Genomic DNA, 112,628 nt, shown 5'->3' with positions numbered 1-112,628 from the left:
GCGCCACCGGTGTGCGCTCCCCCGGGGCGGGGCCTGCCCGCCGGGGAGCGCACACCGGTGGTCACTCGGGCCGGTGTTCCGGGCCGCCGAAGTCCGGGCTGGAGTAGTCCGGGCTCGAATAGCTCGGGCGCGGACCGGCGCTCGATCCCTCGTCGGGGCTGCTGAAACCGGGACGCCCGTAGCCGAGTTGCGGCATACGGCTGGACGGTGCGGACGGTCCCGTACCGCCGGACGCCGCTGCCGGTGCCGCGGCCGGGTCGGCCAGGGCGTCCCGCAGGAACGGCACGATGCCCTGCTCCAGCAGGGCCGTACGCCAGGCTTCCCTGGCCCGCCTCACCTCCCCGTCGCGTTCGCCGTACGCCGAGGCCTCGGCCGAGGGGCGGTTGCGCAGCGCGGTGGTCAGCAGGCCGACGGCGGCCACGAGGATGGTGATCGCCGTCAGGGCGCCGAACACCCAGCCGGCGGTGAGCATGGTCCGGGCGAACGCCTGCTCCGGCGCGATCACCTTCAGGACGTACCCGACGAGCAGGAAGATCGCGGCGGCGGTGCCGGTCAGGACGGGTGCCAGGACCGTGATGACGGCGCCCGCGCCCGCGCCGGCGGTCTCGGCGACCTCGCCCATGGTGGCGGCGAGGCCCATCGACTGCGTACCGGACTCGGCGGAACCCGGTTCGCGGGCGGACGACGGCGAGGCGGACGACGCCGGGTGACGCAGTTCCTCGCGGACCTTCACATAGTGCTGGTACTCGGTCGCCGCCGCCGCGGTGATCAGGGCGGTGGCGCTGAGCGCCATGGTGCGCAGTTGGTCCGAGCTGAGCCGCTGTCCCACAGCGGCCAGTTCCGGGCGGTGTGGTGCGGAGCGCAGCGCCTCGTTGAGAACCCGCTCGTATTCTTGGCGGTCCTCGTTCAACAGGTGCTGCGGAACGCTGTTCATGTGCATCCCCCGATGCTCCGTAGGGCTTGGGGCTCGCATGCCAACGAGCCGTCGGGCAGAAACGGAGGGGAGCCTGCTACGGATAAGCCGATGGTAGAGCGGTGACGCCGCGGGGTGACAGGGGGTTTCCAGAAATTGGGTGCCGGCCCGGAGGCCCGCCGCCGGGGACCGGGCCGTCCCGGGAACGCTCAGTCGGGCAACGGCAGTTGCTGGACCAGCAGTTTTCCGGCCATGGTCACGCCGCCGTCCATCGCGATGGCGAGTCCGTCGGCGTAGACATGCGGTCCTTCGACCGTCGGACCGGAGTCGTCCTCGCCGTCCTCGGACCCGACCTCGCCGAGGAGATACGGGATGGGGCTGTGCCCGTGCACGATGCGGGTGCCGCCGTAGGTGTCCAGCAGTGAGCGCACGGCGTCGGCGCCGCCCTCGTCGCGGAAGGAGAAGCGTTTGGTGAACTTGCGGAACAGGTCCCACACCTCGTCCGCGTCGTTGCGCGTGAGCGTGTCGTGGATGGTGTCGTTGACCTCTTCGATGGAACCGCCGTAGTCGAGGTAGGCGGTGGTGTCGGAGTGGACGAGGAGGTGGCCGTCGACCTCCTCCACGGCGTCGAGCCGGGCCATCCACTGCAGATGGTGGTCCTGGAGACGGTCCATGTCGGTCTTCTGGCCGCCGTTCAGCAGCCAGGCCGCCTGGAAGGTGGCGGTGCCCGCGCCCGAGTTGACGGGCGTGTCGCCGAACCGCTTGGCGCCGAGCAGCAGCAGCTCGTGGTTGCCCATCAGCGCCTTGCAGTAACCGCCGGCCGCGGCGGCCTCGGCGGACAGCCGCATCACCAGGTCGATGACGCCGATGCCGTCCGGGCCGCGGTCGGTGAAGTCACCGAGGAACCACAGGCGGGCGGTGCCCGCGCACCACTGGCCCTCGGCGTCGATCAGGTGCTGCTCCTGGAGCGCGGCCACCAGCTCGTCGAGATAACCGTGCACGTCACCCACGACGTACAGCGGCCCGGGGCCCGGGGCGGGCGGCACCGCCGGGGCCGGTACGGGCTCGACGGCCACCTGGACCGGGTCCTGCCGGTCGATGACGGGCAGGTCGCGCTCGGTGGGGGTGTACCCGTCCGGCGCGGCCGTCTCGGGCGCCGGGACGGTGTCGCCGGGGTGCGCGCCCTGACCGTACGGACCGGTCTCGTGGACGTACGCGGGTACGCGGAAGTCGCGCAACGTCGCCGTCCGCTCCACCTCGGGTCCCTGACCGGCCCCCTGAGTCATCGACCCCTCCACCATCGCGCCGCATCTGCACCGCTTCGGACTGCCTGGTCGCAGCGGCCCGCGGTGTCGTGGGCCCATCATAGGAATGCGGATCGCGCTGTGTGATGACCCAGGGGTGGTGAATCGGAACAGGTCCCCGTCGTGACGCGGCTTTCGCCCCGATTGGCCCGCTCTTCTCCTGCCCCTCAGTCACCTCACGGTCACCTCTTGCCCCGTCTGCCCCGTCGTCCCAGGCCCCGAAGGGGGAGCGCTCCCGCGGTTCCTACTGACCCTCTGGTGAGCGCGGCGGGCTGACGGTCGTGCGGGGCGGCCGGCGCTGTGAGGAAGTCCGCACGATCAGCTCGGTCGGTATCACCTGCTCGACCGGTTGGTTGGCCTCGACGCTCTCGATGGCGTCGATCAGCAGCTGCACCACGGCCGTGCCGATCCGGCGCGGCTTGAGCGACAGCGTGGTGATGGGCGGCTCGGTGTTGGCGTACACGGTGGACTCGCTGCAGCAGACCAGCAGCAGGTCGTCGGGGACGCGCAGCCCGTAGCGGCGGGCCGCGGCGAGCAGGTCGGTGCCGTTGGGGTCGAAGAGGCCGTAGACGGCGTCGGGCCGGTCCGGGCGGGCGAGCAGCCGGTCGGCGGCGACGGCGCCCGCGCACGGGTCGTGCGCCGGGTAGGCCTCGTAGACCGGGTCCTGGCCGACGCGCTCGCACCAGCGCAGGTAGGCGGTGGTCGACAGGTGGGTGTAGGTGTCGGTGGTGGTGCCGGTGAGCAGGCCGATGCGGCGGGCGCCGGCGTCGGCGAGGTGGTCGAGGATGCCGAGGACGGCCGCCTCGTGGTCGTTGTCCACCCAGGCCGTGACCGGGAGCGCCCCGGCCGGGCGGCCGTCGGAGACCACCGGGAGTCCCTGGCGGACCAGTTCGCTGACGACCGGGTCCTGGTCGGAGGGGTCGATGACGACCGTGCCGTCCAGGGCGACGTTGGACCACACGTCGTGCCGGGAGGTCGCGGGGAGGATGACCAGCGCGTAGCCGCGGGCCAGCGCGGCCGACGTGGCGGCCCGCGCCATCTCGGCGAAGTACGCGAACTCCGTGAAGGTGAAAGGTTCATTCCCGTACGTCGTCACCGTCAGGCCGATGAGTCCCGACTTGCCGGTGCGCAGTGTCCGGGCGGCTGCCGACGGCCGGTAGCCCAGCCGGTCGGCGACCTCGCGGACATGGCGGCGGGTGGCGTCCGGGAGCCTGCCCTTGCCGTTGAGGGCATCGGAGACGGTCGTGATGGAGACTCCGGCGGCGGCGGCGACGTCTCTGATGCCCGCCCGGCCCGGCCGACTGCCTCGACGTGAGGTTTCCGCGCGGCTCACCTGGTGCTTCCCTGCTGCTGTCATGGCGAGCCGATAGTAGGGCTCATGGAGTGGGGTAGGGCGGACGCATATGCACGCGTTGACAGGCACGTTTCTGCATGGCCGGAGTGGCGCAACTGCCTTGGAAAGTAAGTCAGTTACGTCTTGTTACCCACGGACGTAGCGTGTCGGTGCACGTGGGCCTGCCAAGAGTGCGATGTTGCGAAGAGGTCTCAACTCACCACTACGGGGGACGCGCGCCACGGCGCAAGCCACCGGCGCATAGATATATGTAGGGGCGCCCCTGTGGAACGTACGCCTTCGGGCGCTGATGCCCCTGATGTCGGTGGGGCCCGGGTGGCTCGTCCTCGCCTGTACGCACCGGAGCCGAATCCTCATAAGGTGAGAAGTATTCGAAGCCGGTGGTGGTCACGAGGAGGACTGCGGTGAGCGAGACGAGCCCCAAGCTGCGCGCCGAGCTGGAGGGGATCCCCACCTACAAGCCGGGCAAGCCCGCGGCGGCCGACGGGCCGGCGGCCTACAAGCTGTCCTCCAACGAGAACCCGTATCCGCCGCTGCCGGGCGTGATGGAGACCGTCCTCGCGGCGGCCGGCTCCTTCAACCGCTACCCGGACATGGCCTGTACGGGGCTGATGGCCGAGTTGTCCGAGCGGTTCGGTGTCCCGGCCTCCCACCTGGCCACCGGTACCGGTTCGGTGGGTGTCGCCCAGCAGCTGCTCCAGGCGACGGCGGGCCCCGGAGACGAGGTGATCTACGCCTGGCGGTCCTTCGAGGCGTACCCGATCATCACGCGGATCAGCGGTGCGACGGCGGTCCAGGTGCCGCTGACCGACGGCGACGTGCACGACCTGGACGCCATGGCCGACGCGATCACCGACCGGACCCGGCTGATCTTCGTCTGCAACCCCAACAACCCGACCGGCACGGTGGTGGGGCGCGAGGAGCTGGAGCGGTTCCTGGACCGGGTGCCCGGCGATGTGCTGGTGGTGCTGGACGAGGCGTACCGCGAGTTCATCCGCGATCCCCGGGTGCCGGACGGCATCGAGCTCTACCGGGAGCGGCCCAATGTCTGCGTGCTGCGGACCTTCTCCAAGGCGTACGGGCTGGCCGGGCTGCGGGTCGGGTTCGCCGTGGCCCATGAGCCGGTGGCGGCGGCGCTGCGCAAGACGGCGGTGCCGTTCGGTGTGAGCCAGATCGCGCAGGAGGCGGCGATCGCCTCGCTGCGGGCCGAGGACGAGCTGCTGGGCCGGGTCGGCTCGCTGGTGTGCGAGCGCACGCGCGTGGTCGACGGCCTGCGGGCCCAGGGCTGGACGGTGCCGGAGACGCAGGCCAACTTCGTGTGGCTGCGGCTGGGGGAGCGCACGGTCGCCTTCGCCGAGGCGTGCGAGCGGGCCGGCGTGGTGGTCCGGCCGTTCCCGGGCGACGGGGTGCGGGTGACGGTGGGGGAGAGCGAGGCGAACGACATCTTCCTGAAGGTGGGGGAGGGGTTCCGCAAGGGGCTGTAGGGAGCGGTTGGCGCGACGGTTCAGGAGGCCGGGGGCGCCTCGCGGAGTGGTGTTGGTCACTCTGCGGGGCGCCCTTTTCGTGCCCTGTTCGCGTTCGTTTCACGTGAAACGGGCCTTCCGTGCCAGGTACGGCGCTCAACGGCCTCCGGAAAGGCCCGCCCGAGGGGTTGACGTCACAGGGGACCCCCCTTCCGGCGTCGAAAAGCTGTAGGTCATAATTGCTTGTGAATGTGAACGCGTTCACAAGCGTGTCGGATCACTCCCGATATGGGTGTGTCGTACACGCGCAATCTGCCGCTGACCACGGCGATGTGAGGAGAGTGACGACGTGGACTTGGCCCTGGCGCCGGAGACCCTGGCGCGCTGGCAGTTCGGCATCACGACCGTCTACCACTTCCTGTTCGTACCCCTGACCATCTCCCTGGCCGCCCTCACGGCCGGTCTGGAGACCGCGTGGGTGCGCACCGGCAAGGAGAAGTACCTCCAGGCGACCAAGTTCTGGGGCAAGCTCTTCCTGATCAACATCGCGATGGGCGTGGTCACGGGCATCGTCCAGGAGTTCCAGTTCGGCATGAACTGGTCCGACTACTCCCGCTTCGTCGGGGACATCTTCGGCGCCCCGCTGGCCTTCGAGGCGCTGATCGCCTTCTTCTTCGAGTCGACCTTCATCGGCCTGTGGATCTTCGGCTGGGACAAGCTGCCCAAGAAGATCCACCTGGCCTGCATCTGGATGGTCTCGATCGGCACGCTGCTGTCGGCGTACTTCATCCTCGCGGCCAACTCCTGGATGCAGCACCCCGTCGGGTACCGGATCAACGAGGAGAAGGGCCGGGCGGAGCTGACCGACTTCTGGCAGGTCCTCACCCAGAACACCGCGCTCAACCAGGTCTTCCACAGCTTCTCCGCGGCCTTCCTGACCGGCGGCGCCTTCATGGTCGGCATCGCCGCCTTCCACCTGCGGCGCAAGAAGCACATCCCGGTGATGCGGACCTCGCTCCGCCTCGGCCTGGTCACCCTCGCCGTGGGCGGCCTGCTCACCGCGATCAGCGGGGACACCCTCGGCAAGGTCATGTACGAGCAGCAGCCGATGAAGATGGCCGCGGCCGAGGCGCTGTGGGACGGCGAGGAACCGGCGCCCTTCTCCGTCTTCGCCTACGGGGACGTCGACGAGGGCCACAACAAGGTCGCCCTGGAGATCCCGGGCCTGCTGTCCTTCCTCGCCCACAGCGACTTCGACTCGTACGTGCCCGGCATCAACGACACCAACAAGGCCGAGCAGGAGAAGTTCGGGCCCGGCGACTACAAGCCCATCGTCCCCGTCGCCTACTGGGGCTTCCGCTGGATGATCGGCTTCGGGATGGCGTCCTTCACGCTCGGCCTGGCCGGGCTGTGGCTGACGCGGAAGAAGTTCCTGCTGCCCGCCGCCTGGCGGACCGGCGACGACGAGGTGCCGCACCTGGTCCTGCTGAGGAAGCCGCTCGGCAACCGCCTCACCCGCCTGTACTGGCTGCTGTCCCTGTGGACGATGGGCTTCCCGCTGATCGCCAACTCCTGGGGCTGGATCTTCACCGAGATGGGCCGTCAGCCCTGGGTCGTCTACGGCCTCTTCCAGACCCGCGACGCGGTCTCCCCCGGTGTCTCGCAGACCGAGGTCATCATCTCGATGACCGCCTTCACCCTGCTCTACGCCGTCCTGGCCGTCATCGAGGTCAGGCTGATGGCGAAGTACGTCAAGGCCGGCCCGCCCGAACTCACCGAGGCCGACCTCAACCCGCCCACGAAGATCGGCGGCGAGGCCCGTGACGCCGACAAGCCGATGGCCTTCTCGTACTAGGCGTAAGGGAGCTGCACAGTCATGGAACTGCACGACGTCTGGTTCGTCCTGATCGCCTTCCTCTGGACCGGCTACTTCTTCCTGGAGGGCTTCGACTTCGGGGTCGGCGTCCTGACCAAGCTGCTGGCCCGCGACCGGCCCGAGAAGCGGGTGCTGATCAACACGATCGGCCCGGTCTGGGACGGCAACGAGGTCTGGCTGCTCACGGCCGGCGGCGCCACCTTCGCCGCCTTCCCCGAGTGGTACGCCACCCTGTTCTCCGGCTTCTACCTGCCCCTGCTGGTCATCCTCCTGTGCCTGATCATCCGGGGCGTGGCCTTCGAGTACCGGGTGAAGCGGCCCGAGGAGCGCTGGCAGCGCAACTGGGAACACGCGATCTTCTGGACCTCGCTGATCCCCGCGTTCCTGTGGGGCGTGGCCTTCGGCAACATCGTCGGGGGCGTGAAGATCGACCGGGACCTGGAGTACGTCGGCACCCTCGGGGACCTGCTCAACCCCTACGCCCTGCTCGGCGGCCTGGTGACGCTGACCCTGTTCACCTTCCACGGAACGGTGTTCACAGCGCTCAAGACGGTCGGCGAGATCCGGGAGCGGGCACGGAAGCTCGCCCTGCGGGTCGGCCTGGTCACGGCCGTGCTCGCCCTGGTCTTCCTGCTGTGGACCCAGGCGGACAGCGGTGACGGCGCGAGCCTGGTCGCGCTGGTGGTGGCCGTCGCCGCGCTGGTCGCCGCGCTCGTGGCCAACCAGGCCGGGCGCGAGGGATGGTCGTTCACCTTCTCCGGCGTCACCATCGTGGCCGCCGTGGCCATGCTGTTCCTGACGCTGTTCCCGAACGTCATGCCGTCCACGCTGAACGCGGACTGGAGCCTCACCGTCACCAACGCCTCGTCCAGCCCGTACACCCTGAAGATCATGACCTGGCTGGCGGCGATCGGCACGCCCGTCGTCCTGCTCTACCAGGGATGGACGTACTGGGTCTTCCGTAAGCGCATCGGTACCCAGCACCTCGCCGAAGCCACGCACTGAGTCCGGGCATCGAGCCCGGCCGGGGAGTGTTTCACGTGAAACCGATCGATCCACGTCTGCTGCGGTACGCCCGCACCACCCGGCTCTTCCTGATCGCCGTCGTCGCCCTGGGCGCCGTCGGCGCGGGGCTGGTCATCGCCCAGGCGATGCTCGTCGCCGAGATCGTGGTGGGCGCCTTCCAGAAGGGGCTGGCAGCCGGCGAACTGCGCACTCCCCTGCTGCTGTTGGTGGCCGTCGCCGGGGGCCGGGGCCTGGTGGGATGGCTCACCGAACTGGCCGCGCACCGGGCGAGCGCGGCGGTCAAGTCCGAGCTGCGCGGGAGGCTGCTGGAGCGGGCGACCGCCCTCGGTCCCGGTTGGCTCACCGGACAGCGCACCGGCTCGCTGGTCACCCTGGCCACCCGGGGCGTCGACGCCCTCGACGACTACTTCTCCCGTTACCTGCCGCAGTTGGGGCTCGCGGTGGTCGTCCCGGTCGCGGTGCTGGCCCGGATCGTCACCGAGGACTGGGTGTCGGCGGCCATCATCGTCGTCACCCTGCCGCTCATCCCGGTCTTCATGGCGCTGATCGGCTGGGTCACCCAGTCCCGGATGGACCGGCAGTGGCGGCTGCTGTCCCGGCTGTCCGGGCACTTCCTGGACGTGGTCGCGGGCCTGCCCACGCTGAAGGTCTTCGGCCGGGCCAAGGCACAGGCCGAGTCGATCAAGAAGATCACCGACGACTACCGGCAGGCGACCCTGCGGACCCTGCGGATCGCCTTCCTGTCCTCCTTCGCCCTGGAACTGCTCGCCACGCTCTCGGTGGCCCTGGTCGCCGTGACGATCGGCATGCGCCTGGTCCACGGAGACATGGACCTCTACGACGGTCTGGTCGTGCTGGTGCTGGCACCGGAGGCGTATCTGCCGCTGCGGCAGGTCGGGGCGCAGTACCACGCGGCGGCCGAGGGGCTCGCGGCGGCCGAGGAGATCTTCGAGGTCCTGGAGACACCGGCTCCGGCGCCGGGAACCGGGCCGGTGCCCGCGAGCGGGGCGCTGTCCTTCGAGGGCGTGACGGTCCGCTACCCCGGCCGCGCGGCGGACGCCGTAGCGGACGTGAGCTTCACCGTGGAGCCCGGCGAGACGGTCGCCCTCGTCGGCCCGAGCGGGGCGGGCAAGTCCACCCTCCTCGACGTACTGCTGGGCTTCGTGCGGCCCGCCGAGGGACGGGTACGCGTCGGCGGCGCCGATCTCGCCGGGCTCGACCCGGCCGAGTGGCACGCCCGGGTCGCCTGGGTGCCGCAGCGTCCGCACCTGTACGCCACGACGATCGCCGAGAACGTACGGCTGGCCCGGCCCGGAGCGGACGACGCCGCCGTGCGCGGTGCGCTGCGGGACGCCGGGGCGCTGGCGTTCGTGGACGCGCTGCCCGAGGGGGCGGGGACGGTGCTCGGCGAGGACGGGGCCGGACTCTCCGCCGGGCAGCGGCAACGGCTGGCGCTGGCCCGGGCGTTCCTCGCCGACCGGCCCGTCCTGCTGCTGGACGAGCCGACGGCCGCGCTCGACGGGGCGACCGAGGCTGAGGTCGTGGCGGCGGTACGGCGGCTGTCGGCGGGGCGGACGGTGCTGCTGGTGGTGCACCGCCCGGCGCTGCTGGAGGTGGCCGACCGGGTGGTGCGGCTGGCGGAGCCGGGGGCTGCCGGTTCGGGGCGGGGCGTGTCGGGTTCGGAACGGCTCGGTACTGCGGTGGCCGCGGCAGGTGGTCCGGGTGAGGCGGTGGCCCCGGCAGGTGGTCCGGGTGAGGCGGTGGCTGGGGCGGGCGCTGCGGACGATGCGGTGGCTGGGGCGGGCGCTGCGGACGATGTGGTGGCCGCAGTCGGTGGTCCGGATGTCCCGGAGGCCGCTGGTGTCCGCCGTGGCGGTCCGGACGTTCCGGACGCCGCTGGTGTCCGCCGTGGCGGTCCGGACGTCCCCGACGCCGCCGGTGTCCGCCGCGGTGTGCTCGCCCGGGTGCGCGCGATGTCCGCCGCCCGGCGCGGACGCCTCGCGCTCGCCCTGCTGCTCGGCAGCCTCGCGCTCGGCAGCGCCGTCGGCCTGATGGCCACCTCCGGGTGGCTCATCTCGCGGGCCTCGCAGCAGCCGCCGGTGCTGTATCTCATGGTGGCCGTCACGGCGACCCGGACCTTCGGCATCGGGCGGTCCGTCTTCCGCTACGCCGAGCGGCTGGTGTCGCACGACGCGGTGCTGCGGATGCTGGCCGACACCCGGGTCGCCGTCTACCGGCGGCTGGAGCGGATCGCGCCCGCCGGGCTGCGCCGCAGCCGACGCGGCGACCTGCTCTCCCGGCTCGTCGCCGACGTGGACGCGTTCCAGGACTACTGGCTGCGCTGGCTGCTCCCGGCCGGCTCCGCGGTGGTCGTCTCGGCGGCCTCCGTCGGCTTCATGGCCTGGCTGCTGCCCGAGGCCGGGACCGTGCTCGCCGCCGGTCTGCTCGCCGCCGGTGTCGGTGTCCCGCTGGTCACCGGTGCCGTGGCCCGCCGGGCCGAACGCAGGCTGGCCCCCGCCCGGGGAGCGCTCGCCACCCGGGTGACCGACCTGCTCACCGGCACCGCCGAGCTGACCGTGGCCGGGGCCCTGCCCGCACGCGCCGACGACGCCCGCCGGGCCGACTCCGCGCTGACCCGGATCGCCTCCCGCGCGGCGACCGCCACCGCGCTGGGCGACGGGCTCACCGCGCTGATCTCCGGCCTGACCGTCGTGACGGCCGCCCTCGTGGGTGTCCAGGCGGTCGCCGACGGACGGCTCGGCGGCGTCGCCATGGCCGTCGTCGCCCTCACCCCGCTCGCCGCCTTCGAGGCCGTCCTCGGGCTGCCGCTCGCCGTGCAGTACCGGCAGCGGGTACGCCGCGGCGCCGAGCGCGTGTACGAGGTGCTCGACGCCCCCGAGCCGGTACGGGAGCCGGAGCGGCCCCGGCAGGCCCCCGCCACGCCGTTCCCGCTCGTCGTCAAGGGGCTGGCCGCGAGCCACCCCGGGCAGGACCGGGAGGCCGTGGCCGGGCTGGACCTGACGCTGGCCGAAGGCCGCCGGGTCGCCGTGGTCGGGGCGTCCGGGTCGGGCAAGACGACGCTGGCGCAGGTGCTGCTGAGGTTCCTGGACCCCGGCGCGGGGTCGTACACGCTGGCCGGGGTGGACGCCCGCGCGCTGGACACCGACGACGTACGCCGGCTCGTCGGGCTGTGCGCGCAGGACGCCCACCTCTTCGACAGCTCGGTGCGGGAGAACCTGCTGCTGGCCAGGAAGGACGCCACCGAGGCGCAGCTGCGTGACGCGCTGGGCCGGGCCCGGCTGCTGGAGTGGGCCGACAGCCTGCCCGACGGCCTGGACACTCTGGTCGGCGAACACGGGGCCCGGCTCTCCGGCGGCCAGCGGCAGCGCCTCGCGCTGGCCCGCGCGCTGCTCGCCGACTTCCCCGTGCTGGTGCTCGACGAGCCCGCCGAACACCTCGACCTGCCGACCGCGGACGCGCTCACCGCCGACCTCCTGGCCGCCACCGAGGGACGGACCACCCTGCTCATCACGCACCGGCTGGCCGGGCTGGAGAACGTCGACGAGGTCGTCGTGCTCGACGCGGGACGGGTGGTGCAGCGCGGCACGTTCGCGGAGCTGGCGGCCGAGCCGGGGCCGCTGCGGTCGATGGCCGAGCGGGAGGCTGCCGCCGACCTGCTGGTGGCGGCGGGGTAGGCGGCGGCGGGCGGTGCCGGTACGACCGTCGTACGGAAACGCCGTACTGATCCGCCGAAAGGGTCGGCGGAGCGCCGCCCGTGCCCCGTGTGCAGCAACCGGTCCCCCGGCCGTACGAGTTGAAGATGACCTGGCGAGGCCTCAGGGGCCACGATCACTGGCATGCGCTCACCTCGCCGACACCCGCTGCTCGTTCCGGCGCTGCTGTGCGCGCTCGCCGTCCTCGCGGCCCGCCCCGCCTCGGACCGCGACGCCGGTCCCGGCGCCGACGCCGGGGCGGAGGTCGCCCGGCTCTACCAGGACGCCGCCACGGCGACCCGGCGGTACGAGGAGGGCCGGCGTGAGGCGGAGGTCCGGCGGGCCGAGGCCGAGCGGTACGAGGAGTTGCTCGACCGGGAGCGCCGGGAGATCGCCGCCCTGGACGAGGACCTGGGCCGGCTCGCCCGCGTCCAGTACCGCGGCGGGAGCGGACTGCCGATCACCGCGCGGATGCTGCTCGCGGACGATCCCGAGGAGCTGATGCGCGGTCAGCGCGCCGCGTCCCGTGCCGACCTCGCCGTCAGCAACGCCCTGGACAAGAGCCGGCGGGCCGAGGCCCGGCTGGCCGCCAGTGAGGCGAAGGCCGAGGAAGCCTGGCGGGAGCTGGACCGGCGGAACGCCGAACTGGCCACCCTCAAGAAGGAGATCGAGCGCAAGCTGGAGGCCGCCCGGTCGAAGCTCCGGGGCCGGTCCGAGGCGTCGGCCGCCGCGGGGTCCTGTCCCGGTGCCGTCCGTCTCGACCAGCCGGACGCCCGTGCCGGCCGTGACTGGGTGGCACCGGTGGAGACGTACCAGCTGTCCGCGTCCTTCGGCAGCGGAGGATCGCGGTGGGCCGACCGGCACACCGGGCAGGACTTCGCCGTGCCGGTCGGCACGCCGGTGCGGGCGGTCGGCGCCGGTCGGGTGGTGAAGGTGTCGTGCGGCGGTGCCTTCGGCGTCCAGATCGTGCTCCAGCACGCCGGCGGCTACTACACGCAGTACGCGCATCTGGCCGGCGTCGCCGTCGACCAGGGCGACCGCGTCGAGGCCGGCCAGTGGATCGGGCAGTCGGGCAGCACCGGCAACTCCACCGGACCGCACCTGCACTTCGAGGTACGGCTCACCCCGGACATGGGCTCGGCGCTGAACCCGGTGCCCTGGCTGGCCCAGCGGGGCGTGCCGATCTGACCGCGACCGCGACCACGACTGTGACCACTACCGCGACCGCGACCGCGACCACGACCGCGACTGTGACCACGACCACGACCGCCACCACCACTGTGACGGTGACTCGTGTCAGGCGGTTCGCGCGAGCAGCTGTTCGATGACGAGGGCGACCCCGTCGTCGTTGTTGGCGACCGTCCGCCCCGAGGCGGCGGCGACCGCGTCCGGATGGGCGTTGCCCATGGCGTACGACTGTCCCGCCCAGGTCAGCATCTCCACGTCGTTCGGCATGTCCCCGAAGGCGACGACCTCCTCGTGCGAGATGCCGCGCTCGGCGCAGCACAGGGCGAGCGTGCTGGCCTTGGAGACGTCCGGGCCGCTGATCTCCAGCAGGGCGCTGGGGCTGGACCGGGTGACGTTGGCGCGGTCGCCCACGGCGAGGCGGGCCAGGGTGAGGAAGGCGTCGGGCTCGATGGTGGGGTGGAAGGCGAGGATCTTCAGCACCGGCTCGTCCGGAGCCGGACCGTCCGGACCCAGCAGCTCCTCGGCCGGCCGGAGGACGTCGGGGACCTCCAGGTGCATCTTCGGGTACTCCGGCTCCTGGTTGAAGCCGTACGTCTGCTCGACCGCGTACACCGTGCCGGGGGCCGCCTCGCGCAGCAGCCGTACGGTGTCCAGGGCGTTCTCCCGGGCCAGTTCCCGCACCTTCACGAACCGGTGGCTGCCGGGGCCGCCGTGCAGGTCGACCACGGCGGCGCCGTTGCCGCAGATGGCGAGGCCGTGGCCGTGCACATGGTCGCTGACGACGTCCATCCAGCGCGCGGGGCGGCCGGTGACGAAGAAGACCTCGATGCCGGCCTCCTCGGCGGCGGCCAGCGCGGCGACCGTACGGGGCGAGACCGACTTGTCGTCGCGCAGCAGGGTTCCGTCGAGATCGGTGGCGATGAGCCGGGGGCGAGCGGCGGCGGCCGGGGGCTGGGACTGTCGAGTCGCTGAGGTCACCGGGCCATTGTCACGTAAAGGCCCGTACGGACGTGCGGAGGCCGCCCATCTGTGAGGTACGGCTCTCATCGGTGCCGCTGCCCGTACGTGCGGCGAGGACGGCCGGACCCGGCCTCCGCTCTCCCGGTACGCACGCCGGAGCCTCAGCCCAGCTGAGCCGGTGCCTCCATGGCGATCCGCTCGAAGACCTTCTCGTCCGTGGCGAAGTCGGAGTCCGGGATCGGCCAGTGGACGACGATCTCGGTGAAGCCCAGCTCGCGGTGGCGTCCGGCGAAGTCCACGAAGGCGTCCAGGGACCGGAGCGGCTCGTTGCGGTCCGGGGTGAAGCCGGTGAGCAGCACCTTGTCGAGTTCGCCGGCGTCGCGGCCGATCCCGGCACAGGCGTCCGCCAGCCGATCCGCCTGCCCCCGCAGCGCCCGTACCGACTGCTCCGGCGTGCCGTCCTCGAACAGCTTCGGGTCGCCCGTGGTCACCCACGCCTGTCCGTACCGGGCGGCGAGCCGCAGTCCGCGCGGACCGGTCGCGGCCACCGCGAACGGCAGCCGGGGCCGCTGGACACAGCCGGGGATGGTGCGCGCCTCGTGCGCCGCGTAGAAGTCGCCCTCGTAGGAGACCGCGTCCTCGGTCAGCAGCCGGTCGAGGAGCTGGAGGAATTCGGCGAACCGGTCGGCCCGCTCGCGCGGCGTCCAGGGCTCCTGGCCGAGCGCGGTGGCGTCGAAGCCCGTGCCGCCCGCTCCTATGCCCAGGGTGATCCGCCCGCCGGAGATGTCGTCGAGGGAGATCAGCTCCTTGGCGAGCGTCACCGGGTGCCGGAAGTTCGGCGAGGTCACCAGGGTGCCCAGCCGCATCCGCTCGGTGGCCGTCGCGGCTGCGGTCAGCGTCGGTACGGCACCGAACCAGGGCCCGTCGCGGAAGCTGCGCCAGGACAGGTGGTCGTAGGTGTACGCGGCGTGGAAACCGAGCTGCTCGGCCCGTGTCCAGGCCGAACGGCCGCCCTCGTGCCAGCGGCGGTGGGGGAGGATCACGGTGCTCAGGCGCAGGGTCATGCGTCCGAGCCTAAGCGGCGTCTCCTGTTTCACGTGAAACACCGCGCGCCGAGGGATGCGTCAGGAGAAGCGCAGATACTCCGGCGGCACGGCCTCCGTCAGCCACACCCCGTTGGCACTGACCTGGAAGACGTGGCCGTCACGGTGCATCGCGGCGGCGTCCACCGGCAGGACCACCGGTCGGCCGCGGCGGGCACCGACCCGGGTGGCGGTCTCCCGGTCGGGCGAGAGATGTACGGCATGCCGGTTCATCGGCCGGAGCCCCTCGGCCCGGATGGCGTCCAGGTGACGGGCGACCGTGCCGTGGTAGAGGTACGGCGGCGGGACGGCCGGGGGCAGGCCGAGGTCCACCTCGACGCTGTGGCCCTGGCTGGCGCGGATGCGGGTGCCCTCGACCGCGAAGCGCCGCTTGTCGTTGGTGGCGATCACGTGGTCCAGCTCCTCGCGGGAGAAGCGGAAGCCGTGCGCGGCGGCCGCCGCGATGAGCGCGTCGATCTCGGTCCAGCCGCCCTCGTCGAGGGTGAGCCCGATGCGTTCGGGCTGGTGACGCAGATGCTTGGACAGGTACTTCGACACCTTCACGGTGCGTCTGTCGGCCGTGCTCCTCTTGTCGTCTTCGTTCACGTGTCCAGGGTGCCGAAAGAGACGCGCGTCACGCGAATGATTTCCTCACGCAGGTTTGGTCCACAGCGAAGTGGTGTTATCCACAGGGGAATTGGGTCCGCCTGTGGAGAACCGGTGCCCATCGAGGGAGTACCGGCCGTGGCCCAGCCGAGAGCCCCCGGCGTCCCGGCCCCGAGTCCGGCACCCCTCGCCGTAGCCCTCAGGCAGGGCTCCCCCTAAGGCTCCGTACGCCTGGAGTCGGATGCCAAGACGGCCCCTCGGTCTGACGACCGGTGAGGCGCGCGTCACTACCGTCATGGACGTGACTGTGATCGCGACCGAAAGCCTGAGCAAGCGGTTCCCCCGGGTGACCGCGCTCGACCGTCTCTCCGTGGACATCGGAGCCGGTGTGACCGGACTCGTCGGGGCCAACGGCGCCGGCAAGTCCACCCTGATCAAGATCCTGCTGGGTCTGTTCCCCGCCAGCGAGGGCCGCGCCGAAGTGCTCGGACTCGACGTGGCCACCAAGGGAGCCGCCATCCGGGAACGGGTCGGCTACATGCCGGAGCACGACTGCCTGCCGCCCGACGTCTCGGCCACCGAGTTCGTCGTGCACATGGCCCGCATGTCCGGCCTGCCGCCCGCCGCCGCCCGTGAGCGCACCGCCGACACCCTGCGCCACGTCGGCCTCTACGAGGAGCGCTACCGCCCCATCGGCGGTTACTCCACCGGCATGAAGCAGCGCGTCAAGCTCGCCCAGGCCCTCGTCCACGACCCCCAGCTGGTCTTCCTCGACGAGCCGACCAACGGCCTCGACCCGGTCGGCCGCGACGAGATGCTCGGCCTCATCCGCCGCATCCACACCGACTTCGGCATCTCGGTCCTGGTCACCTCGCACCTGCTGGGCGAACTGGAACGGACCTGCGACCACGTCGTCGTCGTGGACGGCGGCAAGCTGCTGCGCTCCAGCTCCACCACCGACTTCACCCAGTCCACCACCACCCTCGCCGTCGAGGTCACCGACACCGACGAGCACCCGGACGGCACCCGCGCGGTGCGCGACGCGCTCCACGCGCGCGGGATCACCGTCGAGGACGGCAGCGGCCTGCCCGGCGCGGGCCACGTGCTGCTGCTGACCGCCACCGGCGACGAGACGTACGACGTGATCCGCGACGTGATCGCCGGCCTCGGCCTCGGCCTGGTCCGCATGGAGCAGCGCCGGCACCACATCTCGGAGGTCTTCACGGACAGCGACGACGCTGCCGCACAGCGGAAGGAGGCGGTCGGCCATGGCAACTGAGCAGCCCACAGCCGCCGTGACGGGCGACCAGACCCGCATCCACAACATCGGCTACCGCGCCTACGACGGCCCCCGTCTCGGCCGCGCCTACGCCCGCCGCTCGCTCTACTCGCAGTCCCTGCGCGGCGCCTACGGCCTCGGCCGCTCGGTCAAGTCCAAGGTGCTGCCGATGCTGCTGTTCGTCGTCATGTGCCTGCCCGCCGGCATCATGGTCGCCGTCGCCGTCTTCGCCAAGTCCAAGGAACTGCCCCTGGAATACACGCGCTACGCGATCGTCCTCCAGGCCGTCATCAGCCTCTACATCGCCTCCCAGGCCCCCCAGGCGGTCTCCCGCGACCTGCGGTTCAAGACCGTGCCGCTCTACTTCTCCCGGCCGATCGAGACCTCCGACTACGTCCGCGCCAAGTACGCGGCCCTGGCCTCGGCCTTGTTCATCCTGACGGCCGCTCCGCTGATCGTCCTCTACGTGGGCGCTCTGCTCGCCAAACTCGACTTCGCCGACCAGACGAAGGGATTCGCGCAGGGACTGGTCTCCGTGGCACTGCTCTCACTGCTCTTCGCCGGCATCGGCCTGGTCATCGCCTCGGTCACCCCGCGTCGCGGCTTCGGCATCGCCGCCGTCATCGCCGTCCTGACCATCACCTACGGCGCGGTCTCCACCCTCCAGGCCATCGCCGACGTCCAGGACAGCACCGGCGCCATCGCCTGGATCGGCCTGTTCTCGCCGATCACCCTCATCGACGGCGTGCAGTCCGCCTTCCTCGGCGCCACCTCCGCCTTCCCCGGCGGCCACGGGCCCGGCACCGCGGAGGGCCTGGTCTACGTCCTCGTCACCCTCGGCCTGATCGCCGGCGCCTACGGCCTGCTGATCCGCCGCTACCAGAAGGTGGGCCTGTGACCACGCTCAGCATCGACCACGTCTCCCGCTGGTTCGGCAACGTGGTCGCCGTCAACGACATCACCATGACGATCGGCCCCGGCGTCACCGGCCTCCTCGGCCCCAACGGAGCGGGCAAGTCCACCCTCATCAACATGATGGGCGGCTTCCTCGCCCCCTCCACCGGCACCGTCACCCTCGACGGACAGCCGACCTGGCGCAACGAGGCCATCTACCAGCACATCGGCATCGTCCCCGAGCGCGAGGCGATGTACGACTTCCTCACCGGCAAGGAGTTCGTCCTCGCCAACGCCGAACTCCACGGCCTCGGCGCCAAGGCCGCGCAGCGCGCCCTGGCCACCGTACAGATGGAGTACGCGCAGGACCGCAAGATCGCCACGTACTCCAAGGGCATGCGCCAGCGCGTGAAAATGGCGAGCGCCCTCGTGCACGACCCCTCGCTCCTCCTGCTCGACGAGCCGTTCAACGGCATGGACCCGCGCCAGCGCATGCAGCTGATGGACCTGCTGCGCCGCATGGGTGACGAGGGCCGCACGGTGCTGTTCTCCTCGCACATCCTCGAAGAGGTCGAACAGCTCGCCTGGCACATCGAGGTCATCGTCGCCGGACGCCACGCGGCCAGCGGCGACTTCCGCCGCATCCGCCGCCTGATGACCGACCGCCCGCACCGCTACCTGGTCCGCTCCAGCGACGACCGGGCGCTGGCCGCCGCGCTGATCGCCGACCCGTCGACCTCCGGCATCGAGGTCGACCACGCCGAGGGCGCGCTGCGTATCCAGGCCGTCGACTTCGCCCGGTTCACCACCCTGCTGCCCAAGGTCGCCCGGGACCACGGCATCCGGCTGCTCACGGTCTCGCCCTCCGACGAGTCCCTCGAGTCCGTCTTCTCGTATCTCGTCGCGGCGTAGGAGGCCGAACAATGTACGACCCCACAGTCGCCCGGCTCACCTACCGGGCCCTGCTCGGCCGCCGCCGGGCCCTCATCCTGGGCGCCCTGCCCCTGCTGCTGCTCGTCATCGCGGTCGCGGTACGCGCCCTGACCGGTGCCGACGACCAGACCGCCGCCGACGTCCTCGGCGGCTTCGCGCTCGCCACCATGGTGCCGATCATCGGCGTCATCGCCGGCACCGGCGCCATCGGCCCGGAGATCGACGACGGCTCGGTGGTGTACCTGCTGTCCAAACCGGTCAAGCGGCCGACGATCATCTTCACCAAGCTGATCGTCGCCATCGCCGTCACGATGGTCTTCTCCGCGCTGCCCACCCTGCTCGCCGGCCTGATCCTCAACGGCAACGGCCAGCAGATCGCCGTCGCCTACACGGTCGCCGCGCTGGTCGCCTCCATCGCCTACGCCGCGCTCTTCCTGCTGCTCGGCACGGTCTCCCGGCACGCGGTGGTGTTCGGCCTGGTCTACGCGCTGGTCTGGGAGGCCCTCTTCGGCTCCCTGGTGCCCGGCGCCCGCACCCTCAGCGTCCAGCAGTGGTCGCTCGCCGTCGCCCAGAACATCGCCGGCGGCGAACTGGTGACCTCCGACGTCGGCCTGACCACCGCGACGGTCCTGCTGGTCCTGGTGACCGTGCTCGCCACCTGGTACGCCGGACAGAAGCTGCGCGCGCTGACCCTCGCCGGGGAGGAGTGAGCCGGAGACGGGGAGCAGCGGCCGGGCGTCCGATTTAATCGGTGGCGCCCGGCCTGCCCGTTCCCGCACACTCATGTCATGTTCGAGCCCCGCTGGTCGCGGGGCGCCGTGGACCGGGAGAGGAGCGGGGCGATGTCCAGGTACGACAGTCCGTCCGGCTCCCGACAGGGCGGCCCGCGGCGGGCTCCGGAGCGGTAACCACCCTCCGTCGAGCCCGCCGTGCACGGGAAGCCGCCCGGGGCGGTCGCTTCGAGCACGCGGCGCGCACCGCGGCCGCGTGGACCGCCCACCCGGAGGATTGGCCGAGTGGTAAGGCACCGGCCCGCCCCCGTGTCCCGCACACGGACCGGGGAGCGGGCCGCGGTCGGGCCTGGAAAGCCCGCGCACGTTCGATCCGTGCATCCTCCGCCGACGACGGCAGGTCAGCCGAGGCCGTCGAGCAACCGCTCCAGCACCACCGCGATACCGTCCTCGTCGTTCGAGGACGTCACCTCGTCCGCCACCGCCTTCAGCTCGGCGTGGGCGTTGGCCATCGCCACGCCCCGTGCCGCCCAGCCGAACATCGGTATGTCGTTGGGCATGTCGCCGAAGGCGATCGTGTCCGTGGCCTTCAGCTTCAGGCGGCGGGCCGCCAGCGACAGGCCGGTCGCCTTGGACAGGCCCAGCGGGAGCAGTTCGACGATCCCGGCACCCGCCATGACGACCGTGACGAAACCGCCCGCCGTGCGCCGGGCCACCTCCGCCAGCTCGTCGTCCGACAGCGTCGGATGCTGGATGTAGATCTTGTTCAGCGGGGCCGACCACAGGTCGGAGGCGTCCGTGAACGGGATCGCCGGCAGACCGCCGCCGACCGCGTACCCGGGCCCGACCAGGACCTCCCCGTCCAGGCCGTCGCGGCTGGCCGCGAGGTGCAGCGGTCCCGTCTCCGTCTCGATCTTGGCTAGCGCCACCCCGGCCAGCTGGCGGTCCAGCGTGACCGAGGTGAGCAGCCGGTGCTCCCCGGCGTGGTACACCTGCGCGCCCTGTCCGCAGACGGCCAGCCCGTCGTACCCGAGGTCGTCCAGGACGTGCCGGGTCCAGGGGACCGCGCGGCCGGTGACCACGATGTGGGCGGCGCCCGCCGCGGTGGCCGCGGCGAGCGCGTCCCGGGTGCGCGCGGAGACGGAGTCGTCGGAGCGCAGCAGCGTGCCGTCGAGGTCGGTCGCGACCAGGCGGTACGGGAAGCCGGCGGAACCCGTGGCGGAGGCGGCGTCGCTCACTTGGCCACCGGCTCCAGGACCTCCCGGCCGCCCAGGTACGGGCGCAGCACCTCGGGGACGCGGACCGAGCCGTCGGCCTGCTGGTGGTTCTCCAGGATCGCCACGATGGTCCGCGGTACGGCGCACAGCGTGCCGTTGAGCGTGGCCAGCGGGCGCACCTTCTTGTCCTCGCGCACCCGGATCGACAGGCGCCGCGACTGGAACTCGGTGCAGTCCGAGGTCGAGGTCAGCTCGCGGTACTTGCCCTGGGTCGGGATCCACGCCTCGCAGTCGAACTTGCGGGCGGCCGAGGCGCCGAGGTCCGCCGAGGCCACGTCGATGACGCGGAACGGCAGCTCCAGCGAGGTCAGCCACTGCTTCTCCCACTCCAGCAGGCGCTGGTGCTCGGCCTGCGCGTCCTCGGGGAGGACGTAGGAGAACATCTCGACCTTGTCGAACTGGTGGACGCGGAAGATGCCCCGGGTGTCCTTGCCGTGCGAACCGGCCTCGCGGCGGAAGCAGGGCGAGAAGCCGGCGTAGCGCAGCGGCAGCCGCTCGGCCTCGATGATCTCGTCCATGTGGTACGCGGCGAGCGGCACCTCGGAGGTGCCGACCAGGTACAGGTCGTCCTTGTCGAGGTGGTAGACGTCCTGCGCGGCCTGGCCGAGGAAGCCGGTGCCGGCCATCGACTGCGGGCGGACCAGCGCCGGGGTCAGCATCGGCGTGAAGCCGGCCGCGGTGGCCTGCGCGATCGCCGCGTTGACCAGGGCCAGCTCCAGCAGCGCGCCGACGCCGGTGAGGAAGTAGAAGCGGGAGCCGGAGACCTTGGCGCCGCGCTCGACGTCGATGGCGCCGAGGAGCTGGCCCAGCTCCAGGTGGTCCTTGGGCTCGAAGCCCTCGGCGGCGAAGTCGCGGTGGGTGCCGTGCGTCTCCAGCGTGACGAAGTCCTCCTCGCCGCCCACGGGGACCTCGGGGTGGACCAGGTTGCCGAGCTTCTGGAGCAGTTCCTGGGTCTCGGCGTCGGCGGCGTCGCGCTCGGCGTCGGCGGCCTTGACGTCGGCGGCGAGCTGGCTCGCGCGCTTCAGCAGCTCGGCCTTCTCGTCGCCGGTGGCCTTGCCGATGAGCTTGCCGAGCCCCTTCTGCTCGTTGCGCAGCTCGTCGAAGCGGACGCCGGACGACCTGCGCCGCTCGTCGGCGGAAAGGAGGGAGTCGACGAGCGCGACGTCCTCTCCACGGGCACGCTGGGAAGCGCGCACACGGTCGGGGTCCTCACGGAGCAGGCGAAGGTCAATCACACGGTCAAGGCTACCGGTGCCCGGTGACGGCGTTCGACTCACTATTGACCGGGGCGCTCCGCGATGGTTCGCGATGGTCCACGGCTGTCCACGGCGGTCAATGAAAAGCGTCTCATTACCTGGAACGAGGCAGGTGCGGAGCGGTGGGTTGACCTGACCGCCTTGCGCGGAGCGGGACTTGGGGCTTCGGCTGTCCACAGGAATCCACATCCCCGGAGAGTTATCCACAGGCTGTGCGGAAGTTCTGTGGACTGCGGAAGTGATCATTCCTAAACGGACATCCGGGACGGAGAATTCCTCTTTCAAACCCTCGGAACGGCCACGTACGAGTGGAAACGCGTCACTCCGGAGGATGAGGGGTGAGAAACAGGTAGACGAAGGGTGACCTGCGGCTCTGTGGGCGGAGATATGCCCTGAAGGGGGATTTGTCGACCGAATGGGACGTCGTTGTCGACTTGTCCCCAGGTCGAGATGAGAACCTGTGGATAACACCTGTGGATAACTAAGATCAGCAGATACGACGGTCAGAGCCTTCCGCCACTGACCGCCGGAGCCTCCCGGCCACCGGCCGTCAGAACCGGCCGTCCTGGCACCGCGCGACCCACTCCGCCGCCGCCACGAACTCCTCGTCCGAGGTCCCCGGGAAACGGTCGCCCGCCTCGCCGGGGCCGACGCCCGCGCGCGGGTACGAGCCGAGGTACCGCACCTGGAGGCAGACCCGCTTCAGCCCCATGAGCGCCTCGGACATCCGCCGGTCGGAGATGTGCCCCTCGGCGTCGACGCAGAAGCAGTAGTTGCCGATGCCGGCGCCGGTGGGCCGGGACTGGAGCAGCATGAGGTTGATGCCCCGGCCGGCGAACTCGCCCAGCAGGTCGCGCAGGGTGCCGGGATGGTCGTCGCGCTGCCACAGCACGACGGACGTCTTGTCGGCGCCGGTCGGCGCGGCCGGCCGGGCGGGACGGCCCACCAGTACGAACCGGGTCTGGGCGTTGTGCGGCGAGTCGTGGATGCCGGTCTCCAGCGGCTCCAGACCGTAGCGGGGCGCGGCGAACTCACCGGCGAAGGCGGCGTCGTAGCGGCCCTCCTGGACCAGGCGGGCGCCGTCCGCGTTGGAGGCGGCCGACTCCCAGACGGCCTCCGGGAGATGGGCCTTCAGCCAGTTGCGCACCTGCGGCTGGGCGGCCGGGTGGGCGGTGACCGTCTTGATGTCCGACAGCCGGGTGCCGGGGCGCACCAGCAGCGCGAAGGTGATCGACAGCAGCACCTCGCGGTAGATCATCAGCGGCTGGCCGGAGACCAGCTCGTCGAGGGTGGTGGTGATGCCGCCCTCGACGGAGTTCTCGATCGGCACGAACGCCGCCTCGGCCTCGCCGCAGCGCACCGCGTCGAGCGCGGACTGGACGGAGACGTACGGCACCAGCTCGCGGGTCGCCGCCTCCGGGAGCGTGCGCAGGGCGACTTCGGTGAAGGTGCCCTCGGGGCCGAGATACGCGTAACTGGCTGGCATGACCTCACCCTAATGTGCCCTGCCGCCGCCCCGTGCGCCGAGCGGACGGCCCTCATCCCTCCAGCAGCCGCTGCCCCACGTACTCCCCTTCCGCCGCGCCGCCCGGCACCGCGAACAGGCCGCTCGCCTCGTGCCGGATGAACACCGACAGGGCGTCCCCCCGGTCCAGCTTCCGCTGTACGGGCACGAAGCCGCGCAGGGGATCGGCCTGCCAGCAGATGAACAGCAGCCCGGCGTCCGGGACACCGTCCGTGTCGAAGCCGTCGTGGTAGGAGAAGGGCCGGCGGAGCATCGCCGCGCCGCCGTTCTGGTCGGGACGGGTGATGCGGGCGTGGGCGTTGATCGGGACGACCAGGTTCCCGGCCTTGTCGGTCTTCTCCAGGTCCATCTCGGTCGTCTCGCCGCCACCGGACAGCGGAGCCCCGTCGGACTTGCGGCGCCCTATGACGTCCTCCTGCTCCTCGACCGACAGCTCCTCCCAGTCGTCGAGGAGCATGCGGATGCGGCGTACGACGACGTAGGAGCCGTTCGCCATCCAGGCCGGGTCGTCCGAGCCGGACTCCGGCACCCAGATCCGCTGGTCGAAGTCGGCCTCGGACGGCTTGGGGTTGCGGGTGCCGTCGACCTGGCCCATGAGGTTGCGCACGGTCATGGGGTGGGCGGTGGCGCCCGGCGACCGGTTGAAGCCGTTCATCTGCCAGCGGACGCGGGCGGCCGATCCGGCGTCCTTCTGGAGGGCGCGCAGGGCGTGGAAGGCGACCAGGGCGTCGTTCGCGCCGATCTGCACCCACAGGTCGCCGTTGCTGCGGTTCTTGTCGAGGTGGTCGGAGGAGAAGTCGGGGAGCGGGTCGAGGGAGACCGGGCGCTGCTTCTCCAGCCCGGTCCGGCCGAAGAAGCTGAGGCCGAACCCGAAGGTGACGGTGAGGGAGGACGGTCCGGCGTCGCGGGCCACGCCGGTGTCGCCGGAGCCGGCCGGTTCGCCCGCCATCAGCCGCCGGGCGGTGTCGGACCAGCGGCGCAGCAGCGCGGTCGCCTCCTTGCGCCCGGCGCCCGCCGCCAGGTCGAAGGCGATGAGGTGGCCGCGGGCCTGGGCGGGGGTGGTGATGCCGGGCTGGTGTTTCACGTGAAACGGCACCTGCCCCTCGCCCAGCGAGGTCAGCGGCGTCGCCCCGGAGGGCGCGGCGGCGTAGCCGGCGGCACCGCCGGCGGCGCCGAGCACGAGCCCGGTGGCGCCGGCGGTGGTGAGCAGCCGGCGCCGCGAGACGCCCTCCGCGGCGGCGGGGGTCTCTTCGACGGCCGGGGCTTCGGGGGTACGGGCCTCCGGGATGGACTGGTCAGCCATGGTGCGGTTCAGCCGATCTGCGCGTTCTTGGAGACGGTCACCTGGTCGATGTCGGAGGTCCGCACGGTCGCGGCGACCTCCCAGTCGCCGGCCATGGGGATCTGTACCTCACTCGCCGACCAGTGTCCGGTGGTGATGTGGTCGGGGGCGACGGGCAGCGGACCGATGTCCTTGGTCTCCAGGGTGAAGGCGAGCTTCACCTCGGGGATGTCGACGGCACGGCCCTTGGGGTCCTCGACGTAGACGTGCACGTCGTTGGCGCCCACCCGGGCGGGGTCCACCTCGACCCGGACCACGCCCTTGCCGTCCTCGCCGCCGGTGTCGAAGGGCATGTCCAGGGTCACGGCGCCGGTCGCCGGGGCGTCGGCGGAGCCGGCGGACGAGGTGGCGGCCGCCGCCTCCTGCTCGGTCCGTCCCGGCTCGGTCTGGGTCAGGACGGTGGTGACGGCGAGCAGGACGACGGCGACACCGGCCTCGGCGAGGACGGAGCGGCGCAGTCCGAAGCGGTGGGGGTCGCCGTCGCGCAGCCGCTTCTGCCGCGCGGCGTCCACGGCGGCCCGCTGCCGGGCGAGCTGGGCGGCGCGCTTGGCGTTGCCCACGGGCTTGACCCCGCCCGTGCGCTGCCCGGCGGACGCCGGGGTGGACGCTCCGCCGGAGGCCGCGGCGGATGCCCCGTCGGATGCCTTGGCGGACGCCCCGCTGGACGCCTCGCTGGACGTCGGGCCGGAGGCCGTGCCGGACGTCTTCTCGGCGACTGTGCCCGTGGACGCCTTGGCCGAGGCCGAGGCGGAGGTCGTCGTGGCTGCCGGGGCGGCCGTCCTGCCGGCCGGCGCGGTACCGGTGGCCCCGGGCCGCTCCTTCGCCCGGGGACGGGGTACGCCGCCCGCCGCCCCGGCCAGCCGTGCCGTCCAGCGCCGGGACAGGTACGCGATGCCGACCAGCACCGCCACCAGCGCGATCTTGGCGAGCAGCAGTTGTCCGTACCGGGTGTCGGTCAGCGCCGACCAGGACCCCAGCTGACGCCAGGACTGGTACGTACCGGTGATCACCAGCGCGACCACACTGCCGAAGGCGACCTGGGAGAAACGGCGCACGGCGGCGGTGTCGACCGGGTTGTCGGCGGGTGCCTGGTAGAGGGCGACCAGCAGGGTGGTGAGCCCGCCGAACCAGGCGGCGACGGCCAGCAGGTGGACGACGTCGGCCGGCATGGCGATGCCGGGCTGGAGGCCGACCGAGGCGTGCTCGGCCATGGCCCAGGTGGCGGCGAGGCCGGCCGCGACGACGGTCCCGCCGACGGCGAGCCCGAAGGTCAGGTCCCGCTTCTCCTGGTCCTCGCGCCTGTCGTGGGCGCCGAAGAGCACGGCGACGAAGAGGGCCGCCGCGGCCAGCAGCAGCAGCCGGGAGACCAGGGCGGCGCCCGTCTTGGTCTGGAGGACCTGGCCGAGCAGCTCCAGGTCGAAGACGTCGGCGGCCTTCCCGGAGCCGGTGTAGGAGCCGCGCAGCAGGAGCATGCCGAGGGTGGCGGCGGTCAGCGCCAGCCACCCGGAGACGACCAGGCGCTGCACGCTCCGCACGCCCGAGCCGCGCGGCCAGCAGGCGAGGACGAAGGCGGCGCCGCCGGCCAGCACGGCGAAGCCGGCGTAGGCCACGTAGCGGCCGAGGCCGTACAGCCGGCCGACGATCCCGCCGCCGGCCTCCTGGGCGGTGGCCGGCACCGAGGTCTCGGAGGGGGCGCCGATGGAGAAGGTGAAGGCGCCGGAGACGGGGTGGCTGTCGGCGGAGACGACCTGGTAGGTCACCGTGTAGGTGCCGTCCGGCAGCCCGGAGTGCAGGGCGACGCCGTAGGTGGTGCCGCTGACGTTGGTGGGCGCGCCGTCCTCGACGCGCTCGCCCTTGGGGTCGAGGACGCGCAGTGCGTCGTCGTCCATGGAGACGTTCTCGGAGAACGTCAGTGACACCCGGGCCGGGGCCCGGTCGACCACCGCCCCCTGCTGGGGATCGCTGCCGGTCAGCGCGGCGTGCGCGGAGGCCGGGGCGGCGGTGGCGAGCAGTGCGCCGGCCACGGCCACGAACAGCAGCACCAGTGTCCGCACGCGTGGGGCGATGGTCCGCGTCAAGGTGGTCCCTCCCTCAGTGGCTGGAGTGCTCGGACGGTGTGCCGTGCTCCGCCTGTCCGGCGTCGGAGGTGCCGGGCCGGTACGTGGCCGACTTCACCGGCATCTCGACCGTGACGGGGTCGGAGTCGGCGAAGTGCAGCTCGACGGAGAGCGTCTGGCCCTCCTCGGGCCGTTGCTTCAGCTTCTCGAACATCAGGTGGTCGCCGCCGCTCTGCAGGGCGAGGCTGCCGTGCGCCGGGATCGGGAGGCTGTCGACCTGCCGCATGGCGCCGTCGACGGTCTCGTGCACGGTGACCTCGCCGGCGTCGCTGGTGACCGAGGTCAGCTCGTCCTCGGCGTCGCCGTCGTTGACGATGGTCAGGAAGCCGGCCGCCATGGTGTCGGAGACGGGCCGCGGCACGTAGGCGGCGCTGACGGAGAGCTCGGCACCGCCCGAGCCACCGGCACCGCACCCCGTGAGGGCGAGGGCGCCGGCCAGCATCGCAGCACCCAGGGCGGGGCGGTGCCTCACGGCTTCTCCCCCTTGATCAGCTCGGGGAGGTCCTCGGTGTAGTCGTCCACCGTGGCGTCCTCGCCGTACAGCACGTACCCCTTGTCGGTCTTCGGGGAGAAGGCGACGACCTGGGTGCCGTGGGTGGAGACGACCTTGCCGTTCTTGTCCTTGGTGGCCGGTTCGATGGAGATGCCGAGGGTGCGGGCGCCGGCCTGGATGGTGTCGAAGTCGCCGGTCAGCCCGACGACCTGCGGGTCGATGCCCTTGAGCCACTTGCCGAGCGCGGCCGGGGTGTCCCGTTCGGGGTCGGAGGTGACGAACACGACACGCAGCTCGTCCTGCTCCGCCTGGGGCAGCTGCTTCTTGGCCACGGCGATGTTGTTCATCGTCAGGGGGCAGACGTCGGGGCAGTTGGTGTAGCCGAAGTAGATCAGGGTCGGCTTGCCGGCCGTCTCCTCGCGGAGGTCGTACTTCTCGCCCTGGGTGTCGGTGAGGACCAGGTCCGGCTTGTCGAAGGGCTTGTCGAGAACGGTGGCGGCCTGCTGGGAGGAGGCGTCTTCGGAGACCACGGTGACGGGCGAGCCGGCGTCGTCGCCGCTGCCGCAGGCGGTGAGGGTCAGGGAGGCGGCGGCGAGCAGGGCCGCCGCGGTGAACGTCTTGGTGCGCATGGAGAAATGTCCCAGTGGTGAGTGTTGCGGCGCGCACCGGGGACCGGACCGTCGGGTCCCCGGCACGCACCGGACGTACGGGCCGCCTCAGACGGTGGTGGAGCGCCGGCGTCCGGCGAGCACGCCGTAGGCCACGCCGGCCGCGCCGACGACGATGCCGACGACGCCCAGCACACGGGCGGTGGTGTCGGTGGAGCCGGAGTCGTCGGAGGCGGTCTCGGCCGCCGCCTCGGTGTCGTCGTCGGCCGCCGCGGCGGAGGAACCGTGGGCGTCGGCGGAGTCGCCCTCGGCTGCCGTCAGTTCGAGCACGGGGGCCGGGGTGTCGGGCTCCTCCTGGCCCTCCTGCTGCACCTCGATCCAGCGCACGACCTCCTTGTTGGAGTACGTCTGGATCGCCTTGAACACCAGTTCGTCGGAGTCCTCGGGCAGCGCGCCGATGGAGACCGGGAACTTCTGGAAGTAGCCCGGCTCGATACCGTCGCCCGTCGCCGTCCAGGTCACCTTGGTGACGGCCTCGGTGAGCTTCTCGCCGTGCGACTCGACCGGCTCGTCCAGCTTGCTCTTGGTGGTCTTGATGTCCCAGCCCTCGACCGGCTGCGGCATCACCGACGCCAGCGGGTGGTCGGTGGGCATGGTGACCTCCAGCTTGGTGGTGGAGGCGTTGTCCCGCTCGTTGGGGACCTTGAAGTCGACGACCGCGTAACCGCCCTGGGCGGCCTCGCCCTCCGGCTGCACGGTGACGTGCGCGAAGGCGGGCGAGGACAGGACGAGCACGGCGGTGCCGGCGACGGCGCCGGCGGCGGCGATACGGGAAGCCTTCATGAAAAGCACTCCGCTTCTCTCGATGTGCAGGTGATGGGGGAGCGCGCGCACGCGCGCGTGCCGCACGACGGCGTCCCCCTCCCCCGGTGGGCGGAGCGGCGGTCGCGTCGTGTCAGGCGGCGAGAACGAACGCGGCGCGCGGCGGTCCGCGCCGGATCACCGTGTGCTGGAGTGCGGTGGTACGGGGCCGGGGTACGGCGAGCAGGGCCGTACGCGGCAGGCGCGCGGCCTCGTCCGGCGCGCCCGGCAGCCCGGCGCGCAGGGCGCGTACCAGGGCGAGCGCGGCGCGCAGGGAGCGTACGAGCGCACCCTCGGTGACGAGGTGCGCGGAGTGCGCCGACAGCTCCACGAGCCGCGCCAGGGCCAGGTCCCCGCGGCGCAGCAGCCAGCCGGCGGCTATCGCCGCCAGGACGTGGCCCAGGAGCATCGGCAGGGACGGCAGCAGGGCGGCGGGGGAGCCGGCGGCGGCCGACAGGGCGTCCGCCGGGTGGTGGGCGGTGTGGACAGTGGCGGCGGTGGCGTCCGGCTGGACCCGCGCGTCGCTGAGGATGCGCTGCGCCTGCGCCGGGCTGAGCGCCGCCGCGGTGGTCCCGCACACCAGCCGCGCCGCCTGCTGCACCAGCGTCGCGTCCGCCGTCGCGGCCGTGGCCGTCGTGTCAGCGGCCGCGGCCCCGTGCTGGCCGAGCCCGAACAGCGCATGCAGCGCCGTCTGTCCCGCCGCGAGCAGTGCCGCGATACCGGGCAGCGACCGCTCCCGCCCGGCGAGCGGTGCCGCGACCACGACCACCCCGAGGAACCCGGCGCCCAGCGACCACAACGGGACACCGGCGCAGGAGGCGAGCGTGTGCCCCGCCCCGGCCAGCACGACGCAGACCGCGGCGAACACCGCGGCCCGCAGGACCCGGAGGTCGTTCCCGGAGCGCGCCGTAGGCGGGTGGGAGGCAGTCATGGCGGGCTCATCATCGCACTGGACCCACCCGCACCGTGCGGCAGGTCCGCAAGATGCCGTACGACCGGAAGGTCACCTTCTGGGGGAGTGCGCCCTCGCGCACGAGCCGTTTCCGGGAGCCCCGGGAGCCCCTCGCACCCCGGTGCGGGAGCCCCGCATACACCGGTGGCCGTCCGGGCGCATCCGCCGTATGGGCGGTCTCACGTCAACCCCGCGCTTACGGCCGGGCACGCCGGGCAATACGTAACGGTATGTCGAGCCGCGCCCAGGAGGCTGGTGGAGCATGAGCATCTGGTGGTCACTCCATCTGCGGCGCGAGGCTGCGAGCGTGCCACTGGCCCGCCGCCTGCTCCTCGGCACCATGGAGACGGCGGGCGTCGACCCCGACATCTCCTACGACCTCTCCGTCGCCCTCACCGAGGCGTGCGCCAACGCCGTCGAGCACGGCGGGGACGGCGCGCACGGCGACCCTTCCGCGGCCTACCGCGTCACGGCCTACCTGGACGGCGAGCGGTGCCGCATCGAGGTCACCGACTCGGGGCCCGGCTTCACCGCGGGCCGCCCGCCCCGTCCGGCGCCGGCCCCCGCCGACGCCGAGCACGGCCGGGGGCTGTGCCTCATCAGGGAACTCGCCGACCACGTCCACATCGGCAGCGCGACGGCGCGCGGCGGCGCGGTGGTGAGCTTCGACAAGATCATCAAGTGGCGGAACGACGCCCCGCTCGTGGCGGTGTGAGGGCCGGACGCCCGGCCCCCACCCGTTCCGTCAGCCCTTCAGCGAGGCCATCCACGCCTCGACCTCGTCGGAGCGGCGCGGCAGCCCGTCCGACAGATTCCGGTTGCCGTCGGCGGTGACCAGGATGTCGTCCTCGATCCGCACGCCGATGCCCCGGTACTCCTCGGGCACGGTCAGGTCGTCGGCCTGGAAGTACAGGCCCGGCTCCACGGTGAGCACCATGCCGGGCTCCAGGGTGCCGTCGACGTAGGACTCGACCCGCGCGGCGGCGCAGTCGTGGACGTCCATGCCGAGCATGTGGCCGGTGCCGTGCAGCGTCCAGCGGCGCTGCAGCCCCAGCCCCAGCACCCGCTCGACCGGGCCCTCGACGAGCCCCCACTCGACCAGCTTCTCGGCCAGCACCCGCTGCGCCGCGTCGTGGAAGTCGCGGTACTTGGCGCCCGGCTTCACCGCCGCGATACCGGCCTCCTGGGCCTCGTACACGGCGTCGTAGATCTTCTTCTGGATGTCGCTGTAGCGGCCGTCGACCGGCAGCGTGCGCGTGACGTCCGCGGTGTAGTACGTGTGCGTCTCCACGCCCGCGTCGAGCAGCAGCAGGTCGCCGGAGCGGACCGGGCCGTCGTTGCGGACCCAGTGCAGGGTGCAGGCGTGCGGGCCGGCGGCGGCGATGGTGCCGTAGCCGACGTCGTTGCCCTCCACGCGCGCGCGGAGGAAGAACGTGCCCTCGATGTAGCGCTCGCTGGTCGCCTCCGCCTTGTCGAGCACCTTCACGACGTCCTCGAAGCCGCGCACGGTCGAGTCGACCGCCTTCTGCAGCTCGCCGATCTCGAAGTCGTCCTTGACCAGGCGGGCCTCGGAGAGGAAGACGCGCAGTTCCTCGTCGCGCTCGGCGGTGACCTTGTCGGTCAGCGCGGCCTCCACGCCGGCGTCGTGCCCGCGCACGACGCGGACCGGGCCGGTGGCCTCGCGCAGCCTGCCGGCCAGCTCGCGCACGTCGGAGGCGGGGATGCCGTACAGCTTCTCCGCCTCGGTGAGGGAGTGGCGGCGGCCGACCCACAGCTCGCCCTGGCCGTCCAGCCAGAACTCGCCGTTCTCCCGGTCGGAGCGCGGCAGCAGGTAGATCGTGGCCCGGTGGCCCTCGCCCTCGGGCTCCAGCACCAGGACGCCGTCCTCGGTCTGGTTCCCGGTGAGGTACGCGTACTCGACGGAGGCGCGGAACGCGTACTCGGTGTCGTTGGAGCGGGTCTTCAGGTTGCCCGCGGGGATCACCAGGCGCTCGCCGGGGAAGCGCGCGGACAGCGCGGCGCGGCGGGCGGCGGTCTCGGCGGCCTGGGCGATCGGCTCCAGGCCGCGCAGCTCGGTGTCGGCCCAGCCGGACTTCATGTTCTCGGCCAGCTCGTCGGACACGCCCGGGTACAGGCCGTTCTTGCGCTGCTTGATCGGCTCTTCCTCAGCGGATTCCGGGGTCTCCGGCAGCTCCTCCGACACGGTCATCCTCCTTGTTACGGCACTGGACCACCTCCCATCGTACGGTCGTACGGAAGGGGGCCCAGGGCCCGAGGACCCGTTACACCGGTGGCCGGGCCGGCCGCGGCCGCTACTCGAACCGGACGGCGAGCAGCACCACGTCCTCCTCGGAGTCCGCCTCGTCCAGCCCGTCCGGCAGGACGGTGCGCAGGACGTGCTCGGCGACCGCGTCCGGATCGTGCCGTCGGGCCCGGGGGACCCCGGCGGCGGCCGCGTGCAGGCGGGCGAAGGCGCGGTCGACCGGGTCGCCGGTACGGCGCAGCAGCCCGTCGGTGTACAGCAGCACCGTCTCCCCGGGGTCGGCGCACACCTCCACGCTGGGCGCCTCCCAGCACGCCAGCATGCCCAGCGGCGCGGAGACGGAGGTCTCCACGAACTCCGTGCGCCGCTCCCCGGTCAGCAGCGGCGGACTGTGCCCGGCGCCGGCCAGCGTGATCCGGCGCAGCACGGGCTCGCAGTAGCCGAACAGGGCGGTGGCCGAGCGGGCGGGCTCGGTGAGCCGCAGCAGCAGCTCCAGGTCGGACAGGACGGCGACCGGGTCCTCGCCCTCCATCACGGCGTACGCCCGCAGGGAGGCCCGCATCCGGCCCATCGCGGCCAGCGCGCCGGGCCCGGAGCCGGTGACGGAACCGACGCACAGGCCGAGCGCGGAGTCCGGCAGCGGCAGCGCGTCGTACCAGTCGCCGCCGCCGCGCGGGCCGGTGCGGTGCCGGGCGGCGAGCCGGACGCCGGGGGCGCGCGGCAGCCGCGCGGGGAGCAGCTCGTCCGCGATCGTGGCCATGCACGCGCGCGTGCGCTCCAGTTCGCGGAGCCGGTCCAGGTGTTCGGCGGCGTAACGGACGTACAGCCCGGCCAGGTGGCGCTGCCGCTCACGCGGCTCGGCGGGCTCGTCGTACAGCCATACGGCGGCGCCCAGGCGGCCGGCGGCCTCGGTCCGCAGCGGGAGCGCGTAACTGGCGGCGTAGCCGAGGCGGACGGCGACGTCGCGGTGGCGGGGGTCGAGTCCCTCCTCGGCGAGCAGGTCGGGGTCGGCGATCCCGGCCTCGCCGACCGGCAGCCCGTCCAGGATCCGTCCGTACGCCGATGAGGCGCGCGGCACGGTCTCGATGTGCCCGAGATCGGCGCGGGCCAGGCCGAGGCCGGCCGAGGTGTCCGGGCCGAGTCCGTCGGCGGGTTCCAGGACGACCAGGCCGCGGCGCGCGCCCACCAGGGCGGCTCCGGCGCGCAGCAGTTCGTCGAAGGCGTCGGCGAGGGTGCCCGTGCGGGCCAGGCGCTCGGTCAGATCGTGCAGCGTGGTGAGGTCGGAGACCCAGCCGGCGAGGCGGTCCTGGAGGAGGGCACCGGGAGCGCCGGGAGAGACCGGGCGGACCGCCGGGGCGCCGGGCGGGACGGACGCGGCAGTGTGGGCGGGTGAGGGAACCGTTGAATCGATTCCGGCCACTTTCGGAGGGTGCGGCGCGTTCATGGCAGTCGGCTTCCCGACCGGCTCTTACTGCTCAAAAGCATCGCAAACCCCCATGTCATTCTGCGTCGCCGGCAGTGTCTCCACATGTACACGCACTCGTGAGGGGATGTCCAGCATTGTCCTGCTGGAATTCCTGGTGTCCATGAGGCGTAAGTGGCGTCCTGGTTCGTGTTGTGCGAAGAAACAAAGTTGGCCGGAAAACGCCCCGCGGTACCTCTTGTTGCGGTCGACTGGTGGTGCTTCACGGAGCGTCACAGCGGTCGTGATGGGTACGTACTCGGTGAAAGCCAGGGATGGCCGGCGGGTGGTCGGCACCATCCGGAACCTGGCGATGGACCCGGGCGTCCTATCCACCGACGACCGTGCCCCATCCTCCCGTGGCGGAGGCGGAGAGAAATACGCGGGACGGCAAAACGCCAGACTCCGCCACCCCCGCGCCACGCCCATGCTTTTGCCCGACGCAGTATGGACGGACCGGCCGCGGACGCAGCCGATGCTCGACCCATAGGGCTTTCCCTTGCCTCCCGGCAAGGTGTGACGCGCCGACAGATACGCGCAAGTGCGCGCAAGCGATTCGCGCAGTGAAGAGATCGACACATGGTGTGATGTGGACCTCGGTGTTGCCAGGCGTGCAACGGAAAGGAACGAGCGCTCATGCGCGAGATCCTCGGAAGGCGACGCAGGCTCCTGTCCCGGCGCGGTGACGGGGGGCCTGACCTGATCAGGGCGGCCCTGACCTACGCCACGGAATGGCAGTGGCCCGTTCTCCCGGGCGTGGCGGCGGATCCGGAGGGGCGTTCCGGCTGTTCCTGCCCCGACCCGGAGTGCACGGTGCCCGGCGCGCACCCCTTCGACCCAGGGCTCCTCGCGGCCACCGCCGACGGACGTATGGTGCGCTGGTGGTGGGCCAACCGGCCGGCCGCCCCGATCATCCTGGCCACCGGGGGCAACGCCCCGTGCGCCGTGTCCCTGCCCGCGCTGCCGGCCGCCCGCGCCCTGGCCGCGCTCGACCGGACGGGCATGCGGCTCGGCCCGGTCGTCGCCTCGCCGGCCCGCTGGTCGATCCTCGTCAAGCCGTACTCCCTGGAGCAGTTGGGCGAGCTGCTCTACGCCAAGGACTTCGTCCCCGGCTCCCTGCGCTTCCACGGCGAGGGCGGCTACCTCGCCCTGCCCCCGTCCGAGTGCGGCGCGGGCCCCGTCCGCTGGGAGCGGGCTCCGCTGCCCGGCTCGTCCTCGCCCTGGGTGCCCGACGTGGAGGCCGTGGTCGACGCGGTGGTCGACGCCCTGACGCGTACGGGTGTGAGCGCGCCCGAGATGTAGGGCGCCGAGGGCGTGCCGTGGGGCGCGCGGCCGTGGAGGCTCGGTGAACGAGGCCGGTACGGCGCTGAACGGCACCGGACGCACAAAGGCCCGGTTGCTGGCGACGGGGGATGCACCAGCAACCGGGCTACTGGAACGGTAACAAGAGATCGGCGGTTAGCAAATTCCGTCTCTGTGTTTCCGGTCATCGACTGACCTGCGCCGACCGGGAGTTGTGACCGAAGTCACCCGTCCGGCGTCGGCCGTCAGCTGAGCGTGACCTGCCGGTTGGTCAGCCCGCCCCGGGCCCGGCGCTCCTCGGCGGTGAGTGGCGCGTCCGTGCCCAGGGCCTCGGCGAGGCGCTCGGCGAACTCGGCCGCCGGCTTCTCGACGTCCTGTGCGGAGACGCCGCTCGGCAGGTCCCAGACCGGCACGATCAGCCCGTGGGCACGGAAGGAACCGACCAGCCGGGTGCCCTCTCCGAGGGACGACCGGCCCGCCGCGTGCAGCCGCGCGAGAGCGTCCAGAAGCCGCTCCTCCTCGTGCGGCATGACCCACCGCAGGTGGTTCTTCTCCGGCGTCTCGCACCAGTAGGCGGCGTCCACGCCCTGGAGCCGGACGGTCGGGATGGCCGCGGCGTTGGCCCGCTCCAGGGAGGCGGCCACCTCGGGCGTGGCGTTCTCCGCGTCCGGGACCCAGAACTCGAAGCCGTCGTGCACGACTGGCTCGAAAACGCCGTCGGCGTCGAGCAGGTCCTGGAGCCGGGGCCCGTCCGCCGGCGCGCGGCGGGCCTGGACCGGCGTACCCGGCTCGGCGCTCAGGGCCCGCTGGAGGGTGTCGGCCAGGTCGCGGCTGATGTCACCGGACGGAGTGTCGTTCTGCAGGCCGAGCAGGACCGAGCCGTCGTCGCGGCGCAGCGCCGGCCAGGCCATCGGCAGGACCGTCGCCAGGGTCACGGACGGCACGCCCTCGGGCAGGCCGCCCTTCAGCGGCAGCCCGGTCGTCGCCGCCGGCACCAGCTCGCGCAGCGCCACCCAGTCGCACTCGCCGGGCAGTCCCTCGAACGGGCGCTGCACCAGCTCGGTCACGGCCTGGGCCGCGGCCCGACCGTGACACGCCTTGTAGCGGCGACCGCTGCCGCAGGGGCAGGGCTCGCGGGCGCCGACGACCGGGACCTCCGCATCGAGCTGAGGGCGCTTGGCCTTCGTCTGGGGGCGCTTCTTGGCCATCGTGGGTGTCTCCCGGTTACGGCTCTACTCGTACGGGCGCGAGCCTAGCCGTTCAGGCGGTGGCCGACGGGAACCTGTGGACAACTCCGGGACTGTGGACGACTCCAGGACTGTGGACGACCGCACGGGTTTCGCGGGACGTCCGGGAGACTGCCCGTCGCACTCGTCGCACTCGTCGCACTCGTCGCACTCGTCGCACTTGTCGCACTCATCGGCCGAAGCGTCGGGTGACTCCGTCGGCCGAACCCGTCGGCCGAACCCGTCGGCCGAACCCGTCAGCTGAACCCGTGAGCCGCCCCGCCGCCCCCCCCGAAGAGCCGGCCCGACGTGCCGTCAGCCCGACACGTCCGCGTCAGCCCAGATCGTCGAAGGCGTCCGCGAAGTCCAGCCCTGGGATGTCGGCCACCGCCGGGGCGCCCACCCGCGCGGCGAAGTCGTCGCGGCGGTGTCCGGCGTCCGGGTCGTACACATCCGCGTGGACGACGACCCAGACCGTGACCTCGCCCCGGGCGTCGTCGCGGACCCCCCAGTCGTCGGCCAGCGCGGTGATGATGTTGAGCCCGCGGCCCCCGTGTGCCGTCACCGAGGGGGTCGCCGGGGCCGGACGGGTCGGTCCGCCGCCGTCGGTCACCTCGACCAGGAGCCGGCCGCCGGCGTCCACCCGCCAGGCGGCACGTACGTCACCGTCTCCGGCCAGGGCGTCACCCAGGGGCCGGCCGTGCTTGCACGCATTGCTCAAGAGTTCCGAAAGGATCAGTACGGCGTCGTCGATGACCGATTCCGTGACTCCGCTCCTGCGCAACTGATCACGCATGCGGTGCCTTGCTTCCCCCACGCCCGAAGGGCCATGGGGAACGGCCATGCTCGACGACGTCGGCACCTCCTGTGCCACCACCAACGCCACCCCCGAGACCTCCTTTGCCCCACGCCACGGTGTGGATGCCCCATTGGCCTGAACCGGAAACCGGCCGATCCCCGCCCGGTGACGCATTCGACACACGCGGCCACGCACCGAACGCGCCGGAGCACCCCCCGTAATCAGATGGTCATCGAATGGCTGGAATGTGCCGGTTTGACTGCCGGTCCGCAGTCGTGCGCAGGCCGGCCGGCGGTCTCAGCGGCCGAGATGGTCCAGGACCGCGCGGGGCCGGTTGGTGATGATCGCGTCGACGCCGAGACGCACGCAGAGGTCCACGTCCTCCGGCTCGTTCACGGTCCATACGTGCACCTGGTGACCGGCCCGTTTCAGACGCTCGATGTAGGCGGGATGATTACGCACGATCCGTACCGAGGGACCCGCGATCCGGACGCCGACCGGCAGCCGCCCGTCGCGCAGCCGGGGCGAGACGAACTGCATGAGATAGACGGTGGGCAGTGTCGGCGCGGCGGCCCGCACCCGGTGCAGGGAACGCGCCGAGAAGCTCATCACGCGCACGCGCGTGTCGTCCGCGTCGGCCGGCGCGTCCAGCCCGAACCGCTTCAGCAGCGCCAGCAGCCGCTCCTCCACCTGCCCCGCCCAGCGCGTGGGGTGCTTGGTCTCGATGGCCAGCTCCACCCTGCGTCCCGCGTCGGCGACGAGTTCGAGCAGCCGCTCGAGGGTGAGTACGGAGGTCGCCTCCCGGTCCTCCGGCCGGTGCTCCCACTGGGGTTCCTCGCCGCGGATCCGCCACCCCTCGCGCGTCTTCCAGGAGCCGAAGTCCAGTGCCGCCAGGTCGGCCAGCTCCATCGCCGAGACCGCGCCGCGCCCGTTGGACGTACGGTTGACGCGCCGGTCGTGGACGCACACGAGGTGTCCGTCGGCCGTCAGGCGCACGTCGCACTCAAGGGCGTCCGCACCTTCCTCGATGGCCTTCGTGTACGCAGCGAGGGTGTGCTCGGGGGCTTCTTCCGAGGCCCCGCGGTGGGCGACGACCTGGATACGGTGCTGTCGTGCGTGGGTCACCGCGTCATGGTGTCACCGCGCGGGGGCAGGTGTGAGACGGCCGTGGAGGCAGGGGCGGGGCATCCAGGCCGGTATGTCTTACATTTCCTATGTAAGAAATCGTCGCGGACCCACAGCGACCGCTTATGGTGCTCTGACGGCCCGTGGGAAAAGCTGGGGCATACAAAAAAGACATGCACAGCTGCACCGCGTCGGAGCCCTCCGGGCCGGCGCGCACGAGCGTGGCTGAGTACTGCTCAGTGGGACCGAACAACAGCCGTGGACCGAGGAGAAAAGCTGTGAGCACCGAGAACGAGGGCACCGCGGTACCTCCGGCCCCGTCCGCACCCCCCGTGCCGGTGGACTCTCCCGCAGCTTCCCCGCAGCCGTCGGCGCCCCAGGGCGGCACGCCGGCGCAGCCCGCGGGACCGAACGGCGCCTCCCAGGGCCACCCCGGCGCCCCGGGCGACCCGGCGCCGGGACAGGCCCCCTACGGAGCGGCCACGCAGGGCTCGGCCCCCGACGCCTCCTGGCCGCCGCCCCCGCCGCCGGCCTCCCCGTACGCGGGCGGCGGCGCCGGTCCCGGAAGCGGTGCGGGCTTCGGCGGCGGTGACGGCTCCGGCGGCGGCTGGGGCACCCCGTACCAGCAGCCCGCACCGAAGTCCGGCGGCGGGCGCGGCGGGCTGGTCGCCGCGGTCCTGGTCGCCGCGCTGGTGGCGGGCGGCCTCGGCGGCGGCCTCGGCTACACCCTGGCCGAGAACAACGACTCGGGTTCCACCACGGTCTCCGCCTCGGACACCGGCGGTTCGGTCAAGCGCGACGCGGGCACCATCGCGGGCGTGGCCGCCAAGGCGCTGCCCAGCACGGTCACCATCGAGGCCGAGAGCACCAGCGGCGAGGGCGGCACCGGCACCGGCTTCGTCTTCGACAAGCAGGGCCACATCCTCACCAACAACCACGTGGTGGCCGAGGCGGTCGACGGCGGCAAGCTGACCGCCACCTTCCCCGACGGCAAGAAGTACAACGCCTCGGTGGTCGGCCACGCGCAGGGCTACGACGTCGCCGTCATCAAGCTCGCCAACGCCCCCTCGAACCTGACCCCGCTGCCGCTCGGCGACTCCGACAAGGTGGCCGTGGGCGACTCCACGATCGCCATCGGCGCCCCCTTCGGCCTGTCCAACACGGTGACGACCGGCATCATCAGCGCCAAGAACCGCCCGGTCGCCTCCAGCGACGGCAGCGCCACCAGCAAGGCGTCCTACATGAGCGCCCTGCAGACCGACGCCTCCATCAACCCGGGCAACTCCGGCGGCCCGCTCCTCGACGCCCAGGGCAACGTCATCGGCATCAACTCCGCGATCCAGTCCGCGAGCAACGGCCTCGGCGGCACCGGCCAGGCCGGCTCCATCGGCCTCGGCTTCGCCATCCCGATCAACCAGGCCAAGTACGTCGCCCAGCAGCTGATCAAGACCGGCGAGCCGGTGTACGCGAAGATCGGCGCGTCCGTCTCCCTGGAGGAGACGACCGACGGCGCCCAGATCACCGAGCAGGGCGTCAGCGGCGCCGAGCCCGTCGAGTCGGGCGGCCCCGCGGACAAGGCCGGCCTCAAGCCCGGCGACGTCATCACCAAGCTGGACGACCACGTCATCGACAGCGGCCCCACCCTGATCGGCGAGATCTGGACCCACCAGCCCGGCGACAAGGTGAAGGTCACCTACGAGCGCGACGGCAAGGAGAACACGGTGGAACTCACCCTGGGCTCCAAGACCGGCGACGACTGACCCCCCCGACCGCCTCCCCGCACCTCCGGCCCCCGCCCACCACCGCGTGCCGGTACGCTGTACCCGCTCCGCCCCAGGCGGGCCGGGGCAGAGGTGGGTTGCCCGAGCGGCCTAAGGGAACGGTCTTGAAAACCGTCGTGGCGGCGACGTCACCGTGGGTTCAAATCCCACACCCACCGCAGCAGGTCACAGACCTAGCAGGTCAGAAGGGGTGCCACTCTCCGGAGCGGCACCCCTTCGGCATGCGGCCTGTCTCACCCCGTTCCGGCCGTATCCCACCTCTGACCAGTGCGTGCGGCCAACCTGCGGCCAGGATTCACGGCCCCTCTGCCTCGCCCTCATGCTCTGCCAGGCCCCGTTCGATCAGGGCGTTCATCGTCGCTTCCTCGCCGTCCAGCACCTTGGCGTAGTAGCGCTGAAGAACGGCGACGCTCTGACCGGCCCGGCGGGCGGTCTCGGCCAGGCTCACCCCGGAGCGGAGCCAGAACGACACACAGGCGTGCCGCAGGTCGTACGGGATGGCCGCGAGCGGAGAGGCGACCTGCGCCGGGGTGAGAGCCTTCCGGCGGGCTTCCTTCCATACGGCGCCGTACTCCTGCGACCGGATAGGGCCGCCGCGTACGGCGCTGAACAACCGGCCTTCCGGTGTGGTCCCGAACGTCCCCAGATGGGTCCGCAGGATGGCGACCAGGACGGGAGGGATCGGCACGGGACGGACCGCGCGGCGGGCCCGGTGCTTCAACTGCCGCTCCTCGTACGGCTTGCCGTCGTCCGTCCAGGCGGAACCGACCTGAGGCCGGGCGCCGGCGAGCATGAGCCGCCCCCACCCCTCCTCCGGAAGCTCGCACTGGTCGGCGCTCAGCATGGACACTTCCTCCGGCCGCATGGCCGCGTAGTACATGCACGCGAAGAACGCGACCAGGTGGGCGCCGCGCGCCCCCTGCGCCCGTACGGCGTCCAGCAGCGTCCGTGCCTGCGTGGGCGTGGCGACGCTTCGGGTGTCCAGCTCCTCCACCGCCTTGGGCGTCTCCCAGTGGACACGGAGCAGAGGGTTGCCGGGCAGCAGCTCGTTCTCGACGGCGAGCCGCAGACAGTTGCTCAGCACGGCGCGACGCCGGCGGAAGGTGTTGGCGGCGGCCGGCTTCCCGTCCTGCCGCTTGGCCAGGTGCTCAAGCACCGTGCGCATGCGCTTGGCACTGTCCAGGTCGACCACGGCTGGCGCGTTGGCCTCCACCCACGCCAGGGCCTTGGCTTCCGGGCCCGGGGGCTCCTGGTCATGGCGTCCGGCGTTGAACCCCCACTGGTAGAGGGCACGGCGCAAGAGGGCGTCCGCAGGGCGCCCCTTCCCGGTCGGACAGAGCGCCATCGTCGCGATGGTCAGGCTTTCAGCGATGCTCGCACGATGCTTGGCCGCAGCGGTCGGCCACTTCCGGGCCGCGTGAGCGCGGGCGTGGCTGTACCAACTCGTACGGTTGCGCTCACGCACCTCCGACACGGGAAGGCCGGTCTCCGTGTCGAATGGCTCCCCCTTACGCGCCGCAGACAGCAGCTCCGACCGGCGCGAGTCGGCCAGGGTCTTGGTCGCGAACTTCTCCTGGAACTCCTCGCCACTGACCAGCCAACGGAGCTGGTAGGGGGCGGCCTTGCTGTTGCGCTTGCGGACGTTCCAGATGCGCACGTCATAGCTGTGCATTGATCTCCTTAACGGGAGAGGGGCCCCACCAGTCGGCGGGGCCCCTCTGGACGGTTCGAGGTCAGGCGCTCATCTCGTGCTTCGCCCACCACGCGTCGAGGTCGCTGCGGCGGCAGCGGAGCTGTCCGTTGGGGAGCTTGATGAGCTTCGGGGCCTTGCCGCGGGCGCGCAGGCGGTAGAAGGCGGCGCGGCTCATGTCGATCTCTTCGAGGACCTCACGGAGCTTGAGCTTTTCGGTGCCAGCCAAGGCTGTGACTCCTTCTCGGGGTGAGTCGTCCAGGGAGGGGCTCTGAGGGCCGCTACTTCCGCTACCTCCGCTACCGCGCAGGTCAGGGGCCTGTTCGGGGTAGCGGGAAGGGGTAGCGGTAGCGGATGGGTAGCGGGGCGGTAGCGGCAATCGGGGGCGGTTGCCGCTACCGCGTTGTCGCTGGTCAGGCCACGTTTTCGGTGCCGGGTAGCGGCGGTAGCGGACTTTCCGGGGGTGGGGGGCAGTAGCGGGCCCACGCGTCGGTGAGATCGGCGGCGTAGTAGCCCTTGAGGACGCTCCCGGCGGTTTTGATGTTGCGGGAGGTGATCGGCTCGTTGTCGGCCGTCATGTACTCGGCCAGCATCCGGGAGAGGCGCCGGTTGTCGAGGGGCTTGCCGTGCAGGTCGGCCCACGGGGCGTCATCCAGGGCGTTGAGCCGGTCGAGGATGGCGACGGTGGGCAGGCGGTCGATTCCGACCATGACGTGATCCCGTAGGTCGGTGAGCAGCCGGACTCCGAGGCTGCCTTTGTCGTTGGCCTTGGACGCGGTGACCAGGGACACGCAGGCTTTGCGGGCCCTCTCGGGCCAGTCGCCTCCGGCGGCATCCGCGACGGCGAGCAGGGGTTCCCACACGTCGGCCGGCCGGTCGGTCACCCCCTCGGGCATGTCCGGCCAGGCTTCCATGACTGACCCGCGGACCTGTTCGGCCCATTGGGCGAGGCGGGCACGGAGCTTGTGGCCTTCGGCTTCGTGGGTGCGGGCCCGGAAGGGTTCCACGGTCTCGGTGCGGGCCCGGCGGCGCATGCGGATGATGACGGAGCGGGACAGGATCGTGTCGGGCAGGGAGCCGAGACCGGCGACTGCGACGGCGCAGTACGAGGGGAAGGCCTGGACGGTCTGCTGTCCGCCGTCCCCGATGCACCGGTAGGTGACCCCGGTGCGGCGGTGGCCGGCGTTGAGGAAACCGCGGAGTTCCTCGTTGTCCCCGGCCTTGGGGCCGAAGACGGTGTCGATTTCGTCGAACAGGATCGTCGGCTTGGCACTGCCGGCGGAGACGGACCGGAACAGGGCGGCGGCGGACGCGTTCACGGCGGTCATGGGCTGAGGAACGAGGGTTTCCACGATCTCCAGCGCCCGGGTCTTGCCCGACCCCGGCTCGGGCGACAGGAACGCCAGGCGGGGGGTGGAGTCGAAGCAGTCGAGCAGGTGTGCGTGCGCGTCCCACAGGGCGACGGCGACGAACGCGGCTTCGGTGGGGAAGACGTTGAACCGGCGGTGGAAGGCTTCCACCTCGTACAGCAGCGCGGCCCCGTCCACGGGGGTGGCGGGTGTGGTGTCGGTCATGCGGCGGTCCTGCTTTCGGTGTGCGGGACGGGGGTCCCCGGGCAGGCGTGCTTGTGGGTGTCGTACGCGGTGACCAGGGCGGTCACGGCGTCGAGTCCGCGGGCAGTGCGGTACTCGCCGCAGGGGCAGGCCCATGCGGCGGTGGGGGTGTCTCCGGGGCGTTTGGACCAGCGGGCGCCGTCGTTGGGGCGGCGGTAGACCGGCGGGGCGTAGACGCGGATGCCGGGCCGGTCCGGGGTGGGGTCGCCGGCCGGGCGCGGGTCAGCGCGAAGAGCAGTGACGACGCCCTTGCGGGCGGCGCCTTTCGGCTCGCCCACGGCCGGCCAGGGTGCGGCCGGTCGGGCGGCATCCGGGCCGGTCGGGGTGCCGGGGATGCTCTTCAAAGGGGGGATGGGCGGGGTGCTCATGCCGCCCCCTGCTGCTGGTTGTGGGTGATGGACCAGTCCAGGGCGCTGCGCAGGGTGGCGTGGCACTCGGCCGCGGCGAGTCCGGCCGACTCCCCCGCCCTTTGAAGAGCCGCCTGGACCTCGGCCCTGGTCAGGTCGCCGGTGGCGACGAACCTTCCCAGCGCCCGCGCGGCCCGTAGCAGTGTCGTGTTGCGCCGTCCCTCGGATGCCGCGGCGACGGCGGCAGTCTCCCGGGCGAGGGCGGCGTCGACGTACGGCCGGCGGCGGGTCCCGTCGGCTGGTTCGGTGGCGGGCCGGTTGACCGGGTGCGGGGGCACCAGGAGTGCCTTGAGCCAGCCGGGCAGGGGGTGCAGCAGGGCGGGCCCGGTGGTTTCGTAGCGCTCACGGCCGATCAGACTGCCGGCGGCGACGACGTACCCGCCCCATGCCCGGGTGTCGACCAGGGGTGCGAGGGTTCCGGCGGTGTTGTGCAGCCGGACCGCGGCGGGGGCGGTGAAGTACAGGTGCGTGCCGCCGCTCGCGGTCCGGATCGTGCGCGTGCGGGGGACGGGCTGCCCGTGGCGCTCGCAGAGCGCCCCGAAGGTCGCCGCGCCGCCAGGCGCGTCCGTACTGCTGTTGCCCTTGCTCTTGTCCTTGGGTACGTCCAGGTCGACGACCAGCAGCCCGGAGGGGCCGCATGCGATGCCGACGTTGAACGGTGCCGTCGACCACGCGGCACGGATGCGGTCCGGGTCGGTGGTGGCCCGGTCCTCCCACTTGCGGTGCCCGGTGGCGCACGGCCCGGTGCCGGGGCACGCCTTCTCCCCGTGCAGGGCGGGGACCTTCGAGCCAGGGCGGAGGGGGAAGACGCGCCAGCCACGTCCGGCGGCGGCCAGAGCGGCACGGAGCAGATGCTCGTGCTCACTCATGCCGCCGCCTCCAGCGCGGGAGCGAGGGCGGCCAGGGCGGCGGTGCCGATGTGGTGGGTGTAGGCGGGTGGGATGCACTCGCGGATGCCGTCGCGGTTCATCCACGGCACCCCCAGCACGTCCCGGGCGAGGGCGACGCCGGAGAAGTTGCCGACGAACTGGCCGTAGTGTCCGGGCGGGACGGGGCGGCCCATCTTGGCCTGCGGCACAAGGTGGGCGGGGTGGTGCGGCTGCGCCAGTTGGAAGCCGCCGCCGGTCTCGAAGAACCGGTGGCGGTAGTTGGCCAGGGCGAACATCTGCCCGCACAGCATCACCGGAGCGCGCAGCTTGGGCACCGCGCCGCCCACGTTCTCCATCACCCACGGGCGCCCCGTCGCCTCCAGGGCGGTGCGGGTGGGGGCGATCAGGTTGGGGTGGATGTTGCCCTGGAGGCGCTGGCATTCGGTGTCGTGCTGGCACGGCGGGGACGCGTGGATGAAGTCGAATCCGGCACCGTGGGCCAGGACGAACGCGATGGCGTCGGCCTGGACGAACCGGTACGGGTAACGGGGCTGCGGGTCCTTGTCGACGCCGGTCACGTCGAATCCGGCGTCCGCGTAGCCTTTGGCGGCGCCGCCCTGGCAGCAGAACAGATCCAGCAGCGTCGGGCGCCGGCCGCGCACTCGCCGGATGGGGGCGGGTTGCGTCATGCTGGGAGACCTCCAACAGGTCTGTTGAGGACGGTTGGGCACGGGCGACCCCGACTTCTTGGCGGAATGGGGGGTCGCCCGTGGCGTAGCTAGGTGTTCTTGCCGCGGAAGAGACGCAGGGTGATGCCGCCGACGCCGATGGGTCCGGCGGCGGCGCCGATGGCGGCGGCGGTGTGGACGGCGAAGTCGAGCAGGGCGAGAAATGCGGCCACGAGACCGAAGACGCCGATCACTCCCGCGCCGGCGACGGCGAGGGGGAAGAGGTACGCGCGGGCCGGGCGGCCGGTGTGGGTGTCGTGGTGGACGACGATGACGACCGGGTTGCCGGTGGCTTCGGCGCGGCGCCAGTCGTCGGCGGGGATGTGCGGGGTGATGATCCCCGGCGGGTCGCGGTGGGCCATGACGGGTCTCCTTCGGGTAGCGCGACGGGCCCGTGCTGGGGTGCGGTGCGGGCCCGTGCGGGTGGGTGTCAGGCAGGTGTGAGGGAGGCGTTACGGGAGGCTGTTAGGGCGCGTAACACCTCGTTCGCCTAGGGGTTTGGGTGTTAGGCGCCCTAACAGCGTTACGGCTGTCAGGGGGTGTTACGCCGCAGCCATGGCGGGGATGATCCGCCACCTGCCGGTGGTGTTCGTCGGCTCCAAGCGGCCCTCCACAGCGGCCTCCTTCAAGCGGAGGGAAACCCACGACCGGGAGAGCCGGTTGCGGTCGCACCAGTCGGTGAAGTCCTTGGGGCCGACGATCATCTGTCCGGCTTCCTCGAACTCCGCGAGCGCGCGAGCGAACAGTTCCCGGGCCTCCTCGGGGGAGGGCTTGCGGCCGGTGTCCTGCCCGAAGATCGGCTGTTCGTCGCCCTGCTCGGCCTCGGGGAGGTCGGCTTCGGGGTCGATACCGGCGTCCTCAGGGTCCACGGGCGAGCGACCGTGCTGCGGCATGTCGTCCCCTTCGTCGTCCACGACGGTGAGCCGTGCCGCACCGGCCGCCGGGGCGGTGGTGTCGGTGCGGCCGGTGTAGGCGTTGCCGGCGACGCTCACGGCTGCTCCGGCGGTGACGGGGTCGGCGGTGGCGCCGTTGCGTGCGGCCCAGGTGGCCAGCAGTTCCATGACGGGCACGGCCCGGTGGGTGAAGCGGCGGGTGCGGCCCGGGGAGGGGTAGCGGTCCTCGGGGATGCCGGGGGAGACGACGTAGCAGTATCCGGGCCGGCGGTTGCCCCAGGCGCCGGGGTGGGCGCCCGCGGCCAGGACCTCATCCGGCAGGCAGAACCCTTCGTCGCGCGGGTCGCAGCCGAGCGCGATCACGGACGGCAGCGAGGCCCGGGTGGAAGTGGACATCTGGTCATAGGACGGGCGCTGAAGGGACACGATCAGCGAGATCCCCGCGGACCGGGCCTCCTGCGCGATGCCAGTGAACGCGTCGTCCCCGAGTGCGCGCAGGGTGTTGGCGGCTTCCTCGAACCAGGTGACCAGGAACTGCATGCCCGGGCAGCCGCAGGGGCGTCCGTCCGGCCGGCAGGTGTGCTCGGGGTCGTTCTGCTGCCCGGCGGCGGCGGGGACCCACTGGCGGTAGCTGTGGGCGCCGAGCCAGCGGGTGCGGGCGGGGATGACTTCCTGGACGGTGGCCACCATGACTTCCGTGTCGGTGCCGCCCTCAACCGCCCAGTCGAGACCCTCGCGCAGGGGCGCGAAGTCCTGGAACGCCTTGGGGTCGGAGAACCACACGATGACGTCCCGCCGCGAGAGGATCTCGGTGGCCAGGTTCAGGGCGGTGTCGCCCTTGCCCGACCCGGTGCCGCCCGCGATCAAGACGTGGGTGGAGTTGCGGCCGGCTTCGGGGTCGCCGGGCAGCCACATGACCAGCGGGGCCCCGTCGTCGTACCGTCCGATGACCAGCGGCTCAGCGATCGAGCCCCCCAGGTTGGAGGGGCCTTCCCACTCCACCACGTCCGCGAGCATGTCCTCGGGGACGATGACCAGGTCCCCGCGCCGGTTCGAGTCGGGGTCGGGCGTGTAGCGCACGGCACTGGTCGGCAGGTCCAGGGCGGAGGCGATGTTGCCCAGGGCCTTGGCCATGTCGTCGTTGGTCTGCTCACCGGCCGCGAGCGCGACCGGGGCGGTCACCCGGTTGGGTTCCACCTTCGCCGCGCCGATCTGCGCACGGGCCAGACCGATCTTCTCCATCAGGCCCTTGTCTGCGCTCTCGCCGGACGGGTCATCGTTGCGGCGCAGCACCATCCGCACGTTCCACGACAGAGCGACGACCGGGCCGCCCATGAGGAACAGGTCGTCCAGCGGCCCGGCGGCCGGACCCGCGAGGCACGCGGCGGTCAGCCACGCGGACCCGGCGGCCACGGTGATCGCGGAGTGAAGACGGCGCTGCTGGCTGGTCGACTTCCCCGCCCACCAGGTCGCAGCCGTCAGGGCCCCGGAGGCGAGCGTGAGGCCGACGCCGGCCGCGGCCGAGTCGCCCCACCGCCAGTTCCCGAGCACACCGGCCAGACCGGTGGCGCCGACCCCGAGCCACGGCGGCAGGTGCGGCATGGCCCGACGTGCCAGGTAGCCGCGGACACTGCCCCCGTCCCTGTCACCGGCCAGCAGACCAACACCGCCGTAGACCCCGGCGGTGTTGTCGTTCAGGTAGTCGCTGTGCCGCCCGCGGCGGCCACTGTTGCGTGCCATCAGCCCGTCTCCTTACTGCTGGGCCCAGTTCATGACCGGCCGCTGGGGCTTGCGGGCGCGGTGGCGGACCCGGTTGATCTCCTCCTCGAACTCCTGCTGGAACACCGCGTAGCAGGCGGCGGCGTTCTTCGCGGCGTCGCGCAGGTCGTCGGCGGACTTCTGCATCTTGCGGGCCACCTTCGCCGCGCGGATGCGGGAGCCGAACGCGCGCCCCTCCGGGTCCGGGACAGCGGCCAGGACGCTCTTGAGGATCTCGGCGCCCATCGCGACCTCGATGGAGAGGGTCACGGCGGCGGCCCGCAGGGTGTTGCAGTAGTTGCGCACCTGCGCCGGCGACGTGAACTCCGGCGCAGGCAGCAGCGCTTCGGCATGCGCGCGGCCCCCGCCCGTGCGGGCCATGCCGTTCTTGGTGTTGTTGACGGTGACGTTGATCGGCGGGACGAACGATCCGCCCATCGCGCCGACGAAGCCGCCCGCGGCGGCGCCGACGTTGGCGAACTTGTTGCCCTTGCCGTTGCCGGCGGCGCCGCCGGTACGCGTGGATGCTGCCATCAGAGCAGGTCCCTTCGGGTCAGTGGGTACGGCGGACGATCAGCCACGCGGACTGGGCGAGGATCAGGGTGAGCAGCCACCACAGCTCCAGTGCGCCGGCGAGCGGACCGGCCGCGGCGGCGGTGGCGAGCCAGGCCAGCGCGGAGGCGAGCAGCCCGGCCAGCGCGATGCGCCAGGCCAGGACGGTTCCTGCGGCGGGGCGGCGGCGCTGCATCAGCAGCAGCCAGACCAGCGGTCCGGCGGCGGTGGGGGCGAGGATCAGCCCGGACCACCACGCCATGACGTGCAGCAGCGCGGCCACGACCAGGGCCAGCAGGGCGAGCCCGGTCGGGGCCAGGGCGTGGCGGAAGCGCCACAGCAGCCGGCCCGCGAAGCCGAGGGCCTCGCGGGTCAGCGACGGACGCTCGGGGACCACGACGACGAACGGCTCCTGACGGCGCCGGCCGCGCTGGCGGGGGATACGGACGGTGGTGACGCCGGCGGCAGTCTTCACGCCGCGGGCACGGGTACGACTGGACACAGGAACACTCCTGTTCAGGAAGTCGGAGAGAGTGCAGAGCGTCGTGCGGTCAGGTCATGCACCAGCCGGAGTCGCAGCCGCTGTCCCATTCGTCGAAGGGCAGGGTGTCGACTCCGTCGGGGATCGCGGCGCGCAGGGGCCGGTTGAAGCGGGTCAGCCAGACGTGGTCTTTGCCGAGTTCGTCGCGGCGCCGGTTGAGGAGTTCTTCGAGCTGGCACGCCTTCTCGAACAGCTCGGGTTCGTTGCGGCGCATGTCGTGCCAGGTCTCGGGCCGGTGGAACGGGCAGAACCAGCACGACGACTTCGGCGGCACGGGCAGACCGGCAGCGCGGATGATGCGGGCGCAGTCGATGCGGCGGATGCCGCGTTCCAGCAGCGGGTATTCGATCCGCTCGTGCGGCTCGCACCGCCGGTTGTTGGCCCGCTGGATCTCGTCCAGGCTGATGCCGATGCCGACCGTGGCCGGCGCGTCCTTGGTGGCGCCGCGCCGTTTGAGTTCGTCGGCTATGACCTTGATTTTGAACTGGGCGGTGCAGGAGCGGGTGCCGGGGGCCCCGTTCGACATGCGCACCGGAATCTTCAGCGAGCGGGAGCCCTCCCGGGTGAGATCCTGGAGCAGGGTGCGGACCTCCCCGGAGCGTTTCATCACCCGGTCCAGGACGACCAGCTCTATGCCGTGCTCCTGGGCGTAGGGGATGGCGTACTGGCGCAGATAGCGCAGGGTGCCGGGGTGCTCGGAGTCGTCCCCGACGTTCGCCATCAGGAACGTGCGGTAGTCCAGCTCACCCGTGGCCGCGAGGACCAGGGCGGCGGTGGACTGCACGCCACCGCCGAAGCTGAACGATTTGACCGGAGCCGTAGCGGTCTGACTCATCGCGCCTCACCGCCCGCGATCACAAGCTCAGCGTCGCCGGCGTGCCCGGCATCGCGGAGTTCCTGGTACCGGGTGGAGACCCACCCGACCGACCAGCCGCACAGCTCCGCGGCCTGCCGCACCGGTAAACCGGCGCCGAACGCGGCGGACACGACCTTGCGTGCGCGGTCCTCGGGGAACTTCTCGGCGGCCGGGCCCAGCGCCAGCAGCGCGGCGCGTTCACGCTCGGCCCGCTCCTCGCGCTCAGCGCGTTCACGGCGTTCACGCTCGGCCCGCTGCCGGCGCTCCTGCTCGCGGCGTTCGGCGGCTTCGCGTTCAGCGCGTTCACGCTCCCGCTCGGCCTGTTCACGCTCGCGTTCGCGGCGTTCACGTGCCGCCCGCTCGGCAGCCTCCCGGGCGGCTTCCTGCTCCCGCTCTTCCCGCCGGGCACGCTCTTCCCGCTCGGCCTTTTCACGGAAGAGGGCGGCTTCGTGTTCACGCTGTTCACGCGCCAGCGCGGCGGCGTGCTCGCGTTCCTCCCGGGCCTCACGCCGGGCGGCTTCCTCCCGCTCCCGCTCGCGGCGTTCGGCCGCCTCACACTCAGCCTGCCGGCGTTCTTCCAGGGCGGTGACGGCGGCGGCAATGGCCCGGCGGTAGGCCAGGCCCGTCTCCGCGGTGACGATCAGCAGCAGCGGCGCGACCGCGTGCACGGCCACCCCGACCATGTCCCCGGCCAGCGCGGAATCCGCGACGTTCAGCGCCAGGGTCATGCAGCCGGTCATCCACCGCAGCGCCACCGGCCACCGCCCACCGCGCCCGCCCAACCGGGCCAGCACGGCATCCAGGCGGACCACGATGACCACCGCGGCGTCAACCACGAGGGGCAGGATCGGGGCTGTCCAGTCCCACTCGTCCGGCGTGTGTGCCGCGGCGAGCGGGGTCACGGTCAGGATCGAATACAGCATCGCGCCCGCCACGATCAGCCACGTGCCGGCCGACAGCGCGCGTTCCGCTGAACGGATCTGGTCGCTGTTCACGCGCCCGCCCCCGTCCATGAACGCACCTGAACGGCAGCGATCAGCACCACCGCAGAGGCGGGGTCGTCAGGGTCCTGGCTGTCCTCGACCCACGTCCACGCGGCGCCCGGAACCGGCTCGAAGCCGAGCACGCCGAGCGCCTCCGCGCGTTCCGTGAACGTCGGCACCGGGGCGGCCCGGTCGAAGGAGTACTCCGGCCACCGGGCGGCGGTGTTCATGAGGACGACGTACAGGCGCCAGCGTCCCTTAGACACGGACATCTGCGCCGTGAATACCCCGGCGGTCATGCCACGACCGGCGCGTCGGCGCCACCCTGGTTGGCCAGGTCCCGCCGTGCGGCCAGCACCCGGCGGCGGGCCCGGCGGACACGCCGCGCGTCCAGCTCGCTCGGGGTGCGGTCAAGCGTCATGATCTGCGCGTCGACCAGGTCGACCTCCGCCAGGATCAGCGGCATCTCCTGCTCGATGGCGTCCATCTCCGCGTTCGTCGGTTCCATCCACGGAGCGAACGCGGTAACAGCGTCCTGAAGTGTGACGATGTGGCTCATTGGGTCGTGGTCTCCCTAGCAGGTGAAACGGCCCGAACAGCGCCCCCGGTGTTCCAGCACCGGGGGCGCGCGCCGTTGGAGCGGTACTTCCGGCTCCCCGCGCTCCCGCCCGTACGTCGCCACGCAGTACGCGGGATGGACGGGCGGGAGAGGCAGCCGGCCCGCAGCGTCACGCGCTACGGGACCGAAGTCGGACCGGACTTCCGTGCGGCGCCGCCGATCGGTCCATAACGGGCGGCGCTCAGGGTCTTCGTCGGTGCATCGGGTGTCCTTCCGGCGAGGTCAACAGGGGGAAAGCACTGCAAGGGGGATCACGTCCCCACTCTCCGGCCGTTGCTCGCGGTCGCCGGGCCACCTCGCCAGTACGGGCCGAAACCCTGTTCCACCTGGCCTTTAGCGGGATTGCAGCGTCCCCGCCCTGTGCATTAGCGCAGCCCAAAGAAGGCCACTAGCCCCCACTGTCCTAGGACTGCGGTTCGCTTGAGAAGACAATGGCACGCAGTCCCAGGACAGTCAACAGTCCTGGGACTGTGCTTCACTGGTCGATGTCGACGGGAGGTTCTGCATGGCGCCGAAGTGGCGAGAGCTTGCGGACCGGATCGCAGAGAAGATCCGGTCTGGCGAATACGCGCCCAATCAACAGTTGCCGCAGATCAGGGACTTGGTGGAGGCCGGTGAAGGCTCCAAGTCCACTGTTCACGCGGCCTACAAGGCGCTGGAAGCCGAAGGTCTGGTGACGTCTTCCCGTGGGCACGGCACGGTCGTCCGCGACCGGCCACCGCTCAAACGACTGGGAATCGAGCGGTACGACAAAGCCAAATGGAGGGACGGCGACGAAGTCGCCTTCATCGCTGACCGGGTTGCGTCCGGCCGCTCGTACCGGCGCAACGAGCAGACGCAGACGGTCAGCAAGGTTCCGGCGCCACCAGCAGTGGCCGCAGCGCATGGCTTGCCCGAAGGGGCCGACGTCTACGCACGCGCACGGTTGGTCAAGGAAGGAACGCAACCCACACACACCCTGACCAGCTACTACCGCCCGGAGCACGTTGAGGGAACGCGCATCGTCGACCCGACTCCGGGGCCGGCCGGTAGAGGCGGTGGCTTCCGCGTGCTGTACGACGCGGGATACGAAATCGATCACATGCGGGAGACGCTGTTCGCCCGGGTGCCCACCCCTGACGAAGTGCAGCTCTTGCAGCTTGCCCCCGGGGAGTGGGTCGTAGAACTGCATCGAACGACGTTCACGGCCGATGGCACGGTGGTCGAGTTCGCGCTTGGCGTGCACGCGGCTACGCGCTTCTCATGGACGTACGACTTCGAGGTGCCCGACTCGGCGGCGGAAGGTGGAGCGGAGAAGTGATCTCGCAGCAGTCATGGGAGGACGCGCGTCGCCTCTGGGACTTCCAGCAGATGGGCCACGAGGTGCGCCCATGCTCGGTCGCCATCGGCCTAGGCAGTCATGATCTCGGGGTCGCCGACACCGCGGCGGCCCTGTACCACGACGGCATGGCGCCACTGATCGTTTTCACGGGAGCGACTAGCCGGACCACCCGTGAGCGGATGCCGCGCGGTGAGGCGGAGCACTACCGGGAGAGGGCCGTCGAACTCGGCGTGCCGCCGGACGCCATCCTCGTGGAGCCAGACGCCCGGAACACAGGAGAGAACGTCAGGTTCTCGCGCGCGCTGCTTGCTGATCAGGGCGTCACCGTGTCGTCGGTCTTGCTTGTCTGCAAGCCGTACGAGGAACGGCGCGCGTACGCGACGGCACGCAAGCTATGGCCCGAGGTGGAGTGGATCTGCGCTTCAGCGTCGATGACCTTCACGGAGTACGTTGCTTCGATCGGTGACGAACGCCTAGTCATCGACATGCTGGTTGGAGCCCAGCAACGGCTGATGATCTATCCGGACGAAGGATTCATGATCCGTCAAGAGATCCCGGCGGACGCCGAGACGGCGTATCGCCGTCTTGTCGCGGATGGCTTCACGAGCCGTCTCGTTCCGACTGCGGCGACACACGACTGAGGGGCCCTGCGGCCAACCTGTGGCCAGGAATCAGCCTGCCAGGCCCGGGAGGACCGCAAAGGCCCTGGTCACAGGCCGGTTCCTCTCGCGGTAGGGGCCGCTCTTGAAAACCGTCGTGGCAGCGATGTCACCGTGGGTTCAAATCCCACACCCACCGCGCAGAGAACGGCCCCTGACCAGGCAAGACGGTCGGGGGCCGTCCGTCGTCAGGTGGGTGGTGCGGGGTGTCAGGGCCGGTGTCCCGTCATGCGGGCCGCTGAGGTGAGGGTGGCTCGGGCCTCGGGTTCGGTGAGGCCGGTGTGGAGGGCCGCGTCGAGGAGGGCGTCGGTGAGGGCGGGGCCGAGGCCGTTCTCGTAGGCGCGGCAGGCTGCCCAGAACAGGCGGGTGTTGCGCTGGCCCTTGTGGGCGGAGCGGACGAACTGGACGAGGCCCTGGCCGTGGGCGGTGCCGGCGGAGGGCGTGGAGCGGCGGGTGCGGGGCGGGGGGAGCAGGAGGCGCAGGAGGGCGCGCGGGCAGGGTGCGGGCGCCAGGTGCGCGGTCCCGGGGGCGATGGCGTACACGCCGTGCCGGGTGCGGGAGCCGGGGCCGACGAGGTAGCCGCCGGCGCCGCGGACGTCGATGCCCGGGGCGAGGCGGCCGGCCGAGTTGGGGACGACGACGTCGGGCGGGCCGGTCAGCCAGAGGTGGCGGCCGCCGCTGGGGGTGAGGACGACCACCGTGGGCGGGATCGTGAACAGGTGCCGCAGGGCCAGTTCGCGCAGGGCGGTCGAGGAGTCGCCGTCCGGTTTCGTGTCCAGGTCGATGCCGATGAGGTGGTGCGGCGGCAGGCCGCAGGCGATGCCGTAGCCCGTGGCCCAGGGGGCGGCCGTGAACAGTTCGCGGATGCGGGCGGGGTCGGTGGAGGCGTCGTGGACCCCGTGGCCCGGGCGTCCGCACTCGCCGCGGCAGGGAGCGGGTCCGTCGGGGGCGTCGCGGTGGGGGGACCGCAGGGCCGGGAGCTTGGTCCGGGAGAGCGGGATGACGGCCAGTCCGCGTTCGGCGGCTGACAGGGCGTGTGCGAGGGCCGGCGTCGTGGCCTGCCGAGGGGTGGTGGCCATGACTTCATTTTCGTATGCGTGTTCGATGAAGGGAAGGGGGGTGCGCGGGGCGCGCGGGTGCGGGGCGGTGGGGACGGCGGTGCCGGAACGCTTCACCTCTTGCGGCGTTTGGGGTGTTGGCGTCTCTCCTGTCCTGAGTGCGACGCAAGGGTGCAAAGGGGTTTATCTACTTGTCCTCACGCTTGAGGGCGAATCAGGGCTATGGGGGTGGTTCGCCGGTGACCCGATGGGCAACTCTGATCACGCGACGTCGTGCACGGCGCCGGGGCGGATGGCCAACTGCCCTGGTGAACAGGCTGGTTCAGGTACTTCTCGTGTCGCCGGCAGCGGCCGGTGCGCACCTTCAGGAGGAACAACATGGCAAGCATCCGTACCGCTCGCGTCATCGCCGCCGTCTCCGCCCTGCCGCTCGCCGCCGCCCTCTTCGCCGGCGTGGCCACCGCTGACAACGGCGCCTTCGCGGACGACGGATCGAACGCGACCGCCTCCGAGGCCTACGCCGGCGTCATCGGCAGCGGCGTCGGTGACGACAACAACGGCAACTCGGCGACCACCCAGCAGCAGGCGGTCGGCTCGGGCGCCTCGAACCAGAGCAACACCGCGCAGGTCGACGGCTCCGCGTTCACGGCCATCAACCAGGGCAACGAGAACGTCGCCGTCAACTTCACCCCGCTGTGGTGATGAGCTGAGGGACCGGTGCGGGTGCGCTCACCGGCACCGACCCGGTCCCTCCCTCCGAAGTGTGGGTGTGCTTCATGGGGTCGCAACACGTCGGCGCGGCGGTACTCCGGTACCGTCGCGCAGGCGGTTTCCCCGCCGGGCGCCCGCCCTGCGGGCCCACTCTCCGGGCCCACTCTCCGGGGCCACTCTCCGCGCCCATCCTCCAGGCCGACCCCCAGGGGTGAACCCTCATCCGCCCTCCACCCCTCGTCCACCTACAGGAGGTGCGGCCGGCCCCGCCCCTACAACCTGAGGCGGAGCCCGCTTCGGGACCTGCGGGCGATCCGGGGCGGTACCCGTCGCTCATAGCGTTGAGACATGACCACACCCGTCTGCACCAGGGCTTCGGACGCCGCCAGGCCGGCGACGCAGACCTCGCCGTACCAGCCGTTCTCGTACCCGTCCTTCGCGTCGTACGTGAAGGCCCGGCAGCCGGTGCTGCTGCGCACCGCCCGGTCGCTGACCGCGAACCCCAGCGACGCGGAGGACCTGCTGCAGACCGCGCTCACCAAGACGTACGTCGCCTGGGAGCGGATCGAGGACCACCGCGCGCTGGACGGCTATGTCCGGCGGGCCCTGCTGAACACGCGGACGTCGCAGTGGCGCAAGCGCAAGGTCGACGAGTTCTCCTGCGACGAGCTGCCCGAGCCGGAGCCCGTGCCCGGCGGGAGCGACCCGGCCGAGCAGCAGGCGCTGCACGACGCGATGTGGCGGGCGATCCTGAAGCTGCCCGCCCGCCAGCGGGCGATGGTCGTCCTCAGGTACTACGAGGACCTCAGCGAGGCCCAGACGGCCGAAGTGCTCGGCGTCTCCGTCGGCACGGTGAAGTCGGCGGTCTCCCGCGCCCTGGGCAAGCTCCGCGACGACCCCGAACTCCACCCTGAGCTGGGCATATCCCGGTGATTCGGGGAACCGGCACGGGCTGCTCCGGATGCCGGTGAGCGGCCGGGCGGGCCGTCCCGACCCGGTCGGCCGGTGATCGATCACCGGTACCTAGTGACATACCGCCTGGTACGTGCGCAGAATCAGCGCACCCCTTACCGCCGCGTAGGCAATGTCGCCCCGGGAGGTCACCGTGCTGAGCACGATGCAGGACGTACCGCTGCTCATTTCCAGGATCCTGACCCACGGGTCGACGGTCCACGGCACCTCCCGGGTGACCACCTGGACCGGCGACGGGGACCCGCACCGCCGTTCCTTCGCCGAGATCGGCGCCCGCGCCGCCCAGCTCGCGCACGCCCTGCGCGAGGACCTGGGGGTCGGCGACGACGACCGCGTCGGCACGCTCATGTGGAACAACTCCGAGCATGTCGAGGCATACTTCGCGATTCCCTCCATGGGCGCGGTCCTGCACACCCTCAATCTCCGCCTCCCGCCCGAACAGCTCGCCTGGATCGTGAACCACGCGGCCGACCGCGTCGTGATCACCAACGGCTCGCTGATCCCCCTGCTCGCCCCCCTGCTGCCGCACCTGAAGACGGTGGAGCACGTCATCGTCTCGGGGGCCGGCGACCGGACCCCGCTCGAAGGGGCGTCCGCCCAGGTCCACGAGTACGAGGAGCTGATCGCCGGGAAGCCGGCCGCGTACGACTGGCCGGAGCTGGACGAGCGCGCGGCGGCGGCCATGTGCTACACCTCCGGCACGACCGGCGACCCCAAGGGCGTGGTGTTCAGCCACCGCAGCGTCTACCTGCACTCCATGCAGGTCAACACGGCCGAGTCGATGGGGCTGACCGACCAGGACACCTCACTGGTGGTAGTGCCCCAATTTCATGTAAATGCATGGGGTTTGCCCCATGCGACCTTCATGACCGGCGTGAACATGCTGATGCCGGACCGGTTCCTCCAGCCCGCGCCGATCGCCGCGATGATCGAGTCCGAGCGGCCGACGCACGCCGCCGCCGTCCCCACCATCTGGCAGGGCCTGCTCGCCGAGCTGACCGCCCGGCCCCGGGACGTCTCGTCGCTCACCCAGGTGACCATCGGCGGCTCGGCCTGTCCGCCCGCGCTGATGGAGGCGTTCGACGCGCTCGGCATGCGGGTCCGCCACGCCTGGGGCATGACCGAGACCTCCCCGCTGGGCACGGTGGCCCGGCCGCCGGCCCACGCGATCGGCACGGACGAGGAGTTCGGCTACCGCCTCACCCAGGGCCGGTTCGCGGCCGGCGTCGAGGCCCGCCTCACCGGGCCGGGCGGCGAACGCCTGCCCTGGGACGGCGAGTCGGCCGGTGAGCTGGAGGTCCGGGGCCCGTGGATCGCCGGCGCCTACTACGGCGGACCGGCCGCCGAACCCCTCCGCCCCGCCGACAAGTTCAGTGCGGACGGCTGGCTGAAGACGGGCGACGTCGGCACCATCTCCCCCGACGGCTACCTCACCCTCACCGACCGCGCCAAGGACGTCATCAAGTCCGGCGGCGAGTGGATCTCGTCCGTCGAGCTGGAGAACGCGCTCATGGCCCACCCCGACGTCGCCGAGGCCGCCGTCGTCGCCGTACCCGACGACAAGTGGGGCGAGCGTCCGCTGGCCACCGTCGTCCTCCGGGAGGGCGCCGAGGCCGGCTTCGAGGCCCTGCGCGCCTTCCTCGCCGAGGAGCGGGGGATCGCCAGGTGGCAGCTGCCGGAGCGCTGGACGGTGATCGATGCGGTGCCGAAGACGAGCGTCGGCAAGTTCGACAAGAAGGTGCTGCGCCGCCGGTACGCGGCCGGGGAGCTGCCCGTGACCCGTCTGTGACGCCGGTACGCGGTCGGGGGCCGGTCCGTGACCCGCCCGCGTCAGCGGTACGTCGCCGGGGAGCTGCCCGTGACCCGTCTGTGACGCCGGTAGGCGGCCGGGGGCCGGTCCGTGACCCGCCGCGTCAGCGGTACGTTGCCGGGGAGCTGCCCGTGACCCGCCCGCGCCACCGGTACTCCGCCGGGGAACGGCCCGTCACCCGCCCGCGTCAGCGGTACTCCGCCGGGGAACGGCCTGTCACCCGCCCGCGCCACCGGTACTCCACCGGGGACCGGCCCGTCACCCGCCCGCGCCGCCCGTGCGCGGTCCGGGAGCTGTCCGTCACCCGCCCGTGACGCCCGTGACGCCCCTGCCCCGGCGCGAGCGCACCGCCGTCGTCGCCCAGCCCAGCACCAGCCACGCCCCGGCCACCGCGCACACGCCGCCCCAGCCCCAGTGGGTGAAGGCGGAGCCCGCGAGGGCCGAGGCCGTGGCGCCGCCCGCGAAGCCGGCGACGACGTAGGCCGTGTTGGCGGTGGCCGGGGCGGAGGTGGTGGTCAGGGCGAGGGTCTGGTTGGCGACGTGGGAGGCGACCAGGGCCGCGTGCACCAGGACCGCCGCCGCGCACAGCGCCGCCATGACGTGACCGCCCAGCCAGAACAGCGGCACCGAGACGGCGGCCACCACGTACGCGGTCCGTACGACCCTGGCGGCACCGAACCGGTCCACCAGCCCGCCCGCCAGCGGGGCGACGACACTCGCCGCCAGCCCGAAGAGGCCGAACAGCCCCGCCGCGGCGGTGGTCATGCCGTACCCGCCGTCCCCGTCCCCGGTCAGGAGCAGCGCCAGCGAGGTCCACATGGCGCTCCAGGCGCCGTACATCCCGGCCTGGCGCACGCACGCGCGCCACAGGTCCGGCGAGCCGCGCAGCACCCCCGGCAGCGCGGCGAGCCCGGCGAACAGCGGTCCGCCGTGCCGGGGCGTCTCCCGGGGCAGGACGGCCGCGGTCGCCACGCCCAGCACGGCGGTCAGGACGGCGGCGCCGAGGAAGACCCAGCGCCAGCCGAAGGCCTGCCCGGCCAGCCCGCCGGCGACCCGGGCCGCAACGATGCCGGTGAACAGGCCCGCGATCACGGCCGCGACATGCCGGGCCCGGTGGTGGGCGGGGGCGCGCTGGGCGACCAGCGGGACGAGGAGCTGCGGTACGACGGTGGCGGCCGAGGCGACCAGGACGGCGCCGGCGAGGGCGTACGTCCCGTTGGTCGCCGCGCCGGCGACCAGGGCCGCGGCGGCGGTCAGGGTCAGGACGGCGACCAGCCGGCGCCGGTTGACCCGGTCCCCGAGCGGGGCGAAGAAGAGCAGGCCGGCCGCGTAGCCGAACTGCGCGACCGAGGCGAGCCAGGCCACCGCCGAGGGGGTGGAGCCGAAGTCACGGGCGATGAGGGGGAGCAGCGGGGCCGCGATGTAGATGTTGGCGGCCGTGGCGGCGGTGCAGACGGCTATCAGGGGGAGGAAGAGGCGGGAGCGGAGGGCGGGCCGCTGCCGTACGGGCGCGTCACGGACCTCGCCGTCGGCCGGGGCCCGGGTGGTCGGTGCTGCTGGTGACGACGACATGGGAGGACGTACTCCTTCACGCACTCGTGACTAACTAACTGGTTGGTTGGCTCCAACCACCGGAGTCTGCGACGCATTCCCGGCCAGTGTCAACCAAACAGTTGGTTACCGCGTGCGGCTACCCTGGCCCCATGGCAGCAAGGGACCCCGAGGCCACCAAGGCCCGGATCTTCGAGGCGGCGGTGGCGGAGTTCGCCGCGCACGGTGTCGCGGGCGCCCGCATCGACCGCATCGCGGCCGAGGCCAAGGCCAACAAGCAGCTCATCTACGCCTACTACGGCAACAAGACGGAGCTGTTCGCGACCGTTCTTGAGCACAAGATGGTCGACCTGGCCGGCTCGGTCCCCTTCGACCCGGACGACATCGAGGGCTGGGTCGACCGCCTGATGGACTACCACGCCGCCCACCCCGAACTGCTGCGCCTGCTCTTCTGGGAGGGCCTGGAGTACGGCGCCGCCGAACTCCCCCACGAGGCCGAACGCCAGGAGCACTACGCCCGCAAGGTCGCCGCCGTACGGGACGGCCAGCGGCGCGGGGTGGTCACCGACGCGATCCCCGCCCCCGACCTGCTCTTCCTGCTGGTCGCGATGACCAACTGGGCGATGGTCGTCCCCCAGATGAAACGCATCCTGGTCGGCGGCGAGACCCCCGACGCCGCCCGCCTGCGCGATTCCATCAAGGAGGCGGCGCGCAGGATCGTCGCCGTCGAGGGTCGTTAGTTGGTGCCGATCCGGGCGAGCAGTTCCACGATCCGGGCCTGCACCTCGGGGCTGGTGGACCGCTCCGCCAGGAACAGCACCGTCTCGCCCGAGGCCAGCCGCGGCAGGTCGGCCTGGTCGACGGCGGCGGTGTAGACGACGAGCGGGGTGCGGTTGAGCTGCCCGTTCGCCCGCAGCCAGTCGATGATCCCGGCGAATCCGGCGCCGGGCTCCCGGCGCTGGGTGCGCATCAGGTCCATCACGACCAGGTTCGGCCGGAACTGCCCCGCCAGCGTCACCGCGTCCGTGTCGCTCGCGGCCCGCGCCACCTGCATCCCGCGCCGCTCCAGTGTCGCCGTCAGCGCCAGCGCGATCTCCGCGTGCTCCTCGATCAGCAGCACCCGCGGCGGATGCTGCTCACTGTCCCGGGGCGCGAGCGCCTTCAGCAGTACGGCCGGATCGGCACCGTAGGCGGCGTCCCGCGACGCCTGCCCCAGCCCGGCCGTGACCATCACCGGCACCTCGGCCGCGACGGCCGCCTGCCGCAGCGACTGGAGGGCGGTCCGGGTGATCGGCCCGGTCAGCGGGTCCACGAACAGCGCGGCGGGGAACGCCGCGATCTGCGCGTCGACCTCCTCGCGCGAGTGCACGATGACCGGCCGGTAGCCGCGGTCGCTCAGCGCCTGCTGCGTACTGACGTCCGGCGCGGGCCACACCAGCAGCCGGCGCGGGTTGTCCAGCGGCTCCGGGGGCAGCTCGTCGTCCATCGGCTGCGGACGCGGCGGGTCCGCCACCTCCACGGCACCGCCGGGCCCGTCCAGCGGCTCGGGCCCCTCGGCGGCGTTCTTGTCCGGTGCCCCTATGGCGTACGACCGCCCGGTGCCCTGGGTCGGCTGCCCGATCCTGGGCGCCTGCTGCTCGGCCTGCGGATGCGGCCGGGCCGCCGTCCCCTGGGCGCCCTGGGCCCCTTGCTCCGGGCGTCCGGCGGCCGGGTCGGGCGGCGTACCGAGCTTGCGGCGGCGGCCGGAACCGTTCGGGTGGTGCGGGGCGGGCGTGGCCGTCGGCTGCTGCACCTGGGCGGCCTGCCGGTTGAACGGCACGCCCTGCCCCAGCGTCCGCACGCTGATCGACCGGCCCTGTGTCGAGTCCGGATCGACCGGGGCCGCGGCCTCGGCGGGCAGCGGCTGCGCCGCCCGGGGCGCGCTCTCCGGCGGCAGCGGGGTGCCCCGCCCGGAGGTGACGGAGGACTCCGCGGCGCTCGGGGACGCGGGGGCCTGGTGCGGTACGGGGAGGCCGGCGCCGGACGTGTCACCGGCGGCGGGCCACGACTGCGGCCGGCCGGGACCGTCCTGCTGCGGGACCTGGGGCCGGGCGTGCGCCTGCGGCTGCGCCGGTACGTGCGCCTGCGCCGGAGCGGGCGCCGGCACGGAGGCCTGGGGCTGGTGCTGCGGCTGGGGCAAGGGCTGGCCGGCCCCGGACTGCGCCCCGGCCGCGTCCACCGTGGCCTCCGTCGGGCCCGACGCCTCCGGCGGCGTGCCGACCGCCCGGCGACGACGGCCCGTCGGCGCGGTGGTGGGGTGCGGCTGCGGCGGGGTGTGGTCCTCGCCCTGATCCAGCGGAGCGGCGTCGTGCCGACCACCGTCCGCCGGCCCGACGCCGGGACCGGCCGGAGGGGCGACCGGGGCGGGGGCGGGAACGGGTACGGGGGTTTGGCCGGAGGGGGGTACGGGAGTCTGACCTGGGGCCGGCACGGTGGGCCGGCCGGGGACCGGTACGGCGGGCCGGCCCGGGGCCTGGACCGGCATCTGCCCGGGAACCTGGACCGGGATCTGACCGCCCACAGGCGGTACGGGCGTCTGGGCCGGGGCCGGGGCCGACGGCTGTCCTGGAATCGGCACCGAGGGCCGGCCCGCAGCCGGTACGGGGGCCTGGACCGGCATCTGCCCGGGGACCTGAACCTGAACCGGGACCTGATCGGTAACCGGTGCTGGTGCCTGACCGGAAGCCGGTACCGGCACCTGCCCGGCGGCCGCGACCGGCGGCTGGCCCGCGGCCGGTACCGGAAGCTGACCGGGAACCTGCTCCGCGGCCGGGACCGGCATGTGGCCCGCGGCCGACGCCGGTACGTGACCCGGCACCGGCACCGGCACCGGCCCCGCACCCGCACCCGATCCCTCACCCGGCACCGAAGCCTGCCCGGCCCCCGGGGCCACAGCAGTCCCCGGGGCCACAGGAGTCCCGGGAGCCACAGGAGTCCCCGGAACCACAGGAGCCCCGGGAGCCACAGGAACCCCCTGGGCCGCAGGGCTGACAGGAGCCCCCACCGCCCCAGAAGCCACAGCCTGCTGCCCGCCCTCCGGCGCGGCCGGGCGGTCCGCTTCGGCCGGGGGCAGGGCGAAGACCTGCCGGGGGCCCGCCTCCTGCGCGGCGGCGCGCTCGGCCGCCGAGGCCAGGGCCCGGCGCCGGCGTCCGGTCGGCTGGTCCGCCTCGGCCTGCTCGGCGGCCTCGCCGCCCTGCGCGGGAAGCGCCGGCGGCAGCGCGTGCTGCGCACCGTCGGCGCCCAGGGCGCGTCGGCCGGAGGCCTCGTGGACGGGAGTCCCCTGCGCCGGCGCGGGAACCCCGCGCGGCGGAACCGTCCCGCCCAGGTTGTTGCCCGTGGCCGCGGTCCCGGCGGCGTGCTCGGCCGCGGTGACGACGGCGCCCTCGGAGACCCCGGGAAGCCCGGTGGCCGCCTCCAGGGCGGCCGGACCGCCGCCCGCCTCGGCGGGCCGCCCGCGTCGCCGCCCCGTGCCACCGGACCCCTCGGCCGGAGCCGGAGCCGGAGCCGGAGCCGGGAGCGGCGGGGCCGCCTCGGGTTCCGGAGCCGCGCGGCGCCTGCGCCGGCCGGTCGGCGTGCCGGCTTCCGTCCCGTCGCCCCCGGCGGGGCCCCCGACCTCGCTCTCCAGGAAGGCGTCGACCGAGGCCCGCCGGGCCCGTCGCCGCCCGCCGCCACCGCCCGGCCCCTGCTCACCGGGTACGGTCCCGTCCGCCCCGGGAACCGGACCGTCCTGCACCGCTTCCTGCGCCGCTTCCTGCGCGGCCTCCGGCACCGGCGCCGTTTCCGGCACCGCGACGACCCCGCCAGGAGCCGGAACGGAGGCCGGAACGGCCCCCGCCCCGCCCCCGATCGGCACTTCGAGGACGTACGCGCTGCCGCTCATCCCCGGCACCTCGTGCGTCTGGAGCACGCCGCCGTGCGCCCGCACGATCCCGCGGACGATCGGCTGGTGCACCGGGTCCCCGCCGGCGTACGGCCCGCGCACCTCGATGCGGACGACCTCGCCGCGCTGGGCGGCGGCCACCACGACCGTGTTGTCCATGTAACCGCCCGCCGAGACGGGCGCGTTGCCGGTCGCGTCGACCCCGGCCACGTCGGCGACGAGGTGGGCGAGCGCGGTGGCGAGCAGCCGGGCGTCGACCTCGGCCTCGATGGGCGGCGCGTGCACGGCGAACTGCACCCGCCCGGGACCGACCAGCTCCACGGCCCCGTCGACCCCGGCCGCGACGACCGCGTCGAGCATGACCTTCGTACGGGTCACTCCGCCGCCCCCGCCGCCCTCGGCGTCGAGCCGCTGGTACCCCAGGACGTTGTCGATCAGGGTGGTGATCCGGGAGTAGCCGGCCGAGAGGTGGTGCAGCACCTGGTTGGCCTCGGGCCACAGCTGGCCGGCGTCGTCGGAGGCGAGGGCGCCCAGCTCCCGCCGCAGCTCCTCCAGCGGGCCGCGCAGGGACGTGCCGAGCAGCGTCAGCAGCTGTTCGTGCCGGGCGGAGAGGGCCTCGTAGCGGTCCTTCTCGCGCTCGCCGAGGGCGGCGTACCGCTCCTCGTTGGCGGCCAGCGCCTCCTCGTGCTTCTCGGTCAGTTCCTCCAGCTCGGCCACGTGCCGCTGGCGCAGCGCGGTCAGCTCGGAGGCGTGCTCCTCGGCGAGCCGCTCCAGCTCCTCGGCGTGGCGCCGGTCCGCCTCCTCCTTCTCCTTGACCAGCGCGTCGATGGGCCGCCGGTCGGTGAAGGTCATCACGGCGCCGACGAGCTGGTCGCCGTCCCGGACGGGGGCGGTGGTGAGGTCGACCGGCAACTGGTCGCCGCTCTTGGTGAACACCACCTGACCGCGCACCCGGTGCTTGCGCCCGGAGCGCAGGGTGTCAGCGAGCGGCGACTCGTCGTACGGGAAGGGGGAACCGTCGGCGCGGGAGTGCAGGACGAGGGTGTGCAGCTCGCGTCCGCCGAGGTCGCTGGCGCGGTAGCCGAGAGTCTGGGCGGCGGCCGGGTTGACGAGGACGATCCGCCCGTCGGTGTCCGTGCCGACGACGCCCTCGGACGCGGCCCGCAGGATCATCTCGGTCTGCCGTTGCGAGCGGGCCAGCTCGGCCTCGGTGTCGACGGTGCCGGACAGGTCGCGGACGACGAGCATCAGCAGTTCGTCGCCGGGATAGCCGTAGGCGTCGTAGGCCTGCTGGCCGGAGTCGAGGTTGGCGCTGGCGACCTCGACGGGGAACTCGGAGCCGTCCGTCCGTCGCGCCACCATGCGGGTCGGCTTGGTCCGGGCCCGGGGGTCGACGTGGTCGGGGCGCCGCATGGAGCCGGGGATGAGCTTGGAGTCGAACTCCGGGAGCAGGTCCAGCAGCCCGCGTCCGACCAGCGCGGTGCCGGGCGCCTCGAAGGCCTCCAGCGCGATGGTGTTCGCGTTGACGACGGTTCCGTTGGCGTTGACCAGGACCAACGCGTCCGGCAGCGCGTCCAGTATGGCTGCGAGGCGAGCAGCGCCCCGGGATGGCCTGCCGCTCACGAAACGCCTTCCTCCCTGTTACCGCACCTTGCCGACCGCTCGGGCCATCTTGCCAACCGGCCCGCGGCGTGTCACCCGAGGGAGTCTAAGGGCTGAGGTCCCGCCCGCGGCGCCGGATGGAAGGGACGCCGCACGCCGAAGTGACGGAGAACGCGTGTCCGTACGCCCTGACGTCGCGGGACCTTTGCGAGACCTTCGCGGAACCGTTCCGCTCCCTGTCCCCGGCCTGTCCGGGCGCCCCGGGCGTGTCCCGGAGCGCCCTCGGGAGGCGGGCGTCAGGAGGCGGCCCGTCCCAGGTCGGGCAGGAGCGGGACCAGCCGGTTCCAGCGGGCGATCCGGCAGCCGTCGCGCCGGTCGTACGTGGCGTCGACGTGCTGCCCGGCCCAGACGCCGGTGACGTGGGCGGTGGCCGGGCCGCCGTACTGCATGGTGCAGAAGCTGCCCTCGGGGACGGGGGCGAAGGCGTCCTGGCCCGCCCGGGTGCTCCGGTCCACGGCGGCGCAGGCGCCGGCCGGGTCGGGGTGGCTGCCGCGGCCGGGACGGCAGTACAGCTCGTACGTCCCGTCCTTGCCCGGGCCCGCGTCCCGGACGGTGATCGTCAGGTGATGGGCGCGGTCCTCGTCCCGGACCGGCGGCGGGGCGAAGGGGCCGACGGGGGAGGCGGGGATGGCGGCGGTGGGGGCGGCGGTGGCCGCGGCGGTGGGCGCGGCGGACAGGGACGCGAGGGCGGCGGCGCAGAGTGCGGTGGCGCCCAGGAAGCGGGTGACCTGGAACATGGCCTGTTCAACGCGTCAACCCGCCGGACGTTGCGCTCCCCCTGCCGACGGTAAGGGCTTTGCCCTGCGGGCCGCCCGCCTAGTACCGTGGGAGCCGATTGGTGACACCGCACTCGACTGTGTCATCATCGGCAAGCACCGCTCACGCGAGAGGGTGCGTTGTCTGGAGGCGTCGCCTAGTCCGGTCTATGGCGCCGCACTGCTAATGCGGTTTGGGTCTTAAAGCCCATCGAGGGTTCAAATCCCTCCGCCTCCGCACAAGAACACGAAGCCCCGGCCCCCGGCCGGGGCTTCGTCGTATGCCCGGCCTCCCGGTGATGGGCGTTTCCGCAGGTCACAAGGGGTGCGGGGATCGGATTTCACATGACGGCGGCAGTCATGTAATGTTCTTCCTGTCGCCGCGAGCGGGCCGGAAGGACGAAAGCGGAGACGACAACAGAACAGCAGCAAGACAAGCACTCGTAGCTTAACGGATAGAGCATCTGACTACGGATCAGAAGGTTGCAGGTTCGAATCCTGCCGAGTGCACATCAGATCAGAGGCCCCGTGGATCAGTCCACGGGGCCTCTGGCGTATGTGCGACGGAAGGGAATCCCGGCATGGCCATCATCCACCGCACCGTCCTCAAGCCGACCAAGCTGGAGTTGCTCGGCTCCTGGCTGCCTTCCCGGCCCTGGTACCGCGGTGGCGCGGGCGAACCGGAACTGGCCAAGGCCGGCGGTTTCCGGCTGGACGACCCGCAGGGCGCGGTCGGGATCGAGTTCATGGTGGTCACCGGGGCCTCCGGTCCCGGCCCGGTCGCCTACCTGGTGCCGCTCACCTATCGCGACGCCCCGCTCGACGGGGCGGAACGCGCCCTCATCGGCACGGCGGAGCACGGGGTGCTGGGGCGCCGCTGGGTCTACGACGGCTGCCACGATCCGGTGCTGCTGGCTCAGTTGACGGCGCTGATCGAGGGCCGGGTCCAGGCGCAGGACCAGAACATCAGCGACACCTCCGACCCGGAGATCACCCGCTCCTGCGCCTACGCGGGCCTCGCTCCCACGGGCTCCGCCGTCGAGGCCGTCGAGACCGTCAAGGCCGTCGAGGCCGTCGACGACCAGGAAGGCACGGAGCTGTCCGCGCCGTACGGGGCGGCCCTGCGTCTCCACCGGGTGCTGCGCCCCGCCCCGGCCGACGGGCCCCTGCTGCCTCCGGACGCGACCGGTCATGTCGCCGGCTCCTGGCTCCTGCCGGACGGCACGCGCGCGCGGGGGCTGTTCGCCGTCCTGCGTACCAGGCCCTAGCTCCGCCCCCGCAGCCGGCGTCCGGGGTCGGCGGCGTTGTCAGTGGTGCCCTCTACTCTCGTCAGAGATGGCACGGATGTGGCGGTGCACAGGGCTCCGGTGGTCGGCGCAGGGGCCCGTGCTGGGCTGGGACGGCGGGCGGCGCACCGCGCTGACCTGGGGGAAACGGGTGGCTTTCAAGGTCGCGGAAGGGGAAGGGGGCGGGCGGACGTGTGGTGGAGCGCGGGGGAACGTCTGCCCGCTGGGCGCGGCCGTACCGGGGCGGAGCACGGGGGGCCGGTGCGAGGAGTGCGCGCGGCTGGACCGGGCGCACTCCGTGGCCGCCGACGCGGTCGCGGACGATCCGCGTCCGTACCGGGTGTACCTGGCGTGGTTCGGGCCGGGGCTCGTGAAGGTGGGGATCACCGCGCTGGAGCGCGGACCGGCCCGGTTGCTGGAGCAGGGGGCGGTCTGCTTCAGCTGGCTGGGCAGCGGGCCGCTGATGGCCGCCCGGCGCAGCGAAGAGCTGCTGCGGACCGCCCTGCGGGTGCCCGACCGGATTCCGTACGCCCACAAGCGCGCCGTGCGGGCGGTGCTGCCCGGGACGGAGGCGGAGCGCGCGGCGGAGATCGAGGAGCTGCACGGGCGGGCGGTGGGGCTGGGCGGCTGGCCCGAGTCGTTGACGCCGGAGCCGTTCCGGGCTGTGGATCATGTCCGGGTGTTCGGGCTGGGGGGAGGGGCGAGGGAGTCCGGCGCCGGTTCCGGGGCCGGGGCGCTGCGTGCCGGGGCCGTGGGAGAGGTGACCGAGCTGGTCGGGGGAGGGACGGTCAGTGGTGAGCTGGTGGCGGCCGCCGGGCCGGATCTGCATCTGGCGACGGAGCGCGGGGTCGTCGTACTGGATACCCGGCTGATGACCGGCTGGGGTCTTGAGCCGGTCGGCGGTGACGAGCGGTTCGACGTACCGGTGCGGGCGCTGCGGGCGCTGCCGTCCTCGCGGGCGGTGGCGGGCGGGGTGCGGCAGGACGGGCTGTTCTGACCCGGGTGACCTCCGTGTGACCCGTGTGCCGGGAGCGTGTGCGGCTTCCTGAGAGGTGTCTGTGTTTCTCAGAGAAATCACAGGTTGGGGAAAGCATGTTCTCAGAGGCTCCCGACATGGTGTGAAGCATGACCACGACCTCGCCCCAGGGGCGCACCGAACTGCTGAGGCCGGACGGGAGCCCCGTCCGAGTGCTTGTGGTGGACGACGAGTTGTCGATCACCGAGCTGTTGTCCATGGCCCTGCGTTATGAAGGCTGGCAGATCCGCAGTGCCGGGGACGGGCAGGGCGCGATCCAGATCGCGCGCGAGTTCCGCCCCGACGCCGTGGTGCTGGACATGATGCTGCCGGACATGGACGGGCTGAGCGTGCTCGGCCGGCTGCGCCGCGAGCTGCCCGACGTGCCGGTGCTGTTCCTGACCGCGAAGGACGCGGTCGAGGACCGTATCGCCGGGCTGACGGCCGGCGGGGACGACTACGTCACCAAGCCGTTCAGCCTGGAGGAGGTCGTCGCGCGGCTGCGCGGGCTGATCCGGCGCTCCGGTGCGGCCGACCGCCGGTCCGACTCCGTGCTCGTGGTCGGCGACCTCACCCTGGACGAGGACAGCCACGAGGTGACGCGGGGCGGGGACAACATCCACCTCACCGCCACCGAGTTCGAGCTGCTGCGCTTCCTCATGCGCAACCCGCGGCGCGTGCTCAGCAAGGCGCAGATCCTCGACCGGGTGTGGTCCTACGACTTCGGTGGCCAGGCCAACGTCGTCGAGCTGTACATCTCCTACCTGCGGCGCAAGATCGACGCCGGTCGCGAGCCGATGATCCACACGCGGCGCGGCGCCGGTTACCTGATCAAGCCCGCGGTGTCATGACGGGCCGGCGACCGCGCCGGCGCCCGCGTCGCCCGCGTCCGCGCACCCTGCGGACGCGGCTCGTCGTCGCGTCGGTGGCGCTGATCGCGGTCGTGTGCGCGGTGATCGGCAGTGTGACCACGCTGGCGCTGCGGTCGCACCTGTACGAGCAGCTGGACGTGCAGCTCAGTGAGGTCGCCATGCGGGCCTCGGGCGACTTCACGCCGCCGGGCGGTCCGAAGGACGGGGACAAGGGCGGTGTCACCGGCGGGGGCGTCGGTGGCGGCAACCAGAAGCCCGACGAGCAGTCCACCGTCACCAAGTTCGTCTCCGAGGGCCCCCAGCCGCCCGGAACCATCGCGGGCAAGGTCGTCGACGGCGAGATCACGGAGGCCGCGTACGGCAAGAAGTCCGACGAGGACCTGTCGCTGAACGGCAAGGAGCTGAACAGCGCGCAGATCGCCGTGCTCGCCTCGGTCGCCCAGGACAACAACAAGCACACGGTGGAGATCCCCGGCCTCGGCGACTACCGCGTCACCTACAAGTCGGGCCCCGACGGCGCGTACTACGTCGCCATCCCGACCGCCGACGTCGACAACACCATCAACACGCTGATCCTCGTCGAGGTGAGCGTCACCGTCGCCGGTCTGATCGCCGCCTCGCTCGCCGGACTGATCATCGTCGGTGTCGCCACCCGCCCCCTGCGCAAGGTCGCCGCCACCGCCACCCGCGTCTCCGAACTCCCCCTGCACACCGGCGAGGTCAACCTCAACGAGCGGGTCCCGGAGTCCGAGTGCGACCCGCACAGCGAGGTCGGCCGGGTCGGCGCCGCGCTCAACCGGATGCTCGACCACGTGCACGGCGCGCTGCACGCCCGTCAGGAGAGCGAGACGCGGGTGCGGCAGTTCGTCGCGGACGCCAGCCATGAGCTGCGTACCCCGCTCGCCTCCATCCGCGGGTACGCCGAACTCACCCGCCGGGGACGCGAACAGGTCGGCCCCGACACCCGGCACGCGCTGGGCCGGATCGAGTCCGAGGCCGGGCGGATGACCCTGCTCGTCGAGGACCTCCTCCTGCTGGCCCGGCTGGACGCGGGACGGCCCCTGCAGTTCGAGCAGACCGACCTCGTCCCCCTCGTCGTGGACACCGTCAGCGACGCCCGCGCGGCCGGCATGGACCACAACTGGCGCCTCGAACTGCCCGACGAACCGGCCCTGGTCTCGGCGGACGCCGCCCGGCTCCAGCAGGTGCTGGTCAACCTGCTCGGCAACGCCCGCAACCACACCCCGCCCGGTACGACGGTCACCGCCCGGGTGCGCCGGCAGGGGACGTGGCTGTGCCTGGACATCGAGGACAACGGGCAGGGCATCCCGCCCGAGCTGCTGCCGCACGTCTTCGAGCGGTTCGCGCGCGGCGACTCCACCCGGTCCCGGTCCACCGGTTCGACCGGCCTGGGCCTGGCCATCGTGCAGGCCGTGTCGACCGCGCACGGCGGTGCGGTGACCGTGGACAGCGTGCCCGGGCGGACGGTGTTCACCGTCTATCTGCCCGCGCTTCCCGTTCCGGCCGCCCCCCTGGCCGTCCGGCCCGACCCCCGGACAAACTGGGCATCGCACTCACAGGTGTAGCACAGCGCCACCACACGGGTGCGACAGGGCAGTTGAGAAGAGTCGGTGCCATGCGAACCGACTCTTCTCCGGGCACCCTGCCGGCGCGGGAGCACCTCCCGGCCGCGGGGGCCGGTACGCCTGTCCTGGACGTAGTGATCCCCGTCTACAACGAGGAGAAGGACCTCCAGCCCTGCGTGCGCAGACTGCACGAGCACCTCGCGCGCACCTTCCCCTACGCCTTCCGCATCACCATCGCGGACAACGCGTCCACGGACACCACCCCGCAGGTCGCCGCGCGGCTGGAGGCGGAGCTGGCGGAGGTGCGCTCCTTCCGGCTGGAGCAGAAGGGCCGCGGCCGGGCCCTCAGGACCGTCTGGTCGGCGTCCGACGCCCCGGTCCTCGCCTACATGGACGTCGACCTGTCCACCGACCTCAACGCGCTGCTGCCGCTGGTCGCCCCGCTCATCTCCGGGCACTCGGACCTGGCGATCGGCTCCCGGCTGGCCCGTTCCTCGCGGGTCGTGCGCGGCGCCAAGCGGGAGTTCATCTCCCGCTCCTACAACCTCATCCTGCGCGGTTCGCTCCAGGCCCGCTTCTCCGACGCGCAGTGCGGGTTCAAGGCCATCCGCCGGGACGTCGCCCAGGTGCTGCTGCCGCTGGTGGAGGACACCGGCTGGTTCTTCGACACCGAGATGCTGGTGCTCGCCGAACGGGCGGGGCTGCGCATCCACGAGGTCCCGGTCGACTGGGTCGACGACCCCGACTCCACCGTGCACATCGTCAAGACGGCGACCGACGACCTCAAGGGCGTCTGGCGGGTGGGGCGGGCGCTGGCCACCGGTTCGCTGCCGCTGGACCGGCTGGCCCGGCCGTTCGGGGACGACCCGCGCGACCGCGACCTGGCCGGCGTACCGCGCGGACTGGCCCGGCAGCTCGTCGGGTTCTGCGTCGTCGGTGCCCTGTCCACCCTCTTCTACCTGCTGCTCTACAGCGGCTTCCGGACCTTCTGCGGCTCGCAGATCGCCAACGCCCTCGCCCTGCTGGTCTCGGCGGTCGCCAACACCGCCGCCAACCGGAGGCTCACCTTCGGGGTGCGCGGCCGGGGCGGTGCCGTGCGGCACCAGGCGCAGGGGCTGGTCGTCTTCGGCATCGGGCTCGTCCTGACCAGCGGTTCGCTCGCCGCGCTGAACGCGGCCACCGACGGCGCGGCGCACTCCACCGAGCTGGCGGTGCTCATCGCCGCCAACCTCGCGGCCACGGTGCTGCGGTTCCTGCTCTTCCGGGCGTGGGTCTTCCCGGACCGGCAGGACGAGCCCCAGCCTCAGCCCCAGCCTCAGCCTCAGCCCCAGCCCAACGTCCAGTCCCCGTTCCAGGGTCGGCCGTCCACCGTCGTCGCCGCGCACACGCCGACCGCCGACGCCGCCGGCCCGTACGGCCACCCGCCCCTGCCGCACCGGCCCACGGCACCGGCGTCGACGGCGCAGTACCCGACGGCGCAGTACCCCACGACGCAGTACCCGACGCCACAGCAGCCCGTGCCACAGCAGCCCACGGCGCAGTACCCCACGACGCAGCACCCCACGGCACAGTTCCAGATCCACCGGGACGCGACGACGCGGCTCCAGCCGGTGCGCCCGGCCGACACCGACCCGAGGGACCCGCGATGACCACCCACTACGACACGACCACCGGACAGGGGGGCGCCGACCCCGCCACCCTGGGCCCGCCCCCGACCGCGCCCCCCGAACCGGCGCCGAAGCAGCCCTTCGTCCGCAGGCTGTGGCGCGGCCGGCCCGAGGACCCGCGCTGGGCGCGCCCGGCCTTCCTCGGCCTGCTGCTGGTCACCGCGGTGCTCTACCTTTACAACCTGAGCGCCTCCGGCTACGCCAACTCCTTCTACTCGGCGGCCGTGCAGGCGGGCAGCCAGTCCTGGAAGGCGTTCTTCTTCGGCTCACTGGACGCGGCCAACGCCATCACCGTCGACAAGCCCTCGGCGTTCCTGTGGCCGATGGAGCTGTCGGTCCGGATCTTCGGGCTCAACTCGTGGGCGATCCTGACCCCGCAGGTGCTGATGGGCGTCGGCACGGTCGCCGTGGTGTACGCGGGCGTACGCCGCCGGTTCAGCCCGGCCGCCGGTCTGATCGCGGGCGCGGTGCTCGCCCTCACCCCGGTCGCGGCGCTGATGTTCCGCTTCAACAACCCGGACGCGATGCTCGCGCTGCTGATGGCGCTCACCGTGTACTTCGTCACCCGGGCCCTGGAGGACGGCTGCACCAAGTGGCTGCTGTGGGCCGGGGCTGCGGTCGGGTTCGCGTTCCTCGCCAAGACGCTCCAGGCGTTCCTGATCCTGCCGCCACTGGCCGTGGTGTACGCGGTCTGCGCGCCGGTGAAGGTGCGCAAACGGTTCGCCCAACTGGGTCTCGCCGCCGTCGCGATGGTCGTCGCCGGCGGCTGGTGGGTGGCGATCGTCGAGCTGTGGCCGGCGTCCTCGCGGCCGTACATCGGCGGCTCGCAGAACAACAGCTTCCTGGAGCTGACCTTCGGCTACAACGGTCTCGGCCGCCTCAACGGCGAGGAGACCGGCAGCGTCGGCGGCGGTGGCGGCACGACCGGCACCGGGCAGTGGGGCGAGACCGGCTGGGACCGGATGTTCAACTCCGAGATCGGCGGCCAGATCTCCTGGCTGCTCCCGGCGGCCCTGATCCTGCTGGTCGCGGGCCTGGTCCTGACCCGCAGGGCGCCCCGTACCGACGCGGCCCGCGCCACCCTGCTCGCCTGGGGCGGCTCGCTGGTGACGACCATGGCCGTCTTCAGCTACATGGCCGGCATCTTCCACCAGTACTACACGATCGCCCTCGCCCCCTACCTGGCCGCCGTCGTCGGTATCGGCGCCGCGGCCCTGTGGGAGAAGCGGCGCGAGCTGTGGGCGTCGATCGTCCTGGCCGCGGCCGTCACGGCGACCGTGGCCTGGGGGTACGTACTCCTCAACCGGACGCCCGACTACCTTCCGTGGCTGAAGTGGCTGGTCCTGGTGGGCGGCCTGGTCGCCGCGCTCGGCCTGGTCTTCGCCGGCCGGGTCTCCCGGCAGCTCGCGCTCGCCGCGGCGGCGCTGGGCCTGGCGGCCTCGCTGGCCGGTCCCACGGCGTACACGCTCAGCACGCTCGCCGAGGGCCACACCGGCTCCATCGTCACGGCCGGTCCGTCCGGCGCGAGCACGATGGGCGGCGGTGGCGGTCCGGGCGGTGGCGGCGGCGGTATGCCGGGCGGCGGCATGCCCGGCCAGGGTCAGGGCCAGGGCCAGGGACAGGGCCAGGGACAGGGCCAGCAGAACGGCACCGGCGGCTTCCCCGGCGGCGGCATGCCCGGCCAGGGACAGGGACAGGGCCAGGGTCAGGGCCAGAACCAGAACGGCGGCGGACAACTGCCCCAGGGCGGCGGCATGCCCGGCGGCGGCACGGCCGGCGAGTCCGGCGGCCCCGGCGGCGGAGGCGGCGGCATGGGCGGCCTGCTCAACGGCGCCGACGTCGACTCCGAGGCCAAGGAGCTGCTGGAGACCGACGCCGACGACTACACCTGGGTCGCTGCGGCGATCGGCGCCCAGAACGCCGCCAGCTACCAACTCGCCACCGGGTCCCCGGTGATGGCCATCGGCGGCTTCAACGGCACCGACCCCTCACCGACGCTGGCCCAGTTCAAGAAGTACGTGGCGGAAGGAAAGATCCACTACTTCGTCTCCAGCGGCACCGGAGGCGGCATGGGAGGCTCCGCGGACTCCGACAGCGGCACGTCCGCGCAGATCACCTCCTGGGTGCAGGAGAACTTCAAGGAAGTCACGGCCGGTTCGGCCACCTTCTACGACCTCACCCAGCCCACCAGCGGGAGCTGACGGGGAGCGGCTGGTGGAGGGTCAGTCGCCCTCCACCAGCCGCGCCGGGAAGCCCCCGGTGGCCACCGGTCCCCACTTCTCCGGCGTGACCCGGATGATCGACTTGCCCTGCTTGACCATGGCCGCCCGGTACTCGTCCCAGTCGGGGTGCTCGCCCGCGATGTTGCGGTAGTACTCGACGAGCGGCTCCACGGAGTCCGGACTGTCGATGACCTCGGCGGTGCCGTCGACCTGCACCCAGGGGCCGTTCCAGTCGTCACTGAGCACGACCAGGCTCACCCGGGCGTCGCGCCGGGCGTTGCGGGTCTTGGCCCGTTCCGGGTACGTGGAGACCACGATCCGGCCCGAGTCGTCGACCCCGCAGGTCAGCGGCGAGGCCTGCGGGCTGCCGTCGGCACGCCGGGTCAGCAGCAGCGCCCGGTGGCGGGGACGGACGAAGTCGAGCAGCTCGTCCAGGGAGACGCGGGTGTTCGTCGCGATGTTCGGTGCCATGCCCGCAAGACTAGGCCGAGACCTACGCCGTGGCCCCGCTCTGCCTGCCCAACGCCTCGACGAGGTTGTCGTGGACCGGGATGTCCCGGCGCAGGCCGGAGAGTTCCAGGACCCGGCTGGGCACCCCGCGCGGGTCGGCGACCAGCCGCAGCCGGACCCCGTCGGGCAGCCGGCGGCGTACCTCGTCGAGCAGCCGGACGCCCTGGGAGTCCATGAAGACGGTCCCGGTCAGGTCCAGGACGAGCAGCCGCAGCGGTTCGTCACGGGCACCGGCCGCTTCCAGGATGAGGGGGACCAGCCCCGAGGCGTTGCAGAAGTCGATCTCGGCGGGCAGCGCGAGCACGGCGCAGCCCGGCGGCTCGTACGGCGCACCGGGTGGGGGGAGGAAAGTCACGTCGCTCACCTGACAGACGTCCGTCCGGCTTCCGAAAAAAAAGGGGTGGCCGCTTCCTGACCCGGCACCCATTCCACCATGCCGGCATCCGGGCGCGGAAGGTGGCCGGGCGGACCGTCAGCCGGGCGTCACCGGCGTGCAACCGAGCAGCTAGAGTGCTGTACGTCCTGTGCTCGCAGTCGGGAATGTGCTGCGGAGCTCTCCTGCGCACGGTCGTACGGCCGTGCATGCCGAAGAGGTTCGTGGTGACTGCGCCCGATTTTACCGATGTGCCGCGTTTTCCGGCTGGGTTCGAGCTGGCCGAGGTCCTGACCGCGGCGGCTCGGGAACTGCACGCGACCGTCACCCCCAACGGCACCCTGCGCACCGCGGTCAAACTGGCGGTGACCCTGGTGCCCGGGGCCGAGCAGGCGGGCATCTCGGTGGTCGAGCGCGGCAATCAGCGCCGCGTGCTCGCCTGGACCGACGAGGCCGTACGCACCGCGGAGTCCCGTCCTGGCGGCCGGGAACCGCATCCGCTCCTGGACCGCCTGTGGACGGTGCCCGTGGCCCGGCTGGCGGACAGTCTGGCGGAGGCGCCCGGCACCGCCCTGTCCGACTCGGGACTGCGGTCCGCGCTGTCGCTGCGGCTCCGTGCCGACCGGCGCAGCCTCACCGTGCTGACGGCCTACGCCAGCCGCCCCCGCGCCTTCGACGACGACGCCACCCGCGTCGGGCGGCTGTTCACCGCGCACGTCAGCCTCGCCCTGGACTCGGCGACCGAACGCGAGCAGCTCACCGAGGCGATGCGCACCCGGGACCTGATCGGCCAGGCCACCGGCATCCTGATGGAGCGCATGGAGACCGACGCCGCCGGTGCCTTCGACAGCCTGGTCAAGGCGTCCCAGCGGGAGAACGTGAAGCTGCGCGACCTCGCCCGCCGCATCGTCGACGCCCACGACGTGCCCGGCGGCCGGGGCGGCGCCGAACGCTGAGCCCCGGCTGCGGCGCGGCGCGCGGCACGGCGCGGCTCGCGGACCGGCCGACCGACGGCACGGCCGACGGACCGGCCGACGCCACGGCCGACGCCACGGCCGACGCCACGGTCGGCGCCACGGTCGGCGCCACGGTCGGCGCCACGGTCGGCGCCACGGTCGGCGGACCGGCCGACGGGCCGACCGACGGCCCGGCAGGCGGCGAGGCGTCAACGGGCGGCGACGGGATATCCGTACGGTCATGACCGCCGAGACGCCCGACACGCTGGACCACGCCTTGGTGCGCAGCCAGGGCCTCGACACCCTGCTGCGCGATCTGACCGACCGCGCGGTGCGCGAGGTGCCCGGCGCAGTGGCGTGCAGCATCACCGTGCGCCGCGCCGACCGGCTGCTGACGCTGGCCGGCAGCCGGGGCCTGCCGCCCGGACTGGACCTGCGGCAGTACGAGAACGGCTCCGGCCCCTGCGTGGACGCCGCGGCGACGGGGAGCCCGCGCTACGCCCCCGATCTGGCCGCCGAGACCCGCTGGCCGACGTACACCGAGTACGCGTTGGCCACCGGGGTGCGCTGTGTGCTGGCGCTGCCGCTCGCCCTGGAGGGCGAGACGGGGGCCGCCCTCAACCTCTACGGTCTCCAGCCGGGCTCGCTGGCCGGAGGACGGGAGACGGCCCGCGCCTTCGCGGAGCGGGCCGCCGGTGCCGTGGACGCGGCGCTGCGCATCGAACGGCAGCGCTCCTCGGCCGCCGACGTGCGCACCGCCCTGCTGTCCCGCAGCGTCATCGACCAGGCGATCGGCATCCTGATGTCCCGGGAGCGGGTCGACGCCCGGGCCGCGCTGGACCGGCTGCGCCGCGTCTCCCAGAACCGCAACGTCAAGCTCCGGGACCTGTGCCAGGACCTGGTGGACCGGGTCGGCCGGGCGGGCCGCTCAGACGGCCGGCAGTGAGTCGCCCTGGACGGCCTGGATGTCCAGCTCCACCCGGAGCGTGGTGCCGATGGCGGCGATGCCGGCCTGGAGGACCTGGTTGTAGTTCATGGCGAAGTCCTCGCGCCGCAGCTCCGTGGTGGCCTTGAACGCGGCCCGGGTGCCGCCCCACGGGTCGGCGCCGGTGCCCAGGTAGGACAGGTCCAGGTCGACCGGGCGGACCACGCCGTGCAGGCCCAGCTCGCCGTGGACGGTCCAGCGGTCCCGGCCGGCCTCCGTCACGCCCGTGGAGCGGAAGGTGATGTCCGGGAACCGCTCGACGTCCAGGAAGTCCGCCGACTTCAGGTGCGTGTCCCGCATGCCGTTGCCGGTGTCGATGGACGCGGCCTTGATGACCGCCTCCACGCGTGACTTGGTGACGTCGTCCGGCGCGATCTCCACCAGTCCGGCGAACTCCGTGAACCGGCCGTGCACGCTGGAGATGCCCAGGTGCTGGGCGACCGCGCCGACGCTGGAGTGCGCCGGGTCGATGGTCCACGGTCCCGGCGGCGGCAGCTCGGTGCCGCCCTGCCGGGCCAGCGTCACCGTGCCGACCTCGGCCCGGCCGCTCGCGGTCACGATCGCGCTGGACGCGGCCGGCGCGTAGCCGACCGCCGTGACGATCACGGTGTACGCCCCCGGCCGCAGCTCGGTGGTGTCCCGTACGGCCCCCTCGGCGTCCGCCTCGGCGCGCAGCACCTGCGTACCGGTCATGTCGGTCACCGTGACGACCGCGTGCGACACGGCCCATCCGTCCCGCGTTCGGATCTTCGCGGTCAGTCCCATCCCGTTTTCTCCCTGCAAAGGCATAGAAAGTGCTGGTAAGTGGTCAAAAAAGAACCGGCCCGCGGCGGCGTGCGCACCTCCGCTCAGAGCGCGCACGCCACCACGGGCCGGGGTCTCGCTACTCGCCGGGGTGGGCGAGTTCGATGTCGTGGCCGTCGGCGCCCTGTCCGCTGACGGTCAGGGAGGTCGCCACCGGCGGGTAGCCCGTCGCGATGACGGTGTACTCGCCGCTGTCCAGGTCGGTGAAGGCGTACGCCCCGTCCGAACCGGTGGTGGCGGTGCCGACCACGTTGCCGGCCGCGTCGACCAGCGTGACGCGGGCGTCGGCCAGCGGGCCGTGCGGCGCCTTGACGGTGCCCTGCACGCGGGCGCCGGCCTCCAGGTCGACCTCGACCCGGGTGACCCCGGTGCCGCCGACCTCGACGGGCAGCGCGCGCGGCCGGAACCCGGCGGCGTTGACCGCCACGGTCACCGTGCCCGGCACCAGCTCGGCGAGGGTGAAGTCGCCGCCCTCGCCGGTGGCGGCGGTGGCCAGCAGGTCGCCGCGGACGTCGGTCACGATGACCATGGCGTCCTTGACCGGCTGTCCGTCCGCCGCGGTCCGCACCAGACCGGTCAGGCCGCTGGTGCCGCTGAGCAGCACGTCGTAGGCGACCGGCTCGTCGTTGACCACGATCGTCGACGCCTGCGGCTGGTAGCCGTCGGCGGAGGCGATCAGGACGTAGGACCCGGCACCCGGCGCGTCCACGCCGTAGGAGCCGTCGGCCTGCGCGACCGAGCGGCCGAGCTGCCGTCCGCCGAGCGAGATCAGCGTGACCGCGGCCTGCGCCACGGGCGCGCTCTCGGCGCCGCGGACGAAGCCGCGGACCGGGATGCCGCCGGAGACGGGGGCCGGGGAGTCACCGGAGCCGGTGGCCGCCGTGGCGACCGCGGCGAGCCGCTGGGTCTGGGCCGCACCGGGCTCGGAGACCGAGGCGGCGGCCACACCGGCCGGAACCGGCTCGGCGGCCGGGGCGACGGCCTCGGCGGGGGCCGGGGCGGCCGGGGAAGCGGTCTGGCCGGTGGCCTCGGCGGCCTGGGCCAGGGCGCCGGAGGTGCGCAGCGGGACCTCCTTGATGAACAGCGTCACGAGGAAGCCGAGGAAGGCGATCGGCGCGACGATCAGGAAGATGTCGGCGATGCCGTGCCCGTAGGCGCTCTCCAGCCACTCGCGGATGCCCGGGGGCAGCAGGTCCATGTCCGGGATCGAGCTGCCGCCGGCCGCCTTGGCCGCCGCCGCCTGCTCCTGCGGGCTGAGCTGCCCGATGGTGTCGGAGGCGTAGTGGCTGATCCGGGTGGACATGATCGAGCCCAGCACGGAGACGCCGACCGCACCGCCGAGGGAGCGGAAGAAGGTCACGGTGGAGGACGCGGCGCCCAGGTCGCTCGGGGCCACCTGGTTCTGGGTGCAGAGCACGAGGTTCTGCATCATCATGCCGACGCCGAGACCCATCAGCGCCATGAAGATCGCGATGTGCCAGTACGGGGTGTCGTACCGCATGCCGCCCAGCAGGCCGAGGCCCGCCGTCAGCAGCACGCCGCCGGCCAGCAGCCAGCCCTTCCACTTGCCGGTCTTGGTGATGATCTGACCGGAGACGGTGGAGGAGACGAACAGACCGCCGATCATCGGGATGGTCATGACGCCCGACATGGTCGGGGACTTGTCCCGGGCCAGCTGGAAGTACTGGCTGAAGTAGACGGTGCCCGCGAACATCGCGATACCGACGAACAGCGAGGCGATCGACGCCAGCGTGATGGTGCGGTTCTTGAACAGGCGCAGCGGGATGATCGGCTCGCTGGCCTTGGTCTCGACCAGGCAGAAGATCAGCGCCAGCACGATCGAGCCGCCGACCATGACGCCGGTCTGCCACGACATCCAGTCGTACTTGTCGTCGGCGAAGGTGACCCAGATGAGCAGCAGGCAGACGGCGGCGGTGATGAAGAAGGCACCGGCCCAGTCGACCTTGACCTTGCGCTTGACGACCGGCAGGTTCAGCGTCTTCTGCAGCACCAGCAGCGCGATGAGCGCGAAGGGCACACCGACGTAGAGGCAGTAGCGCCAGCCGAGCCAGCTGGTGTCGGTGATGACACCGCCGAGCAGCGGACCGCCGACGGTGGCGACGGCGAAGGTCGCGCCCAGGTAGCCGGAGTAACGGCCGCGCTCACGCGGGGAGATCATCGCGGCCATGATGATCTGCGCCAGGGCGGACAGACCGCCGGCGCCCAGACCCTGGATGACACGCGCGCTGATCAGCATCGCCGGGTTCTGCGAGAGACCGGCGACGATCGAGCCGACTACGTAGACGATCAGGGCTATCTGGACCAGGGCCTTCTTGCTGACCAGGTCCGCGAGCTTGCCCCACAGGGGGGTGGAGGCGGTCATCGCCAGCAGCGAGGCCGTGACGACCCAGGTGTAGGCGCTCTGACCGCCGCCCAGGTCACCGATGATCTCGGGCAGGGCGTTGGTGACGATGGTCGAGGACAGGATGGCGGCGAACATGCCGAGCAGCAGCCCGGACAGCGCCTCCATGATCTGCCGGTGCGTCATAGGAGCGCCTTCGGCGGAGCCTCCCCCGTGCTTGGCATGAGCCCGCACACCGGCTGGTGTGGTCGTTGCCATGGACTTCCTTTGCTTACGTGGTGATCGCGGGTGTACGGGTGGACTGCTCGGCCGCGGACGGCGCGGCGGGCCGCGGCGGTACCGCCGACCGGCAGTCGTCGAAACTCGCCCTGAGCCGGGCCATGAGCCCCGCGAGCTGGCCGACCTCGTCGTCGGTCCAGTCGCCCAGGCGGTGGGCGAGCAGCTGTGTGGTCCGTTCGGACAGCTCGTCGAGCTGCGTCTGGCCCTCGGGCGTCAGCCGCAGGATGCGCGAGCGCTTGTCGGCCGGGTCGGGGGACCGTTCGATCCAACCCCGATCGGCGATGTGGGCGACATGGCGGCTGGTCACCGACATGTCCACGGCGAGCAGCTCCGCGAGCTTGCTCATGCGCATGTCGCCGTACCGGCCGAGCAACGTCAGTACGGTGGCGGAGCCTGCGGGGCAGTCGGCCGGCAGGATGCGGCCCAGCTCCCGTTTCACGGCGCCGAAGGCGCTGAACTGGCGGATCAGCTCCTCGTACTGCGCCTTCTCGGCCATCTGCACCTCCTGATTTGTTGCTTAGGGCAACCATAAGAGCTGTTGGTTGCTGAAGGCAAATAAAGAAGGTAAGAGGGCACTAAAAGGTTGGCAAAGGCAAGTATTGCGAACGTAAACGCGCAGGTGGCGGCTGGACAGGCGGTGGCCGGGGGGTGGCCGCGTGGCGCTCGGGCGGTGGCCGACAGGTGATCGGCGGGCGATGGGCGGGCGATGGGCGGGTGATGGGCGGGCGATGGGCGGGCGATGGGCGGGTGATGGGCGGGCGATGGGCGGGTGATGGGCGGGTGATGGGCGGGGTGATCGGCAGAGGGCCGGCCGGGGGACCGGCCGGGGGGTCGGCCGGGGACGACCGGGGGACCGGCCTGGGGATCATCGGGGTGATCGGTGGGCGGGGCCGCCGGGTGGCGGTCCGCCCGGTGGACCCGCGCTTGGGACCTTCCGCCGGATTCGCTAATGTCTCGGCCCATGGCTAACACCCAGGGCCCCCAGGGCAATTACGACCCCGCTGGCAGCACCCAGATGTTCCGCGCGTTCGTCGACGAGGAGGGCCCGGGTACCCGGCAGACGGCGGCCGCCGGCTCGTCCGGCCCCCGCGTCGGCCTGATCATCGGCGTCGTGGTGGCCGTCGTGGTCGTCGCGGCCGTGGCCTGGCTCGCACTGAAGTAACCCGCCGCCGCGTTCCCGCTCAGCTCAGGCGCCGCCCCACCGTCTTCACGGGGGGCGGCGCTCGGTTTTCGGCGGGACGGCGCGGCGGGACGGCGCAGCGGGGTGCGCGGTGGGGCGTCGCCCCGGCCGTCTTGTCTCTTGTCCGTCGTCCCGCCGGGCGGGGTGCTCAGTCGGAGATGAGGCCCTCGCGGAGCTGGGACAGGGTGCGGGTCAGCAGGCGCGAGACGTGCATCTGGGAGATGCCGACCTCCTCGCCGATCTGCGACTGGGTCATGTTGGCGAAGAAGCGGAGCATGATGATCCGCCGTTCCCGGGGCGGCAGCTTGGCCAGCAGCGGCTTGAGGGACTCGCGGTACTCCACGCCCTCCAGCGCCGTGTCCTCGTAGCCCAGGCGGTCCGCCAGCGAGCCCTCGCCGCCGTCGTCCTCGGGGGCCGGGGAGTCCAGCGAGGACGCCGTGTACGCGTTGCCGACCGCGAGGCCGTCGACGACGTCCTCCTCGGACACCCCGAGGACGGCGGCCAGCTCGGTGACCGTGGGCGAGCGGTCCAGCTTCTGGGACAGCTCGTCGGAGGCCTTGGTCAGGGCCAGGCGCAGCTCCTGGAGGCGGCGCGGGACGCGCACCGACCACGAGGTGTCCCGGAAGAACCGCTTGATCTCGCCGACGACGGTCGGCATCGCGAACGTCGGGAACTCCACGCCCCGTTCGCAGTCGAACCGGTCGATCGCCTTGATCAGGCCGATGGTGCCGACCTGGACGATGTCCTCCATCGGCTCGTTGCGGGAGCGGAACCGCGCGGCGGCGTACCGCACCAGCGGGAGGTTCAGCTCGATCAGGGTGTCCCGGACGTAGGCGCGCTCCGGGCTGTCCTCGTCGAGGGCGGCGAGCCGCAGGAACAGGGAGCGGGACAGGGTGCGGGTGTCGATGGCCTCCGTCACCGGGAGAGCCGGAAGAGGCTGGGCCGGCACTGCGTCGAGCGCAGAGGTCTCATCGATGGAGCCCAGTGCGTCGAGCGCGTCGGGCGCGGTCTCGCTCTCGGCGAGCGCGAGCACCTTCGAGCTGCCCTGGTCTGCGGACATGCCACCCCCTTTGGGTCGCGGGACGGTCGTGGCGTCGCGCTCCCACTTCAGGAGCGCAGCCCTCACCTGAATACCGGAGCCGGAGCTCCGGCAAACGCGTCTCACGCAGAATGTCACATGTCGGCAACACGCTGTAGTGACATGTCGACATCCGAGACGCGAAAACCCCCTGGAAACAGGGGGTCTGACGGCCTTTCGACCCTGAATCACCCACAACGGCCCTGGTGAGCGATTCGCTCTCCCTGGTTATAGCCCGCTCGTGCTTGCGATTACGCGTCGATCCGGTTCGCGGACCGCAACCGCTGGAAGCTACGCGCGAGTAGCCGCGAGACGTGCATCTGGGAGACGCCGAGTTCCGCGCTGATCTGCGACTGGGTCAGATTGCTGTAGTACCGCAGCAGCAGAATGCGCTGCTCCCGCTCGGGGAGCTGGACGAGGAGGTGGCGGACGAGGTCGCGGTGCTCGACGCCGTCGAGGGCGGGGTCCTCGTAGCCGAGGCGGTCGAGGAGTCCCGGCAGGCCGTCGCCCTCCTGGGCGGCCTCCAGCGAGGTGGCGTGGTACGAGCGTCCCGCCTCGATGCAGGAGAGCACCTCCTCCTCGGTGATGCGCAGCCGTTCGGCGATCTCCGCGGTCGTCGGGGAGCGCCCGAAGGCGGTGGTGAGGTCCTCGGTCGCGCTGTTCACCTGGACCCACAGCTCGTGCAGCCGGCGCGGTACGTGGACGGTGCGGACGTTGTCGCGGAAGTACCGCTTGATCTCGCCGACGACGGTCGGCATCGCGAACGTCGGGAACTGCACGCCCCGGTCCGGGTCGAAGCGGTCGATGGCGTTGATGAGCCCGATCGTGCCGACCTGGACCACGTCCTCCATCGGCTCGTTGCGGGAGCGGAAGCGGGCGGCGGCGTAGCGCACGAGCGGGAGGTTGGCCTCGATGAGCGCCGCGCGCACGCGGGTGTGCTCCGGCGTGCCCGGGCTCAGGTTCTTCAGTTCGGCGAAGAGCACCTGGGTCAGCGCCCGGGTGTCGGCACCCCGGCTGCTGCGCTGGGGGGCGGGGGCGGGAGCGGTTTCCTGGGTGGGTTCCGGGGCGGGTTCCGGGGCCGTTTCCGGCGCGGGGGTGTCGGCGGCGTCCTGGGGTCCCTGCGGCGGTGCTTGAGGCGCAGTACTGGCCGGCACGGTCAACTCCACCTCATGATCTGTTCAAACGCATCCGTCGACTCATCCGTCAAAAGCGGTCATAGCATCACAAGACATGTGCACTGTGTGCAAGCACCGCATAAAGCCGTGTTGAGCGTTGAACGGGCGGCGAACGGCCCCTGTGACGCAGGTCGGCCCCGCACCGGAGGGGTGCGGGGCCAAACGTGCCGTGGGGCGGGGGCTAGAACTCGTAGTCGGCCATCACCCAGGTGGCGAACTCGCGCCACAGGGCGACGCCCGCCTGGTGCGCCGGGTGTTCCAGGTAGCGCCTGAGGGCGTCGGTGTCGTCCACGGCCGAGTTGATGGCGAAGTCGTAGGCGATGGGGCGGTCGCTGATGTTCCAGGCGCACTCCCAGAAGCGGAGTTCGCCGATCTGGTCGCCGAGGGCGCGGAACAGTTCGACGCCCTTGACCACGCGCGGGTCGTCGCGCTCGACGCCCTCGTTCAGCTTGAACAGGACCAGGTGCCGGATCATCGCCGTCCTCCGTTGTCCTTACTGTCCACCGTGGGCGACCCAGGACATGAAGTCGCCGATGGCCTTGGCGGCGTCGGAAATGCCCTCGAAGCCTATCTGGACGTAGTCCGCCGCCTTGGCGGGGTCCGTGATGATCAGGTACAGCACGAAGACCACGACCACATAGACGGCGATCTTCTTCGCGTTCACCGCCACCGCGGCCTCCCCTGTCGCTGGCGTCCCTGCCGGACGCCTCGGCTGTCCCGAGCGCTGCTCATGATCGCACGAAGGGCCCCGTCTTTCGACGGGGCCCTTGCAAAGAAGCGGTAGCGGAGGGATTTGAACCCTCGGTGACTTGCGCCACACTCGCTTTCGAGGCGAGCTCCTTCGGCCGCTCGGACACGCTACCGAGGGAGACCCTACCGCAAGGTGGGGCGTGCTTTGAAATCGGTATCCGGGGCCGGTGTCCGGCCGTCAGCGGTGGCGGAAGAAGTCGGTGAGCAGCCCGGCGCACTCCTCGGCCAGGACGCCCTCGATCACCTCGGGCCGGTGGTTGAGCCGGCGGTCGCGCACGACGTCCCACAGGGAGCCGGCCGCGCCCGCCTTCTCGTCGCGGGCGCCGTAGACCACCCGGTCCACCCGGGACTGCACGAGGGCGCCCGCGCACATCGTGCAGGGCTCCAGCGTGACGACGAGCGTGCAGCCGGTCAGCCGCCAGGCGCCGAGGCGTGCGGCGGCCCGCCGGATCGCCAGGACCTCGGCGTGCGCGGTCGGATCGCCGCCGGCCTCGCGCTCGTTGTGCCCGGCCGCGAGCACCGAGGTGCCGTCCGGGGACAGCACGACGGCGCCCACGGGGACGTCACCGCCCAGCGCGGCCCGGCGCGCCTCGTCCAGGGCGAGCCGCATCGGGGCCCGCCAGGGGTCGCGCACCGGGTCCGGGGCCGGCTGCGGAAGGTGCGGTGCGGTCAGCGGACGGTCTCCAGTACCTCCGAGGCGCCCAGCGACTCGGCGATCTCCATGAGCGCGTCCTCGGTCATCGAGCGCAGCTCCTTCTCGCTCACGCCGAGGTCGTCCAGGACCCCGGCGTCGCCCACCGGCCCGTGCGGCACGTCGGCGGACGAGGCGTCCGCGGCGGCGTCGGGTTCGTCGTCGCCGGGCTCACCGTCCTCCGTGCCGTCGAGGTCGAGGGCGTCCAGGTCGGGGCCGCCGGCACCGGGGTCCCGGCCGAGCAGTTCGTCGGTGAGCAGGATCTCGCCGTAGCTGCTGCGGGCAGCGGCGGCGGCGTCCGATACGTAGATGCGGGGGTCCTCCTCGCCGTCCACGCGGACGACACCGAACCACCCGCCCTCCTGCTCGATCAGGACGAGGACGGTGTCCTCGTCGGGAGAGGCTTCCCGGGCCAGGTCGGCCAGATCCGCCAGGGTCTCCACATCGTCGAGCTCCGTGTCGCTCGCTTCCCACCCGTCTTCGGTGCGCGCGAGCAGTGCGGCGAAGTACACCGTGACTCTCCCACTGGTCATAGGCGTGCCGGTTGGGGGTCCCCCCGGCGGAGGTCTCGGGCGGGCCAGGAGCGGGCTCCGAGCCCCACCCACTCGGAATCGTGGCAGAAACATGGCCGTCAGGGGACGTCTTCGGCTCCCTGTGTCCGGCCGTTTTGATCGTGGGTCCGTCCGGGGCACGGTCCCGTCCGCAAACACGCCGGAACCGCGTCACGAGGGGCCCACCAGCACAATCGTCGCCGCCACGTGCGGATCGTACGCGGCTTTTCCGCGCCGCCCGCGCACACCCGCACGACAGCAACACCGGCGCGGCGCCCGATCTTCCCGCGCCGCGCGTACTTTCCGACGCGGGCGGGCCTACCAGCGGAACGTGCGCATGCGCATCGCCCGCCGCAGCCGGGCGGTCCGGGCCCGGCGCGGCTGCACCCGGTCCCGCAGCTCCCGGGCCTCGCGCAGCTCGCGCAGGAACCGCTCCCGGCGCCGCCGCCGCTCGGCGTCCGACTGCTCCGCCCGGCCCTGTTCCGCCCGGCCCGGCTCCGCCCGGCCCTGCTCCGCCCGGCCCTGCTCTGCCGGGCCCTGCGCAGTCCCGCTCCGGACTTGCTCCGCCCGTTCCTGCCGAGTCCCGCTCCGGCCCTGCTCGGTCCATCGCTGCTCCGCCCGTGGTTCCTCACCCCGGGACGGCGTGTCGTGGAATTCCTGGTCAGGCACAGTCTCACCACCCCGCGTCCATCTCCTCCCTCTTCCCCCGTGCGGACGGTTCGACGCGGGCGAGCGGGTGAAGGTCCCGGTCGGGGCGGTTGCCGGGCGCGGGGACGCCGGGGGCGCGGGGCCCGGTTACTGTGGGGGGATGCGTCTCCACGTCGTCGACCACCCCCTGGTCGCCCACAAGCTCACCACGCTGCGCGACCGGCGCACCGACTCCGCCACCTTCCGCCGTCTCGCCGACGAGCTGGTCACCCTGCTCGCCTACGAGGCCACCCGCGACGTGCGGACCGAACAGGTCGACATCCAGACGCCGGTCGAGCAGACCACCGGCGTCAAGCTCTCCCACCCGCGCCCGCTGGTGGTGCCGATCCTGCGGGCCGGGCTCGGCATGCTCGACGGCATGGTCCGGCTGCTGCCGACCGCCGAGGTGGGCTTCCTGGGCATGGTGCGCAACGAGGAGACGCTCCAGGCCTCCACCTACGCCACCCGCATGCCGGACGACCTCTCCGGCCGTCAGGTGTACGTGCTGGACCCGATGCTGGCCACCGGCGGCACCCTGGTCGCGGCGATCCAGGAACTGATCCGGCGCGGCGCCGACGACGTGACCGCCGTGGTGCTGCTGGCCGCCCCCGAGGGCGTCGAGGTCATGGAACGCGAGCTGGCCGGCACCCCGGTGACGGTCGTGACGGCCTCGGTCGACGAGCGCCTCAACGAGCACGGCTACATCGTGCCGGGCCTCGGCGACGCGGGCGACCGGATGTACGGCGCGGCCGAGTAACCGCCGCGCCCCGCTTCTCTCAGCAGCCCTTCCCGGCACTCGGGGAGGGCTGCGGCGCGCTCAGCGCGGCCAGCGCCGTGTCGGCCGCCGCCTTCTTCGCCAGTCCCTTGAACCCGTCGCCGATGATGAGGTCGACCGCGGCGCCCTTGCGGGCCGGGTCGGTGCGGCGCTCGGCGGCCGGGAGCTGGGTGCCGAGCACGGGGAGGGTGCTCTTCAGGGCCGCGGCGGGACCGAGCAGCACACCCGTGCCGTCGACCTTCTTGTCGTACGTCGCGGGCGCGTTGCCGACGTCGCCGATCCGGAAGCCGCGCTTCTTCAGCTCGTCGGCGGTCTTCTTGGCGAGGCCGCTGCGGGTCGTGGCGTTGAGGACGTTGACGGTGACCGCCCCCGGCTTCGGTACGGCCGTGGGGGAGGGGGAGGGGGAGGCGTTGGCCTGGGCGGAGTCGGCCGGGGTGCACCGGCTCGGCCTGACGCCCGCGGCCGCGGACGCCTCGTCGCTGCCGGTGAAGACGCCGACGAGCTGCCAGACGCCCCAGCCGGACAGGCCGAGGACGGCGACGCAGGCGACGCCGAGGAAAGCGAGCCTGCCGCGCCGCCGGGAAGGCCGCATCCGCGGGTATTTGTCACCCGTGATCCGGTACTTGCCGCCCATGCCGGGGGGAGTCAGCATGCTCATGAACGCAGCGTAGTGCGACTCAGCGGCAATACCTACTAGATGATCATTCGACAGCGCGGGGCGATATCCGAATGCAACCCGAACGGGCCAAGCACCGCGTGTCGGGATGTCGGCCGGGTGTCGGCCGGGGGCCGGTCGGGGGCAGGTCGGGTGTCCGGCAGGTGTCCGCCGGGCGCGCGTCAGTCGAGTTCGAGGACGCGGGCGTGCAGCACCTGGCGCTGCTGGAGCGCGGCGCGGACCGCGCGGTGCAGGCCGTCCTCCAGGTAGAGGTCGCCCTGCCACTTCACGACGTGCGCGAAGAGGTCGCCGTAGAAGGTGGAGTCCTCGGCGAGCAGGGTCTCCAGGTCGAGCTGGCCCTTGGTCGTCACGAGCTGATCGAGGCGGACCGGGCGCGGTGCGACGTCCGCCCACTGCCGGGTGCTCTCCCGGCCGTGGTCGGGGTACGGCCGGCCGTTTCCGATGCGCTTGAAGATCACACGGAAAGCCTACCGGCCCAGACGTTCCGGGCGCAGCCATGGAGGTGGAGTGCGGGGGTCGAAAAAGGCGGAACAAAGGGCAGGTAAGGGGGAAATGGGGCAACGGCCGGGCGGGGGAGAGGGGGGTCCCGCGCCCCTCCCTCTGCCCCTGCCGTGGGTGCCGCCGCCCGTGCGATCAGCCGCGTCGGCGTTCCGGTGCGGGGTGCCGCCGTTCCTCGGGGGCGGCCGGTGCGGGCTTGGGGGTGCGTCGGCTGGCCTCCGCGCGCAGCAGGGCGCGCAGGACGGCGTACGGGTCCTTGAGCATGGGGTGTCTTCCTCGGTCCGTGCGGCAGGGATGCTGGTCGGTCGCGGGGCCGGCGGGAGGGGCCGGCCGGGCGGTCCGGTCAGCAGCGCAGGACGACGGAGCGCGTGGAGCGCGGGAAGGGTGGTGGCGGGGGCGGGGGCGCGGGCGCGGGGTGACGGGCGGTGAGCGGACGCGGTACGCGCGGGAGGAGCGGGAGGAGCGGTGCGGGGTGCCGGGGTGCGGCCGGGCGGCGGGTGGTGCGGGCCGGGGTCCGCAGGGCGGTGTCTAGGAGGTCGTACTCCGCCGCCGTACCGCCGCCGGGGCCGCCGGCGCCACCGAGGTCGCCGGCCACCGCCGCGGGCGGCAGCGCCTGCGCCTGCGCGTGCGTGCCGGGGACGAGCAGGGCGAGCAGCAGCACCAGTACCCGCGCCCAGGCGCTTCGGCGCGCGGCGAGGGTGGGGGCGTGCGGTACGGGGCTCACGTCAGGTGTGTCCCGGCCGGGCGTGTGACGCCGTACGGGAGCCGCTCGGTGACTCGGCCATGCCTCATGCTGGGACGGGCGGGCCGGATCCGCACGCCGGAGTGGTCCACCCGGGCGCCGGGCGCGCGGGGAGGGCGTCCGCTGGGCTACTTCCCCTTGGCGGCCTTCGCCGCCGCCTTCATCTCCTGCTTGTGGGCGCGGACCTTGGCCAGGGACTCCGGGCCGGTGATGTCGGCGACCGAGCGGAAGGCGGACGGCTCGCCGTAGGGGCCGGCCGCCTCGCGCCAGCCGTCCGGGCGGACGCCGAGCTGCTTGCCGAGCAGGGCGAGGAAGATCTGCGCCTTCTGCTTGCCGAAGCCGGGCAGGTCCTGGAGGCGTTTGAGCAGCTCACGTCCGTTCTCGGCGTCCCGCCAGACACCGTCGGCGGCGCCGTCGTAGTGCTCCACGAGATACCGGCACAGCTGCTGGACGCGGCCCGCCATCGACCCCGGGTAGCGGTGCACGGCCGGTTTCTCGGCGAGCAGGGCGGCGAACGCCTCCGGGTCGTACGCGGCGATGTCCTGCGCGTCCAGGTCGTCCGCGCCCATCCGGCGGGCGATGGTGGCGGGGCCCTTGAACGCCCACTCCATCGGGATCTGCTGGTCCAGCAGCATCCCGACCAGCGCGGCGAGCGGACTGCGGCCGAGCAGCTCGTCGGCCTCCGGGTCCTGGGCGAGGTGAAGGGTGACGTCCATGTCCCGATGATCGCGCGTCGGGCCCCGGGCCGCGCGCCCGGCCGTCGGCCGTCGCAGGGGGAGGGCGTACGATTCCGCCACGATGGATGAGGTTAGGTAAGGCTAACCTATGTGGGAGGTGCGGTCCGGGTGAGATCCGATGGTCAGTACCGTGCCCCGGCGGTCCCGCTCCTGCGGGCCGAGGATCCCGTCGAACTCGCCCACGCCCAGGGCAGGTTCACGGCTCGCCACCGCGGCCGGCAGCTGGAGCTGCGGCGGCACCGGGCGCAGGGCACCTCGGCCGCCTTCCTCGGGCCCGACGCGCTGTCCTGGGACCGGTTCGCCCGCCGCGCCCGACTCGCCGACACCGCCCGGCGCTGTTTCACCGCCCTGGAGGAACGGGACCCGGAGACGGCCGCGTGGGTCAGGGCGTACGTCACCGGGGTCAACGAGGGCCTCGCGGAGGGCGCCGCCGGGCCGGAGTCCGGGAGGGCGGGGCTCGCGCCCGGGCGCTGGGAGCCGTGGACGCCGCTGGCGGTCCGGCTGTCCCTGCACGTCCTCGACGCGGGGTTCCCGGCCAAGCTGTGGCGCGGGCAGGTCGCCGGGCAGCTGGGGGCGGAGGCGGTTGCCCTGTTCGGGGGCGGGGGCGAACGGCCGTACACCGACGAACGGCCGTACACCGACGTACCCGCCGCCGGTGCCGGTGCCGCCCAGTACCTGCGCCTGTCCTGCCCGGAGTTCGACGTCGTCGGTTCCGCCGAGCCCGGCGTCCCCGGTCTCGTCCGCTCCGGCCGCACCGGCACCGTCGCCTGGACGTTCACCCCCTTCACCGCCGACCGCCAGGACCTCTACCACGAGCGGCTGCGCCGCACCGGCGCCGGTGTCGAGGCGCTCGGTCCGGACGGCCGCTGGCACCGTGCCGCCCGGCACACCGAACTGGTCCGGGTCGCCGGTGAGCAGACCGTCGAGACCGAGGTCATCGAGACCGACCGGGGACCGCTGATCGCGGGCGGCCCCGAGGGCCTCGTCGACGGCACGCCCGTCGCCCTCAGCCTGCGGTACCCGGCGCGCGTCACCGCCGACCTCGGCTTCGGCGCGCTGCTGCCGCTGCTGCGGGCCCGGCGGGTCGCCGACGTGGACCGGGCCCTGGCCGCCTGGACCGAACCCGTCGGTGTCGTGCGGGCCACCGACACCGAGGGCGGCACGCTGCGCCGGGGCGCGGGCCGGGTGCCGGTCCGCGCCGACGCCAACCTCCTGCGGCCGGTGCCGGCTTGGCGCCCCGGCCACGCGTGGCACGGCTGGCGTGACTGGCACGGTGGGCACGGCCGGCGTGACTCGCACGGTGGGCACGGCCGGCGTGACTGGCACGGTGGGCACGGCCGGCGGGAGCCGTCGGAGGCCGGGGGCGTGGACGGGGCCTTGGCTGCCGGTACGGAAGACCGCCCCCTGCTCGACCGCCTCGCCGCCCTGGACGGCCTCACCCCCGGCGCCGCCGCCCTGCGCGACCGCCTGCTCGGCCGGGACCCCCGCGAAGACCCGCGCGGTGCCGCGTACACGGCGCTGCGGTCCGCCGTCGTACGGCGGCTGGCGGCCGAGCCCGCGTTCGCCGCGCTGGCCGCGCCGCCCGCGTACCCCGAGGTGTTCCAGCCCCACCTCGCCCTGGCCCCGCGCCTCGCGCACGCCCTCGGCCGGCTGCTGCGCGCCGAGACGCTGTACGGCGTCGACCGTACGGCCGTGCTGCGCGCCGCCGTCGAGGAGACGGCCGCCGCGCTCGGCCGGCCCGTCGGGCAGGGCGACGCCTGACCGTCCGCGTACGCTGCCGGGATGAGCAGTCCGCCGACCCCCGAGGACCTCGTCGCGCACTACGGGCTGGAGCCGATCCCGCGCGAGGGCGGCCTGTTCCGGCGTACCTGGGCCGGACCCGGACGTCCCGACGGCCGCCCGGAAGGCACCGCGATCGTCGCGCTGCTGACCGCCCGCCCGGACGACTTCTCCGCCCTGCACCGCCTCCCCGTCGACGAGATCTGGCACCACTACCTCGGCGACCCCCTCGGCCTGCTCCTCCTCGCCCCCGACGGCACCGCCCGTACGGCGGTCCTGGGGCCGGACGTCCTGGGCGGCCAGCACGTGCAGCTCACCGTCCCGGCCGGTACCTGGATGGGCGGCCGGGTCGCGGCGGGCGGCGCGTGGACCCTCTTCGGCTGCACGATGGCGCCCGGCTTCACCTACGCCGACTACGAGCACGGCGACCAGGCGGAACTGACGGCGCGCTACCCGGCCGAGGCGGCCCGGATCGCGGAACTGTGCCGCCCATGAGCCTCCTTCACGGACAGACCGCCCTGGTCACCGGCGCGGGCGGCGGCATCGGCCGGGGCATCGCGCTGCGCCTGGCCGAGGAGGGCGCGGCGGTCGCGGTGCACTGCCGTACGTCGGTGGCGGCGGCCGGTGAGGTCGCGGACCTGGTGCGCGGGCGCGGCGGCCGGGCCGTCGTGCTGCGGGCCGACCTCACCGACGCGGACGCGTGCCGCCGGCTGGTCGAGGAGGCCGCCGACTGGGGCGGGGGACGGCTGGACGCGCTCGTGAACAACGCGGCCGTGCAGCCGGTGCGGGAACTGCCCGGGATGACGGCCGCCGAGTGGCGGACGGTGGTCGACACCGATCTGACCAGCGTCTTCGCCTGCACCCAGGCGGCGGCGGAGGTGATGCGCCGCACCGGCACCGGCGGCACCGTCACCCACATCGCCTCCATCGAGGCGCGCGCCCCCGCCCCCGGGCACGCCCACTACGGCGCCGCCAAGGCGGCGGTCGTGGCGCACGCCCGCGCGGCGGCCCAGGAGTACGGCCCGTGGGGCGTCCGCGTCAACACCGTCTCGCCCGGCCTGACCGACCGGGAGGGTCTCGCCGAGTCCTGGCCCGAGGGCGTACGGCGCTGGCTCGACGCGGTGCCCGCCGGCCGGCTCGGGCGCCCGGAGGACGTCGGCGACGCGTGCGTGTTCCTCGCCTCCCGGCTGGCCTCCTTCGTCACCGGGCACGACCTGGTGGTGGACGGCGGGGTGTCGGCACGCCCGTCCTGGTGAGCCGGCCCGCGGCCCGGTGAGCATCCGGCCCGTCACGTCCGTACGTATCCCCGAGCCGGTGCGTCACAAGACGGGGTGGGGACGTGAGGAGTGGTGGACACCTTGGACCTGAGGGACGTCGTCGACTTCAAGGGCTGGTGCTGCTCGGCACCGTGCTGGTCCTGTTCCTCCTCCACCTCCTCGGCGCCGGACCGGCGTCCGCCCACGCCGCCCTCACCGCCACCGACCCCGCCGACGGCACCGTCCTCCCCCGAGCCCCCCGCCACCTCACCCTGACGTTCAGCGAGTCCGTCGGCCTGCGCGACGACTCGTTCCGCGTCCTCGGCCCCGACGGGCACCGCGTCCGCACCGGGGAGGCGGAGAGCGCCGACGGCCGGCCGGACACCGTCCGCGTCTCCCTGCCGGGCCCGGACCGGCTGGGCAAGGGCACGTACACGGTCGCCTGGCGGGTGGTGTCCGCCGACAGCCACCCGGTCTCCGGCGCGTTCACCTTCGCCGTGGGCGCCCCCTCCGCCACGGCCGCCCCGGTGGACCCCGGCCCGGCCGAGGACCCGCTCACCGCCGCCCTGCACGGCACCGCCCGCTACCTCGCCTACCTCGCCGGCGCCCTGCTCATCGGCACGGCGGCGTTCGTCGCGCTGTGCCGTCCGCCGGACCCCGGGCGGCTGCGTCCGCTGGCGGTGACGGGCTGGTGGACCCTGCTGGCGGCCACCGTCGCCCTGCTGATGCTGCGGGGCCCCTACGAGGCGGGCACCGGCCCGGCCGCCGCCGTCGACCCCGGCGTACTCCGCGACACCCTGACCACCCGGCCGGGGGTGCTGCTGCTGGCCCGGCTGGTGCTGCTCGGGGCAGCCGCGCTGTCGGCGGCCCGGCTGTTCCGCCCCGGCGGCGGGACCGGACGCGGCGCGCGGGCCGCGGGTGCGGCGCTGGCCGTCGTACTCGCCCTGACCTGGGCCGGTGCCGAGCACGCCGCGGCCGGCGTCCAGGTTCCGGCGGCGCTCGCGTCGGCCGTGCTGCACCTGCTGGCGACGGCCTGCTGGCTGGGCGGCCTCACGGCCCTGCTCACACTGCTGCGCCGCACTCCGACGGGCCCGGCCCTTCCGGCCGCCGTCGTCACCCGGTTCTCCCGGCTGGCCCTGACCTCGGTGGCCGTCCTCACCGCCACCGGCGTCTACCAGTCCTGGCGCGGCCTCGGCTCCTGGGCGGCGCTCACGGGCACGCCGTACGGCAGGCTGCTGCTGGCCAAGGGGGCCGCGGTGCTGGTGCTGGTGGCGGCGGCGGGGGTGTCACGGAGGTGGACGGCGAGGATCACCTCCGCACCCGAGGCCCCGCCTCTTCCCCTTCCTCTGCCTCCACCCCTGTCTCTGCTGCGCCGCTCCGTGCTCGTCGAGACGGTGGTCGCGGCCGGGGTGCTGCTGATCACCACCGTGCTCACCGGCACGGCGCCGGGCCGCGCCGAGGCCGAGGCCGGCACCGAGGCGGCCCGCGCCGTGCCGGCGGGGGCGCCGCGGCCCGCGTCCGTCACCACGATCCCCTTCGACGTCGGCACCCCGGGCGGCCGGGGAACCGTACAGCTCACCCTGGACCCCGCCCGCAGCGGCGACAACGCGGTGCAGGCCGTGGTCTTCGGCGCCGACGGCGGCCTGACCGCCGTACCCGAACTCCGCCTCACCTTCTCCCTCCCCGCCCGCGACATCGGCCCGATCGACGCCCGACTGACCGACCGGGGCGGCTACTGGAGCACCAACTCCGTCACCCTCCCCCTCCCCGGCACCTGGACGGTGCGGGCGACGGTGCGGGTGTCGGAAGTCGACCAGACGACGGGGACGGGGCGGGCGCGGGTCACGCCGTAGGCCCTCTCCCGACGCATTGACGGTCAGTACAGCGTTGGCGAGTCAGGTTGACGAACAGCCCCCCGCATGCAGTAGATCACTCTTTGGTGAGTATCCCCCGCCTGATCTCTGGCATCCACTGTGACTAAGACGTCTTCGATCACCGCCATGGCTTTGGGGGTGAATACTCCCACGACTCCGGCATTCACTGTCGCATTGGTCAGCGGGAATGCGGGCCCGATGTAATTGAGTTCGAAGTCTGTATGCTGCCGCAGGCCCGCAGACTCCAGAAAGGATATGGCTTCGTCGCGAGACATCGGTGGGTTTCGGACCGGCGGCGATGTATGAGCAGTGGGATTGAGGGTGACGCGGTAGTCGGCGATTTTCACCTGAGCCGCCGTGGACGTCCCGTTCACCAACCTGACCACCCAGGCCAACTCGCTGGAACGTCCAGCCACCTCGACTACATTGCCAGTCCATCCGAGCATGGGGCGCACCACGGACGCGTACTGCGCCCTGGCGAAGACAAGGCTCGCCGCGATAGTCGTTGCAGTGGTTGCCGATTGAGTGTCCAGCAGCTGCAATTTCCACGGCCAGGAAGAGCGCACGGAGGAAGGGAGGTTCTGGGTCACCATGACCCAGAGGAGGAGGCTCACGGACAGGCCGAGAAGAATGAGGGGAACTCTGAAGAACAGTGTGTTCCGGTGTACGCGAACTTGTGGCTCGCCTCTCATCTACCCCTCCGACTATTTCACGCAGGCATCGCTCGGCGGAGGGCGAGTGTATGAATCCGAGGCTCTCCTGCGCCAGTAGGCACAGATTCGGCGGAGCGACGTCCGTGAGGACCCGACCGGGCATGAGCGATCACGGACTTATCCGCCACCTGCGGCCAAGCTCCGTGACAGCGCCCGTACTCGGTCACGGGGTGGGAGCCCGGCGGAGCGGCCCGGATACGCGCTCGCCGCACACATGTGACGGGGGCCACATCCCGGAAGGCCGCGCAGCAAGTCGGCGGTGCGCTCCGGGAGTCGCCGCGGACGGAGGCGGACAACGTCGAAGGGCCCCACCGCGAACGGTGGGGCCCTTCGACGTTGTGCCCGGTGAGGCACTGGCGGAGGATACGAGATTCGAACTCGTGAGGGGTTGCCCCCAACACGCTTTCCAAGCGTGCGCCCTAGGCCTCTAGGCGAATCCTCCGCTGGAGACATTACATGACGTCGGAGGGTGCTCGCGAACTCGTTCCAGGGGTCGGCGATCAGGTACGCTGGGCGCAGCCCCTCACGCGGCGCTATCTGACTGAACTCCCCCAGGGCCGGAAGGCAGCAAGGGTAGGTCGGCTCTGGCGGGTGCGTGGGGGGCGTCTGCGTTTCCGGGGTTTTCGCGGGGGCGTCCGGAGGGATCTTCGCGTCGGGCCGGTTGTCAGTCGTCGCCTATAACCTCGTATGCGTGTCGTCTCTCGCGCTCTACCGCCGCTACCGCCCCGAGACCTTCGCGGAGGTCATCGGGCAGGAGCATGTCACCGACCCGCTGCAGCAGGCACTGCGGAACAACCGGGTCAATCACGCGTACCTGTTCAGTGGTCCGCGCGGCTGCGGCAAGACGACCAGCGCGCGCATCCTGGCGCGGTGTCTGAACTGCGAGCAGGGGCCGACGCCCACGCCGTGCGGGGAGTGCCAGTCGTGCCGTGACCTGGCCAGGAACGGGCCGGGTTCGATCGACGTCATCGAGATCGACGCCGCTTCGCACGGTGGCGTCGACGATGCCCGTGACCTGCGCGAGAAGGCCTTCTTCGGGCCCGCCGGCAGCCGGTACAAGATCTACATCATCGACGAGGCCCACATGGTCACGTCGGCCGGCTTCAACGCGCTGCTCAAGGTCGTCGAGGAGCCGCCGGAGCACCTCAAGTTCATCTTCGCGACCACCGAGCCCGAGAAGGTCATCGGCACCATCCGGTCGCGGACCCACCACTATCCCTTCCGGCTCGTTCCGCCCGGCACCCTGCGGGAGTACCTCGGTGAGGTGTGCGGGAAGGAGGGCATCCCCGTCGAGGACGGTGTGCTGCCGCTCGTCGTGCGGGCCGGCGCGGGGTCCGTGCGTGACTCCATGTCCGTCATGGACCAGCTGCTGGCCGGGGCCGGCGCGGACGGTGTGACGTACGCCATGGCGACCGCCCTGCTCGGCTACACGGACGGCTCGCTGCTCGACTCGGTCGTCGAGGCGTTCGCCTCGGGGGAGGGGGCGGCGGCCTTCGAGGTCGTGGACCGGGTCATCGAAGGGGGTAACGATCCGCGGCGGTTCGTGGCTGATCTGCTGGAGCGGCTGCGGGATCTGGTGATCCTCGCCGCCGTTCCGGACGCCGCCGAGAAGGGGCTCATCGATGCTCCCGCCGACGTCGTGGAGCGGATGCAGGCCCAGGCGCGGTCCTTCGGCGCCGCCGAGCTGAGCCGCGCCGCCGACCTCGTCAACGAGGGGCTCACCGAGATGCGGGGCGCCACCTCGCCGCGTCTGCAACTGGAGTTGATCTGCGCGCGCGTGCTGCTGCCGGCGGCTTACGGCGACGAGCGGTCGGTGATGGCCAGACTGGACCGTATTGAGCGTGGCGTGCACTTCTCGTCGGGGGCCGGGCTGCCGGCCGCCGGGTACATGCCGGGGCCCGACGCCCACGCCGGCGCCGGCATGGGCGTCGGCGCCGGCGCCGCGGCAGTGCCGCCGGTCGCTCCGGTGCCGCCGGGCGGCGGTGCCGCCGCGGCCCGGGCCGCGGTGCGGGGGCCCGCGGGGCAGGGTGCGGGGACGGGTGGATTCGGGGGCGCTGATGCGGGGGGCGGCGCTCCTGTCGGCCAGCGCGGGCCCGCGCCTGCGCCGGTGCCCGCGGCGGCGGAGGGGCAGGGGGGTGGTTTCGGCGGGCCCGGTGGTCCTGGTGGGTCCGGTGGTTCCGGTGGTCCTGGTGGGGCCGGTGGTTCTCGTGACGGGGCCGCCGCCGCTGCGGCTGCTTCTGCCCCGGCTCCCGCCGCCGCCCCGGCCGCTCCCGCTCCCGCTGCTCCCGCCCAGCCCTCCGCGCCCGGCGCCTGGCCCACCGCGACGCCCGCCGGGGGCGGCCGGCGGCCGGGTGGCTGGCCGACGGCGACTCCCGCGGGGGGTGCCGGGCAGCCGGCCGCCCCGTCGGCGCCGACTCCGTCGGGCGGCCCCGCCCGCCCCGACAGCAGCGCCCCGAGCCCCGCACCCGCACCCGCGTCTGCCCCTGCCCCCGCCCCCGCCCCTGGCCAGGCCCCCCCGGGCGGCGCCTTCACCGCGCCCGGCGGCCTCGACCCCCGTACGCTCTGGCCGAACATCCTGGAGGCGGTCAAGAACCGCCGCCGGTTCACCTGGATCCTGCTCAGCCAGAACGCCCAGGTCACCGGCTTCGACGGTGCCTCCCTCCGGCTCGGCTTCGTCAACGCCGGTGCTCGGGACAACTTCGTCAGCAGCGGCAGCGAGGACGTACTGCGGCAGGCCCTGAGCGAGCAGTTCAACGTCCAGTGGAAGATCGAGGCGGTCGTCGACCCGTCCGGCGGCTCCGCACCCCCGCCCCCGGCGAACCCCTCCGGAGGCCCTTCCGGTGGCGGCTACGGCGGTGGCGGCGGATACGGCGGTGGCAGCGGTGGCGGCCATGGCGGCGGCTACGGCGGTGGCGCCCCGGCCCCGCGCCCGGCGGCACCCTCGCCCACGGCACCCGCGCCCGCCCCCACGCCGCCCCCGGCATCCTCAGGGCCCGGGTCCGCGTCCGCTTCCCCGTCGTCCGGCCCCGCGCCACAGCCGCCGAGGCCACCGGCTCCCGAGCCGCCGCCCGTCTCCATCGAGGACGACATCCCCGAGGACGACGACCCCGACCTCGACGAGTCCGCCCTCTCCGGCAAGGAACTGCTCGTCCGGGAGCTGGGCGCGACGGTCGTGGAGGAGATCGCCAACGAGTGAGCGCCCACGGGGGTTCAGCGGCGTACGCGGCCCGGTGACCCCGCGCGGGCGCGCGCTCTCGGAGGATCCGACGAACCGCCGACGCCCGCCCGCTCGGCGGCCCGCACAAACCACGCCCGTCCGCTCCCGTTAGGCTGACCCCGTGAAGGTCCTCGTCATCGGCAGCGGTGCCCGCGAACACGCCCTGTGCCGTTCCCTGTCCCTCGACCCCGACGTCACCGCGCTGCACTGCGCCCCCGGCAACGCAGGCATCGCCGAGGTCGCCGAACTGCACCAGGTCGACGCGCTCGACGGCGCGGCGGTGACCGCGCTCGCCACGCGGCTCGGCGCCGAGCTGGTCGTGGTCGGCCCGGAGGCTCCCCTGGTCGCCGGGGTCGCCGACGCCGTGCGCGAGGCCGGCATCCCGGTCTTCGGCCCCTCCAAGGAGGCGGCGCAGCTGGAGGGTTCCAAGGCGTTCGCCAAGGACGTGATGGCGGCGGCCGGCGTGCCCACCGCCCGCTCCTACGTCTGCACCACCCCGGAGGAGGCCGACGCGGCCCTCGCCGCCTTCGGCGCCCCGTACGTCGTCAAGGACGACGGTCTCGCCGCCGGCAAGGGCGTCGTCGTCACCGACGACCTCGAAGCCGCCCGCGCCCACGCGCGTGCGTGCGACCGCGTCGTCATCGAGGAGTTCCTCGACGGCCCCGAGGTCTCCCTCTTCGCCATCACCGACGGGGACAACGTCCGCCCGCTCCAGCCCGCCCAGGACTTCAAGCGCGCGCTCGACGGCGACGAGGGCCCCAACACCGGCGGCATGGGCGCCTACTCCCCGCTGCCGTGGGCCGACCCGAAGCTCGTGGACGAGGTCGTGCACACCGTCCTCCAGCCGACCGTCGACGAGCTGCGCCGCCGCGGCACCCCCTTCTCGGGCCTCCTCTACGCCGGACTCGCGATCACCTCCCGCGGCATCCGCGTGATCGAGTTCAACGCCCGCTTCGGCGACCCCGAGACCCAGGTCGTACTGGCCCGCCTGCGCACCCCGCTCGCCGGGCTGCTGATGGCCGCCGCCACCGGCAACCTCGCCGACCTGGAGCCGCTGCGCTGGAGCGACGACGCGGCGGTCACCGTCGTCATCGCCTCGCACAACTACCCCGGCACCCCGCGCACCGGCGACCCGATCACCGGGCTCGACGAGGTCGCGGCCGAGCACCCCGCCGGGGACGCCCCGCACGCGTACGTGCTGCACGCCGGCACCAAGCGCGAGGGCGACGCCGTCGTCAGCGCCGGCGGACGCGTCCTGTCCGTCACGGCCACCGGCGCGGACCTCACCGAGGCCCGCGACCGCGCCTACCGGGCCGTCGCCCGCATCGGCCTCGACGGCTCCCAGCACCGCACGGACATCGCGGCGAAGGCTGCTGCCGAGGCGGCGGCCGAGGCGTAATCCGGCACCGCACGGTCACAGGTCCCGCAGGCCCCGGTTCTCCAGGAACCGGGGCCTGACGCTTGCCGTCCGTCACCCACCTCTCCCCAAAGCCATTCCATCGAGTGACCGATGCCCCATACGGCTGACGGGCCCCGAGCCCCCAACTAGGGTGCGGCGCAAGCATTCCGGCACTTGGCCCACCGCGCATTGCGATGTCAGTGGCGGGTGCCACAGTGGGGGAGTGAGCACTACCGGCAACGGGACTACCGGCAACGGCACGACAGGCAGGCGCGTCAGGTCAGTGAGGGGATGAGGTCCGGGCATGAGCGGCATGGGCGTGGAGGAGCGGGGAGCGCAGGGCGCGCGGGCCCGGGCCCTGGCCGTGCTGCGGGTCCGCAGCCGGGCCCTCGCCGTCGCGCTGCTGCCGACCGCCGCCGCGGTGATCCTGCTGGCGGGCGGCTCCACCGGCCACCTCGTCGGCGCGGGCTGGAACGCCGCGCGCTGGGCCGTGTCCGTGCTCGCCCTCCTCGTACTGCTCGCCGCCGCCGGTGTCGCCGCGGTCGTCGTCCGCGCGCGTCCCGCCGTCACCCCGACGGTCGCGATCACCGAGTCGTCGGCGCCGGACCTGTACCGGATGGTGCGCGACCTCGCCGAGCGGCTCGACGTTCCCGCCCCGTCCGCCATAGCGCTCACCCCGGACTGCGACAGCTGGCTGGAGGACCGCACCCACCGCACCCACCGGACGCACGGCCGCCCCCCGCCCCCGGCGGACCACACCGACCCGGCGGCGATCCCGGCCGGCCCGCCGAACCGCCGGCCCGCGGCCTCCTCCGCCGCTTCCACCGGTTACTCCCCTTCCGCCGCCCCCTCCTCCGAGCCTTCCGCGTCCTCCGCTTCCTCCACCGCCCCCGTCCTCGTCATCGGCTCCCCCTTCCTCTGGTGGATGCGCGTCGGTGAACTGCGCGCGGTCCTCGCCCCGGTCGTCGCCGGTACGGGACCGTCCGCGCACCCCGACATAGCCGCGGCCCGGCGCTTCGTACGGGGCCTGGACGCGGCGGTGGCGGTGGCCTCGGAGCCGAGCCGCCAGCCGCTGTCCCGTGCCGCGCGGGCAGGCGTCGGCTGGGTCGCCCGGCTGCTGCTGCGCGGCTGCCGCACGCACGCCGCCGAGATGGAACGGGGCGTCGCGGCGGCCGCCGCCGAGCGCGCACAGGCTGTGGACTACGGGCTGCGGATCGTCGCGCAGGAGCAGGTGGGCCTGGCCTACGCGGGCTGGGACCGGCTGCTGACCCGGGTGGCGCTGCCCGCCTGGCGGACGGGCCGCTGGCCCACCCGGCTGGACGCGGGCGTCGTCGCCGCGCTGACCGAGCTGTCCCGCCGCGACCGGCTGGCCGAGGGTTTCGCCTCCCGGCTGGGCGAACGCCCCGCCTGCGACCTGCTGGAGGAGCCCGGCGCGATGGACGAGGCCACCTCCCTGCTCGCCGCGCGCCTCTTCCACGGGGGCCCCGCCGAGCCCGGCGCGGACTGGGCGCCGCTGGAGTGGCACGAATACCCCGAGGAGGTCGTCGACCGCACCTGGCGCACCGACGCGGCCCGCCTCCACCGCGTCCTGGACTCCCTCGGCGTCCGCCGCACCGCCGACGGCACCGCCCCGGAGACCGACGGCCCCACCCTGGCCCGCGTCCTCGACCACCTCACGGCCCCGCCCGCCCCCCGGACCCCGGACCCGTCCCCGGCCCCGGCCCCGCCGCCGTACGGCACCCCGCCCACCACGACCGTCCCATCCACCCCGCCCACCACGACCGACGCCACCCCCCAGCAGTACGAGGCCGAGTACGAGGCCGAGTACGCGGCCGGGGCCGAGGCCGAGGACGACGACCTCGCCGGCACCACCCCCCGAGGCGCCGCCCTCGCCGCCGGCCTGACCGCCGAGCTGGCCCGCGAGGAGGCGGCCACGGCAGGGCCCCGCCCCACCGACCCCTCACTCGCCCCTGCCGCAACGGCCCTGTGGGACGACCGCCCCCTCCCCCTCCTCCCGCTGCGCCCCCCGCGCACCGGCCGCGAGATCCTCACCGATCACGTCACGGCGATGGTGTGCTGCGCGGCGATGGACACGGCGGGCGCGGCCCCCGGCCTCGACTGGCTCGACGGCCCGTCCCTGCTGATCCACGGCGAACGCGCCGCCGACCTGGCCCCCCGCATCCTCGCCCTCGTCGAGACCGGCGACCCGGACCCCCTGCGCGCCTGGCTGGCCGACCTGGGCATACGCCCGGAGAAACCGGTACGCCTGGTCTGACGCCTGGTCTGACCGACCCGAACCACCGAACCACCGAACCACCGAACCACCACCCCCACGGCCCTCACAGCCCCCTCCCGCCATTGCGGACCCTCTGATTCCACTTTGGCCCAGTTCGCGACGAACCGTGACAGCCTGCGTGCGAAATGTGATGTGCTGGGACCGATCGCGCACATGGCAATCGCGTACGTCATACGCACGACCACGGGGGCTCGAGGGAGGGGAATGACCCATGGGGTCCGAGCAGATCCGCCGATGGGAATCCGGAGCACTCGCCCACGCCGTCACCGACCCCTTCGGCCAGGGGCCGGTGCCGTGGCTGCGCGGCGGTGAGACGTACTTCGGCGACAGCGGCCAGATCGTCCCCTGGTACGTCGATCAGGACCCCGTCCAGGACCCCGCCCAGGAACCGGGCGGCGGCGGAACCCGCCGGAGGTCCCCCCGAAAGACCCCCCACCGCTCCGGCGGCGGCCCCCGCGCCGCCGACGACGTGCACCTGCAGATCAAGGGGTTCACCTCCACCGGCGCGGTCGCGCCCGGCGACGCCATCGACTTCCACATCACCGTCGACCCGCCCCAGCAGTTCTCCGTGGACGTCTACCGCATCGGCCACTACGGCGGCGACGGCGCCGCCAAGATCACCAGCAGCCCCCGCCTCTCCGGCATCGTCCAGCCCCCGCCGCTCGCCGCCGACCGCACCGTCTCCTGCCACCACTGGTGGCTGTCCTGGCGGCTCCAGGTCCCGACGTACTGGAACATCGGCGCGTACGTCGCCGTCCTCACCACCGCCGACGGCTACCGCTCCCACGTCCCCTTCACCGTCCGCGACAACCACCCCGCCGACCTCCTGCTGCTCCTGCCGGACATCACCTGGCAGGCGTACAACCTCTATCCGGAGGACGGCCGCACCGGCGCCAGCCTCTACCACGCCTGGGACAAGGACGGCCGGCTGCTCGGCGAGGCCGACGCCGCCACGACGGTCTCCTTCGACCGCCCGTACGCGGGCGCCGGCCTCCCCCTGCACGTCGGCCACGCCTACGACTTCATCCGCTTCGCCGAGCGCTACGGCTACGACCTCGCCTACGCCGACGCCAGCGACCTGCACGCCGGCCGCGTCGACCCGACCCGCTACCGGGGCCTGGTCTTCCCCGGCCACGACGAGTACTGGTCCGCCGCCATGCGCCGCACCACCGAACTCGCCCGCGAGCAGGGCACGTCCCTGGTCTTCCTCTCCGCCAACACCATGTACTGGCAGGTGGAGCTGGCCCCCTCCCCGTCCGGCGTCCCCGACCGCCTGCTCACCTGCCGCAAACGCCAGGGCCCCGGCAAACCGGTGCTGTGGCGCGAGATCGACCGCCCCGAGCAGGAGATACTCGGCATCCAGTACGCGGGCCGCGTCCCCGAGCCGCATCCGCTGATCGTCCGCAACGCCGACCACTGGCTGTGGGAGGGCACCGGCGCCCACGAGGGCGACCCGATCGAGAACCTGGTCGCGGGCGAGGCCGACCGCTACTTCCCGCGCGCCCCGCTCCCCCCGTACGACGAACGGGTGCTGCTCGCGCACTCCCCGTACGAGGACGCCGACGGCGTCCGGCGCCACCAGGAGACCTCCCTGTACCGGGCGCCGTCCGGCGCCTGGATATTCGCGTCCGGAACGTTCGCCTGGTCCCCGGCCCTGGACCGCCCCGGCCACGTCGACCCCCGTGTGCAGCGCGCCACCGCCAACCTGATGGACCGCATCTGCAAACGCGAGTGACCACCACCGCCCCCCTGTCCGCCCCCGCCCCGCCGTACGGGAGAATGCGGAGGCATTGGACAGAACCACGGGGAGGAACCGTGTCCGGATTCGTCGAAAAGCCCGAACCGCTCAAGGTCCCGGGCCTGGTACATCTGCACACCGGCAAGGTGCGCGAGCTGTACCGCAACGAGGCGGGCGACCTCGTGATGGTCGCCAGCGACCGCATCTCCGCCTACGACTGGGTACTGCCCACCGAGATCCCCGACAAGGGCCGGGTCCTCACCCAGCTCTCCCTGTGGTGGTTCGACCAGCTCGCCGACCTGGTCCCGAGCCACGTCCTGAGCACCGAACTCCCGCCCGGCGCCCCCGCCGACTGGCAGGGCCGCGCCCTGGTCTGCAAGTCCCTGGACATGGTCCCGGTGGAGTGCGTGGCCCGCGGCTACCTCACCGGCTCGGGCCTCGCGGAGTACGACGAGTCCCGTACCGTCTGCGGCCTCGCCCTCCCCGAGGGCCTGGTCGACGGCTCGGAGCTGCCCGCCCCGATCTTCACCCCGGCCACCAAGGCCGAGGTCGGCGAGCACGACGAGAACGTCTCCTACGAGGAGGTCGCCCGCCAGGTCGGCGCCGACACCGCCGCCCGGCTGCGCCAGGCGACCCTCGCCGTGTACTCCCGCGCCCGGGACATCGCCCGCGACCGGGGGATCATCCTGGCCGACACCAAGTTCGAGTTCGGCTTCGACGGGGAGGAGCTGATCCTCGCCGACGAGGTCCTCACCCCGGACTCCTCCCGCTTCTGGCCGGCCGACCGGTGGCAGCCGGGACGCGCGCAGCCGTCGTACGACAAGCAGTACGTCCGCGACTGGCTGACCTCGGCGGAGTCCGGCTGGGACCGCAGGAGCGAGCAGCCCCCGCCGCCGCTGCCGCAGCAGGTCGTGGACGCGACCCGCGCCAAGTACATCGAGGCGTACGAGCGCCTGACGGGCCTCGGCTGGAGCTAGCTCCCCGGCTCCCGAGGGACAACGAAAAGCCCCCGGCCGAAACCGGGGGCTGATCGGACTGATCGAACTGGAGCGAACGACGAGGTTCGAACTCGCGACCTCAACCTTGGCAAGGTTGCGCTCTACCAACTGAGCTACGTTCGCAGGTGCTCCGCTCCGTGCGGTGCGAGCACCACTATACCCAACCCCGCTCGCGCGCGAGACGCACCGCGGCATGACGGTTCTCCGCCCCGAGCTTCGTCGCCGCCGACGACAGGTAGTTCCGTACCGTCCCCTCCGCGAGCGCGGCCCGCTCGGCGATCTCCGCGACCGGCGCCCCGTCGGCCGCCAGCTCCAGCACCTCGGCCTCGCGGGCGGTCAGCGGCGAGTCCCCGGCGGAGATCGCGTCGGCGGCCAACTCCGGGTCGACGTAGCGGTTTCCGGCGTGCACCGTGCGGATGATCTCGGCGAGCCGCTGGGCGCTCACGGTCTTCGGCACGAACCCGCGCACCCCGGCCGCCAGGGCCCGCTTCAGATGTCCGGGCCGTCCGTGACTGGTCACGATCAGCACCTTGCAGCCGGGCAGCTCGGACCGCAGCGATGTGGCCACCCTCACACCGTCCGCGCCGGGCATCTGGAGGTCCAGGACCGCCACGTCGGGCTCGTGCGCCCGGGCCATCGCCAGCGCCTCGGGTCCGGTGGCCGCCTCGGCGATCACCAGGAGGTCGTCCTCCAGGGAGAGCAGCGCGGCCAGCGCCCCGCGGATGAGGTGCTCGTCGTCGGCGAGCAGGACCCGTACGGCGTCGCTCACGGCGTGACCTCCGCTCCGGCGCCCGCCCGCAGCGGCACCCGCGCCACCACCCGGAACACGCCCCCGTCGGCCCGCCCCGCCTCCAGCGTCCCGTCCACCGCGCTCAGCCGCTCCCGCAGCCCCGCCAGCCCCGAACCGCCGCGCCCGCCGGCCGCTCCGCCGGACGCCCCGCCGCCTGTCCCGGACGGCTGTGCCGCGCCGTCGTTCTCCACGGTCAGTACCACTCGCTCTCCGGTCGTCCGAACCGTCACGGCGCACCGCTCAGCCGCCCCGTGCCGCAGTACGTTGGTGGTCGCCTCCCGCACCACCCAGCCGAGCGCCGACTGCACCCGGGCGGGCAGCCCGGCCGTCTCGCCGCTCACCTCGCAGGCGATGCCCGCGGCGTCCAGCACCCCCCGCGCACCGGTGAGTTCGGCCTCCAGGTCGGCCTCCCGGTACCCCCGTACGACGTCCCGCACCTCCCGCTGCGACTCCCGGGCGATGCGCTGCACCTCGATCATCTGCTCCACGCCCTCGGGCCGCTCGCGCCGGGTCAGCTGGACGGCCAGTTCGCTCTTGAGCGCGATCACGGCCAGGTTCCGCCCGATCACGTCGTGCAGGTCCCGGCCGAACCGCAGCCGTTCCTCGGCGACCGCCAGCCGGGCCCGGGTCTCGCGGGCCTCGTCGAGTTCGAAGACCGCGTTGAGCAGCCAGACCGAGAAGACCGAGGTGAAGGCCAGGAATCCCGCGCCGCACAGCACGGTGCCCACGGTGACCACGGCGGCGGCCAGGGGCGCGCCCAGCAGCAGCGCCCCGGCGCCCGAGCCCAGCGCGAAGCCGCAGACCAGCACGGCCACCTGCCGCCGCCGGTCCATGCCGAGCGTCATGATCCCGACGCCGAAGGTGACGATGACGCCGAAGCTGCTGCCCACCGCGGTGGCGGCCTTCTCACCGGGCCGGAACTCGGCGAACGCGAGCGCGCCGGCGGCCAGCGCGGCGGTGAGGCCGCCGAGGGCCCACAGCAGCCGCACCGGCCGGGCCCGCCGCCCGCGGGTCCAGTCCAGCGCCTGCGAGGCGGTCACCAGGCAGAGCGCGGTGTGCGCGACGACCGCCAGGCACAGCACCCCCGCGAGCTCGACGTCGACCTGGGCGAACCCCGTCAGCCCGGCCACGGTGACCTCGATCAGCCCGAAGAAGTGGAACGACCACCGGGTGTACGTCTCCACCTTCGCCGGCGTGGTCTTCCGCCGCCACCAGCCACCCGGCCTGCGCATCCCTCGTCTCCCCGCCCTGTCTCGGTTCCTGGACCAGTGGTCTCTGTCCCGGTCTCAGCGCCGCGGTTCCCACCGGAACCACCGGCGTACAGCAAACACCGCGAACACGGTCCAGGCCACCGCCGTCGCCGCGGCGCCCAGCGCCTCGCCGGCCGACAGGTCCCCGGTCCAGCCGCCGCGGACCAGGGTGACGACCGGGGTCAGCGGCAGCAGTTCGCACACGGCGGCCACCTTGTCGGGGAGCAGCTCCAGCGGGACGAACATGCCCGAGGCCATCATCGAGACGAACGTCAGCGGCAGCGGCGTGACCTGGGCGCTCTCGCTGGTGCGGGTGAAACTCGCGGTGACGGCGGCGAGCGCCGCGCACATCACCAGCCCCAGCAGCAGCCCGAGCACGGCCAGGTGGGGCGCGGACGGCACGGACAGGTCCAGGAGCACCCAGCAGCCCGCCGTCAGCAGCAGGGACTGCACCAGGCCGGTGAGGACGGACGGCAGCGCGGAGCCGGCCAGGATCTCGGCGTCCCGCGGTTCGCCGGTGCGCAGCCGTTTGAGGACGAGTTCCTCGCGCCGCACGACGAAGACGCCGACCAGGGCCGAGTACACGGCGAAGACCAGGGAGAAGCCGATCGCGGCGGGCAGCACGACAGTACCGATGGTCAGTCCGGCCTCGGCGAGGTCCATCTCCTTCGCCGCCTCCCGCACGCTGAACGGCAGCACCAGCGGCACGAACACCGCGGCGAAGAGGGTGCCCTTGCTCCGCCCGAGCAGGGTCAGTTCGGCGCGGGCGAGGGCGGTCATGCGCCGCGCCGGCGTGGTGACGGGGGCGTGCGCCCGGGTCTGGGCGGTGCCGGTGGCGCTCATGCCGCGTACTCCTTCGTCGTCGTGCCCGCGGCCGGGTCCGCCGCCGCTTCCTTCGCTATCCCGAGGAACGCCTCCTCCAGGGAGGCCGACCGCACGTCCAGGCGGCGCAGCCGCACCCCGGCGCGTTCGGCCCACACCAGCAGTCCGGTGGCCGCGCGCTGGAGGTCGTGGGTGCGCAGCCGGACGAGCCGGCCGTCGACCTCGTGTCCGCTGACGCCGAGTTCGCCGAGCGGCGGCAGGTCGCCGGGGAAGTACCCCTCGGGCAGCTCGAAGGAGATCCGGGACGGCCGGGAGGCGGTCACCTCGTCGGGGGTGCCGGTGGCGGCGATCCGGCCCTCGTGCATGATCGCGAGGCGGTCGGCGAGGTTCTCGGCCTCCTCCAGGTAGTGCGTCGTCAGCAGCACCGTCGTACCGCGGTCGCGCAGCGCGCTCACCAACTCCCAGGTGTCCCGCCGTCCTTCGGCGTCCAGGCCGGTGGTGGGTTCGTCGAGGAAGAGCACCTCGGGGGAGCCGAGCAGGGCCAGCGCCAGGTCGAGGCGGCGCCGCTGGCCGCCGGAGAGCTGCTTGACCCGGGTACGGGCCTTGGCCTGGAGGCCGACCAGTTCCAGCACCTCCGCCTCCGGCCGGGCCCCGCTCACGCACCCCGCCCACATCCGCGCGGTCTCGGCGACGGTCAGCTCGGACGGGAAGCCGCCCTCCTGGAGCATCACCCCGGTACGGGGCCGTACGGCGGCCCGCTCGGTGTACGGGTCGTGCCCGAGCACCCGGATCCGCCCGCCGGTCGGCGCGGCGAGGCCCTCCAGCAGTTCGACCGTGGACGTCTTGCCGGCGCCGTTGGTGCCGAGCAGCGCGAAGATCTCGCCGCGGCGCACGCTGAAGCCGATGCCGCGCACCGCCTCGAACCCGCCCCCGTACACACGCCGCAGGTCGGTGACCTCAATCACGTGTTCGTGTTCGTTCGCATCCATGCCCCAAGGCTCCCCGCGGAACGGGCCCGACGGCAGTGCGCGGCATCATCACTCGCCATGACAAATGTCAGACGGGACCGGGCACTTGCCCGAGGCGCACGGAAAGACCATGGTCCACGGCGCACGAAAAGACCCCGGTCCCTCAGGACCGGGGTCTCATTCCCGAGCGGACGACGAGGCTCGAACTCGCGACCTCAACCTTGGCAAGGTTGCGCTCTACCAACTGAGCTACGTCCGCATTGCCTCCGATCGGCTCTCACCGACCGGCGCGGGCACCAGCCTACCCGATCGACGTACGTGACCGGTATGGCGGTGCGGAGCGGGTGACAGGGATCGCACACTGCGTCTTCCCCCTGGAAGGGGGATGTTCTACTACTAAACTACACCCGCAAGCCCTCGTGAGCTGGGCTTTTTCGGCCCCGCCCCCTCGGCGTGCTCCAGACTTTAGCTGATCGCCGGGGGTGTCGCGCAAGTCGGTTGACGCGAGGGCCCGCTGAGCGCCCGTCGGGCCCCCGAGCCGGCCGCCGGCTCACCGGGCGGCGGCGAACGCCTCGTAGACCTTCTTGGGGATGCGGCCCCGGGCCGGGACCTCCATCTTGTTGGCCTGCGCCCAGGCCCGCACGGCCGCCGGGTCGGGGGCGACCTCCGTCTGCCGGTAGGCCTTGCCGGACCTCGACCGCTTGCGGCCGGCCTCCACGTACGGCTCCAGGGCCTCGCGGAGTTTCCTGGCATTGGCTTCGTTCAGGTCGATCTCGTACATCCTGCCGTCGAGTCCGAAGGCGATCGTCTCCGCCGCTTCCGAGCCGTCGATGTCGTCGAAGTAAGTGACCACGACACGCTGCGCCACGAATATCGGTCCCTTCGTGCGGCATCTCCGCACCGACGTGCCAGGACGTCGCGGAGATACCGACTGTTCGCCAGTAATTGGGCAAAGTATCGGCTAATGACATTTCATTTGTACAGTGCCCGGCATTGCATTGTGAAGCCCGACTAAATCTCTCCGCGTGTCCGTCGCGCAATAGACATCCGGACGTAGCGCGCGATCTTTCCCGAAGCTTTTCACGCGCCCCTCCCCCGATGCGCAATCGTGACAGGGCTCACGTAGTTTCCTACAACTCTACCCGCGTAGAAATTTCGGCGGCTTTGACCAGGTAGTCTGAAGGAACCTGCTCAGCACCACACACCGGGAGTGCCAGTGGCACGCGTCGTAGTCGACGTCATGCTCAAGCCGGAGATCCTCGACCCCCAGGGCCAGGCGGTGCAGCGCGCACTGCCGCGGCTGGGTTTCGAAGGGATCTCGGACGTCCGTCAGGGAAAGCGTTTCGAACTGGAAGTGGACGGGCCCCTCGACGAGGCCGCCCTCGCCCGCATCCACGATCTTGCGGAATCCTTCCTCGCCAACACCGTGATCGAGGACTTCACCGTCCGGGTCGAGGAAGCGGCGGAAGCGGCGGGAGTCGCGAAGTGACCGCTCGGATCGGCGTCGTCACTTTCCCCGGCAGCCTCGACGACCGGGACACGCAGCGTGCGATCCGGGTCGCGGGCGCCGAGCCGGTGGCGCTCTGGCACAAGGACAAGGACCTCAAGCAGGTCGACGCCGTGGTGCTGTGCGGCGGTTTCTCCTACGGCGACTACCTGCGCGCCGGGGCCATCGCCCGTTTCTCGCCGGTGATGGACACGGTCATCGACCAGGCCAGGGCGGGTCTGCCGGTGCTCGGCATCTGCAACGGCTTCCAGATCCTCACCGAGGCCCACCTGCTGCCCGGCGGCATGCTCGGCAACGACCACCTGCACTTCATCTGCCGCGACCAGAAGCTGCGGGTGGAGAACGCCGGGACCTCCTGGACCAGCGACTACACCGCCGGCCAGGAGATCCACATCCCGCTGAAGAACATGGACGGCCGCTACGTCGCCGACCAGCGCACGCTGGACGAGCTGGAGGCCGAGGGCCGCGTCGCGTTCCGTTACGTGGACTACAACCCCAACGGCTCGCTCAACGACATCGCCGGCATCACCAACGCGGCGGGCAACGTCGTCGGCCTGATGCCGCACCCCGAGCACGCCGTCGAGCCGCTGATCGGCACCGGCCGCACCGACGGCCTCCCGTTCTTCACCTCGATCCTCAAGAAGCTGGTCAACGCATGAGCCGGACGCCTCTGGACACGGTCGAGCACGCGGCCGCGACCCCCGACGTCGAGCTGCCCTGGGCCGAACTGGGCCTGAAGAAGGACGAGTACGAGAGGGTCGTCGAGATCCTCGGCCGCCGCCCCACCGGGGCCGAGCTGGCCATGTACTCCGTGATGTGGTCCGAGCACTGCTCGTACAAGAGCAGCAAGGTCCACCTGCGCCAGTTCGGCGAGAAGGCCCCCGAGTCCGACGCCATGCTCGTCGGCATCGGCGAGAACGCCGGTGTCGTCGACGTCGGCCAGGGCTACGCGGTCACCTTCAAGGTCGAGTCGCACAACCACCCCTCCTACGTCGAGCCCTACCAGGGCGCGGCCACCGGCGTCGGCGGCATCGTCCGCGACATCATCGCGATGGGCGCCCGCCCGGTCGCCGTCGTGGACCCCCTGCGCTTCGGCGCCGCCGACCACCCCGACACCAAGCGGGTCCTGCCCGGCGTCGTCGCCGGCATCGGCGGCTACGGCAACTGCCTGGGCCTGCCCAACATCGGCGGCGAGGTCGTCTTCGACGCCTGCTACCAGGGCAACCCGCTGGTCAACGCCGGTGCCATCGGCGTCATGCGGCACGAGGACATCCACCTCGCCAAGGCGTCCGGCGCGGGCAACAAGGTCATCCTGTACGGCGCCCGCACCGGCGGCGACGGCATCGGCGGCGCCTCGATCCTGGCCTCCGAGACCTTCGACGACGCCAAGCCGAGCAAGCGCCCCGCCGTCCAGGTCGGCGACCCCTTCCAGGAGAAGCTCCTCATCGAGTGCACCCTGGAGGCATTCCAGGAGAAGCTGGTCGTCGGCATCCAGGACCTGGGCGCGGCCGGCCTGTCCTGCGCCACCTCCGAGCTGGCCTCCAACGGCTCCGGCGGCATGCGCGTCACCCTGGACGACGTACCGCTGCGCGACTCCACGCTCTCGCCCGAGGAGATCCTCATGAGCGAGTCGCAGGAGCGCATGTGCGCGGTCGTCGAGCCCGAGAAGGTCGACCGCTTCCTGGAGATCTGCGAGAAGTGGGACGTCATCGCCACCGTCATCGGTGAGGTGACCGACGGCGACCGCCTGGAGATCTACTGGCACGGCGGCAAGATCGTCGACGTCGACCCGCGCACGGTCGCGCACGAGGGCCCGGTCTACGAGCGCCCCTACGCCCGCCCCGACTGGCAGGACGCCCTCCAGGCCGACGACGCGGGCAAGCTGCCCCGGCCCGCGACGTCCGAGGAGCTGAAGGACCAGGTCCT

At 72.6% G+C, this 112,628-nt stretch carries 101 protein-coding genes, 9 tRNA genes and 1 other RNA gene (1 of these 111 only partly in view); 45 read left to right on the top strand and 66 right to left on the bottom strand.

Annotated features, from left to right (window positions below; genetic code table 11):
* Positions 1-61 precede the first annotated feature (61 nt).
* The 3 genes from ACIQR3_RS15795 to ACIQR3_RS15785 form a co-directional block, all read right to left on the bottom strand.
* Positions 62-940: a hypothetical protein gene (locus ACIQR3_RS15795; RefSeq protein ID WP_403538771.1), complete on the bottom strand. Its 879-nt coding sequence runs from the start codon at positions 938-940 to the stop codon at positions 62-64.
* Between the two features lie 182 nt (positions 941-1,122).
* Entirely contained in the window at positions 1,123-2,214 is a 1,092-nt protein-coding gene (locus ACIQR3_RS15790) for a metallophosphoesterase (protein ID WP_403538768.1), read from the bottom strand.
* A 247-nt stretch (positions 2,215-2,461) separates the two neighbouring features.
* Positions 2,462-3,574, bottom strand: coding sequence for a LacI family DNA-binding transcriptional regulator (locus ACIQR3_RS15785; protein WP_403538765.1), 1,113 nt, complete (start codon positions 3,572-3,574; stop codon positions 2,462-2,464).
* Between the two features lie 401 nt (positions 3,575-3,975).
* Between ACIQR3_RS15785 and hisC the strand changes: the two genes are divergently transcribed.
* From hisC to ACIQR3_RS15760, 5 genes are all read left to right on the top strand, one after another.
* The gene (hisC, locus tag ACIQR3_RS15780; protein WP_403538762.1) at positions 3,976-5,055 is read left to right on the top strand and encodes a histidinol-phosphate transaminase; all 1,080 of its coding nucleotides are present in this window, start codon (positions 3,976-3,978) and stop codon (positions 5,053-5,055) included.
* Positions 5,056-5,383: 328 nt separating this feature from the next.
* Complete coding sequence (locus ACIQR3_RS15775) at positions 5,384-6,889, top strand: cytochrome ubiquinol oxidase subunit I (RefSeq protein ID WP_403538759.1); 1,506 nt, start codon at positions 5,384-5,386, stop codon at positions 6,887-6,889.
* Positions 6,890-6,910: 21 nt separating this feature from the next.
* Positions 6,911-7,915 carry a cytochrome d ubiquinol oxidase subunit II gene (gene cydB / locus ACIQR3_RS15770; protein WP_403538756.1) on the top strand — a complete coding sequence of 335 codons (1,005 nt, stop codon included), beginning with the start codon at positions 6,911-6,913 and terminating at the stop codon, positions 7,913-7,915.
* A gap of 35 nt (positions 7,916-7,950) precedes the next feature.
* The gene (gene cydD, locus ACIQR3_RS15765) at positions 7,951-11,631 is read left to right on the top strand and encodes a thiol reductant ABC exporter subunit CydD (RefSeq protein ID WP_403538754.1); all 3,681 of its coding nucleotides are present in this window, start codon (positions 7,951-7,953) and stop codon (positions 11,629-11,631) included.
* Between the two features lie 162 nt (positions 11,632-11,793).
* Positions 11,794-12,837 (top strand): peptidoglycan DD-metalloendopeptidase family protein, encoded by a 1,044-nt coding sequence (locus ACIQR3_RS15760; RefSeq protein ID WP_403538752.1) that lies wholly within the window; start codon positions 11,794-11,796, stop codon positions 12,835-12,837.
* 108 nt (positions 12,838-12,945) lie between these two features.
* Here ACIQR3_RS15760 and ACIQR3_RS15755 read toward each other — a convergent pair whose 3' ends face one another.
* From ACIQR3_RS15755 to ACIQR3_RS15745, 3 genes are all read right to left on the bottom strand, one after another.
* Complete coding sequence (locus ACIQR3_RS15755) at positions 12,946-13,815, bottom strand: Cof-type HAD-IIB family hydrolase (RefSeq protein WP_403538750.1); 870 nt, start codon at positions 13,813-13,815, stop codon at positions 12,946-12,948.
* Between the two features lie 143 nt (positions 13,816-13,958).
* Positions 13,959-14,861, bottom strand: a complete 903-nt coding sequence (locus tag ACIQR3_RS15750; RefSeq protein ID WP_403538747.1) for an LLM class flavin-dependent oxidoreductase — start codon at positions 14,859-14,861, stop codon at positions 13,959-13,961.
* A 60-nt stretch (positions 14,862-14,921) separates the two neighbouring features.
* Positions 14,922-15,485: an RNA 2'-phosphotransferase gene (locus ACIQR3_RS15745; RefSeq protein WP_403538745.1), complete on the bottom strand. Its 564-nt coding sequence runs from the start codon at positions 15,483-15,485 to the stop codon at positions 14,922-14,924.
* Positions 15,486-15,780: 295 nt separating this feature from the next.
* On the opposite strand from ACIQR3_RS15745, the gene ACIQR3_RS15740 reads away from it, so the two are divergent.
* The 5 genes from ACIQR3_RS15740 to ACIQR3_RS15720 all read left to right on the top strand — a co-directional run bounded on the left by ACIQR3_RS15740 (position 15,781) and on the right by ACIQR3_RS15720 (position 19,709).
* Complete coding sequence (locus tag ACIQR3_RS15740) at positions 15,781-16,764, top strand: ABC transporter ATP-binding protein (protein ID WP_403538742.1); 984 nt, start codon at positions 15,781-15,783, stop codon at positions 16,762-16,764.
* Positions 16,754-17,662 (top strand): ABC transporter permease, encoded by a 909-nt coding sequence (locus ACIQR3_RS15735; protein WP_403538740.1) that lies wholly within the window; start codon positions 16,754-16,756, stop codon positions 17,660-17,662. The genes ACIQR3_RS15740 and ACIQR3_RS15735 overlap by 11 nt, the downstream gene beginning before the upstream one ends.
* Positions 17,659-18,570 carry an ABC transporter ATP-binding protein gene (locus tag ACIQR3_RS15730; RefSeq protein ID WP_403538737.1) on the top strand — a complete coding sequence of 304 codons (912 nt, stop codon included), beginning with the start codon at positions 17,659-17,661 and terminating at the stop codon, positions 18,568-18,570. Before ACIQR3_RS15735 ends, ACIQR3_RS15730 begins: the two co-directional genes overlap by 4 nt.
* Positions 18,571-18,581: 11 nt before the next feature.
* Positions 18,582-19,301: an ABC transporter permease subunit gene (locus ACIQR3_RS15725; RefSeq protein ID WP_403538734.1), complete on the top strand. Its 720-nt coding sequence runs from the start codon at positions 18,582-18,584 to the stop codon at positions 19,299-19,301.
* A 292-nt stretch (positions 19,302-19,593) separates the two neighbouring features.
* Positions 19,594-19,709 (top strand) — tRNA-Val (locus ACIQR3_RS15720).
* Positions 19,710-19,723: 14 nt separating this feature from the next.
* Here the strand turns inward: ACIQR3_RS15720 and ACIQR3_RS15715 are convergent.
* The 9 genes from ACIQR3_RS15715 to ACIQR3_RS15675 all read right to left on the bottom strand — a co-directional run bounded on the left by ACIQR3_RS15715 (position 19,724) and on the right by ACIQR3_RS15675 (position 29,732).
* The gene (locus tag ACIQR3_RS15715; RefSeq protein ID WP_403538732.1) at positions 19,724-20,560 is read right to left on the bottom strand and encodes an HAD family hydrolase; all 837 of its coding nucleotides are present in this window, start codon (positions 20,558-20,560) and stop codon (positions 19,724-19,726) included.
* Positions 20,557-21,834 carry a serine--tRNA ligase gene (gene serS, locus ACIQR3_RS15710; RefSeq protein WP_403538729.1) on the bottom strand — a complete coding sequence of 426 codons (1,278 nt, stop codon included), beginning with the start codon at positions 21,832-21,834 and terminating at the stop codon, positions 20,557-20,559. Before serS ends, ACIQR3_RS15715 begins: the two co-directional genes overlap by 4 nt.
* Positions 21,835-22,405: 571 nt before the next feature.
* Complete coding sequence (pheA, locus tag ACIQR3_RS15705) at positions 22,406-23,341, bottom strand: prephenate dehydratase (RefSeq protein WP_403538727.1); 936 nt, start codon at positions 23,339-23,341, stop codon at positions 22,406-22,408.
* A gap of 52 nt (positions 23,342-23,393) precedes the next feature.
* Entirely contained in the window at positions 23,394-24,683 is a 1,290-nt protein-coding gene (gene efeB, locus ACIQR3_RS15700) for an iron uptake transporter deferrochelatase/peroxidase subunit (protein WP_403538725.1), read from the bottom strand.
* Positions 24,684-24,691: 8 nt separating this feature from the next.
* Positions 24,692-26,800, bottom strand: a complete 2,109-nt coding sequence (locus ACIQR3_RS15695) for a copper resistance CopC/CopD family protein (RefSeq protein ID WP_403538722.1) — start codon at positions 26,798-26,800, stop codon at positions 24,692-24,694.
* A gap of 13 nt (positions 26,801-26,813) precedes the next feature.
* Complete coding sequence (locus ACIQR3_RS15690; RefSeq protein WP_403538719.1) at positions 26,814-27,311, bottom strand: copper chaperone PCu(A)C; 498 nt, start codon at positions 27,309-27,311, stop codon at positions 26,814-26,816.
* The gene (locus tag ACIQR3_RS15685) at positions 27,308-27,961 is read right to left on the bottom strand and encodes an SCO family protein (RefSeq protein ID WP_403538716.1); all 654 of its coding nucleotides are present in this window, start codon (positions 27,959-27,961) and stop codon (positions 27,308-27,310) included. Before ACIQR3_RS15685 ends, ACIQR3_RS15690 begins: the two co-directional genes overlap by 4 nt.
* An 87-nt stretch (positions 27,962-28,048) precedes the next feature.
* On the bottom strand, positions 28,049-28,783 hold the full coding sequence (locus ACIQR3_RS15680) for a YcnI family protein (protein ID WP_403538713.1): 735 nt from the start codon (positions 28,781-28,783) through the stop codon (positions 28,049-28,051).
* 112 nt (positions 28,784-28,895) lie between these two features.
* Complete coding sequence (locus tag ACIQR3_RS15675; protein WP_403538711.1) at positions 28,896-29,732, bottom strand: hypothetical protein; 837 nt, start codon at positions 29,730-29,732, stop codon at positions 28,896-28,898.
* Positions 29,733-30,015: 283 nt separating this feature from the next.
* Here ACIQR3_RS15675 and ACIQR3_RS15670 point away from each other — a divergent pair, with 283 nt between their 5' ends.
* Positions 30,016-30,468, top strand: a complete 453-nt coding sequence (locus tag ACIQR3_RS15670) for an ATP-binding protein (RefSeq protein ID WP_403538708.1) — start codon at positions 30,016-30,018, stop codon at positions 30,466-30,468.
* 30 nt (positions 30,469-30,498) lie between these two features.
* Here ACIQR3_RS15670 and ACIQR3_RS15665 read toward each other — a convergent pair whose 3' ends face one another.
* Both ACIQR3_RS15665 and ACIQR3_RS15660 read right to left on the bottom strand, forming a co-directional pair.
* Positions 30,499-31,962, bottom strand: a complete 1,464-nt coding sequence (locus tag ACIQR3_RS15665; RefSeq protein WP_403538705.1) for an aminopeptidase P family protein — start codon at positions 31,960-31,962, stop codon at positions 30,499-30,501.
* A 103-nt stretch (positions 31,963-32,065) separates the two neighbouring features.
* The gene (locus ACIQR3_RS15660; RefSeq protein WP_403538702.1) at positions 32,066-33,460 is read right to left on the bottom strand and encodes a PP2C family protein-serine/threonine phosphatase; all 1,395 of its coding nucleotides are present in this window, start codon (positions 33,458-33,460) and stop codon (positions 32,066-32,068) included.
* 654 nt (positions 33,461-34,114) lie between these two features.
* Between ACIQR3_RS15660 and ACIQR3_RS15655 the strand changes: the two genes are divergently transcribed.
* A complete protein-coding gene (locus tag ACIQR3_RS15655) occupies positions 34,115-34,780 on the top strand; it encodes a bifunctional DNA primase/polymerase (RefSeq protein ID WP_403538700.1) in 666 nt (221 codons plus the stop codon).
* A gap of 245 nt (positions 34,781-35,025) precedes the next feature.
* Here ACIQR3_RS15655 and ACIQR3_RS15650 read toward each other — a convergent pair whose 3' ends face one another.
* From ACIQR3_RS15650 to ACIQR3_RS15640, 3 genes are all read right to left on the bottom strand, one after another.
* Complete coding sequence (locus tag ACIQR3_RS15650) at positions 35,026-35,988, bottom strand: DUF5926 family protein (RefSeq protein ID WP_403538698.1); 963 nt, start codon at positions 35,986-35,988, stop codon at positions 35,026-35,028.
* A 352-nt stretch (positions 35,989-36,340) separates the two neighbouring features.
* Complete coding sequence (locus ACIQR3_RS15645) at positions 36,341-36,979, bottom strand: ATP-binding protein (protein WP_403538695.1); 639 nt, start codon at positions 36,977-36,979, stop codon at positions 36,341-36,343.
* Between the two features lie 123 nt (positions 36,980-37,102).
* A complete protein-coding gene (locus ACIQR3_RS15640) occupies positions 37,103-37,930 on the bottom strand; it encodes a glycerophosphodiester phosphodiesterase (protein ID WP_403538693.1) in 828 nt (275 codons plus the stop codon).
* 278 nt (positions 37,931-38,208) lie between these two features.
* On the opposite strand from ACIQR3_RS15640, the gene ACIQR3_RS15635 reads away from it, so the two are divergent.
* Together ACIQR3_RS15635 and ACIQR3_RS15630 are read left to right on the top strand one after the other, a co-directional pair.
* The gene (locus ACIQR3_RS15635) at positions 38,209-39,690 is read left to right on the top strand and encodes a S1C family serine protease (protein WP_403538690.1); all 1,482 of its coding nucleotides are present in this window, start codon (positions 38,209-38,211) and stop codon (positions 39,688-39,690) included.
* Between the two features lie 92 nt (positions 39,691-39,782).
* Positions 39,783-39,869, top strand: a tRNA-Ser gene (locus tag ACIQR3_RS15630).
* A 137-nt stretch (positions 39,870-40,006) separates the two neighbouring features.
* Here the strand turns inward: ACIQR3_RS15630 and ACIQR3_RS15625 are convergent.
* The 14 genes from ACIQR3_RS15625 to ACIQR3_RS15560 all read right to left on the bottom strand — a co-directional run bounded on the left by ACIQR3_RS15625 (position 40,007) and on the right by ACIQR3_RS15560 (position 51,160).
* Positions 40,007-41,383 (bottom strand): tyrosine-type recombinase/integrase, encoded by a 1,377-nt coding sequence (locus ACIQR3_RS15625; protein ID WP_403538687.1) that lies wholly within the window; start codon positions 41,381-41,383, stop codon positions 40,007-40,009.
* Positions 41,384-41,444: 61 nt separating this feature from the next.
* Positions 41,445-41,630: a helix-turn-helix transcriptional regulator gene (locus ACIQR3_RS15620; RefSeq protein ID WP_403538685.1), complete on the bottom strand. Its 186-nt coding sequence runs from the start codon at positions 41,628-41,630 to the stop codon at positions 41,445-41,447.
* 184 nt (positions 41,631-41,814) lie between these two features.
* A complete protein-coding gene (locus ACIQR3_RS15615) occupies positions 41,815-42,975 on the bottom strand; it encodes a DUF3631 domain-containing protein (protein ID WP_403538682.1) in 1,161 nt (386 codons plus the stop codon).
* Positions 42,972-43,292 carry a hypothetical protein gene (locus ACIQR3_RS15610; RefSeq protein WP_403538679.1) on the bottom strand — a complete coding sequence of 107 codons (321 nt, stop codon included), beginning with the start codon at positions 43,290-43,292 and terminating at the stop codon, positions 42,972-42,974. The genes ACIQR3_RS15615 and ACIQR3_RS15610 overlap by 4 nt, the downstream gene beginning before the upstream one ends.
* An 86-nt stretch (positions 43,293-43,378) precedes the next feature.
* Complete coding sequence (locus ACIQR3_RS15605; protein ID WP_403538677.1) at positions 43,379-44,290, bottom strand: bifunctional DNA primase/polymerase; 912 nt, start codon at positions 44,288-44,290, stop codon at positions 43,379-43,381.
* Positions 44,287-44,979: an SAM-dependent methyltransferase gene (locus tag ACIQR3_RS15600; protein WP_403538674.1), complete on the bottom strand. Its 693-nt coding sequence runs from the start codon at positions 44,977-44,979 to the stop codon at positions 44,287-44,289. The genes ACIQR3_RS15605 and ACIQR3_RS15600 overlap by 4 nt, the downstream gene beginning before the upstream one ends.
* Positions 44,980-45,068: 89 nt before the next feature.
* Complete coding sequence (locus ACIQR3_RS15595) at positions 45,069-45,380, bottom strand: hypothetical protein (RefSeq protein ID WP_403538671.1); 312 nt, start codon at positions 45,378-45,380, stop codon at positions 45,069-45,071.
* Positions 45,381-45,560: 180 nt separating this feature from the next.
* Positions 45,561-47,651: a plasmid transfer protein TraB gene (gene traB / locus ACIQR3_RS15590; protein WP_403538667.1), complete on the bottom strand. Its 2,091-nt coding sequence runs from the start codon at positions 47,649-47,651 to the stop codon at positions 45,561-45,563.
* A gap of 12 nt (positions 47,652-47,663) precedes the next feature.
* Positions 47,664-48,203: a plasmid transfer protein TraA gene (gene traA, locus ACIQR3_RS15585; RefSeq protein WP_403538664.1), complete on the bottom strand. Its 540-nt coding sequence runs from the start codon at positions 48,201-48,203 to the stop codon at positions 47,664-47,666.
* 19 nt (positions 48,204-48,222) lie between these two features.
* Complete coding sequence (locus ACIQR3_RS15580; RefSeq protein WP_403538662.1) at positions 48,223-48,723, bottom strand: hypothetical protein; 501 nt, start codon at positions 48,721-48,723, stop codon at positions 48,223-48,225.
* A 49-nt stretch (positions 48,724-48,772) separates the two neighbouring features.
* Positions 48,773-49,597: a phosphoadenosine phosphosulfate reductase gene (locus tag ACIQR3_RS15575; protein WP_403538660.1), complete on the bottom strand. Its 825-nt coding sequence runs from the start codon at positions 49,595-49,597 to the stop codon at positions 48,773-48,775.
* On the bottom strand, positions 49,594-50,613 hold the full coding sequence (locus tag ACIQR3_RS15570) for a DUF2637 domain-containing protein (RefSeq protein WP_403538658.1): 1,020 nt from the start codon (positions 50,611-50,613) through the stop codon (positions 49,594-49,596). The genes ACIQR3_RS15575 and ACIQR3_RS15570 overlap by 4 nt, the downstream gene beginning before the upstream one ends.
* Positions 50,610-50,873, bottom strand: coding sequence for a DUF6303 family protein (locus tag ACIQR3_RS15565; RefSeq protein WP_403538655.1), 264 nt, complete (start codon positions 50,871-50,873; stop codon positions 50,610-50,612). The genes ACIQR3_RS15570 and ACIQR3_RS15565 overlap by 4 nt, the downstream gene beginning before the upstream one ends.
* Before the next feature lie 23 nt (positions 50,874-50,896).
* Positions 50,897-51,160 (bottom strand): DUF6284 family protein, encoded by a 264-nt coding sequence (locus ACIQR3_RS15560; RefSeq protein WP_403538653.1) that lies wholly within the window; start codon positions 51,158-51,160, stop codon positions 50,897-50,899.
* Positions 51,161-51,725: 565 nt separating this feature from the next.
* Here ACIQR3_RS15560 and ACIQR3_RS15555 point away from each other — a divergent pair.
* Together ACIQR3_RS15555 and ACIQR3_RS15550 are read left to right on the top strand one after the other, a co-directional pair.
* Positions 51,726-52,520, top strand: a complete 795-nt coding sequence (locus ACIQR3_RS15555) for a GntR family transcriptional regulator (protein ID WP_403538651.1) — start codon at positions 51,726-51,728, stop codon at positions 52,518-52,520.
* A complete protein-coding gene (locus ACIQR3_RS15550; RefSeq protein WP_403538649.1) occupies positions 52,517-53,182 on the top strand; it encodes a YdcF family protein in 666 nt (221 codons plus the stop codon). Before ACIQR3_RS15555 ends, ACIQR3_RS15550 begins: the two co-directional genes overlap by 4 nt.
* A gap of 227 nt (positions 53,183-53,409) precedes the next feature.
* Here the strand turns inward: ACIQR3_RS15550 and ACIQR3_RS15545 are convergent, their stop codons facing one another.
* The gene (locus tag ACIQR3_RS15545; RefSeq protein WP_403538646.1) at positions 53,410-54,279 is read right to left on the bottom strand and encodes a bifunctional DNA primase/polymerase; all 870 of its coding nucleotides are present in this window, start codon (positions 54,277-54,279) and stop codon (positions 53,410-53,412) included.
* A 357-nt stretch (positions 54,280-54,636) separates the two neighbouring features.
* Here ACIQR3_RS15545 and ACIQR3_RS15540 point away from each other — a divergent pair, with 357 nt between their 5' ends.
* From ACIQR3_RS15540 to ACIQR3_RS15530, 3 genes are all read left to right on the top strand, one after another.
* Positions 54,637-54,960: a hypothetical protein gene (locus ACIQR3_RS15540; protein WP_403538644.1), complete on the top strand. Its 324-nt coding sequence runs from the start codon at positions 54,637-54,639 to the stop codon at positions 54,958-54,960.
* 357 nt (positions 54,961-55,317) lie between these two features.
* Positions 55,318-55,902 (top strand): SigE family RNA polymerase sigma factor, encoded by a 585-nt coding sequence (locus ACIQR3_RS15535; RefSeq protein ID WP_403538641.1) that lies wholly within the window; start codon positions 55,318-55,320, stop codon positions 55,900-55,902.
* Between the two features lie 151 nt (positions 55,903-56,053).
* Positions 56,054-57,730, top strand: a complete 1,677-nt coding sequence (locus ACIQR3_RS15530; protein ID WP_403538637.1) for a long-chain fatty acid--CoA ligase — start codon at positions 56,054-56,056, stop codon at positions 57,728-57,730.
* A 321-nt stretch (positions 57,731-58,051) separates the two neighbouring features.
* On the opposite strand, the gene ACIQR3_RS15525 is transcribed toward ACIQR3_RS15530, so the two are convergent.
* Positions 58,052-59,323: an MFS transporter gene (locus ACIQR3_RS15525; protein WP_403538634.1), complete on the bottom strand. Its 1,272-nt coding sequence runs from the start codon at positions 59,321-59,323 to the stop codon at positions 58,052-58,054.
* Positions 59,324-59,454: 131 nt separating this feature from the next.
* Between ACIQR3_RS15525 and ACIQR3_RS15520 the strand changes: the two genes are divergently transcribed.
* A complete protein-coding gene (locus ACIQR3_RS15520; protein WP_403538632.1) occupies positions 59,455-60,042 on the top strand; it encodes a TetR family transcriptional regulator in 588 nt (195 codons plus the stop codon).
* Here the strand turns inward: ACIQR3_RS15520 and ACIQR3_RS15515 are convergent.
* Together ACIQR3_RS15515 and ACIQR3_RS15510 are read right to left on the bottom strand one after the other, a co-directional pair.
* Positions 60,039-64,844, bottom strand: coding sequence for a PAS domain-containing protein (locus ACIQR3_RS15515; protein ID WP_403538630.1), 4,806 nt, complete (start codon positions 64,842-64,844; stop codon positions 60,039-60,041). The two genes, ACIQR3_RS15520 and ACIQR3_RS15515, sit on opposite strands and share 4 nt — an antisense overlap.
* A 275-nt stretch (positions 64,845-65,119) precedes the next feature.
* Positions 65,120-65,620, bottom strand: a complete 501-nt coding sequence (locus ACIQR3_RS15510) for an SSI family serine proteinase inhibitor (protein WP_403538628.1) — start codon at positions 65,618-65,620, stop codon at positions 65,120-65,122.
* A 165-nt stretch (positions 65,621-65,785) separates the two neighbouring features.
* Between ACIQR3_RS15510 and ACIQR3_RS15505 the strand changes: the two genes are divergently transcribed.
* From ACIQR3_RS15505 to ACIQR3_RS15470, 8 genes are all read left to right on the top strand, one after another.
* Positions 65,786-65,876, top strand: a tRNA-Ser gene (locus ACIQR3_RS15505).
* A 199-nt stretch (positions 65,877-66,075) separates the two neighbouring features.
* A tRNA-Arg gene (locus tag ACIQR3_RS15500) sits at positions 66,076-66,148 on the top strand.
* A 71-nt stretch (positions 66,149-66,219) separates the two neighbouring features.
* Positions 66,220-66,906, top strand: a complete 687-nt coding sequence (locus tag ACIQR3_RS15495; protein ID WP_403538625.1) for a 1,4-alpha-glucan branching protein — start codon at positions 66,220-66,222, stop codon at positions 66,904-66,906.
* Between the two features lie 67 nt (positions 66,907-66,973).
* Complete coding sequence (locus ACIQR3_RS15490) at positions 66,974-67,921, top strand: DUF2797 domain-containing protein (protein ID WP_403538623.1); 948 nt, start codon at positions 66,974-66,976, stop codon at positions 67,919-67,921.
* Positions 67,922-68,049: 128 nt separating this feature from the next.
* Positions 68,050-68,790 (top strand): response regulator transcription factor, encoded by a 741-nt coding sequence (locus ACIQR3_RS15485; protein ID WP_215173125.1) that lies wholly within the window; start codon positions 68,050-68,052, stop codon positions 68,788-68,790.
* Entirely contained in the window at positions 68,787-70,397 is a 1,611-nt protein-coding gene (locus ACIQR3_RS15480; protein WP_403538620.1) for an ATP-binding protein, read from the top strand. Before ACIQR3_RS15485 ends, ACIQR3_RS15480 begins: the two co-directional genes overlap by 4 nt.
* 50 nt (positions 70,398-70,447) lie before the next feature.
* The gene (locus ACIQR3_RS15475; protein ID WP_403538618.1) at positions 70,448-72,046 is read left to right on the top strand and encodes a glycosyltransferase; all 1,599 of its coding nucleotides are present in this window, start codon (positions 70,448-70,450) and stop codon (positions 72,044-72,046) included.
* Entirely contained in the window at positions 72,043-74,265 is a 2,223-nt protein-coding gene (locus ACIQR3_RS15470) for an ArnT family glycosyltransferase (protein ID WP_403538615.1), read from the top strand. The genes ACIQR3_RS15475 and ACIQR3_RS15470 overlap by 4 nt, the downstream gene beginning before the upstream one ends.
* 21 nt (positions 74,266-74,286) lie before the next feature.
* Here ACIQR3_RS15470 and ACIQR3_RS15465 read toward each other — a convergent pair whose 3' ends face one another.
* The gene (locus ACIQR3_RS15465) at positions 74,287-74,757 is read right to left on the bottom strand and encodes a PPOX class F420-dependent oxidoreductase (RefSeq protein WP_403538612.1); all 471 of its coding nucleotides are present in this window, start codon (positions 74,755-74,757) and stop codon (positions 74,287-74,289) included.
* 22 nt (positions 74,758-74,779) lie between these two features.
* A complete protein-coding gene (locus ACIQR3_RS15460; RefSeq protein ID WP_403538610.1) occupies positions 74,780-75,151 on the bottom strand; it encodes an STAS domain-containing protein in 372 nt (123 codons plus the stop codon).
* A 227-nt stretch (positions 75,152-75,378) separates the two neighbouring features.
* Between ACIQR3_RS15460 and ACIQR3_RS15455 the strand changes: the two genes are divergently transcribed.
* Together ACIQR3_RS15455 and ACIQR3_RS15450 are read left to right on the top strand one after the other, a co-directional pair.
* A complete protein-coding gene (locus ACIQR3_RS15455; protein WP_403538607.1) occupies positions 75,379-76,125 on the top strand; it encodes a GAF and ANTAR domain-containing protein in 747 nt (248 codons plus the stop codon).
* A 241-nt stretch (positions 76,126-76,366) separates the two neighbouring features.
* Entirely contained in the window at positions 76,367-77,071 is a 705-nt protein-coding gene (locus ACIQR3_RS15450; protein WP_403538605.1) for a GAF and ANTAR domain-containing protein, read from the top strand.
* On the opposite strand, the gene ACIQR3_RS15445 is transcribed toward ACIQR3_RS15450, so the two are convergent.
* The 3 genes from ACIQR3_RS15445 to ACIQR3_RS15435 all read right to left on the bottom strand — a co-directional run bounded on the left by ACIQR3_RS15445 (position 77,054) and on the right by ACIQR3_RS15435 (position 81,051).
* Positions 77,054-77,875: a YceI family protein gene (locus ACIQR3_RS15445; RefSeq protein WP_403538602.1), complete on the bottom strand. Its 822-nt coding sequence runs from the start codon at positions 77,873-77,875 to the stop codon at positions 77,054-77,056. The two genes, ACIQR3_RS15450 and ACIQR3_RS15445, sit on opposite strands and share 18 nt — an antisense overlap.
* A 118-nt stretch (positions 77,876-77,993) precedes the next feature.
* Positions 77,994-80,534 carry an MFS transporter gene (locus tag ACIQR3_RS15440; protein WP_403538599.1) on the bottom strand — a complete coding sequence of 847 codons (2,541 nt, stop codon included), beginning with the start codon at positions 80,532-80,534 and terminating at the stop codon, positions 77,994-77,996.
* 13 nt (positions 80,535-80,547) lie between these two features.
* Positions 80,548-81,051 (bottom strand): MarR family winged helix-turn-helix transcriptional regulator, encoded by a 504-nt coding sequence (locus ACIQR3_RS15435; protein WP_403538597.1) that lies wholly within the window; start codon positions 81,049-81,051, stop codon positions 80,548-80,550.
* Positions 81,052-81,516: 465 nt separating this feature from the next.
* Between ACIQR3_RS15435 and ACIQR3_RS15430 the strand changes: the two genes are divergently transcribed.
* Positions 81,517-81,717, top strand: coding sequence for a hypothetical protein (locus tag ACIQR3_RS15430; RefSeq protein ID WP_215174094.1), 201 nt, complete (start codon positions 81,517-81,519; stop codon positions 81,715-81,717).
* A 166-nt stretch (positions 81,718-81,883) separates the two neighbouring features.
* Here ACIQR3_RS15430 and ACIQR3_RS15425 read toward each other — a convergent pair whose 3' ends face one another.
* The 8 genes from ACIQR3_RS15425 to ACIQR3_RS15390 all read right to left on the bottom strand — a co-directional run bounded on the left by ACIQR3_RS15425 (position 81,884) and on the right by ACIQR3_RS15390 (position 86,649).
* Positions 81,884-82,795: an RNA polymerase sigma factor SigF gene (locus ACIQR3_RS15425; protein ID WP_215174096.1), complete on the bottom strand. Its 912-nt coding sequence runs from the start codon at positions 82,793-82,795 to the stop codon at positions 81,884-81,886.
* Between the two features lie 269 nt (positions 82,796-83,064).
* The gene (locus ACIQR3_RS15420; protein ID WP_403538593.1) at positions 83,065-83,967 is read right to left on the bottom strand and encodes a SigB/SigF/SigG family RNA polymerase sigma factor; all 903 of its coding nucleotides are present in this window, start codon (positions 83,965-83,967) and stop codon (positions 83,065-83,067) included.
* 202 nt (positions 83,968-84,169) lie between these two features.
* Positions 84,170-84,463, bottom strand: a complete 294-nt coding sequence (locus ACIQR3_RS15415; RefSeq protein ID WP_403538591.1) for a Dabb family protein — start codon at positions 84,461-84,463, stop codon at positions 84,170-84,172.
* Between the two features lie 18 nt (positions 84,464-84,481).
* Positions 84,482-84,658, bottom strand: a complete 177-nt coding sequence (locus tag ACIQR3_RS15410; protein WP_215174105.1) for a hypothetical protein — start codon at positions 84,656-84,658, stop codon at positions 84,482-84,484.
* Positions 84,659-84,766: 108 nt separating this feature from the next.
* Positions 84,767-84,851: transfer RNA gene (locus tag ACIQR3_RS15405), tRNA-Ser, on the bottom strand.
* Positions 84,852-84,916: 65 nt separating this feature from the next.
* Complete coding sequence (tadA, locus tag ACIQR3_RS15400) at positions 84,917-85,348, bottom strand: tRNA adenosine(34) deaminase TadA (protein ID WP_403539270.1); 432 nt, start codon at positions 85,346-85,348, stop codon at positions 84,917-84,919.
* A 59-nt stretch (positions 85,349-85,407) separates the two neighbouring features.
* Positions 85,408-85,941, bottom strand: a complete 534-nt coding sequence (locus ACIQR3_RS15395) for a hypothetical protein (protein ID WP_403539267.1) — start codon at positions 85,939-85,941, stop codon at positions 85,408-85,410.
* A gap of 357 nt (positions 85,942-86,298) precedes the next feature.
* Positions 86,299-86,649 (bottom strand): hypothetical protein, encoded by a 351-nt coding sequence (locus ACIQR3_RS15390; protein WP_403538589.1) that lies wholly within the window; start codon positions 86,647-86,649, stop codon positions 86,299-86,301.
* A gap of 139 nt (positions 86,650-86,788) precedes the next feature.
* Between ACIQR3_RS15390 and upp the strand changes: the two genes are divergently transcribed.
* A complete protein-coding gene (gene upp / locus ACIQR3_RS15385; RefSeq protein WP_215174692.1) occupies positions 86,789-87,424 on the top strand; it encodes a uracil phosphoribosyltransferase in 636 nt (211 codons plus the stop codon).
* Positions 87,425-87,443: 19 nt separating this feature from the next.
* Here upp and ACIQR3_RS15380 read toward each other — a convergent pair whose 3' ends face one another.
* The 5 genes from ACIQR3_RS15380 to ACIQR3_RS15360 form a co-directional block, all read right to left on the bottom strand.
* Positions 87,444-88,076 carry a LytR C-terminal domain-containing protein gene (locus ACIQR3_RS15380; RefSeq protein WP_403539264.1) on the bottom strand — a complete coding sequence of 211 codons (633 nt, stop codon included), beginning with the start codon at positions 88,074-88,076 and terminating at the stop codon, positions 87,444-87,446.
* A 203-nt stretch (positions 88,077-88,279) separates the two neighbouring features.
* On the bottom strand, positions 88,280-88,576 hold the full coding sequence (locus tag ACIQR3_RS15375) for a type II toxin-antitoxin system VapB family antitoxin (protein WP_003999914.1): 297 nt from the start codon (positions 88,574-88,576) through the stop codon (positions 88,280-88,282).
* A 175-nt stretch (positions 88,577-88,751) separates the two neighbouring features.
* On the bottom strand, positions 88,752-88,880 hold the full coding sequence (locus tag ACIQR3_RS15370; RefSeq protein WP_403538585.1) for a hypothetical protein: 129 nt from the start codon (positions 88,878-88,880) through the stop codon (positions 88,752-88,754).
* 79 nt (positions 88,881-88,959) lie between these two features.
* Positions 88,960-89,340, bottom strand: a complete 381-nt coding sequence (locus ACIQR3_RS15365) for a hypothetical protein (RefSeq protein ID WP_403538582.1) — start codon at positions 89,338-89,340, stop codon at positions 88,960-88,962.
* Positions 89,341-89,486: 146 nt separating this feature from the next.
* Complete coding sequence (locus tag ACIQR3_RS15360) at positions 89,487-90,074, bottom strand: HhH-GPD-type base excision DNA repair protein (RefSeq protein ID WP_403538580.1); 588 nt, start codon at positions 90,072-90,074, stop codon at positions 89,487-89,489.
* Between the two features lie 129 nt (positions 90,075-90,203).
* Here ACIQR3_RS15360 and ACIQR3_RS15355 point away from each other — a divergent pair, with 129 nt between their 5' ends.
* The 4 genes from ACIQR3_RS15355 (at position 90,204) to ACIQR3_RS15340 (ending at position 94,983) form a co-directional block, all read left to right on the top strand.
* Entirely contained in the window at positions 90,204-91,856 is a 1,653-nt protein-coding gene (locus ACIQR3_RS15355; RefSeq protein ID WP_403538577.1) for a penicillin acylase family protein, read from the top strand.
* Between the two features lie 21 nt (positions 91,857-91,877).
* A complete protein-coding gene (locus tag ACIQR3_RS15350; protein ID WP_403538575.1) occupies positions 91,878-92,369 on the top strand; it encodes a cupin domain-containing protein in 492 nt (163 codons plus the stop codon).
* Positions 92,366-93,130 carry an SDR family NAD(P)-dependent oxidoreductase gene (locus ACIQR3_RS15345; RefSeq protein WP_403538572.1) on the top strand — a complete coding sequence of 255 codons (765 nt, stop codon included), beginning with the start codon at positions 92,366-92,368 and terminating at the stop codon, positions 93,128-93,130. Before ACIQR3_RS15350 ends, ACIQR3_RS15345 begins: the two co-directional genes overlap by 4 nt.
* 137 nt (positions 93,131-93,267) lie before the next feature.
* Positions 93,268-94,983, top strand: a complete 1,716-nt coding sequence (locus ACIQR3_RS15340) for a copper resistance CopC/CopD family protein (RefSeq protein ID WP_403538570.1) — start codon at positions 93,268-93,270, stop codon at positions 94,981-94,983.
* Between the two features lie 23 nt (positions 94,984-95,006).
* Here the strand turns inward: ACIQR3_RS15340 and ACIQR3_RS15335 are convergent, their stop codons facing one another.
* The gene (locus ACIQR3_RS15335; protein ID WP_403538567.1) at positions 95,007-95,597 is read right to left on the bottom strand and encodes a hypothetical protein; all 591 of its coding nucleotides are present in this window, start codon (positions 95,595-95,597) and stop codon (positions 95,007-95,009) included.
* Between the two features lie 474 nt (positions 95,598-96,071).
* Positions 96,072-96,159 (bottom strand) — tRNA-Ser (locus ACIQR3_RS15330).
* A gap of 72 nt (positions 96,160-96,231) precedes the next feature.
* On the opposite strand from ACIQR3_RS15330, the gene ffs reads away from it, so the two are divergent.
* The 6 genes from ffs to ACIQR3_RS15300 all read left to right on the top strand — a co-directional run bounded on the left by ffs (position 96,232) and on the right by ACIQR3_RS15300 (position 105,344).
* Positions 96,232-96,328: signal recognition particle sRNA small type (gene ffs, locus ACIQR3_RS15325), an RNA gene on the top strand.
* Between the two features lie 80 nt (positions 96,329-96,408).
* The gene (locus ACIQR3_RS15320) at positions 96,409-98,913 is read left to right on the top strand and encodes a DNA polymerase III subunit gamma and tau (protein ID WP_403538564.1); all 2,505 of its coding nucleotides are present in this window, start codon (positions 96,409-96,411) and stop codon (positions 98,911-98,913) included.
* A gap of 142 nt (positions 98,914-99,055) precedes the next feature.
* Positions 99,056-100,333 (top strand): phosphoribosylamine--glycine ligase, encoded by a 1,278-nt coding sequence (gene purD, locus ACIQR3_RS15315; RefSeq protein WP_403538562.1) that lies wholly within the window; start codon positions 99,056-99,058, stop codon positions 100,331-100,333.
* A gap of 304 nt (positions 100,334-100,637) precedes the next feature.
* Complete coding sequence (locus tag ACIQR3_RS15310; RefSeq protein WP_403538559.1) at positions 100,638-102,608, top strand: hypothetical protein; 1,971 nt, start codon at positions 100,638-100,640, stop codon at positions 102,606-102,608.
* A gap of 232 nt (positions 102,609-102,840) precedes the next feature.
* Positions 102,841-104,364, top strand: coding sequence for a N,N-dimethylformamidase beta subunit family domain-containing protein (locus ACIQR3_RS15305; protein WP_403538557.1), 1,524 nt, complete (start codon positions 102,841-102,843; stop codon positions 104,362-104,364).
* 80 nt (positions 104,365-104,444) lie between these two features.
* Positions 104,445-105,344 carry a phosphoribosylaminoimidazolesuccinocarboxamide synthase gene (locus ACIQR3_RS15300; protein ID WP_403538554.1) on the top strand — a complete coding sequence of 300 codons (900 nt, stop codon included), beginning with the start codon at positions 104,445-104,447 and terminating at the stop codon, positions 105,342-105,344.
* A gap of 68 nt (positions 105,345-105,412) precedes the next feature.
* On the opposite strand, the gene ACIQR3_RS15295 is transcribed toward ACIQR3_RS15300, so the two are convergent.
* The 8 genes from ACIQR3_RS15295 to ACIQR3_RS15260 all read right to left on the bottom strand — a co-directional run bounded on the left by ACIQR3_RS15295 (position 105,413) and on the right by ACIQR3_RS15260 (position 110,063).
* Positions 105,413-105,488: transfer RNA gene (locus ACIQR3_RS15295), tRNA-Gly, on the bottom strand.
* A gap of 31 nt (positions 105,489-105,519) precedes the next feature.
* A complete protein-coding gene (locus ACIQR3_RS15290) occupies positions 105,520-106,134 on the bottom strand; it encodes a response regulator transcription factor (protein WP_215172373.1) in 615 nt (204 codons plus the stop codon).
* On the bottom strand, positions 106,131-107,387 hold the full coding sequence (locus ACIQR3_RS15285) for a sensor histidine kinase (protein ID WP_403538551.1): 1,257 nt from the start codon (positions 107,385-107,387) through the stop codon (positions 106,131-106,133). The genes ACIQR3_RS15290 and ACIQR3_RS15285 overlap by 4 nt, the downstream gene beginning before the upstream one ends.
* Positions 107,388-107,441: 54 nt before the next feature.
* A complete protein-coding gene (locus ACIQR3_RS15280) occupies positions 107,442-108,248 on the bottom strand; it encodes an ABC transporter permease (protein WP_403538548.1) in 807 nt (268 codons plus the stop codon).
* Entirely contained in the window at positions 108,245-109,216 is a 972-nt protein-coding gene (locus tag ACIQR3_RS15275; protein WP_403538546.1) for an ABC transporter ATP-binding protein, read from the bottom strand. The genes ACIQR3_RS15280 and ACIQR3_RS15275 overlap by 4 nt, the downstream gene beginning before the upstream one ends.
* Before the next feature lie 165 nt (positions 109,217-109,381).
* A tRNA-Gly gene (locus ACIQR3_RS15270) sits at positions 109,382-109,454 on the bottom strand.
* A gap of 80 nt (positions 109,455-109,534) precedes the next feature.
* Positions 109,535-109,606, bottom strand: a tRNA-Gly gene (locus ACIQR3_RS15265).
* 139 nt (positions 109,607-109,745) lie between these two features.
* Positions 109,746-110,063 (bottom strand): Lsr2 family protein, encoded by a 318-nt coding sequence (locus ACIQR3_RS15260; protein WP_403538543.1) that lies wholly within the window; start codon positions 110,061-110,063, stop codon positions 109,746-109,748.
* 348 nt (positions 110,064-110,411) lie between these two features.
* Here ACIQR3_RS15260 and purS point away from each other — a divergent pair, with 348 nt between their 5' ends.
* The 3 genes in view from purS to purL are tightly spaced (each overlapping or abutting the next) and all read left to right on the top strand, a layout consistent with a single transcriptional unit that may run on beyond the window.
* A complete protein-coding gene (purS, locus tag ACIQR3_RS15255) occupies positions 110,412-110,684 on the top strand; it encodes a phosphoribosylformylglycinamidine synthase subunit PurS (protein WP_215172363.1) in 273 nt (90 codons plus the stop codon).
* Positions 110,681-111,361, top strand: coding sequence for a phosphoribosylformylglycinamidine synthase subunit PurQ (gene purQ / locus ACIQR3_RS15250; RefSeq protein ID WP_403538540.1), 681 nt, complete (start codon positions 110,681-110,683; stop codon positions 111,359-111,361). The genes purS and purQ overlap by 4 nt, the downstream gene beginning before the upstream one ends.
* Positions 111,358-112,628, top strand: the 5' portion of a protein-coding gene (gene purL / locus ACIQR3_RS15245) for a phosphoribosylformylglycinamidine synthase subunit PurL (protein ID WP_403538538.1). Its footprint extends 988 nt past the window's final position; 1,271 of the gene's 2,259 nt are visible here — the first part of the coding sequence; the start codon lies at positions 111,358-111,360; its stop codon lies off the right edge, out of view. The genes purQ and purL overlap by 4 nt, the downstream gene beginning before the upstream one ends.

The sequence above is a fragment of the Streptomyces sp. NPDC090994 genome, from assembly GCF_044768905.1.
Lineage (GTDB): Bacteria > Actinomycetota > Actinomycetes > Streptomycetales > Streptomycetaceae > Streptomyces.
The sequence above is the reverse complement of the archived record's forward strand: the minus strand, read 5'-3'. Positions and strand labels throughout refer to the sequence as shown.

Coding starts and splice junctions, on each gene's coding strand:
- ACIQR3_RS15275 (WP_403538546.1), bottom strand. CDS start 109,216: ATGGATGCGAACGAACACGAACACGTGATTGAGGTCACCGACCTGCGG.
- ACIQR3_RS15785 (WP_403538765.1), bottom strand. CDS start 3,574: ATGACAGCAGCAGGGAAGCACCAGGTGAGCCGCGCGGAAACCTCACGT.
- efeB (WP_403538725.1), bottom strand. CDS start 24,683: ATGGCTGACCAGTCCATCCCGGAGGCCCGTACCCCCGAAGCCCCGGCC.
- ACIQR3_RS15685 (WP_403538716.1), bottom strand. CDS start 27,961: ATGCGCACCAAGACGTTCACCGCGGCGGCCCTGCTCGCCGCCGCCTCC.
- ACIQR3_RS15495 (WP_403538625.1), top strand. CDS start 66,220: ATGGCCATCATCCACCGCACCGTCCTCAAGCCGACCAAGCTGGAGTTG.
- ACIQR3_RS15560 (WP_403538653.1), bottom strand. CDS start 51,160: ATGAGCCACATCGTCACACTTCAGGACGCTGTTACCGCGTTCGCTCCG.
- ACIQR3_RS15735 (WP_403538740.1), top strand. CDS start 16,754: ATGGCAACTGAGCAGCCCACAGCCGCCGTGACGGGCGACCAGACCCGC.
- ACIQR3_RS15645 (WP_403538695.1), bottom strand. CDS start 36,979: ATGCGTCACCGGGCGGGGATCGGCCGGTTTCCGGTTCAGGCCAATGGG.
- ACIQR3_RS15525 (WP_403538634.1), bottom strand. CDS start 59,323: ATGTCGTCGTCACCAGCAGCACCGACCACCCGGGCCCCGGCCGACGGC.
- ACIQR3_RS15545 (WP_403538646.1), bottom strand. CDS start 54,279: ATGGCCACCACCCCTCGGCAGGCCACGACGCCGGCCCTCGCACACGCC.
- traB (WP_403538667.1), bottom strand. CDS start 47,651: ATGGCACGCAACAGTGGCCGCCGCGGGCGGCACAGCGACTACCTGAAC.
- upp (WP_215174692.1), top strand. CDS start 86,789: ATGCGTCTCCACGTCGTCGACCACCCCCTGGTCGCCCACAAGCTCACC.
- ACIQR3_RS15535 (WP_403538641.1), top strand. CDS start 55,318: ATGACCACACCCGTCTGCACCAGGGCTTCGGACGCCGCCAGGCCGGCG.
- ACIQR3_RS15670 (WP_403538708.1), top strand. CDS start 30,016: ATGAGCATCTGGTGGTCACTCCATCTGCGGCGCGAGGCTGCGAGCGTG.
- ACIQR3_RS15430 (WP_215174094.1), top strand. CDS start 81,517: ATGGCTAACACCCAGGGCCCCCAGGGCAATTACGACCCCGCTGGCAGC.
- ACIQR3_RS15675 (WP_403538711.1), bottom strand. CDS start 29,732: ATGACTGCCTCCCACCCGCCTACGGCGCGCTCCGGGAACGACCTCCGG.
- ACIQR3_RS15490 (WP_403538623.1), top strand. CDS start 66,974: ATGGCACGGATGTGGCGGTGCACAGGGCTCCGGTGGTCGGCGCAGGGG.
- ACIQR3_RS15750 (WP_403538747.1), bottom strand. CDS start 14,861: ATGACCCTGCGCCTGAGCACCGTGATCCTCCCCCACCGCCGCTGGCAC.
- ACIQR3_RS15445 (WP_403538602.1), bottom strand. CDS start 77,875: ATGGGACTGACCGCGAAGATCCGAACGCGGGACGGATGGGCCGTGTCG.
- ACIQR3_RS15760 (WP_403538752.1), top strand. CDS start 11,794: ATGCGCTCACCTCGCCGACACCCGCTGCTCGTTCCGGCGCTGCTGTGC.
- ACIQR3_RS15595 (WP_403538671.1), bottom strand. CDS start 45,380: ATGGCCCACCGCGACCCGCCGGGGATCATCACCCCGCACATCCCCGCC.
- ACIQR3_RS15345 (WP_403538572.1), top strand. CDS start 92,366: ATGAGCCTCCTTCACGGACAGACCGCCCTGGTCACCGGCGCGGGCGGC.
- ACIQR3_RS15480 (WP_403538620.1), top strand. CDS start 68,787: ATGACGGGCCGGCGACCGCGCCGGCGCCCGCGTCGCCCGCGTCCGCGC.
- ACIQR3_RS15680 (WP_403538713.1), bottom strand. CDS start 28,783: ATGAAGGCTTCCCGTATCGCCGCCGCCGGCGCCGTCGCCGGCACCGCC.
- ACIQR3_RS15555 (WP_403538651.1), top strand. CDS start 51,726: ATGGCGCCGAAGTGGCGAGAGCTTGCGGACCGGATCGCAGAGAAGATC.
- ACIQR3_RS15790 (WP_403538768.1), bottom strand. CDS start 2,214: ATGGTGGAGGGGTCGATGACTCAGGGGGCCGGTCAGGGACCCGAGGTG.
- ACIQR3_RS15470 (WP_403538615.1), top strand. CDS start 72,043: ATGACCACCCACTACGACACGACCACCGGACAGGGGGGCGCCGACCCC.
- ACIQR3_RS15360 (WP_403538580.1), bottom strand. CDS start 90,074: ATGGACGTCACCCTTCACCTCGCCCAGGACCCGGAGGCCGACGAGCTG.
- ACIQR3_RS15655 (WP_403538700.1), top strand. CDS start 34,115: ATGCGCGAGATCCTCGGAAGGCGACGCAGGCTCCTGTCCCGGCGCGGT.
- ACIQR3_RS15415 (WP_403538591.1), bottom strand. CDS start 84,463: ATGATCCGGCACCTGGTCCTGTTCAAGCTGAACGAGGGCGTCGAGCGC.
- ACIQR3_RS15530 (WP_403538637.1), top strand. CDS start 56,054: ATGTCGCCCCGGGAGGTCACCGTGCTGAGCACGATGCAGGACGTACCG.
- ACIQR3_RS15280 (WP_403538548.1), bottom strand. CDS start 108,248: ATGAGCGCCACCGGCACCGCCCAGACCCGGGCGCACGCCCCCGTCACC.
- ACIQR3_RS15350 (WP_403538575.1), top strand. CDS start 91,878: ATGAGCAGTCCGCCGACCCCCGAGGACCTCGTCGCGCACTACGGGCTG.
- ACIQR3_RS15435 (WP_403538597.1), bottom strand. CDS start 81,051: ATGGCCGAGAAGGCGCAGTACGAGGAGCTGATCCGCCAGTTCAGCGCC.
- ACIQR3_RS15600 (WP_403538674.1), bottom strand. CDS start 44,979: ATGACGCAACCCGCCCCCATCCGGCGAGTGCGCGGCCGGCGCCCGACG.
- ACIQR3_RS15380 (WP_403539264.1), bottom strand. CDS start 88,076: ATGGGCGGCAAGTACCGGATCACGGGTGACAAATACCCGCGGATGCGG.
- pheA (WP_403538727.1), bottom strand. CDS start 23,341: ATGCCAGCCAGTTACGCGTATCTCGGCCCCGAGGGCACCTTCACCGAA.
- tadA (WP_403539270.1), bottom strand. CDS start 85,348: ATGCGGCTCGCCCTGGACGAGGCGCGCCGGGCCGCGCTGGGCGGTGAC.
- ACIQR3_RS15450 (WP_403538605.1), top strand. CDS start 76,367: ATGACCGCCGAGACGCCCGACACGCTGGACCACGCCTTGGTGCGCAGC.
- cydB (WP_403538756.1), top strand. CDS start 6,911: ATGGAACTGCACGACGTCTGGTTCGTCCTGATCGCCTTCCTCTGGACC.
- ACIQR3_RS15540 (WP_403538644.1), top strand. CDS start 54,637: ATGGCAAGCATCCGTACCGCTCGCGTCATCGCCGCCGTCTCCGCCCTG.
- ACIQR3_RS15425 (WP_215174096.1), bottom strand. CDS start 82,795: ATGTCCGCAGACCAGGGCAGCTCGAAGGTGCTCGCGCTCGCCGAGAGC.
- traA (WP_403538664.1), bottom strand. CDS start 48,203: ATGGCAGCATCCACGCGTACCGGCGGCGCCGCCGGCAACGGCAAGGGC.
- ACIQR3_RS15740 (WP_403538742.1), top strand. CDS start 15,781: ATGGACGTGACTGTGATCGCGACCGAAAGCCTGAGCAAGCGGTTCCCC.
- ACIQR3_RS15660 (WP_403538702.1), bottom strand. CDS start 33,460: ATGAACGCGCCGCACCCTCCGAAAGTGGCCGGAATCGATTCAACGGTT.
- ACIQR3_RS15665 (WP_403538705.1), bottom strand. CDS start 31,962: ATGACCGTGTCGGAGGAGCTGCCGGAGACCCCGGAATCCGCTGAGGAA.
- ACIQR3_RS15440 (WP_403538599.1), bottom strand. CDS start 80,534: ATGGCAACGACCACACCAGCCGGTGTGCGGGCTCATGCCAAGCACGGG.
- ACIQR3_RS15615 (WP_403538682.1), bottom strand. CDS start 42,975: ATGACCGACACCACACCCGCCACCCCCGTGGACGGGGCCGCGCTGCTG.
- ACIQR3_RS15485 (WP_215173125.1), top strand. CDS start 68,050: ATGACCACGACCTCGCCCCAGGGGCGCACCGAACTGCTGAGGCCGGAC.
- ACIQR3_RS15305 (WP_403538557.1), top strand. CDS start 102,841: ATGGGGTCCGAGCAGATCCGCCGATGGGAATCCGGAGCACTCGCCCAC.
- ACIQR3_RS15455 (WP_403538607.1), top strand. CDS start 75,379: ATGCCGAAGAGGTTCGTGGTGACTGCGCCCGATTTTACCGATGTGCCG.
- ACIQR3_RS15510 (WP_403538628.1), bottom strand. CDS start 65,620: ATGTTCCAGGTCACCCGCTTCCTGGGCGCCACCGCACTCTGCGCCGCC.
- ACIQR3_RS15285 (WP_403538551.1), bottom strand. CDS start 107,387: ATGCGCAGGCCGGGTGGCTGGTGGCGGCGGAAGACCACGCCGGCGAAG.
- ACIQR3_RS15725 (WP_403538734.1), top strand. CDS start 18,582: ATGTACGACCCCACAGTCGCCCGGCTCACCTACCGGGCCCTGCTCGGC.
- ACIQR3_RS15465 (WP_403538612.1), bottom strand. CDS start 74,757: ATGGCACCGAACATCGCGACGAACACCCGCGTCTCCCTGGACGAGCTG.
- ACIQR3_RS15335 (WP_403538567.1), bottom strand. CDS start 95,597: ATGGTGACCCAGAACCTCCCTTCCTCCGTGCGCTCTTCCTGGCCGTGG.
- ACIQR3_RS15605 (WP_403538677.1), bottom strand. CDS start 44,290: ATGAGTGAGCACGAGCATCTGCTCCGTGCCGCTCTGGCCGCCGCCGGA.
- ACIQR3_RS15370 (WP_403538585.1), bottom strand. CDS start 88,880: ATGCTCAAGGACCCGTACGCCGTCCTGCGCGCCCTGCTGCGCGCGGAG.
- ACIQR3_RS15650 (WP_403538698.1), bottom strand. CDS start 35,988: ATGGCCAAGAAGCGCCCCCAGACGAAGGCCAAGCGCCCTCAGCTCGAT.
- ACIQR3_RS15310 (WP_403538559.1), top strand. CDS start 100,638: ATGAGCGGCATGGGCGTGGAGGAGCGGGGAGCGCAGGGCGCGCGGGCC.
- ACIQR3_RS15575 (WP_403538660.1), bottom strand. CDS start 49,597: ATGAGTCAGACCGCTACGGCTCCGGTCAAATCGTTCAGCTTCGGCGGT.
- ACIQR3_RS15565 (WP_403538655.1), bottom strand. CDS start 50,873: ATGTCCGTGTCTAAGGGACGCTGGCGCCTGTACGTCGTCCTCATGAAC.
- ACIQR3_RS15475 (WP_403538618.1), top strand. CDS start 70,448: ATGCGAACCGACTCTTCTCCGGGCACCCTGCCGGCGCGGGAGCACCTC.
- ACIQR3_RS15520 (WP_403538632.1), top strand. CDS start 59,455: ATGGCAGCAAGGGACCCCGAGGCCACCAAGGCCCGGATCTTCGAGGCG.
- ACIQR3_RS15625 (WP_403538687.1), bottom strand. CDS start 41,383: ATGCACAGCTATGACGTGCGCATCTGGAACGTCCGCAAGCGCAACAGC.
- ACIQR3_RS15795 (WP_403538771.1), bottom strand. CDS start 940: ATGCACATGAACAGCGTTCCGCAGCACCTGTTGAACGAGGACCGCCAA.